The 115,343-nt window shown below is 47.0% G+C and carries 95 protein-coding genes, 4 tRNA genes, 1 pseudogene and 2 riboswitches (1 of these 102 running past the window's edge); of the genes and pseudogenes, 84 read left to right on the forward strand and 16 right to left on the reverse strand.

Annotated elements, in window-relative coordinates:
- The first annotated feature begins 42 nt into the window (after positions 1–42).
- The 12 genes from CS562_RS14680 (at position 43) to yajC (ending at position 8,534) form a co-directional block, all read left to right on the forward strand.
- Positions 43–117: transfer RNA gene (locus CS562_RS14680), tRNA-Gly, on the forward strand.
- 6 nt (positions 118–123) lie between these two features.
- Positions 124–200: transfer RNA gene (locus tag CS562_RS14685), tRNA-Arg, on the forward strand.
- Between the two features lie 14 nt (positions 201–214).
- Positions 215–293 (forward strand) — tRNA-Leu (locus CS562_RS14690).
- Positions 294–300: 7 nt separating this feature from the next.
- Positions 301–374: transfer RNA gene (locus CS562_RS14695), tRNA-Pro, on the forward strand.
- A gap of 239 nt (positions 375–613) precedes the next feature.
- Positions 614–1,306 carry a BofC C-terminal domain-containing protein gene (locus CS562_RS14700; protein WP_099856762.1) on the forward strand — a complete coding sequence of 231 codons (693 nt, stop codon included), beginning with the start codon at positions 614–616 and terminating at the stop codon, positions 1,304–1,306.
- A 292-nt stretch (positions 1,307–1,598) separates the two neighbouring features.
- A complete protein-coding gene (gene ruvC / locus CS562_RS14705) occupies positions 1,599–2,102 on the forward strand; it encodes a crossover junction endodeoxyribonuclease RuvC (protein WP_053779097.1) in 504 nt (167 codons plus the stop codon).
- A complete protein-coding gene (gene ruvA, locus CS562_RS14710; protein WP_099856764.1) occupies positions 2,099–2,713 on the forward strand; it encodes a Holliday junction branch migration protein RuvA in 615 nt (204 codons plus the stop codon). The genes ruvC and ruvA overlap by 4 nt, the downstream gene beginning before the upstream one ends.
- A gap of 56 nt (positions 2,714–2,769) precedes the next feature.
- On the forward strand, positions 2,770–3,780 hold the full coding sequence (ruvB, locus tag CS562_RS14715; protein ID WP_053779099.1) for a Holliday junction branch migration DNA helicase RuvB: 1,011 nt from the start codon (positions 2,770–2,772) through the stop codon (positions 3,778–3,780).
- A gap of 69 nt (positions 3,781–3,849) precedes the next feature.
- Positions 3,850–5,937 carry a SpoIID/LytB domain-containing protein gene (locus CS562_RS14720; RefSeq protein WP_180287141.1) on the forward strand — a complete coding sequence of 696 codons (2,088 nt, stop codon included), beginning with the start codon at positions 3,850–3,852 and terminating at the stop codon, positions 5,935–5,937.
- Between the two features lie 7 nt (positions 5,938–5,944).
- Complete coding sequence (gene queA / locus CS562_RS14725; protein WP_099856766.1) at positions 5,945–6,973, forward strand: tRNA preQ1(34) S-adenosylmethionine ribosyltransferase-isomerase QueA; 1,029 nt, start codon at positions 5,945–5,947, stop codon at positions 6,971–6,973.
- Positions 6,974–7,018: 45 nt separating this feature from the next.
- Positions 7,019–8,155, forward strand: a complete 1,137-nt coding sequence (gene tgt, locus CS562_RS14730; protein ID WP_062325081.1) for a tRNA guanosine(34) transglycosylase Tgt — start codon at positions 7,019–7,021, stop codon at positions 8,153–8,155.
- Positions 8,156–8,222: 67 nt separating this feature from the next.
- Entirely contained in the window at positions 8,223–8,534 is a 312-nt protein-coding gene (gene yajC, locus CS562_RS14735; RefSeq protein WP_072734772.1) for a preprotein translocase subunit YajC, read from the forward strand.
- Positions 8,535–8,666: 132 nt separating this feature from the next.
- Here yajC and CS562_RS14740 read toward each other — a convergent pair whose 3' ends face one another.
- Positions 8,667–9,059, reverse strand: coding sequence for a TIGR04086 family membrane protein (locus tag CS562_RS14740; protein WP_076287744.1), 393 nt, complete (start codon positions 9,057–9,059; stop codon positions 8,667–8,669).
- A gap of 228 nt (positions 9,060–9,287) precedes the next feature.
- On the opposite strand from CS562_RS14740, the gene CS562_RS14745 reads away from it, so the two are divergent.
- Positions 9,288–10,004, forward strand: coding sequence for a YetF domain-containing protein (locus tag CS562_RS14745; protein ID WP_076288259.1), 717 nt, complete (start codon positions 9,288–9,290; stop codon positions 10,002–10,004).
- Positions 10,005–10,007: 3 nt separating this feature from the next.
- On the opposite strand, the gene spoVB is transcribed toward CS562_RS14745, so the two are convergent.
- Positions 10,008–11,609: a stage V sporulation protein B gene (gene spoVB / locus CS562_RS14750; protein WP_099856768.1), complete on the reverse strand. Its 1,602-nt coding sequence runs from the start codon at positions 11,607–11,609 to the stop codon at positions 10,008–10,010.
- Between the two features lie 223 nt (positions 11,610–11,832).
- Here spoVB and CS562_RS14755 point away from each other — a divergent pair, with 223 nt between their 5' ends.
- From CS562_RS14755 to CS562_RS14780, 6 genes are all read left to right on the forward strand, one after another.
- Positions 11,833–12,072 carry a post-transcriptional regulator gene (locus CS562_RS14755; RefSeq protein WP_175383441.1) on the forward strand — a complete coding sequence of 80 codons (240 nt, stop codon included), beginning with the start codon at positions 11,833–11,835 and terminating at the stop codon, positions 12,070–12,072.
- A 90-nt stretch (positions 12,073–12,162) separates the two neighbouring features.
- The gene (secD, locus tag CS562_RS14760; protein WP_076287746.1) at positions 12,163–13,413 is read left to right on the forward strand and encodes a protein translocase subunit SecD; all 1,251 of its coding nucleotides are present in this window, start codon (positions 12,163–12,165) and stop codon (positions 13,411–13,413) included.
- Positions 13,403–14,311: a protein translocase subunit SecF gene (gene secF, locus CS562_RS14765; protein ID WP_099856770.1), complete on the forward strand. Its 909-nt coding sequence runs from the start codon at positions 13,403–13,405 to the stop codon at positions 14,309–14,311. The genes secD and secF overlap by 11 nt, the downstream gene beginning before the upstream one ends.
- A gap of 74 nt (positions 14,312–14,385) precedes the next feature.
- Positions 14,386–15,351 (forward strand): cation diffusion facilitator family transporter, encoded by a 966-nt coding sequence (locus CS562_RS14770; protein WP_076287748.1) that lies wholly within the window; start codon positions 14,386–14,388, stop codon positions 15,349–15,351.
- Positions 15,352–15,390: 39 nt separating this feature from the next.
- Complete coding sequence (gene recJ / locus CS562_RS14775; RefSeq protein WP_076287749.1) at positions 15,391–17,799, forward strand: single-stranded-DNA-specific exonuclease RecJ; 2,409 nt, start codon at positions 15,391–15,393, stop codon at positions 17,797–17,799.
- Positions 17,800–17,836: 37 nt separating this feature from the next.
- Positions 17,837–18,349 carry an adenine phosphoribosyltransferase gene (locus CS562_RS14780; protein ID WP_024633046.1) on the forward strand — a complete coding sequence of 171 codons (513 nt, stop codon included), beginning with the start codon at positions 17,837–17,839 and terminating at the stop codon, positions 18,347–18,349.
- Positions 18,350–18,544: 195 nt separating this feature from the next.
- Here CS562_RS14780 and uraA read toward each other — a convergent pair whose 3' ends face one another.
- Positions 18,545–19,861, reverse strand: coding sequence for a uracil permease (gene uraA, locus CS562_RS14785; protein ID WP_076287750.1), 1,317 nt, complete (start codon positions 19,859–19,861; stop codon positions 18,545–18,547).
- 376 nt (positions 19,862–20,237) lie between these two features.
- On the opposite strand from uraA, the gene CS562_RS14790 reads away from it, so the two are divergent.
- From CS562_RS14790 to CS562_RS14840, 12 genes are all read left to right on the forward strand, one after another.
- A complete protein-coding gene (locus tag CS562_RS14790) occupies positions 20,238–22,421 on the forward strand; it encodes a RelA/SpoT family protein (RefSeq protein WP_063567711.1) in 2,184 nt (727 codons plus the stop codon).
- A 12-nt stretch (positions 22,422–22,433) separates the two neighbouring features.
- On the forward strand, positions 22,434–22,895 hold the full coding sequence (gene dtd / locus CS562_RS14795) for a D-aminoacyl-tRNA deacylase (protein WP_076287751.1): 462 nt from the start codon (positions 22,434–22,436) through the stop codon (positions 22,893–22,895).
- Between the two features lie 77 nt (positions 22,896–22,972).
- A complete protein-coding gene (locus CS562_RS32960; protein ID WP_160319650.1) occupies positions 22,973–23,140 on the forward strand; it encodes a hypothetical protein in 168 nt (55 codons plus the stop codon).
- Positions 23,141–23,425: 285 nt separating this feature from the next.
- The gene (locus CS562_RS14800; RefSeq protein ID WP_099856772.1) at positions 23,426–23,932 is read left to right on the forward strand and encodes a type 1 glutamine amidotransferase domain-containing protein; all 507 of its coding nucleotides are present in this window, start codon (positions 23,426–23,428) and stop codon (positions 23,930–23,932) included.
- A 113-nt stretch (positions 23,933–24,045) separates the two neighbouring features.
- Positions 24,046–24,492 (forward strand): hypothetical protein, encoded by a 447-nt coding sequence (locus CS562_RS14805; protein WP_099856774.1) that lies wholly within the window; start codon positions 24,046–24,048, stop codon positions 24,490–24,492.
- A gap of 615 nt (positions 24,493–25,107) precedes the next feature.
- Positions 25,108–26,376, forward strand: a complete 1,269-nt coding sequence (locus CS562_RS14810) for an SEC-C metal-binding domain-containing protein (protein ID WP_099856775.1) — start codon at positions 25,108–25,110, stop codon at positions 26,374–26,376.
- 606 nt (positions 26,377–26,982) lie between these two features.
- On the forward strand, positions 26,983–28,236 hold the full coding sequence (hisS, locus tag CS562_RS14815) for a histidine--tRNA ligase (RefSeq protein WP_076287754.1): 1,254 nt from the start codon (positions 26,983–26,985) through the stop codon (positions 28,234–28,236).
- A gap of 201 nt (positions 28,237–28,437) precedes the next feature.
- Positions 28,438–30,216, forward strand: a complete 1,779-nt coding sequence (gene aspS / locus CS562_RS14820) for an aspartate--tRNA ligase (protein WP_063567716.1) — start codon at positions 28,438–28,440, stop codon at positions 30,214–30,216.
- Between the two features lie 18 nt (positions 30,217–30,234).
- On the forward strand, positions 30,235–30,993 hold the full coding sequence (locus tag CS562_RS14825) for a tRNA threonylcarbamoyladenosine dehydratase (RefSeq protein WP_076287755.1): 759 nt from the start codon (positions 30,235–30,237) through the stop codon (positions 30,991–30,993).
- 344 nt (positions 30,994–31,337) lie between these two features.
- Positions 31,338–32,636, forward strand: coding sequence for an NCS2 family permease (locus tag CS562_RS14830; RefSeq protein ID WP_099856777.1), 1,299 nt, complete (start codon positions 31,338–31,340; stop codon positions 32,634–32,636).
- A gap of 70 nt (positions 32,637–32,706) precedes the next feature.
- Positions 32,707–34,500, forward strand: a complete 1,794-nt coding sequence (locus CS562_RS14835; protein WP_099856779.1) for an ABC transporter ATP-binding protein — start codon at positions 32,707–32,709, stop codon at positions 34,498–34,500.
- Between the two features lie 175 nt (positions 34,501–34,675).
- Positions 34,676–36,862 carry a HelD family protein gene (locus CS562_RS14840; RefSeq protein WP_099856781.1) on the forward strand — a complete coding sequence of 729 codons (2,187 nt, stop codon included), beginning with the start codon at positions 34,676–34,678 and terminating at the stop codon, positions 36,860–36,862.
- Positions 36,863–36,997: 135 nt separating this feature from the next.
- Here CS562_RS14840 and CS562_RS14845 read toward each other — a convergent pair whose 3' ends face one another.
- Positions 36,998–37,900, reverse strand: coding sequence for a DMT family transporter (locus tag CS562_RS14845; RefSeq protein ID WP_099856783.1), 903 nt, complete (start codon positions 37,898–37,900; stop codon positions 36,998–37,000).
- A gap of 34 nt (positions 37,901–37,934) precedes the next feature.
- Positions 37,935–38,675 carry an SDR family NAD(P)-dependent oxidoreductase gene (locus tag CS562_RS14850; protein WP_099857193.1) on the reverse strand — a complete coding sequence of 247 codons (741 nt, stop codon included), beginning with the start codon at positions 38,673–38,675 and terminating at the stop codon, positions 37,935–37,937.
- A gap of 163 nt (positions 38,676–38,838) precedes the next feature.
- Between CS562_RS14850 and CS562_RS14855 the strand changes: the two genes are divergently transcribed.
- From CS562_RS14855 to crcB (CS562_RS14870), 4 genes are read left to right on the forward strand one after another with little or no spacing between them, the layout of a single operon-like run.
- Positions 38,839–39,717 carry a LysR family transcriptional regulator gene (locus tag CS562_RS14855; protein WP_099856785.1) on the forward strand — a complete coding sequence of 293 codons (879 nt, stop codon included), beginning with the start codon at positions 38,839–38,841 and terminating at the stop codon, positions 39,715–39,717.
- A gap of 53 nt (positions 39,718–39,770) precedes the next feature.
- Positions 39,771–41,078 carry a replication-associated recombination protein A gene (locus tag CS562_RS14860; RefSeq protein ID WP_099856787.1) on the forward strand — a complete coding sequence of 436 codons (1,308 nt, stop codon included), beginning with the start codon at positions 39,771–39,773 and terminating at the stop codon, positions 41,076–41,078.
- A 28-nt stretch (positions 41,079–41,106) separates the two neighbouring features.
- Positions 41,107–41,508 carry a fluoride efflux transporter CrcB gene (gene crcB / locus CS562_RS14865; protein WP_099856789.1) on the forward strand — a complete coding sequence of 134 codons (402 nt, stop codon included), beginning with the start codon at positions 41,107–41,109 and terminating at the stop codon, positions 41,506–41,508.
- The gene (gene crcB, locus CS562_RS14870) at positions 41,505–41,864 is read left to right on the forward strand and encodes a fluoride efflux transporter CrcB (RefSeq protein WP_099856791.1); all 360 of its coding nucleotides are present in this window, start codon (positions 41,505–41,507) and stop codon (positions 41,862–41,864) included. Before crcB (CS562_RS14865) ends, crcB (CS562_RS14870) begins: the two co-directional genes overlap by 4 nt.
- Positions 41,865–42,008: 144 nt before the next feature.
- Here the strand turns inward: crcB (CS562_RS14870) and mnmA are convergent, their stop codons facing one another.
- A complete protein-coding gene (mnmA, locus tag CS562_RS14875; protein ID WP_143813563.1) occupies positions 42,009–43,130 on the reverse strand; it encodes a tRNA 2-thiouridine(34) synthase MnmA in 1,122 nt (373 codons plus the stop codon).
- 323 nt (positions 43,131–43,453) lie between these two features.
- On the opposite strand from mnmA, the gene cymR reads away from it, so the two are divergent.
- From cymR to CS562_RS14950, 15 genes are all read left to right on the forward strand, one after another.
- Positions 43,454–43,873 carry a cysteine metabolism transcriptional regulator CymR gene (gene cymR / locus CS562_RS14880; protein ID WP_076287765.1) on the forward strand — a complete coding sequence of 140 codons (420 nt, stop codon included), beginning with the start codon at positions 43,454–43,456 and terminating at the stop codon, positions 43,871–43,873.
- Positions 43,874–44,000: 127 nt separating this feature from the next.
- Positions 44,001–45,152 (forward strand): cysteine desulfurase family protein, encoded by a 1,152-nt coding sequence (locus tag CS562_RS14885; protein WP_099857197.1) that lies wholly within the window; start codon positions 44,001–44,003, stop codon positions 45,150–45,152.
- 164 nt (positions 45,153–45,316) lie between these two features.
- A complete protein-coding gene (locus tag CS562_RS14890; protein WP_024633069.1) occupies positions 45,317–45,838 on the forward strand; it encodes a PRC-barrel domain-containing protein in 522 nt (173 codons plus the stop codon).
- A gap of 10 nt (positions 45,839–45,848) precedes the next feature.
- A complete protein-coding gene (locus tag CS562_RS14895; RefSeq protein ID WP_024633070.1) occupies positions 45,849–46,058 on the forward strand; it encodes a hypothetical protein in 210 nt (69 codons plus the stop codon).
- Between the two features lie 252 nt (positions 46,059–46,310).
- Entirely contained in the window at positions 46,311–47,378 is a 1,068-nt protein-coding gene (locus CS562_RS14900; RefSeq protein ID WP_076287766.1) for an AI-2E family transporter, read from the forward strand.
- A 422-nt stretch (positions 47,379–47,800) separates the two neighbouring features.
- A complete protein-coding gene (alaS, locus tag CS562_RS14905) occupies positions 47,801–50,431 on the forward strand; it encodes an alanine--tRNA ligase (RefSeq protein WP_099856793.1) in 2,631 nt (876 codons plus the stop codon).
- A gap of 242 nt (positions 50,432–50,673) precedes the next feature.
- A complete protein-coding gene (locus tag CS562_RS14910; RefSeq protein WP_024633073.1) occupies positions 50,674–50,934 on the forward strand; it encodes an IreB family regulatory phosphoprotein in 261 nt (86 codons plus the stop codon).
- 125 nt (positions 50,935–51,059) lie between these two features.
- The gene (gene ruvX, locus CS562_RS14915) at positions 51,060–51,476 is read left to right on the forward strand and encodes a Holliday junction resolvase RuvX (protein ID WP_076287768.1); all 417 of its coding nucleotides are present in this window, start codon (positions 51,060–51,062) and stop codon (positions 51,474–51,476) included.
- 12 nt (positions 51,477–51,488) lie between these two features.
- On the forward strand, positions 51,489–51,788 hold the full coding sequence (locus CS562_RS14920; protein ID WP_024633075.1) for a DUF1292 domain-containing protein: 300 nt from the start codon (positions 51,489–51,491) through the stop codon (positions 51,786–51,788).
- Complete coding sequence (locus CS562_RS14925) at positions 51,789–52,103, forward strand: DUF1292 domain-containing protein (protein WP_024633076.1); 315 nt, start codon at positions 51,789–51,791, stop codon at positions 52,101–52,103.
- A gap of 79 nt (positions 52,104–52,182) precedes the next feature.
- Positions 52,183–53,223, forward strand: coding sequence for an endolytic transglycosylase MltG (gene mltG, locus CS562_RS14930; protein WP_257219492.1), 1,041 nt, complete (start codon positions 52,183–52,185; stop codon positions 53,221–53,223).
- Positions 53,224–53,238: 15 nt separating this feature from the next.
- On the forward strand, positions 53,239–54,168 hold the full coding sequence (locus tag CS562_RS14935) for a peptidase U32 family protein (RefSeq protein ID WP_099856795.1): 930 nt from the start codon (positions 53,239–53,241) through the stop codon (positions 54,166–54,168).
- A 17-nt stretch (positions 54,169–54,185) separates the two neighbouring features.
- Positions 54,186–55,514: a peptidase U32 family protein gene (locus tag CS562_RS14940; protein WP_076287770.1), complete on the forward strand. Its 1,329-nt coding sequence runs from the start codon at positions 54,186–54,188 to the stop codon at positions 55,512–55,514.
- Positions 55,515–55,749: 235 nt separating this feature from the next.
- Positions 55,750–58,032: a methyl-accepting chemotaxis protein gene (locus CS562_RS14945; protein ID WP_180287142.1), complete on the forward strand. Its 2,283-nt coding sequence runs from the start codon at positions 55,750–55,752 to the stop codon at positions 58,030–58,032.
- A 123-nt stretch (positions 58,033–58,155) separates the two neighbouring features.
- Positions 58,156–59,964 (forward strand): peptidoglycan D,D-transpeptidase FtsI family protein, encoded by a 1,809-nt coding sequence (locus CS562_RS14950; protein WP_180287143.1) that lies wholly within the window; start codon positions 58,156–58,158, stop codon positions 59,962–59,964.
- Here CS562_RS14950 and CS562_RS14955 read toward each other — a convergent pair.
- On the reverse strand, positions 59,943–61,139 hold the full coding sequence (locus CS562_RS14955; RefSeq protein WP_076287773.1) for an AI-2E family transporter: 1,197 nt from the start codon (positions 61,137–61,139) through the stop codon (positions 59,943–59,945). The two genes, CS562_RS14950 and CS562_RS14955, sit on opposite strands and share 22 nt — an antisense overlap.
- A 186-nt stretch (positions 61,140–61,325) precedes the next feature.
- Here CS562_RS14955 and CS562_RS14960 point away from each other — a divergent pair, with 186 nt between their 5' ends.
- Entirely contained in the window at positions 61,326–62,726 is a 1,401-nt protein-coding gene (locus CS562_RS14960) for a polysaccharide deacetylase family protein (RefSeq protein WP_076287774.1), read from the forward strand.
- 107 nt (positions 62,727–62,833) lie between these two features.
- Here CS562_RS14960 and ilvD read toward each other — a convergent pair whose 3' ends face one another.
- The 3 genes and pseudogenes from ilvD to CS562_RS14975 form a co-directional block, all read right to left on the reverse strand.
- Entirely contained in the window at positions 62,834–64,519 is a 1,686-nt protein-coding gene (ilvD, locus tag CS562_RS14965) for a dihydroxy-acid dehydratase (RefSeq protein WP_099856797.1), read from the reverse strand.
- Between the two features lie 317 nt (positions 64,520–64,836).
- Positions 64,837–65,085: pseudogene (locus tag CS562_RS14970) on the reverse strand (KGG domain-containing protein); the annotation flags it as partial.
- A gap of 112 nt (positions 65,086–65,197) precedes the next feature.
- Complete coding sequence (locus CS562_RS14975) at positions 65,198–66,250, reverse strand: acyltransferase family protein (protein ID WP_099856799.1); 1,053 nt, start codon at positions 66,248–66,250, stop codon at positions 65,198–65,200.
- A 221-nt stretch (positions 66,251–66,471) separates the two neighbouring features.
- On the opposite strand from CS562_RS14975, the gene CS562_RS14980 reads away from it, so the two are divergent.
- The 6 genes from CS562_RS14980 (at position 66,472) to mgrA (ending at position 71,749) form a co-directional block, all read left to right on the forward strand.
- On the forward strand, positions 66,472–67,437 hold the full coding sequence (locus CS562_RS14980; protein ID WP_099856801.1) for a sugar kinase: 966 nt from the start codon (positions 66,472–66,474) through the stop codon (positions 67,435–67,437).
- Between the two features lie 86 nt (positions 67,438–67,523).
- Positions 67,524–68,189: a bifunctional 2-keto-4-hydroxyglutarate aldolase/2-keto-3-deoxy-6-phosphogluconate aldolase gene (locus tag CS562_RS14985; protein WP_099856803.1), complete on the forward strand. Its 666-nt coding sequence runs from the start codon at positions 67,524–67,526 to the stop codon at positions 68,187–68,189.
- Positions 68,190–68,276: 87 nt separating this feature from the next.
- On the forward strand, positions 68,277–69,044 hold the full coding sequence (locus CS562_RS14990) for an alpha/beta fold hydrolase (protein WP_099856805.1): 768 nt from the start codon (positions 68,277–68,279) through the stop codon (positions 69,042–69,044).
- 61 nt (positions 69,045–69,105) lie between these two features.
- Complete coding sequence (locus CS562_RS14995) at positions 69,106–69,891, forward strand: HAD family hydrolase (RefSeq protein WP_099856807.1); 786 nt, start codon at positions 69,106–69,108, stop codon at positions 69,889–69,891.
- Between the two features lie 21 nt (positions 69,892–69,912).
- Positions 69,913–70,653 (forward strand): NAD-dependent protein deacylase, encoded by a 741-nt coding sequence (locus tag CS562_RS15000; RefSeq protein ID WP_076287779.1) that lies wholly within the window; start codon positions 69,913–69,915, stop codon positions 70,651–70,653.
- Positions 70,654–70,741: 88 nt separating this feature from the next.
- On the forward strand, positions 70,742–71,749 hold the full coding sequence (gene mgrA, locus CS562_RS15005) for an L-glyceraldehyde 3-phosphate reductase (protein ID WP_063566864.1): 1,008 nt from the start codon (positions 70,742–70,744) through the stop codon (positions 71,747–71,749).
- 100 nt (positions 71,750–71,849) lie between these two features.
- Here the strand turns inward: mgrA and CS562_RS15010 are convergent, their stop codons facing one another.
- Complete coding sequence (locus tag CS562_RS15010; protein ID WP_246318224.1) at positions 71,850–72,824, reverse strand: AraC family transcriptional regulator; 975 nt, start codon at positions 72,822–72,824, stop codon at positions 71,850–71,852.
- A gap of 156 nt (positions 72,825–72,980) precedes the next feature.
- Between CS562_RS15010 and CS562_RS15015 the strand changes: the two genes are divergently transcribed.
- From CS562_RS15015 to CS562_RS15085, 15 genes are all read left to right on the forward strand, one after another.
- A complete protein-coding gene (locus CS562_RS15015) occupies positions 72,981–74,162 on the forward strand; it encodes a galactokinase (RefSeq protein WP_099856808.1) in 1,182 nt (393 codons plus the stop codon).
- 1 nt (position 74,163) lies between these two features.
- A complete protein-coding gene (gene galE, locus CS562_RS15020) occupies positions 74,164–75,153 on the forward strand; it encodes a UDP-glucose 4-epimerase GalE (protein WP_099856809.1) in 990 nt (329 codons plus the stop codon).
- Positions 75,154–75,168: 15 nt separating this feature from the next.
- On the forward strand, positions 75,169–76,767 hold the full coding sequence (locus CS562_RS15025) for a UDP-glucose--hexose-1-phosphate uridylyltransferase (protein ID WP_099856811.1): 1,599 nt from the start codon (positions 75,169–75,171) through the stop codon (positions 76,765–76,767).
- Between the two features lie 152 nt (positions 76,768–76,919).
- Entirely contained in the window at positions 76,920–77,507 is a 588-nt protein-coding gene (locus CS562_RS15030; RefSeq protein WP_099856813.1) for an MSMEG_1061 family FMN-dependent PPOX-type flavoprotein, read from the forward strand.
- Between the two features lie 91 nt (positions 77,508–77,598).
- Positions 77,599–78,762: an iron-containing alcohol dehydrogenase gene (locus CS562_RS15035; protein WP_076287784.1), complete on the forward strand. Its 1,164-nt coding sequence runs from the start codon at positions 77,599–77,601 to the stop codon at positions 78,760–78,762.
- 259 nt (positions 78,763–79,021) lie between these two features.
- Positions 79,022–79,558, forward strand: a complete 537-nt coding sequence (locus tag CS562_RS15040; RefSeq protein ID WP_063566870.1) for an NfeD family membrane protein — start codon at positions 79,022–79,024, stop codon at positions 79,556–79,558.
- 58 nt (positions 79,559–79,616) lie between these two features.
- On the forward strand, positions 79,617–81,173 hold the full coding sequence (locus CS562_RS15045; protein WP_076287785.1) for a flotillin lipid rafts scaffold protein FloT: 1,557 nt from the start codon (positions 79,617–79,619) through the stop codon (positions 81,171–81,173).
- Between the two features lie 165 nt (positions 81,174–81,338).
- On the forward strand, positions 81,339–82,193 hold the full coding sequence (glcT, locus tag CS562_RS15050; RefSeq protein WP_063566872.1) for a glucose PTS transporter transcription antiterminator GlcT: 855 nt from the start codon (positions 81,339–81,341) through the stop codon (positions 82,191–82,193).
- Positions 82,194–82,481: 288 nt separating this feature from the next.
- Positions 82,482–84,539, forward strand: coding sequence for a glucose-specific PTS transporter subunit IIBC (ptsG, locus tag CS562_RS15055; RefSeq protein WP_099856815.1), 2,058 nt, complete (start codon positions 82,482–82,484; stop codon positions 84,537–84,539).
- A gap of 77 nt (positions 84,540–84,616) precedes the next feature.
- Positions 84,617–84,892, forward strand: a complete 276-nt coding sequence (locus tag CS562_RS15060; RefSeq protein ID WP_036617010.1) for an HPr family phosphocarrier protein — start codon at positions 84,617–84,619, stop codon at positions 84,890–84,892.
- Positions 84,885–86,597: a phosphoenolpyruvate--protein phosphotransferase gene (gene ptsP / locus CS562_RS15065; RefSeq protein ID WP_076287787.1), complete on the forward strand. Its 1,713-nt coding sequence runs from the start codon at positions 84,885–84,887 to the stop codon at positions 86,595–86,597. Before CS562_RS15060 ends, ptsP begins: the two co-directional genes overlap by 8 nt.
- 293 nt (positions 86,598–86,890) lie before the next feature.
- On the forward strand, positions 86,891–88,462 hold the full coding sequence (locus CS562_RS15070) for an AraC family transcriptional regulator (RefSeq protein ID WP_099856817.1): 1,572 nt from the start codon (positions 86,891–86,893) through the stop codon (positions 88,460–88,462).
- Positions 88,463–88,606: 144 nt separating this feature from the next.
- Positions 88,607–89,776, forward strand: a complete 1,170-nt coding sequence (locus CS562_RS15075) for an alpha/beta hydrolase family protein (protein WP_180287144.1) — start codon at positions 88,607–88,609, stop codon at positions 89,774–89,776.
- 26 nt (positions 89,777–89,802) lie between these two features.
- Entirely contained in the window at positions 89,803–90,783 is a 981-nt protein-coding gene (locus CS562_RS15080; RefSeq protein ID WP_099856820.1) for an ABC transporter substrate-binding protein, read from the forward strand.
- Complete coding sequence (locus tag CS562_RS15085) at positions 90,783–91,562, forward strand: (2Fe-2S)-binding protein (protein WP_099856822.1); 780 nt, start codon at positions 90,783–90,785, stop codon at positions 91,560–91,562. The genes CS562_RS15080 and CS562_RS15085 overlap by 1 nt, the downstream gene beginning before the upstream one ends.
- 202 nt (positions 91,563–91,764) lie before the next feature.
- On the opposite strand, the gene gcvPB is transcribed toward CS562_RS15085, so the two are convergent.
- The 3 genes from gcvPB to gcvT form a co-directional block, all read right to left on the reverse strand.
- Entirely contained in the window at positions 91,765–93,204 is a 1,440-nt protein-coding gene (gene gcvPB / locus CS562_RS15090) for an aminomethyl-transferring glycine dehydrogenase subunit GcvPB (RefSeq protein WP_099857209.1), read from the reverse strand.
- 140 nt (positions 93,205–93,344) lie between these two features.
- Positions 93,345–94,700 carry an aminomethyl-transferring glycine dehydrogenase subunit GcvPA gene (gene gcvPA / locus CS562_RS15095; protein WP_099856824.1) on the reverse strand — a complete coding sequence of 452 codons (1,356 nt, stop codon included), beginning with the start codon at positions 94,698–94,700 and terminating at the stop codon, positions 93,345–93,347.
- Complete coding sequence (gcvT, locus tag CS562_RS15100) at positions 94,697–95,833, reverse strand: glycine cleavage system aminomethyltransferase GcvT (RefSeq protein WP_099856825.1); 1,137 nt, start codon at positions 95,831–95,833, stop codon at positions 94,697–94,699. Before gcvT ends, gcvPA begins: the two co-directional genes overlap by 4 nt.
- Positions 95,834–96,030: 197 nt before the next feature.
- Positions 96,031–96,131, reverse strand: a riboswitch (glycine riboswitch).
- A 3-nt stretch (positions 96,132–96,134) separates the two neighbouring features.
- Positions 96,135–96,257, reverse strand: a riboswitch (glycine riboswitch).
- Between the two features lie 347 nt (positions 96,258–96,604).
- Here gcvT and gcvH point away from each other — a divergent pair.
- From gcvH to CS562_RS15125, 5 genes are all read left to right on the forward strand, one after another.
- The gene (gcvH, locus tag CS562_RS15105; protein WP_063566882.1) at positions 96,605–96,994 is read left to right on the forward strand and encodes a glycine cleavage system protein GcvH; all 390 of its coding nucleotides are present in this window, start codon (positions 96,605–96,607) and stop codon (positions 96,992–96,994) included.
- A 572-nt stretch (positions 96,995–97,566) separates the two neighbouring features.
- Positions 97,567–99,036, forward strand: a complete 1,470-nt coding sequence (locus tag CS562_RS15110; protein WP_099856828.1) for a PTS mannitol transporter subunit IIBC — start codon at positions 97,567–97,569, stop codon at positions 99,034–99,036.
- Positions 99,036–101,141 carry a BglG family transcription antiterminator gene (locus tag CS562_RS15115; protein ID WP_099856830.1) on the forward strand — a complete coding sequence of 702 codons (2,106 nt, stop codon included), beginning with the start codon at positions 99,036–99,038 and terminating at the stop codon, positions 101,139–101,141. The genes CS562_RS15110 and CS562_RS15115 overlap by 1 nt, the downstream gene beginning before the upstream one ends.
- Positions 101,138–101,572, forward strand: a complete 435-nt coding sequence (locus CS562_RS15120; RefSeq protein ID WP_024633110.1) for a PTS mannitol transporter subunit IIA — start codon at positions 101,138–101,140, stop codon at positions 101,570–101,572. The genes CS562_RS15115 and CS562_RS15120 overlap by 4 nt, the downstream gene beginning before the upstream one ends.
- Positions 101,569–102,720 carry a mannitol-1-phosphate 5-dehydrogenase gene (locus tag CS562_RS15125; protein ID WP_099856832.1) on the forward strand — a complete coding sequence of 384 codons (1,152 nt, stop codon included), beginning with the start codon at positions 101,569–101,571 and terminating at the stop codon, positions 102,718–102,720. Before CS562_RS15120 ends, CS562_RS15125 begins: the two co-directional genes overlap by 4 nt.
- Positions 102,721–102,772: 52 nt before the next feature.
- On the opposite strand, the gene CS562_RS15130 is transcribed toward CS562_RS15125, so the two are convergent.
- Entirely contained in the window at positions 102,773–103,021 is a 249-nt protein-coding gene (locus tag CS562_RS15130) for a cysteine-rich CWC family protein (protein WP_099856835.1), read from the reverse strand.
- A 92-nt stretch (positions 103,022–103,113) separates the two neighbouring features.
- On the reverse strand, positions 103,114–105,123 hold the full coding sequence (locus CS562_RS15135; RefSeq protein WP_099856838.1) for an endonuclease MutS2: 2,010 nt from the start codon (positions 105,121–105,123) through the stop codon (positions 103,114–103,116).
- Between the two features lie 570 nt (positions 105,124–105,693).
- On the opposite strand from CS562_RS15135, the gene CS562_RS15140 reads away from it, so the two are divergent.
- The 7 genes from CS562_RS15140 to pulA form a co-directional block, all read left to right on the forward strand.
- The gene (locus CS562_RS15140; RefSeq protein ID WP_180287146.1) at positions 105,694–108,030 is read left to right on the forward strand and encodes a helix-turn-helix domain-containing protein; all 2,337 of its coding nucleotides are present in this window, start codon (positions 105,694–105,696) and stop codon (positions 108,028–108,030) included.
- A gap of 283 nt (positions 108,031–108,313) precedes the next feature.
- Positions 108,314–109,267: an ABC transporter permease gene (locus tag CS562_RS15145; RefSeq protein ID WP_063566889.1), complete on the forward strand. Its 954-nt coding sequence runs from the start codon at positions 108,314–108,316 to the stop codon at positions 109,265–109,267.
- Between the two features lie 45 nt (positions 109,268–109,312).
- Positions 109,313–110,185, forward strand: coding sequence for a carbohydrate ABC transporter permease (locus CS562_RS15150; RefSeq protein ID WP_099856844.1), 873 nt, complete (start codon positions 109,313–109,315; stop codon positions 110,183–110,185).
- Between the two features lie 65 nt (positions 110,186–110,250).
- Positions 110,251–111,750 carry an extracellular solute-binding protein gene (locus CS562_RS15155; RefSeq protein WP_099856847.1) on the forward strand — a complete coding sequence of 500 codons (1,500 nt, stop codon included), beginning with the start codon at positions 110,251–110,253 and terminating at the stop codon, positions 111,748–111,750.
- 23 nt (positions 111,751–111,773) lie between these two features.
- Positions 111,774–112,886 carry a glycoside hydrolase family 88/105 protein gene (locus CS562_RS15160; RefSeq protein WP_099856850.1) on the forward strand — a complete coding sequence of 371 codons (1,113 nt, stop codon included), beginning with the start codon at positions 111,774–111,776 and terminating at the stop codon, positions 112,884–112,886.
- Positions 112,887–113,105: 219 nt separating this feature from the next.
- Positions 113,106–114,617, forward strand: coding sequence for an extracellular solute-binding protein (locus CS562_RS15165; protein WP_099856853.1), 1,512 nt, complete (start codon positions 113,106–113,108; stop codon positions 114,615–114,617).
- Between the two features lie 165 nt (positions 114,618–114,782).
- Positions 114,783–115,343, forward strand: partial view of a type I pullulanase gene (gene pulA, locus CS562_RS15170; protein ID WP_099856856.1) — the start only. Its footprint extends 1,491 nt past the window's final position; only the first 561 of its 2,052 coding nucleotides appear in the window; the start codon lies at positions 114,783–114,785; its stop codon lies off the right edge, out of view.

Here is a 115,343-nt window from a genome sequence, read left to right on the forward strand (position 1 = left end):
AATCCCGTCGGTTCCGCCATTTTTATATTTATTATACCGTATGCGGAAGTGGCTCAGCGGTAGAGCATCGCCTTGCCAAGGCGAGGGTCGCGGGTTCGATTCCCGTCTTCCGCTCCAATATTTGCGCCCTTAGCTCAGCTGGATAGAGCGTTTGACTACGAATCAAAAGGCCGGGAGTTCGAATCTCTCAGGGCGCGCCATTATAACTTCATACGCCGGCGTGGCGGAATGGCAGACGCGCTCGACTCAAAATCGAGTGGGAAACCGTGGAGGTTCGAGTCCTCTCGCCGGTATATATAACGGGATGTAGCTCAGCTTGGTAGAGCACCTGGTTTGGGACCAGGGGGTCGCATGTTCAAATCGTGTCATCCCGATCTCAAAAAAGACGGATTATCTATTTATAGATAGTCCGTCTTTTTATTTATGTCTAAAAGTTGATTGTGTTTTAAGCAATCATAACCTCTTAATTCATGACAACCTTTAATAAGGAATAAATATGGCTTTCATCTTATTACGCTCAAGCGTAGCGTATTGCTGGTGCCTTAGGTTAATTTTGCATAAAGCCCAGTGCTTTCGGTCACAATAGGTTTAAAAAGTGATAGAAGGGGTTCATGTGAACACGTTTAACTTCAAAAAACAATTCAAGAGACGCTGGCGCCGATGGAAAAGAACAGTGTGGATGACTTCAGCATTAGTTGCTGTAGCTATACTGGCTTACAGTGGTTTGCCGATTTCTTCTGCGATCGAGCGTTTACTCACGACCAATTTCAGTGAGGCTGTATCTGTAATGGGACCTGTTGCCAGTGAACAAAGGTCTGAGCAAGAAATTCAGACTTTGATGGAACAACTTGGGCCTGATCCGGACCGTTTAACGAGTGTTGTATTGGAGACGCAATATATCTGTGGGGTAGAGACGGAACAATTAGGTAAGATGGCGATTCCTCAATTGAAGATGCTGCTCGTTCAACATCCGGATTGGGATGCTCAAGTTGAATCGGCAGAAGTTTTACACATTAAGCAACATGTGGATGATCTTTCTCCATTATGTAAAGAGCAGGCATATATTAGCATAGATGCTGTGGGTAATCTTAACCTGTATGAAGGAAGGCCCACAGAAGAGAAAGTCATCCGTACTTTTTTTCAAATGGACGTAGGCACGTTGGAGACATCATTGCCTGAAGGTGTGTTGGAGCAGTTGCAGCAAGGTATTCGTATCCAGGACAAGGATGAGTATGATAGTGTAATCTCTACGTTCAGCGATTATGCGGTAGATGAGGCCAATAAAGAAATCCGTAATGGCGGATAAAAAACAGGCTGATCTGCATTGAAATTTATTTGTTTACATCGCCTAGAGGAGAAGTTCCTGGTCGTAGGATTCGCAGATTATACAACATACGAAGTGAACCGAAGGACATCGAAAGATGTCCTTTTTGTCGTTCCATGACCGAAACACCTGAATATAGGAGATTGCGATTGTAGGTTATACACGAATTCAGGCGAGTATATGAAAGGACAAAGTTTTTCCTGCCGTAGGGTCTATCTTTTGTTATAATGAAATGAACGATACATATGTTCGCTTTTGTAAGGGAGAGATGGATTTGCGTTTTTTGGGAATTGACCCGGGGATTGCGATTGTCGGTTTTGGTTTTGTGGATAAAATCGGCAGTAAGGTAACACCTGTACAATATGGCTGTATTCAGACAGAAGCTCACACCCCTGAAGAGGAACGGCTGCTTCATGTATATGAGGGTATGGTACAGCTGATTGATAAATATAAACCGGACGCAGTAGCGCTGGAGAAACTTTTTTTCAATCGTAACGTCACAACAGCGATGTCTGTAAGTCAGGCTAGAGGTGTCATGGTACTGGCTGCTGCCCAGAAGGGACTGCCTATAGCCGAGTATACGCCGATGCAGATTAAGCAGGCGATTGTGGGATACGGAAAAGCGGAAAAGCGGCAAGTGCAGGAGATGGTCAAAATGTTTTTGCGTTTACAGGTGATCCCGAAGCCGGATGACGTAGCAGATGCTTTGGCTGTAGCAGTGTGTCATGCACACTCATATACATTAAATTCCAAGTTGAATGAGGTATTGCGAAAATGATTGATTTCCTAAGAGGACAGTTCGTACATCTGGAGAATGAATATATTGTACTTGATGTGCATGGCGTTGGTTATCGTGTATTCTGTCCGAATCCTTTTGCATTTGCGAAGCAAGAAGGCGAAATTATGGTGTATACCCATCACCATGTACGTGAAGATGCGATGTTGCTGTTTGGCTTTGTTACTCGTGAGGAACAGAAGTTATTTCGCAAGCTGATCGAGGTATCAGGTATTGGACCCAAAGTTGCTCTGGGTATACTCGCTGGCGGTACGCCGGACCATGTCGTGACGGCCATATATCAAGAGAATCTAACGTTCCTGACCAAACTGCCGGGGATTGGTAAGAAAACAGCGCAGCGCATGATACTGGACCTTAAGGACAAATTGGATGGTTTCGGTGCTGCCACGTATGCAACAGGTTTGTTTGCTCCTCCTTCGGAAGAAGCAGGAAGCGGCTCTGCCTGGGATGAGGCTCGTGAAGGACTTAAAGCGCTGGGGTATACCGACAGTGAACTGGATAAAGTTTGGCTCAAACTGAAGAAAGATGTTACTTCGGCCGATTCTGTTGATGTGTTGATGAAACGGGCACTGCAAATGCTGTTTACGGGATAAATTAATTTTGCCTCTATAATAGAGCAGTAAACCGCATAAAAAAGGTAGGGATGAACATGGATGACCGGATTATTTCCGCGAACCTGATGATGGAGGATCAAGCTGTGGAGCTTAGTCTTCGTCCTCGGTATTTAAATGAATATATCGGGCAAAACCAGGTCAAGGAGAATTTGAAAATATACATTGAAGCGGCTAAGATGCGTAATGAGGCGCTCGATCATGTGTTGTTATATGGACCGCCTGGACTTGGTAAAACAACACTTGCCAATATCATTGCCAATGAATTGGGTGTTAACTTACGCACAACATCGGGACCTGCGATTGAACGCCCAGGTGATCTAGCTGCATTGCTTACAAACCTGCAAGAAGGGGATGTCCTATTTATTGACGAGATTCATCGCCTTCATCGGACGGTAGAAGAAGTGATGTATCCCGCCATGGAAGACTTCGCGTTGGATATTATGATCGGAAAAGGCCCAAGTGCCCGCTCCGTACGTCTTGATCTGCCATCCTTTACGCTGATTGGTGCTACAACCCGTGCAGGTTTGCTGTCTGCGCCTCTGAGAGATCGGTTTGGTGTTATCAGTCGGTTGGAGTTCTACACGGTGGATGAGCTGGCCTACATCGTCTCACGGGCCTCAGAGATTCTAGGGGTGGAGATTGTTGGTAATGCAGCAGAAGAAATCGCATTGCGCTCCCGTGGGACACCGAGGATTGCCAATCGATTGCTAAAAAGAGTGCGTGACTTTGCCCAGGTACGGGGTGATGGTATTATCACACAGGCTCTAGCGGAAGAAGCGCTGCAACGTCTCCAGATTGATCCGCGTGGTCTGGACGAGATCGATCACAAGATGCTCAAATCAATGATTAACAGTTTCCGGGGAGGCCCTGTGGGTCTGGATACGATTGCCGCTACGATTGGTGAGGAGAGTCAGACCATAGAGGATGTCTATGAGCCTTATCTATTGCAGATTGGTATGCTTCAACGTACACCGAGGGGCAGAATTGTAACAGACCTGGCCTATCATCATCTGGGTTTGCCCGTTCCACCGAGAGACGCCAAATAATTGTAACGATATATCAATGAGATTTATCTTAATATACAACTTGGGAGAAACACGGAGAGGAGACTGATCGTGGGGAAAGCAATACAAACAAAGAAGTGGAGTCGGCGTTTGAAGGTATTGGCCGCAGCTCTGCTGACGGTAGGATGCCTGCAAGTGCCGGTTTATGCCGCTGAAAGTGATGGGCAGATAATCCGGGTTGCTATGTTTGCGAACCTGGGAAGTACGTATAAATCGACTACACCACTGATTACGCTTGAGTCGAGTGGGAAATGGAATATCGGTTCGGAGAGCGGGGCAAGTATAACTCTTCCGGCAGGACAAATCCGTTTCAGTGCGGACGGATTCCGCGTCAAAGTGTTGGAAACAGGGGATTTCAAAACGGCGGCAGCAGCCGCAAAATTGTTGCAGGCCACTAGTGATAAACCGTTGTTGTTTACAACTTCTTTAAATGGCAAAGCGACCTATCAGCTCTACACAGGAAACTATGCAACAGAAGCGTTGGCTGGTCAAGCGGTAGCCCGTGTACAAAAAGTGGCTGCAGCCCAACTGGGCGGACAAAAACCAGCGGTAACAGGCAGCAAGCGCCTGTCTGCAGGAGTATACAGTTCACTTCAAGAGGCCGAAGCGGCACAAGCATCTTTTGCATCGGCAGGAGTTAGTTCCTATACGGTGCTTCAACTGGATGGAGGCAGTCAAGGCTATGCTGTATGGGTGGGTGAGGCCTCATCAGAAGCTGATTTGTCTGCATTCAAGAAGAGTGTGGAGGCCAGTGTTCCAGGAGTAAGTCTATCACCGGTAAACAGTAATAGTGCTGCTCTTATCATCCGCCAGGATGCTGGGTTAAGCACGGATACACTTAAAGTAGCCCCGCATTACACTATTGTCGGCAGTGAAGCTAAAGCCTTTGTACAAGGAGACGGCAGTGGAATCAAAGTGGTGGAACGTTCCGGACGCACGTATCGCGGTGACATGGAAATTAGCATTGTAAGCGGCGACTTGGCTTTGGTTAATGTAGTTCCACTAGAGCAATATTTATACTCTGTTGTTGGTGCAGAAGTGTATTCATCCTGGCCAGCAGAAGCGCTGAAAGTACAAGCTGTCGCTGCTCGCTCTTATGCGCTTCAACAGGGAGATCGCTTTAAAATTGCCAATGTTGTGGATACCACGCTCAGTCAGGCATACAACGGAATGGGTTCAGAGAATGATAAAGTCTCCAGTGCGGTTGACGCCACCTCTGGAGAAGTCATCAAGAGCGGTGGTAAAATCGTAGAAGCCGTATTCTCTTCCAATGCAGGGGGGCAGACTGCACATCCATCCGAAGTATGGAACGGAGGCGGGGATGTGTTCAGTAATGTGGACAGCCAGGGAGATACATCGGCCCAAGCTGGATTACAGACATGGTATCATGTGCTGTTGAGTACAGGAGTCAGCGGATATATCCGCGAGGATAATATAAAAGAATTAACGACCAAAACAGATGCGGGTTTAGCCAAAGTGACGGTTACTGCCCAAAATACCAATGTTCGTCCCGTTCCGTTAATTCAATCCAATGTTGAACCGGTAGCGAAAATAAATCCAGGCAACGAAGCTGTTGTTCTGGCCAAAGTGCCGCAGTCCAATGATTATGCTTGGGTAAGAGGACCATTCACGTCAGCCCAGTTGGTTAAAACTCTACAGGGTAAAACGACTTCAACTGTTCCATCTTCGATCTCAACGCTCGAAGTGACCAAGCGCGGGCCATCAGGAAGAGCACTTGAAGTTACAGCCAACGGCCAGCCTATGACGGTAAAATATGCAGATACCTACCGCTCTGCTTTAGGTGGATTACCTAGTACTTTATTTGATATTGCAGGGACCGGAAGTTATACTGTATTAGGCGCTGACGGCAAAACAGCAAGCAAAACCGGCTCACAGGGTGCTGCTGTACTATCTGCCTCGGGCACAGGAACTTCATCCAGTAATGCACTTGTGGTTATGAGTGGTGATGGTCAAGCTCGAGCTGTAACTCAGGGCCAAAGCTTCATGATCATCGGTCAGGGTAATGGGCACGGATTAGGCTTGTCCCAATGGGGTGCCAAAGGTATGGCAGATGAAGGGTATGATTACCAGGCAATATTGAAACACTATTATCAAAATGTGACTATTGTTAAGGAATGAATCTAATATGAATGTGAACTTATATGATTTTGAATTGCCGGAGCAATTAATTGCACAGACGCCACTGCTTGACCGCACGGCGTCCCGGTTGCTTACCTTAAATAAGGAAAATGGTGAGGTTAACCATCACACGTTTCCTAATATTATCGACTTCCTTCAGCCTGGAGATACACTGGTGCTGAATGATACACGTGTTCTTCCAGCGCGTTTGTTCGGAACCAAAGAGGACACCGGGGCAAAGGCGGAAGTACTTCTGCTCAAAAACGTAGAGGGCGATCGTTGGGAAGCTCTGGTTAAACCAGGCAAGAAGCTGAAAGCTGGTTCGGTCATCGTTTTTAGTGACGAGCTCAAGGCAGTCATTGATGAGGAAGGCGAAATGGGTGCGCGTTTGCTTACGTTCTCCTATGATGGAATCTTTCAAGAGATTCTGGATCGTCTGGGTGAAATGCCGCTGCCTCCTTATATCAGAGAGACGCTGGATGACCGTGAAAGGTATCAAACGGTATATGCGAAACATGAAGGATCCGCCGCTGCGCCGACAGCAGGATTACATTTTACAGAAGAACTGCTGAATCGGATTCGGGATAAAGGCGTTAATGTAGCTTTCATCACGCTTCACGTTGGACTCGGAACATTTCGGCCTATGTCAGTTGACAAAGTTGAAGAGCATGTTATGCATGAGGAATATTACTCTTTGTCACAAGAGACAGCGGATCTAATTAATGAAACGAAAAAACGTGGCAACCGTATATTTGCTGTAGGAACGACAAGTTGTCGAACACTTGAAACGGTTGGAAGCAAGTTTGAAGACGGGCAGTTGCAAGAAAGCAGCGGCTGGACCAAAATCTTTATCTATCCGGGATATACGTTCAAAGTGATCGACGGGATGCTTACGAATTTTCATCTTCCCAAATCCACATTGGTCATGCTGGTCAGTGCGCTTGCGGGTAGAGAACAAATCATGCATGCATATGAGGAAGCAATTAAAGAACAGTACCGTTTCTTCAGCTTTGGCGATGCTATGTTGATTTATTGAGAAGTGAAGGTATTACGATTAATTTTTAGAGGATGATTAAAACCAATGGCAGCAATTACGTACGAACATATCAAAACCTGTAAACAATCCGGAGCCCGTTTGGGACGTGTACATACACCTCACGGTATTATTGAGACACCAACCTTCATGCCTGTAGGAACACAGGCGACGGTGAAGACGATGAGTCCCGAAGAGTTGAAAGAAATGGATGCTCAGATCATTTTGAGCAACACGTACCACCTGTTTCTGAGACCCGGACATGAAATTATTCGTCAGGCAGGCGGCCTGCACAAATTTATGAACTGGGATCGCCCGATTTTGACTGACAGTGGCGGGTTCCAAGTGTTTTCTCTGAGTGAGATGCGCAAAATTACGGAGGAAGGCGTTAACTTCCGCTCCCATCTAAACGGAGATAAAAAATTCCTCTCGCCTGAAGTGGCAATGGAAATCCAGAATGCACTGGGCTCCGATATTATGATGGCATTTGATGAGTGTCCGCCGTATCCGGCTGAGTATGAATATGTAAAAAAATCACTTGAAAGAACGAGCCGCTGGGCAGAACGTTGTCTGGAAAGTCATGCTCGTCCGAATGATCAAGGGCTGTTTGCCATCGTACAGGGAGGCATGCATGAAGATCTTCGTCGCCAAAGCGCGGCAGATTTGACTTCCATGGATTTCCCGGGTTATGCTATTGGTGGACTGAGTGTTGGAGAACCGAAACATTTGATGTATGGCGTATTGGATTACACCGTTCCTTTGTTGCCGTCCAATAAACCACGCTATTTAATGGGTGTAGGTTCACCCGATGCATTGATTGAGGGATCGATTCGTGGAGTGGACATGTTCGATTGTGTTTTGCCTACCCGAATTGCCCGTAACGGAACAACGATGACCAGCCAAGGACGTCTGGTAGTTCGTAATGCCAAGTTTGCAACCGATTTTGGGCCACTAGACCCTGAATGTGATTGCTATACTTGTCGTAACTATTCAAGAGCCTATTTGCGTCATTTAATCAAAGCGGATGAAACGTTTGGCTTACGTTTGACGACCATCCACAATCTTCATTTCTTGCAGAATTTGATGCGCAATGTGCGTAAAGCCATAATGGAAGATCGTTTGCTTGATTTCCGGGATGAATTTTTCGATCAATATGGTCTTCATGACAATGACAAAGGTTTCTGATCAGGTTTTTGCGGAACCGAAGTAACAAGTATTATCTGTACGTATAGTCGATAAGGGGGAATTTTACATGTTTCAGGCAATGACTGCATCAGCAACTCCAGCTGGCGGTGGAATTGTATCTTTGATTGTACCTTTGGTACTCATGGTTGCAATTTTTTACTTCTTGATGATTCGTCCACAGAACAAAAAACAGAAGCAACGTAATTCCATGTTAGGGCAATTGAAAAAAGGCGATAAAATTGTTACAATCGGCGGTCTTCACGGAACGATTGCTGAAATCACAGACGATGTGGTTGTATTGCGTGTAAACGATGTTACTAAATTGACATTCGATCGTAATGCAATTAGCAGTGCAGTTGCACGTGAAACGGCTGAATAGACCATAGATGTTTAAAAGCCTGTAAGGCTATGAGTACGTTTGCAGCGTATTTTTCACTATCAGAGAACTGGATCTCCTTGGAGACCCGGTTCTCTTTTTCTTTTTTACTTATAACCGTTACACCCCGATCTTCTATGATCTTCGTGTGTTGACTCCAAATATGCCGCCTAGTGCAGAAATCAGGAATGCACTTGCAAGCTGCAGACTGTCTTTCCAATTGAATGAGGCATCAAGTGCCAGAAACCCAATCAGCAATACGATTAGTCCGTAGACGATTCCGGTAATACCTCCGTGGTACCAGCCTCGCTCACCTGACCTCTTGCCAGATACAAATCCACCAACCAGCAATGACAAGCCATGGACAACATAAGTATACAGGGAAAGATCCTGTTCCCGCATTCCGGTCATCCAGAGAAAGAAGGATAGGATCAGTGCGCCTAACATCATCCACACAAAAGCATGACAGAGGCCCGAAAGAACTGGGTTAGACATTCGAAATGAAACCATGCGGCGAATCAACTGCATGAAGCAACCCCCTTGTACAAGTTTGAAATTAATACAGTGTATGGTCAAGCCTTCCTACTTATGAACTGAATTTTCCATTAAATGAACAGTTTATATTTGCATGAGCATGTAAGCTTCAGGTCAAAATAGGGATTACGCTTCAGGTACCTGTATAAAATTCAGATCCGAAGGAGGAACCCTGTTGTGAATTTCTCAGATGTCGGAGCACATATTTTTCGAACCATACTCATGTATTTTATTGTTTATGCTTCTATCCGGATCATGGGTAAACGTGAGATTGGAAAGCTGTCCATGTTTGATTTGGTCGTATCTATCATGCTTGCAGAAATTGCGGCATTTGTCATCGAAGATATCAATAAGCCGTTATTCCATGGTATTGTACCGATGCTGACGGTACTGGTAGTACAGATTGCCATAGCTTTTCTCAGTCTCAAGAGCCGGAAGCTGCGGCTGATGATTGATGGCAAGCCGACCGTGTTAATTTCCAAAGGTAAATTGCATCGAGATGAGATGCGCAAGCAGCGTTACAATCTGGACGATTTGCTGCAGCAACTTCGCGAACAGAATGTAGACAGCATTGGTGAAGTTGACTTCGCCATATTGGAGACGACAGGCAAGCTGACTGTTTTTTCAAAAGGGCAGAGTTCTTCAGACGGTAATAGCGGCTCATCAGGTACTGGTTCGACAGGATTTAATTCCAAACAAAAAGCAAGAAAAAATAAAATAGATGGGTTTGAAAATATCAAATATGAAGGGCTACCATTGCCTTTGATCATGGATGGCAAAGTTCAGGATCAGAACCTTGAACTGATTCAGAAAACGAGATTTTGGCTTAAAAATCAGATCCAGCAAAAAGGTATTACGGACTTCAAAGATGTGTTTATCTGTTCCATCGATCATAACGAGAAAGTTTATGTAAGTTCCAAAGATGACAAAGATAACTGACGTCTAAGAACGACGTTTAAACCAGGAACCAATAATGGGAGCACGGGAAAGATCGTGAAAATCAATCATTTTGGTCCAGCCCATAACAATGAAATAAACGATTAGACCAACAAGGGGCGCGAGAAGCATTCTGATCCAAAATGGAAGCATAGATGCAGTCTGTTCATATATGACCAGAGTAGCGGCGCCCATGATAACCATACCAGTGCCCGTTTTGACCCAATCCATTACCTTGAAACGGAACTGTAAAAGGTTGCGTACACTTCTTGCATGTAAAAGGGTAACGACCGTTGAATTCACACAAATGGCAATCACCGCACCAAATATACCGTATTCTGGTCGGGAGGCGAGTACCAAAATCAATGTGATTTTGATGACAGCACCAATAAATGTATTGAGCAGTGCCTTTCCCGGACGATCCAATGCTTGAAGGGCGGCTTGAAGAGGAGCTTGAATGTAGATAAACAAAGCAAAAGGAGCCATGAGCTTAAGCATGCTTCCAATCGATGCATCATTATACAGAACAAGACACATCGGTTCGGCAAGCACATACATAAAAACAGAAAATGGAGCACCTGTTACAAGTGCTAGCCGCAGCGCCTGATGCATCCGTTTATGTATGAGCGCACGGTCACCTTGAGCCGAGGCCTCAGACAATGAAGGGACAAGTGACGTGGCTAGCGAGGACGTTAATGCTCCCGGCAGTAGAAGTAGCGGTATAATCATGCCTTGTAATGCACCATACTGGGCCGTGGCGAGCCCTTTGGAGATACCTGCAATAGCTAGACTCTGTGCGGTTACAATCGTCTCAGCGAGATAGGAGAGGGAACCAACTAATCGCCCGGCAGTTACAGGTACAGAGATCGCGAGTAAACGACGAAGAAGTCCAGGTTCTGAGCCAATTGAGTTTTTTGAAATAGCAGGTTTGGGTTCGATTGGAGATTCGAGTATGGGCAGATGTTGATCCATATATTTCTTCTGCCTAGCATAGTTCCATAGTAATACAAGCATACCGACGAATTCTCCGACGAGTGCTCCAAGCATGGCTCCTGCAGCAGCTTGAGCAATTCCTCGGGGTAAGAGGAGCCAGGAAAACCAGATCACACAGATAATACGAATGACCGTTTCTACGATAGATGAAACAGCCGTAGGCATCATGTTTTGCTTTCCCTGGAAATATCCTCTGTAGACTGCAGATACGGCGATGATGGCAATCATAGGGCTCATGCTGACAAACGTGTGATAGACCCTCTCATCGGTCAGCACATAACGGGTGACCCATGGAGCGAAGATAATGCACAAAAACATAAACACAACGCCAAGGGTCAGTGTGAAGCTCAGGCTGATTTGAAGAATTCGCTGGGGTGAATAACGGTTGGCACCTGTATCCGCTTCGGCTACGAGCTTGGCTACAGCCAATGGAATACCGCCAGTGATTAATGTGACGAGTACGATGAAAAAGGGATAGCTCAGTTGGTAGATGCCAACTCCTTCTGCACCGATAACCCGTGGCAGCGCAATGCGCGGGATGAACCCTAGAATCCGATTAATGATGCCTGCGGCGAGCAGGATCATGGCTCCCTGGATAAATGTCTGTTTCTTCAAGACTACCCCTCTTTCCCGGTTGGAGTACAGATATTCATAAACGGGACAAAGCCGTCGTTCTTCATCCTATGCCAGTCCAATATCTTCTCATGACAACTTGGACACGATTAACAAAAAGATCCATCACCAGCAAGAAGGAATATGATCGGGTAAAGTCGAATGATGTAATATTGATGCCGCATAAAGGCTTGGATGTATGAAGGGAGGCTCCCCGTTGGAAGAAATGAATGATGTGGAGTTGGAACAGTCTATAGAGATGCTCTGCCGTAGCAAAGCAGAGGAACTAAGGCTTGTCGGTTACGAATATGTCACCAGCAAAGATGTCTGGAATTGCATCAGTCATAAATATGAAAAGCAGGGCATTCCACCGCTTCACCAACTGGTGAACGACATATTGTCACTGAAAGCAACAAGCTTTATGAACTTTATGACCGTGTCTGCATACCGGGGGTCCTCTTTCTAGCGAAAGGGATCTTTTTTGTTGGAAATTGACTGCTTTTTACGGCATCGCTATAATGGGAATATTGAGAACGAAAGGGGATCTAGGAACGGCATGAAAAGAATCGTCAGTTTCATTTTGGTCGTGCTTGTGACCGCAGGAGTAATGTTGGGCACAAGTCCAGGGCTGCTCAAAAATATACGCTTGGGCCTCGATTTAAAAGGAGGCTACGAGATCTTATATGAAGCAGAGCCGCTGGAACAAGGACAACAAGTCACCAAAGCTTCTTTGGTGCAAACAGCAAAAAGTCTGGAGAGCCGTGCCAATGCGCTCGGAACAAGCGAGCCGGAAGTAACAACTGAAGGAACGAACCGGATCCGTTTGAAGCTGGCCGGGGTTACCGACGAGGCTGAAGTCAGAGCCAAAATGAAAGAACCTGCTGTCATGACCTTCCGCAGTAAAGCTGAGAATGACAAAGAAGGCGAATACACGAAAATCGAGCTTCGGGGAAATGAGTTCGTGGAGAATGGTGCCAAAGTGGTATTCAGCCAGTTGAACGCACCGATGATCGATATCCAGGTTAAAGACAAAGCGAAGTTTGCTGAAATTACCAAACGTTTGATTGGACAACCCTTGGCCATCTATCTGGATGATCAGCTGTTATCCGCTCCAACCGTGCAGCAGCAGCTGAGTGATGGCTCTGCACAGATCACGGGTAACTACTCACGTGAGGAAGCCAATCAGCTTCGCGATACCATTAATTTGGGCGCGTTGCCGTTGAAACTGACAGAGAAGTACTCTCAAAGCGTTGGTGCAACGCTTGGTAAACTATCTCTGGACCAGACGATTAAAGCGGGATTAATTGGTTCCGTGATTATCCTGGTGTTCATGATTGGTCTGTACCGTATTCCGGGGATTATTGCGAGCTTTGCCCTGATTACACATACATGGCTGGTACTTGCAATCTTCTATATGGGAGAATTCGTACTTACCCTTCCGGGTATCGCGGCATTTATCCTGGGTATAGGGATGGCCGTGGATGCCAACATCATCACGTACGAGCGGATCAAGGAAGAAATGCGCAGTGGCAAGTCGATATTGTCTTCGGTTAAAGCAGGAGGTAAACATTCCTTCCGTACAATTATCGACTCCAACATCACAACGATCATTGCCGCTTCAGTTATGTTCTTCATGGGTACAGGTGCGGTTAAAGGTTTCGCACTCGTGCTGATTTTTGACATCGTGACCAGCATTATCACGAATATTTTCTTCTCCCGCTTCCTGTTGACCCTGCTTGTGCGGGCTAACGTGTTGAAGAAGCCTAAGTACTTCGGAGTGAAGGAGAGTGAAATTCGTGCGCTTTAATTGGAATTTTGATTATGTTAAAGGCAGTAAAATTGCCTATGCCTTTTCCATCATTCTGACGATTGCAGGGATCATCAGTATTTTGGCCCTGGGATTGAATTATGCGGTAGATTTCCGTTCGGGTTCTAATGTAGATATTACGGTGTCTAAAGCCATCACAACGGAACAAATTAAGCCCATTGTTAGTGATCTTGGTGTTGACACAAAAGATGTTCATATTACACCTGGTGCTGATCGGGTTAACGTTCGTTTCTCGAACGTACTGGATGAAACTCAGGAAAGTAAGTTTAAGCAAGAGTTCACCAAGCTGGATTCAACCGCTTCTTATGAAGTCAACACGGTTGACCCGGAGATGGCTAAAGAACTTGAACGCAATGCCATATACGCGGTTCTTATCGCAAGTATCGGGATTATGATCTATGTAGCCATCCGATTTGAATGGCGGTTTGGTTTGGCTGCTGTAATTGCGCTCTTCCATGATGCCTTTGTAGTGATTAGTGTGTTCTCGATCTTCCGACTGGAAGTGAATTTGACCTTCATTACGGCTGTACTGACCATTGTCGGATTCTCGATCAATGATACAATCGTTATCTTCGACCGGATTCGAGAGAATATGCGGTTTGCTAAAAAGACTTCGAAAGCCGATTTGCGTGAAGTAGTCAACCGCAGTTTGGCGCAAACGATGACACGTTCCCTGAATACAACATTCACCGTGTTTGTCGCTTCGCTCTGCTTGTTTATTTTTGGTGGAGAATCCATTCGCATGTTCTCACTTGCTATGGTCATCGGAACATTGTTCGGTGCATATTCTTCGATCTATATCGCCGCTCCATTGTGGCTGGCGCTCAAAGGTAAACAAACAGAGAAACCTAAAGCAGCTGTCAAAGCATCCAACTAAACATTGTATTGTGAAGCCGCGTCTGCCAGGCGCGGTTTTGCAACTTTAGGTAGAGTATTAAGGGGGGCATCGCCATGACCAGAGAACGTTTCCCTTCTGTTCACGCTGCCACGTGGAGCGGGATCGCCGGGAATTTGACACTTGCAGTAATTAAGGCTGGGTTCGGTTATATGGCAAACAGCAAATCGTTGCTTGCAGACGGCCTGCACTCTGCTTCAGAAGCTGCTTCTTCATTGTCCGGCCTCTTTCCCTCGAAGTCTGTACAAACAAAAAGAAAGGCTCGTAGGGAGCGGTCAAAGGAACATTCACGTATCGCGAGACCTGGAATTTCGGTATTATTATCTGTGCTTATCCTTATGGGAGGTTTGCAGATCGCCATCTCCGCTTTGGGTAGTCTGTCCGGAGATGTACCAGAATCACTTGAGAAATATACTCATGCACTTGTGGTAGCTTTTGCAGCATTGGCTGTGAAAGAAGCAATCTTTCAATATCAATACCGATATTTCCGTAAACGAAATCAATCGCAGGCTCTAGCTTATGCACAGCAGCATCGTCGTGCACTCTACTGTTCGCTTATCGTCTTGGTCGGTATTGTAGGTTCCATGACAGGAGAAACGATGGGGTGGAGTATTCTTCGATATATGGATCCCGCAGCTGCATTGATCGCTTCCTGTTTTGTGCTTCACAAAGGCTACAGAATGATTGTCGATACCGTATATGGTTCACTTGTTCAGGAATTGGAACAGGAAGAAGCACTTGACTTCAAAGAGACGGTGCAGCGTGTATATGGCATTATTACGATTGAACATCTGGTAGCACGTGAACAGGAACATGATGTTACAATTGAACTGGTCATTAGTGTGAACCCTAGAATTTCCGTGCTTGAGGCACAAGAGATTGCGAATCGGGCGAAGACACTTCTATTAACTCGTTTCAGTCATGTGAAAGAAGTACAGATCCAGGCTGTACCTTATGATCCTGGATATCCTTATAAATCCAATCATGAACTGCCAGATCCTGAAGCGACATTAATTCAGTAATGAAGCTTGGTCCAGTAGATCAGGAAAGGAGCGTTATCATTGCTTTATTCGCAATACCGGTGGAACACACCGAATATCGATTTGGAGGCGGCTGCGGGACTCTCGCAGGCGCTTTCCGTTTCATCACTTGTTGGACGTTTGCTGGTCAGTCGAGGGGTTCATAATGAATCAGAGGCAGAACAATTTCTGCATCCTGATCTGAATCAGATGCATGATCCTTATCTGCTTCTAGGCATGAAAGAAGCTGTGCCCCGAATCCAGCTGGCTATTGAGCGTGAAGAACATATTTTAATATATGGGGACTACGATGCGGACGGAGTATCCAGTACATCCCTGATGATCCATCTGATGCGTTATCTTGGTGCTTCTTATGATATTTATATCCCTCATCGTTCCAATGAAGGTTACGGGTTACACAATCATGCCTTAGATTGGGCTCATCAACAAGGAGTCACGCTGGTGATTACGGTTGATACCGGAATCAGTGCGGTAGAGCAGATTGCTTATGCTGCAACACTGGGAATGGAAGTCATTGTGACGGATCACCATGAACCACCTGAAGTTTTGCCTGAGGCTTATACGCTTATTAATCCCAAGCTTCCGGACTGTCCTTACCCTTTTAAAGGGTTAGCTGGTGCGGGTGTAGCGTTGAAGCTGGCTCAGGCATTGATTGGAGAAGTGCCTGGAGAATGGATGGAAATTGCCGCTATTGGTACGGTTGCCGATTTGATGCCTTTGGAAGGCGAGAACCGGGTTATCGTTAGTTATGGTGTTGAGTCCATGCGAGGTACACGTCTGCCTGGTATTAGTGCTCTGCTTGAAATTAGTGGTGTGGATCAAACTCAGGTCACCTCAATCAATATTGCCTTTGCAATGGCTCCGCGTATTAATGCAAGCGGACGTCTGGATCATGCTGGCAGAGCCGTATCGCTGCTTACAACCGAGGATCTGGATGAGGCACACACGTTGGCAGGCCAACTGGACTTGCTGAATCGTGAAAGGCAACAGGTTGTTGAGGGCATACTTCTGGAAGCGACAACCCAGTTGGAGCAGAAAATCCAGCTTAATTCCGGAGCAGTGCCGGATGTCATCGTTTTGGCGGGAGAAGGCTGGAATGTTGGAGTTGTAGGTATTGTTGCTTCCAAGTTACTTGAACGGTATTATCGGCCAACGCTTATCCTGGGCATTGACCCGGAAAGTGGCGCTTGTAAAGGCTCAGCACGCTCCATAGAGGGTCTGGACATCTATGAGGCATTAACTGCTTGCAAACACACGATGGACCATTATGGTGGTCATCCAGCTGCAGCAGGCATGAGCCTTCATCGTGATCAACTTAAAGAGCTGGAAGCCGGACTGAATGAGTTTGCGGCATCCGTACTGACAGAGGAGGACTTTGTGCCCCATCGTCTAGCAGATGACGAATGCAGAATCAGTGATGTACCATTGCAGGTCATTCAAGAGATCGACAGACTCCAGCCGTTTGGCATGAGTAATCCATCTCCACGTTTTGTATTGCGCAATGTGACTGTAAAAGAAACACGGACGATGGGACGGGAAAAACGTCATCTGAAACTGGTTTTGGAGCAGGATGGCCTGCAATTGGAGACGGTCGCTTTTGGCAAAGGAGCATTGGCTGAGTTTCTGCCTCCAGGCTCCATCATTGATGTTATGGGCGAGTTGTCTGTAAATGAGTGGAACGGGATGAGGAAACCACAATTAATGCTGCAGGACATTCAGGTTCCACATGCGCAAGTTTTTGATTTGCGAGGTAGTACGGAGCCTCTGAACGCGATGAAGCAGTTCTTGAGTTCACTTGAAATACATTTACGATACAAGTCAGGCTCAATTGGTGCCATCGTTCGGAAAGAAACGAATGTTTCCGAGGGAAATTCATTGTATGAACCGTGCCTTTGGGTATATGATAGAAAGGTCGGTTTGTTTCCGTGCAATGCTGCCGCGCAGCATTATGGGCAGGAACAGGTCCGGACGTTATTTGTGTTTGATACGCCGGAAACCCCGGAACAACTTGATGCAATGCTGGCTTTATTCAGCGGAGCCGAGAATATCATCCTTCTGCACGGATCAGGCAACCGCCGAGATCGCCTTCAGATGCCTTCCAGAGAACTCTTCAAGCGTATTTATATGCTGGTGTCCAAATGGAGAGCTGAACCCGTGGAGGAACAAGAGATCACTCCTGTGCTCAGTCGTCAGTGTGGCTGCTCGCCGCGCATGATTACTATGATGTTGGATGTTTTTGAGGAGTTATCGTTCATAACCCGAGAAGCTGGAAAGATTGTGTTTGTGGATAACCCACCCAAGCGTGAGCTAACCGCTTCGCGTCAATATCAGGCGCTGGAGAGCATGGCCGAGACAGAGCAGGTGATGCTGGATGCATCGACCCCTCAACTGACACAATGGATGATATCCCGGATGAAGGGCGTATCTTAGATAGAAGTTGTGCTATTTATTTTAGGAGGAGATTATTTTGGATTTTAAAGATTATATTCGTGTCATTCCTGACTTTCCACAACCGGGAATCAGCTTCAAAGACATTACGACATTGTTGAAGGATGGAGAAATGTACCGCAAGGCGATCAATGAGCTGAAAGTAATGGTTTCGGATCTCAAAATTGACGTTATTGCTGGACCTGAAGCACGTGGATTCGTTGTGGGCGCTCCTCTGGCGTACGCTCTGGGTGTCGGTTTTGCTCCGATCCGTAAAAGTGGAAAATTGCCTGGAGAGACGATCGAAGTCGGTTATGATCTTGAATATGGCAAAGATACGCTTGCTATGCATACAGATGCGATCGAAAAAGGACAAAATGTCCTGATTGCGGATGATCTGCTGGCGACAGGCGGAACTATTGCTACCTCCATTAACCTGATTGAACAATTGGGTGGCAAGATTGTAGGTGCAGCATTCCTGATTGAGCTGTCTGATTTAAATGGACGTGCAAAATTGCCGGGTATTGATGTATTTACATTGATGAACTACTAGAATTCTGGCATTTATTGCTGTTAAATCATGTGAACTGGATCTCCCGTTTCCCGGGAAATAATATACAGCATTAACTATTTACAAAAAAGCCTGTCCCTCAACCCGTTAAGGTTAGAGAGCAGGCTTTTTGCATTGTACGATGTATAAGATGAAGAATGAATAAACATTGTTCGTTCAAAATTAGTCGGCAAGAAATCAATCCGGAGTTTTCTCGGTTAAAGGCTGTTTCTCCGTTTGATCATTCGACCAACCCAGTACTTCAAATAATTTAAACAACAAGCTCAGCAGAATTCCGACGATGGTTGCCAGAGCCATTCCCTTGAGATGAATACCATAAAATGTGATCTCAGTACCACTGAGTCCGATGACGAGTACAAGGGTAGTTAGCAACAAGTTGGTAGGTTTGGCAAAATCCACTTTCTGTTCGACCAGAATACGCAAACCAGATGCCGCAATTACTCCGAACAGAAGCAAAGACACACCACCCATAACCGGAACGGGAATGTTAGCTATAAGTGCCGAGAACGTACCTGAGAACGAAAGCACGATCGCGATAACGGCAGCGCCGCCAATAACATACGTCGAGTAAACCCGTGTCAGAGCCATAACACCAATATTCTCACCATAAGTTGTATTCGGTGTGGATCCTACAAAACCGGAAAGAATAGTTGAAACGCCGTTCCCAAGCAGGGAGCGATGCAGACCTGGGTCCTTGGATAGATCTTTGCCCACAATGCTGCTCGTTACAAGCAGATGTCCGATGTGTTCAACAATGACAACAAGGGCGACAGGCAAAATGGTAAAGATGACAGACCAGTCAAATGTCGGTGTCGTTACAGTAGGCAGCGAGATAAAGTCAGCGTTCACTATATTCTCGGTTTTTACCTCACCCATAAAGTACCCAAGCCCGTAACCGGATACAATCCCGATTAGAATGTGAATGATCTTGGGGAACCCACGGAAGGTTACTGCACCAATAACAGTGATACCAAGAGTAACCATGGCTAAAATAATTGGTTTGGCTTGAGGTACCCAGTCTGGGTTCTCAGCAGGGTTTGAATTGATCAGACCAGCCATTCCTGCTGCCACAGGTACAAGTTCGAGACCGATTAGGGCAACAATAGCACCCATAACCGCTGGCGGGAATACCACGTTAATCCAACCTGTCCCCGCATACTTGATGATAAGAGCTACAATGCAGAAAACAACGCCTGTTACGATGAACGCTCCAAGTGCCATGGAGTATCCGTTATCAGGGTGTGCGATTAACACGGAAGAAACAGGTGCGATAAAAGCAAAGCTTGACCCAAGATAGGCCGGAATCTTTCCTTTACACATGAGTATGTACAGCAATGTTCCAATACCGTTCATAAGCAAGATCATACTTGGATCGACACCGAACAGGTTCGGCACGAGTACCGTACTACCAAACATGGCGAACAAATGCTGGAGACTCAGCAGCGATCCTGAGCCAAGCGGCATTTTTTGATTAACCTGAATTTCACGTTGCAATGAATGTTCATCTCCTTTTTTCCGAAACACAAATCTTCAATATAGTACAGAGTTTCTCTTCATTTAGCAATAACATTTTTCCACTAAGCACTGCTAAACCATTTTTATTTTGCGAATGGATCCTTCTATTTCGGCAAATAACGGTAATAATATATAATAAATGAGGAGGATTTCCGACCTCTGTTGAATAACGGGCAACATCTTTCGGGAATGGCACATAACGTATAAAAAAATTGGATATGTGCTCTTATTCGTCAGTAGTTGACGGGAAACGGGCGAAGCGTCATAATTATAGGAAATTACTTTTACGGGGAACCTGTGTTGATATTATGTCACGGGTTCCATTTTGTATAGAAAGGACACGGAACAGATCAGAATGGGCATAGAGCAATTACTCGAGAAGGCCGGGGCATATATCAAAGAACCCGATCTGGTGCGCATACGAGAAGCTTACGAATTTGCTGATCAGGCCCACCATGGACAGACGCGAAAATCGGGAGAACCGTATATTCTGCATCCGCTTGCGGTTGCCGATATTGTTGTAAACATGCAGATGGACACCATCTCCATAATTGCAGCGCTTCTTCATGATGTAGTAGAAGATACTACGGTTTCACTTGAAGAAATCCGCAATCATTTCGGCAATACGTGTGCCATGCTTGTTGACGGCTTGACGAAGCTGGAACGTATTCAGTTCCGCTCCAAGGAAGAACAGCAGAACGAGAACTACCGCAAAATGTTCATCGCCATGGCGCAGGACATCCGTGTCATCGTGATCAAATTGGCTGACCGTCTGCATAATATGCGGACACTCAAGTTTCAGTCGGAAGAAAGCCAGCGCCGTATTTCATATGAAACGTTGGAGATTTTCTGTCCGATTGCGAACCGTCTGGGTATCTCTGCGATCAAATGGGAAATGGAGGACATCGCCCTCCGTTATTTGAATCCGCAGCAATATTACCGGATTGCAAACCTGATGCACAAGAAGCGTGCGGAACGTGAGCAATATATTGATACGGTTATGGACGGTATTACAAGCAAGCTGGATGAGATGGGAATTCAGGCAGATCTGTCGGGACGTCCTAAGCACATCTACAGCGTGTTCAAAAAAATGACAACGAAAAACAAACAGTTTAACGAGATTTATGATCTGCTTGCGATTCGTATTATTGTGGATAACATCAAGGATTGTTATGCTACCCTCGGCATTATACACACGTTATGGAAACCAATGCCTGGACGTTTCAAGGACTATATCGCGATGCCGAAGGCGAACATGTATCAATCGCTGCATACCACAGTCGTAGGTCCGAATGGGGAACCGACTGAAGTCCAAATCCGGACATGGGATATGCACCGCACCGCTGAATTCGGTATTGCTGCTCACTGGGCCTACAAGGAAGGCGCTGCGAACGGAAACGGAAATAATTTTGAAGATAAAATTACGTTCTTCCGCGAGATTCTTGAACTTCAAAATGAAGCGCAGGATGCGTCTGAATTTGTAGAATCGCTTAAAATGGATTTCTTCTCGGATCTGGTCTTTGTATTCACACCAAAAGGTGAAGTTATCGAATTGCCTACTGGATCTGTTCCATTGGATTTTGCATATAGAATCCATACAGAGGTGGGTAATCGGACGATTGGTGCCAAAGTAAATGGTCGTATCGTTCCACTCGATTATCATCTCAAAACGGGTGATATCATTGAAATTTTGACGTCCAAACATTCTTACGGACCGAGTCAGGACTGGCTTAAAATTGCAAAATCCTCTCACGCACGAGCGAAGATCAAGCAATGGTTCAAGAAGGAACGGCGGGAAGAAAACGTTGAAAAAGGACGCGACAGTTGTGAACGTGAACTCAAGCGCATGGGACTTGATCCATCTGCTTGGATGACCGACGATAAGTTGCAGGAAGCAGCCAAAAAGTATGCCTTCAATGATATTGAAGATATGCTCGCAGCTGTTGGATTCGGTGGCATTACGGCTGCACAGATCGTGACCAAAGCAACGGAGAAACTTCGCAAGGAGCAGGAAGAATCCAGCTTGCTTGAGCTGAACTCCGAGATGCGTGAGCTGAAGCCTGCACCTGAACGCAAAAACCGTCCGACGAATGGCATTCGTGTCAAAGGTATAGACAATTTGCTTGTTCGTTTTGCGCGCTGCTGTAACCCTGTACCAGGGGATGCTATTATCGGGTATGTTACACGTGGACGTGGGGTTTCGGTGCATCGAACGGACTGTCCAAATATTCCTTCCAGTACGGATGGGGAAGAAGCAGCTCGCGTCATTGAAGTCGAGTGGGAAGAGAATATTGAAGCCAACTACAGTGTGGATATTGAGATTACGGGTCATGATCGCAACGGCTTGCTCAATGAAGTGCTTCAGGCTGTTTCCGAAAGTAAAACCAATATTTCTGCCGTCACCGGACGTACAGATAAAAATAAATTAGCATTGGTGCACGTTACAATTCTGATTCGTAATACGGAGCATCTGCATTCGGTTGTGGAACGGATCAAACGGGTGAAAGATGTCTATTCTGTGCATCGGATTATGCAGTAAGGAGCCTGTAAGATGAGGGTGCTTGTACAACGCTGTAAAGAGGCTCAGGTGACCGTTGGAGACGAGCTGACGGGGAGAATAGAATCCGGGTTGATGTTGCTTGTGGGAATTACACATGAGGACACGGAGAAGGATGCTATATATTTGGCAGACAAAATCGCTGGACTTCGAATCTTTGAGGATGAGCAGGAAAAGATGAATCTTAGTCTGATCGATGTGGGCGGGGCTGTATTATCTGTCTCACAATTTACATTGTACGGAGATTGTCGTAAAGGAAAACGCCCAAGCTTTGCAGCTGCAGCCAGACCTGAAGCGGCAGAATTGTTGTATGAAACGTTTAATCAGCTGTTACGTGATAAAGGAATTCAGGTGGAAACCGGACGTTTCGGAGCGATGATGGATGTGACTTTCACGAATTGGGGACCCGTGACTTTAATGCTCGAAAGCCCTATTCGTCAAGAAACGCATGCATAATTGATTGGGGAACAGGCCATAATGAGGGATAATTCGGTTCATTAACATAAGATGATCAAAGGAGTATCCCAACCATTATGCGCCAATCCGTCAAGGAAACACGCTCCCGAATAGAACCTCTGCTTCTGCCTGGAAACCTGTATGAGTCCCTGAAACTTGCCCGCGCTGCTGCCGAGTGTGCAACAACGATCTGGGCCCTTCAGGATTCGGACAAAGGGGAACAGAGCCGTCTTCCGCGTGACTGAGTGCTGACCATTTGTAATGAATGAAAAGTCTTGATTCGATGATCGAATCAAGGCTTTTTTTGTTATGGAGCTTAACTGTTGATGAATCGGATGGTCTGATCATAGTCAAAATAATACAGGATCGTCATGTTATAAACGGCTCTGGTTAGGGTAATAACAGAACGAGGCACGATGGCGTGCCAGGTTCAGTATTTATTACGGGCAATGAACAAGAAATGTACACCAACAATTTCTGCGAATACCCGATTTCAAGAAATTTCGAACACGGAAAGGAGAACATACGTTATGAGTAAAGTTGCTTTTTTATTGGCGAATGATTTTGAAGATTCGGAAATGCAGGTTCCATATGATGAGGTGAAAAAAGCCGGACACGACGTGGAAATTATCGGCTTGAAAGCAGGAGAGACGCTGAAAGGTAAAGGTGGTAAAGCCTCCTATACTTCGGACAAAGCGATCGCTGAGGTTTCGGCTTCAGATTACGACGCAGTTGTCATTCCAGGTGGATCTTCTCCTGAAAATTTACGTACAGACGCACATATTCTGAAATTCGTAACGGAGATCAATAGTGCGAATAAACCAATCGCTGCGATCTGTCACGGCCCGCAAATTCTGGCAAGTGCGAATTTGTTGAAAGGCCGTACGATTACATCCTATCCACCGCTCAAGGATGATATGGTGAACGCAGGGGCAGAATTCAAGGATCATGAAGCTGTAGTAGATGGCAATTATATTACATCCCGTACGCCTGCTGATGAACCGGCATTTGTCCGCGAGTTGTTAAAAGTCATTTAATGACTTGGGACGGGCCGTACGTTAATGTGATTATTGATTAAATGTAGATTGAAGCTCAAAGCTTCTAGGTTTTAGTTTCACCAAGCATTTATTCCGATAAAGGAGGGTTTGACATGACAAAACATATTCAGGCGTATTTTCGGACCGAGGACGAGGCAGAGGGGGCAAGAACCTCACTTCAGACGTTCCGTACAGAGCATTTGGAAGTAGGGCAACTGGATAGCGCGGTTGGCAGAGACAAACGGATTATGGTACCTCTGGTGCCTTATAACACAGCGGGTGGCGTAGGAACCAATGGAGCCATGGGTGTGGGTGCAGCACCTGGGGTTCCCGCCAGCGAAAATGTAATCCCGGTCGTCAGCAATGTGGATCGTGATAACGAGCGAGGTACCCGAGATAATGTTAATGAGGAAGGCGATCTGTTGGATGCTGCGGATGTGTCCTCGGCTGACTATGACGATCTGCATTATGTTTTGTCTGCCAAAGTAAGGGATGAGGATTATGAGGAAATCATTCATAAACTTCGTTCCAACCAAGCTTATGTGGAAGAATTGAATTAATACGTAGTATGAAGCCCTTGCAGGGTCTGACTTCCATGTCAGGACACTCTGCAGGGGCTTTTATAATGGAAAAAACAACAAATTATAAAGCGCTATCATTTTTGTAATATTTCTGTAATATTAGTTACATAAGCCTTTAACATAGCCCGTTTATAATAACACACATGACCCCCTTTTTTTATATATCCTTTGAGCCTGCACACCGTGTGCAGGTTTTTTTTTTGAGATGAAAATTTATATGTTTTGGGCGAAGCTTACCCCTTATTTAAATTTTTGATAGAATAGAGAAATGGGTTTAAGTATTTTAAAGCGATTTGTTTTCATAGTTGGGCTACAATGGACGGTAAATCAAGCTTCCAACGATTGGGTTCAGGCGAATCCAATCCTATGATAAAGAGTGTGAGGAATTCATAGCCAGAGTGATCGTCATATTCCAGATGAACATATACTCGCTGAACGACCCCGCCCTTATATAAGAGCGGGGCAACCGTTTCTGCTTGATGCTGGAAATTGTAAATTATATAGAATGCCTTGTAGGAGAAATGACACCTATAGTGCTAAAGCAACAGTATTCTCATGCAAATGGCTAGTGACAGATTTAAGGGGGAATTAGTTTTGAGTAAGGTTGGAAGAAATGATTTATGCCCGTGCGGAAGCGGGAAAAAATATAAGAAATGCTGTCTGGGCAAGGAGCCTTCTGCGGTAGAATCCATACTGGGGCTGATATCAACGGAGCAACCGGTCCAGGAAGCCTCGATTCAGCCTGAGAGTAAACTGACCCTGACCAAGCTGAAAAAGATGGTGGCGAGCGAACTGAAATGGGAGCATCCGGCTCACGAACAGCTGGCCCTGGAGCTTATTGAGAACATGAGGAACCATTACGAGCGGGAGCTGATAATGGAAGCTCTGATGCTTTGGAATGGCTATTCCCGTCAGACCCGCCCTACTGTCAAGAAGACTGGCTCGTTCTGCGCCGCAATCGAGTATTTGCTGTCCGAGGAGTACGGCTTCAATGTTTCGAAGGCTGAGCTGTCAGGTAAATATGAGGTAACGACATCAACGATCTCCCGAAAGGTTAAGGAGATGTTCGAGTACATCGAAGAATACGGCATGGGTGGCGAAACGGACGAGCTGATGATTCTGAACAGCCCAGGCACATCGAAGGACAAAGCGCAGGCTCTGCTACATAAGGCGATGGAATCCAGTTCTTCCAAACGCAGAATACAGCTGGCGAAAACGGCCCTGGAGATGTATTCTGACAGCTCTGATGCATATCGTATTCTGGCTGAGGAATCGGACAATGAGTCTGATGCACGAGCTTACCTCAAGGCCGGAATCGCTGCTGGCGAACACGAACTGGGCGAACTGTTTTTTGAGAAGAATAAGGGTAACTTTTGGGCGCTTCATGAGACTCGTCCATATATCAGGATATGCAAAAGCTACGCCGAATCCTGCTGGTTTGGTGGAGATGCCAAAGAAGCGGCACAAATCCTGGAGCATATTTTGGAGCTTAATACGGAAGACAATACCGGAGCGCGTTACCTGCTCGCTGCTGTGTATTTGTACAGCAACCAATTGGAGCAGGCAGAGCAACTGATGGAGAAGTATGGGAAAGGTGACGCCACAGCCGCCTTTGCCTATGACAAGATCATTCTGGAGTATAAGAGGAGCGGAATCACCTCCCAGCTCAAAAGGCTGTACCGTGTGGCCCAGGGTGTGAACAAACATGTGCCTGATTATCTGCTGGGTTTGAAGCGGCTGCCGCATAACCTCCCTGATTTTGTCGGAATGGGCAATTCTGACGAAGCGATTGAATATGTCATTATACACTCCCGTCTATGGGCGAATGTGCCGGATTTGCTGAAGTGGATGCTGAAACAATAGAGATATAAGAAAACAATAGAAGTTGGAATTCATTTGATGAATCCAGCTTCTATTAGCTTTGATTTCTGTGGACTCCGCATCTCGTACGGCATGTGAGAATTTTTTTCTAATGCTATCTTTTTGTGTTAACCCTTGACTTTAGCACTGCGGTTCATTACAATCAGAAAATAAATTAACTTTAAACGTTATATAATAACATGTAATCATATAACTTGATGATTTGATGACGGGACCAAGTACTCCGTGCCCACATGAACAGAGAGGAATCCCTTGGCTGTAAGGATTCTCTTGATGAGCGGACGAATGACTTCCCCGAGAACAGACAGCGAACACATTGGATTTATATCTGATTGTCATTAGCTGGCCTGCGCAGGGCGTGCGTTATACGTAGAGCGGAATGATTTGTTTGATCGGATTGCCTGGAGCAATCTTAGATCATCACATGATCACCTGAACGGCGAAAGTGTCAGGGATTCCGGAATGTGGGTGGTACCACGGGTGAATGTGTAAACACAATCCCTCGTCCCTTTGTTTGCTGTGTATACAGCGACAGGGCGAGGGATTTTTTTGTTATACAGAGAAAAATAGATGCTGGAGGGATGAAAGATGGCTTTTCAAAAACCGACTGGAACGCAGGACTTGCTGCCTGGTGTTGTGGAAAAGTGGCAGTTCGTAGAGGAAAAAGCACGTGATCTGTGTCGCCGTTTTAATTACCGCGAGATCCGCACACCGATCTTCGAACAGACTTCTTTATTTGTACGAGGCGTTGGGGAAACAACCGATATTGTTGAAAAAGAAATGTACACCTTCAATGATAAAGGCGACCGCAGCATGACCCTTCGTCCGGAGGGTACAGCGGGTGTTGTCCGCGCTTATGTGGAAAATAAAATTTATGGCGAACCGGATGTGAGCAAGCTCTATTACATCGGTCCGATGTTCCGTTATGAACGTCCACAAGCAGGTCGCCAGCGTCAGTTCCACCAGTTCGGTGTAGAAGCTATCGGAGCCCTTGATCCAGCGATTGATGCTGAAGTCATTGCGCTTGGGTATCAACTGTGTGTAGAACTGGGATTGAAAGATGTCAAAGTCGAGATCAACTCGGTGGGTAACCCAACTAGCCGTGCAGAATATCGCGAAAAATTGCTTGGATTCCTCAGACCGATGAAGGACAGCCTGTGCAAGGACTGCCAATCCCGGATGGAACGTAATCCGCTGCGTGTGCTCGACTGCAAAGTTGATCAGGACAAATTCGTAGGGGCACCGTCCATACTGGATAGTCTGGATGAAGAATCATTGAACCACTTTGCCAAGCTGAAAGAGTATCTGGATGATTTTGGCGTAGATTACGCGGTGAACAATCGTCTGGTACGCGGATTGGATTACTACACATTGACTGCTTTTGAACTGAAAGCCCAAGGTATTGGGGCGATTGATACAGTCGGCGGTGGCGGCAGATACAATGGCCTCGTTGGAGATATCGGTGGACCGGATCAGCCTGGTATTGGTTTCGGTATCGGTCTGGAGCGTATTCAACTGATTCTGGAACACCAGAATATTGATGTTAGTTCCCTTGCTCCATTGGATGTGTATTTTGTTGCTCTTGGTGAAGCTGCCGATCGTGAAGTCAACCGTCAGCTGTTTAAGCTTCGTCAATCCGGTCTGTCCGGTGAACGCGACTATCTCGGTCGTAAGATGAAAGCTCAGATGAAATCTGCTGACCGATTCAAAGCCCGTTACACTGCCATTCTGGGTGATGATGAGCTGGAGCGCGGGGAAATTGCCCTGAAGTCCATGGATACAGGTGAACAACAAACCGTGAAGCTGGATGATCTGGTATCTGCTATACGCGAAAGTAAATAAGCACGAGTTTGAAACTGTAAAATAGCAACAATGGATCCGGTAAAATTACTGAGGTTCACCAATGTTTCCGATTAATCGGAAGTTGGCGAGTCGGAGGTAACATGCCTTTTCGAATAAAATCGTCTTCACGCAACCGCACTGTTGAAAAGCGGGCTCTGCCCGCCCATACAGAACGGAAATTCACATAAGAGGAGTTTGGTTATGAAAAGAAGTCATCATTGCGGCGCCTTAACACCCGCACACATCGGTGAGACCGTAACATTGAACGGCTGGGTACAGACCCGCCGTGACCTGGGGGGCGTACTGTTTATCGATCTGCGTGACCGCAGCGGAATTGTACAAGTTGTTTTCAACCCGGCTTACTCTGGCGAAGCATTGCAAATCGCTGACAGAGTGCGGAGCGAGTACGTTATCGCAGTAACTGGTAAAGTGGTTAAACGTGACGAAGAGACCGTAAACAAAAACTTGCCTACAGGCGAAATCGAAGTGCAAATTACCGAGATTGAAGTACTGAACGCGGCAAAAACTCCTCCATTCTTCATCGAAGATGGTGTGGAAGTCGACGAGTCCCTTCGTTTGAAATATCGTTACCTGGACTTGCGTCGTCCGGAAATGTTTGAAACATTGAAATTGCGTTCCAAAGCATCCAAAGTGTTCCGTGATTATCTGGATGGAGAAGAATTCGTTGAAGTAGAAACACCAATCCTGACCAAGAGCTCCCCGGAAGGTGCACGTGATTATCTCGTACCAAGCCGTGTGCATGAAGGTGAATTCTTCGCCCTGCCGCAATCACCGCAAATTTACAAACAATTGCTGATGGTCGGCGGACTTGAGCGTTACTATCAGATCGCTCGTTGTTTCCGTGATGAAGATTTGCGTGCGGACCGTCAACCGGAATTCACCCAAGTCGACATCGAGACTTCCTTCCTGCAACAGGATGACCTGCTGCCAATGATGGAAGAACTGATGGCCAAATTGCTGCGTGAAACGAAAGGTATTGAGCTGGAACTGCCTTTCCAACGGATTACGTATGCAGATGCTATGGGCAAATACGGTTCAGACAAACCGGATCTGCGCTTTGGTATGGAACTGGTTGAAATGAACGATATCGTAGCGAACAGTGGTGTGAAAGTATTTGCTTCTGTCATTGAAAAAGGTGGAGAAGTGAAAGTATTGAACGCCAAAGGCTGTGGTACATGGAGCCGTAAAGAAATCGATGATCTCGGACCATTCGCAGCGCGTTACGGTGCAAAAGGATTGGCATGGATTCAAGTAAAAGATGGCGAGTTCAAAGGACCAATCGTGAAGTTCTTTACGCCAGAAGAGATCGAAGCAGTCAAAGAACGTACTGGCGCTGAAGAAGGCGACTTGTTGCTCTTCTCTGCTGACACCAAAAAAGTGGTTGCAGATGTACTGGGCGCACTTCGTCTGAAAATCGGTCGTCAACTGGGCTTGATCGATGACAGCAAATTCAAATTTGCATGGGTTGTGGACTTCCCATTGCTCGGGTACGATGAAGATGCCAAACGTTATGTAGCAGAACACCATCCATTCACACGTCCTAAAGACGAAGATGTACATCTTTTTGATACAGATCCGGGTGCTATTCGCGCTCAAGCCTATGACCTCGTTCTGAATGGTTATGAAGTGGGCGGCGGTTCGATGCGTATCTACAAACGTGATGTTCAAGAAAAAATGTTCGCTGCTCTGGGACTTTCTCCGGAAGTAGCCAACGAGAAATTCGGATATCTGCTCGAAGCATTTGAATATGGAACGCCACCACACGGCGGAATCGCTTTTGGTCTCGACCGTCTGGTGATGCTGCTGGCAGGTCGCACGAATCTGCGTGAAACGATTGCCTTCCCGAAAACGGCAAGTGCAACGGATCTGCTCATGAATGCACCTTCTGAAGTGGATAACTCCCAATTGGAACAACTTCACATCCGCGTAGCCCGTAAACCGGTGGCGGAAAAGAAATAAAGGAGGCATCGATTCTCAATGCTCCATCAATTTTCAAGAACAGAACTGGCAATCGGACCTGAAGGTCTAAACGCTTTGAAAAATAGTACAGTAGCTGTGCTCGGCATCGGCGGCGTGGGCGGTATTGCAGTAGAAGCTCTTGCCCGTAGCGGTGTTGGACGTATCATTCTGATTGATAAAGACGTGGTGGACATCACCAACATCAATCGTCAGATTCATGCTTTGACCACGACCGTTGGGCAGAAAAAAGCAGATCTGATGGTAGAGCGGGTGAAGCTCATCAATCCAGAGTGCGATGCAATTGCGCTGAATATGTTTTACACGGAAGAAACGTATGAGGAATTGTTCAAGTATGAGCTGGATTATGTGTTGGATGCTTCGGACACGATCATTTACAAAATCCACCTCATCAAGGAATGCCTGAAACGGAAGATTCCGGTGATCTCCAGCATGGGTGCGGCAAACAAAATGGACCCGACGAAATTCCAGGTTGCGGATATTTCGAAAACGACCATGGACCCGATTGCCCGTGTTGTCCGCACAAAACTGCGGAAAGAAGGCATCAAAAAAGGTGTGAAAGTGGTCTTCTCCACCGAAGAACCATTGAAACCGCGTGCAGATGTAACGCAAAAAATCGTTCCTGAGAATGCGCCGGAGATTCGCAAGGCCAAACAGCCGCCAGCGAGTAACGCCTTTGTTCCTCCGGTAGCCGGACTGATCATGGTCAGTGTGGCCGTCAAGGAACTGATAGAAATTGCAGAGAATAAGCAGCAGTAATCTGTTGTGAATAAAAAGCGTAGGTGCCGACAAGGTACCTGCGCTTTTTTTTGCATGTGCAAACCTTAACAAATGTCAGGGTTACGTAATGTACTTCAATCCCAAAAGCGTGTATGATATGTGGTGCTGTGCGAAATGATGGTAGATACATAGAGAAATCGCAGCTATATAAGATGAATATAAGATTTACACAAGAACGAAGAGGACAGAAAAAAACTGGAGAAGCGAAGCGTGCGCCTAAAAGCTTTCTGAAAGAAAGCTGCATCGGAAGGTTGTTCTGTCCGTGTAGTGGTAGAGTGTAAATACTTTTGTTCGGCTTACATAGAGAGAGGGGAACGGAACGTATGAAACAAGGATGGATGACCAGACGTCTTGGCATGGAGCAGGGGGACCAGTGGAGAAAGGAAATTGTGGCGGGAGCCATTTCCTATTTTGCCGTGGTATATATCGTAATGGTCAATGCAACAATTCTGGCTGATGCTGGAATGCCACTACAGGCGGCTATGGTGGGTACTCTGCTGACGTCCATTGCAGGTTGTTTGCTGATGGCATTTGGCGGTAAGTCGCCGATTATCGTTGTACCTGGCATGGGCATCAATGCATTTTTCACTTATACACTTGTACATTCGATGAAATTGAGCTGGCAGGAAGCCTTGGCGGTTGTATCTGTCACAGGTGTGCTGTTTGCAGTCGTAGCTTTTACATCGTTATATAAAATGATTAGTGAGGCCATTCCGAAAAACCTGCAGCATGGCATTACGGTGGGGATTGGTTTGTTCCTGACGTTCATCGGTCTGCAAAAAAGCGGAATCGTCATCGCACACCAGACCACGTTTGTGGCGATCGGACATTTTAATGATCCGGGAGTTATCACTGCTTGTGTTACTCTTGTGATCGCCTTGATTTTATTTATACGCAATGTACAGGGCGGACTCCTGATCAGCATTCTTGCAGGGACAGGTCTTGCATATGTACTCGGTGCAGTAAATCCTGGTGAGCCGGTGTCAGCTTTAGAAGCATTACGTCAATATGGCGGCTTGTTTGGAGAGCTTTCTTTGGTGAAGCTGGCGGATTTGGCGTTCTGGATTGCAGTATTCCTGTTGCTGCTAATTGTTGTATTTGAAAATATTGGACTGATTACAGCTCAGACTCATCTTATTGGTCGTCCCCAGCGGTTCAAGGGGAGCTTACGTGCATTATCCATCAGTACCGTATTGGCAGGTGTATTCGGAAGTAGTCCTCCTGTAGCTGCGGCGGAGACAACTGCGGGCATAGCGGCGGGTGGTCGTACAGGTTTGACTCCACTGGTTACCGCAGTGTTGTTTGGTGCAACGTTCTTCTTTATTCCACTGTTGGGTTATATTCCGGACAGTGCTATTGCACCGATTTTGATCATTATTGGCGGCTTGATGGTACAAAGTGTGAAGGATATGGATTTCAGTGATTTCACGGAAGCTTTTCCGGCTTTTCTGATTATGGTCATGATTCCATTTACGTATAGCATCGTGGACGGTATGGCATTTGGATTCATTGCGTATCCGGTGGCGAAGCTCGCTGCGGGTCAGGGCAAACAGGTACCTAAAGTCATGTACGGCATTGCCATCCTGTTTTTGGCCAATTTTGTGCTGCATGGGATATTGTAAAAGACAGGAAACGTAATGTAAGTTCATACGTATGATCTCTGGTGAACAAGGGGAGAACGGGGGAACGGTAATGGAAGAGCAACAACAGACAGGTCAATCTGAATCGAAAATAGGAAAAAAAGGATTCAAGGATTTTGTGAAGCTGATAGCTGCCACAAATCCACCGAAGCTTATTCTAATCATAGCGTTGATCCTGACACTCATTCAGACGACAGCCGGACTGATTGTCCCGCTGATGACCAAAGGCCTGATTGATGGGCTTACGATGTCTGCGCTGAACAAATCCGTTATTTTCCTGCTGCTGGGGGCATTTGTTATTCAGGCCATCGCTTCAGGCATCAGCATCTATATGTTGAACTATGCGGGTCAACGAGTGGTTGCGACATTGCGAACGAAGCTGTGGAACAAGGTATTATCCTTGCCGATGCCATATTTCGACCGGAATCGTACGGGTGATACGATGAGTCGAATCACGAATGATACAAGTCAGATTATGACGCTAATTGCGGATTATCTCGTTTCTTTTGTATCCAATATCGTTGCGGTTGTGGGCGGAGTAGCGTTGCTTTTCTATCTGGACTGGGTCATGTCACTCATTATTCTGAGTCTGGTGCCGCTAACGTTGCTGATCCTGTTGCCTGTTGGTCGTAAAATGTACAAAATCTCCAAAAAGCAGCAGGACGAAATGGCAGGGCTTACTTCGGTGCTCAGCCAAGTCATTGGCGAGATTCGTTTGGTGAAAGCTTATGGTACAGAGAAACAGGAGGCAGAAGCAGGCGATTCCCGTATTGGGAAGATGTTTGCTTTTGGACTACAGGAAGCTCGGATTTTGGCGTTGATCGGTCCACTCTTTACGTTTGTCATGACGGCTGTACTGGTTGTAATTCTGGGTGTTGGCGGTATGCGGGTGGCTTCTGGCTTACTGTCTCCGGGTGAACTGGTCGCCTTCATTCTGTTGTTGTTCCAGGTGATTATGCCGATGGGCCAATTTACGACACTGTATTCACGTCTGCAAAAGGTTGTCGGTGCGACAGAACGGATTCAGGCTATTCTGGCACATGAAGAAGAACCTCGTCATAGCACAGCAATTGCTCCCAAGGGCAATGAGACGATTACATTTAATAACTTGCACTTCTCTTATGTAACAGGGGAAGAGGTACTGCATGGGATTAATCTGACTGTTCCAGCCCGTAAAGTAACGGCCATTGTTGGGCCAAGTGGCAGTGGGAAATCAACGCTGTTCTCCCTGTTGGAGCAGTTCTATCTTCCAGAGTCGGGCAGTATATCGTATGGCGGACAAGCCATAACCGATTATTCATTAGCCTCTTGGCGAAGCAAGATTGGATATGTATCACAGGAGAGCCCTCTGATGGCGGGCACGATTAAGGAAAACATGACATACGGGCTGGGCCGTGAGGCGAGTATGGATGAAATTAGACAGGCGGCAGAAATGGCGTATTCCTCAGCTTTTATTGATAAACTGCCTCAGGGCTACGATACGGAAGTGGGAGAACGCGGGATCAAGCTCTCTGGTGGTCAACGCCAACGGATCGCTATTGCTCGGGCCCTGCTGCGCAGCCCGGATATTCTGATGCTGGATGAAGCGACGTCCAGTCTGGACAGCACCTCCGAACATGAAGTGCAGCAAGCCCTGTCCAATCTGATGGAAGGACGAACGACGGTAGTCATTGCACACCGATTGTCCACCGTCGTCGACTCTGATCAGATTGTTGTTCTGGAGCAGGGACATGTGACGGGAACCGGAACCCATGCGGAGCTAATTAGCAACCATCGGGTATACCGTGAACTGGCACAGAAACAGTTTGTAGCACAGGATGGGAAGCCGGATTCTGAACCGGAATGATGTAAAAGGATGACCGTTGTTCTTCTGTTCTTTGCGAACAGGAACAGCGGTTTCTTTCATTTGGCTATCCGGGTTACTGTAGCTTTTTGTACATCAATATGATATAGTGGGTATCCTTTTGTGTCGTCAGTGATTGACTATGCAGAAAAACATATTCTTAGGAGGTAACTGAAACATGTCAGACAGCTTTCAAAGTGCCTATCAAGAAGAAGAGTACAGGTTAGAGCGAACGATGAAGGAAGTGGACAGTCAGCTGGAACGGCTGCAGAACATTCCGGTATACACCGGCCACGACTTCACAGAGCAAGTGCTGGAAGCCGGACGTGAAGAACGCCGCACCGCCTTGTCCAAGAGCGCGCAGCAACCCTATTTCGGACGCTTGGATTTCGAAGAACAGGGCAGTGGTGCACGGAAACCGCTGTATATTGGCAAAATCGGCGTAGACCGCGAAGAGGTGGGAGAGCATCCGCTCGTCATCGATTGGCGTGCTCCTGTCGCAAGCCTGTTTTACTCATTTACCGGAGGGGAAGCCTCCGCAACGTATGAAGCCCCGGAAGGACTCATTGAGGGCCTGGTTTATCTGAAACGAAACGTTGTCATTCGGCAGCGTATATTGGAACGTGTGGCAGATACGTACAATCGGGACAGTGACCAGCCAGCCGTATCGGATGAATTCCTCGTGTATCGATTGGGTGAGAACAAAGACAACAAACTCCGTGATATCGTATCCACCATTCAGGCGGAGCAGGATCAGATCATTCGTGCGGCAAGAAACACCGCATTGATTATTCAGGGTGTGGCCGGTTCGGGTAAAACAACCGTCGCACTGCATCGCCTTGCCTTCTTGCTGTATCAGTACAAGGAGCAGGTATCTGCAGAGAAAATGGTTATTTTCGCACCCAACCATATGTTCCTGGATTACATATCGGATGTACTCCCGGAGCTCGGTGTAGGGGACATTCAGCAGCGTACATTCCCGGATTGGGCGATGAACCTGCTGGGGCTGGACCTACCTTTGGCAGACACGTCGGAGACATTGAACACCTGGTTTGAAACGCCGGATGCACGTCCTGAGCTCAATGATGATGTGCCAGGGCGTTACAAAGGCTCGATCCGCTTCATGGAACTGATCCGGGAGTGGCTATCCGGGATGGAAGAGGAATCCGTACCTGATATGGACTTCAGTCCATGGGATGGTGCAGTGCTCAGCAAAGCCGAGATTGAGAACTGGTTTGGGGAAGAGTACAAACATTATCCGCTGGCGAAACGCAAAGAGCGGGTTATGGCGCGTATTCACCGCTGGATTGAGATGGAACTCAAGAAACCTTGCCCGGAAGCTGTTCGCAAAGAGCGTAAAAAGAAAGCGGCAACCCGTGAGAAGGCTTATGCCAAAAAATGGCCTCAATATGAACCACTTACGCTTTACAAACAGCTGTTCAAGGTTGTTAAAGGCGGTTCGGTACCTGCCTCGCTCAGCGGTCTTATTCCCAAATTGGTGATGAAGCAAACGGCTGCAGATCTGAAGCAGGATATCATCCGTGAAGAGGATTTGCCTGCATTGGTGTACATTCATACCTTGGTTCATGATATTGACGGCTCCGAGCGCTTCGATCACGTCGTCATTGATGAAGCGCAGGACTTTTCTCCTTTTCATGTGGCGTTATTGGATCAGTTTGTCAAAGGGCATTCCTTCACCATACTGGGCGATCTGTCCCAAGGTATTCATGAGTATCGTGGTGTTCATGCGTGGGAAGAGATGAGTTCCCTGTTTCCTGAGGAGCAGAATGCATACTTTGCACTGACCCGGAGTTATCGCTCGACGATGGAAATTATAGATTACGCCAATACGATTCTGGAGCGGGGCGTCAAGAGCGGCATTACGGCGATTCCTGTATTCCGGAGTGGTGATCCCGTACGGACATTGTCCTATGGGATAGAAGGGCGCACAGCGAGCCTTGAACAGGCTCTTAAGCTCTTAACGGTCAAAGACTATCGTACAGTTTCCATTCTGACCCGCACCCTGCATGAGGCAAAGGAGCTTCATCAGGAGCTCCAGGCAGCAGGCTGGGATCTGAACTTGATTGACGGCGGCAAAAAACAGTACACAGGCGGTCACTCCGTTTTACCTGTTTATTTGTCGAAAGGGTTGGAGTTTGATGCAGTTATCGTAGCGGACAGTGATGAGAAACATTATTTGCCCAATGCGGGTGATGCGAAACTGTTATACGTTGGCTGTACACGGGCGTTACACGAACTGTGGTTATTCCACGACGGCTCATTGCCAGACTATGCTGCTGCAACCCACAATCCGGAAGGCGAGTCTGTTGCCATTCAGGGTTGGCCTGACAGCGAAGCAGATTGAATCCTTGTTGTTGAACATAGCATTAATATAGGAAGAGCATGGCGCTGTTAAAGCACCATGCTCTTTTTTGTACTTTTCAGATGAGTATTATTATCGAGTGGCTCACCTAAAGTTTCGCTGTTATTCTTCTACTGGTCAACTTGTAGGTGTGCGTTGGGTCAAACCCGGTTTATCTAGAACTGACTTATGACTGGCGGGATGACGGTTAACCAGGAAAATGCCCAGGCAGATCATTAGACCGCCTGCACCCACAATCCAGCCGACATGCTCTTCCAACAAAACGAAGCTCGATAGCAGTCCAAACAGCGGCGCCAGAAAAAGAAAGGAACTGGTTTTGGCCGGATCTGTGTTTTGCAGCAAATAAAACCAGAGGGTGAACTGAATGATGGAACAGAAAATGGTCAGCCATACCAGGACAACGATGGATGTTGTATTTACGATAAAATGAGGCTGCTCTGTAAACACACTCAGTAGAAGCAGTACTGCGCCTCCAGCGAGCATTTGATAAGCGGTAAGTACGAATGTATCATGAGCAGCTCCCCAGCGTTTAATGAGCAACGTAGATACAGCAAAAGAGACAGCGCCGCCAAAGCCAATCCACGTTCCAGGACTCATACTCAGATGGAATCCAAAGGTTAACGCCACTCCGACAAATCCGAGAACCACACCGGTCCACTGGCTAAAACGATAGGACACACCATATAGAGCAGCACTCAGGATGATGACAAGCAAAGGATTCGTAAACGTGATAATGGCGGATTCTCCCGAACTAATCCAGTTCATGCTGTAGTAGGCACATCCCATTACTCCCGCCGACTGGAACAGACCGATTACGGCGATTTGCATCCACTGTTTCCACCCCACAGGCATGGGACGTTTTCTGATGATCCACGCTAGTAATGCTCCTGCCAATATATAGCGAAGTCCCATTAACAAAAAGGGAGGAGCATACATCATACCGATTTTTCCTACGGGAAACGAGGTTCCCATGATGAGAGTTGTAACAAGGATCAGGAGCGTATATTTTAAAGGCTTCATCAGGATTCCTCCACTTCGCTTTCCATGCTCATAATCATAACGGCTGACCGCTATCTACTGTAATCAGTTGCCCGGTCATGGAGGGTTGCTCTAGCGCGGCGCATATCATATGTGCAATGTCTTCGCTTGCCGCTATTCGCTGCAACAATAACTCACCGCCCAGACGATGCATCTGTTCTTCCTTTCCAGCCCACCAACGGGTCGCGACTGCACCCGGAATGATGGCGTTAACCCGAATAGCGGGGGATAGCGCATGTGCCAAAGACTTCGTCAAACCGTGTACTGCTGCTTTGGAAACTGCGTAAGGAAGGGATGACCCTGATCCTGTGCTGCCAGCTATACTGCCAAGGTTAACAATTGTGCCTTGGCCTGCTTGCTGCATTCCTTTCGCTACTGCTCGTGCGCAGTAAAACATGCCTTTAACATTGACGTCATATAGTTCATTCCATATGTCATCCGTTACGGATTCCAGATCCTTCATTGGGATATGATGCGTAATGCTGGCGTTATTGACGAGTGCGGTCACCGGTCCAACTTTTTCAGTGATCAAGGACACCATTTGACGAACCTCGGCATCGGAAGCGACATTGGCCCGAACGGCAAAAGCATGACCTCCCGCATTCAGAATATGTTGTACTGTCTCTTCGGCCTCTTCTTGAGAGCGAGAGTAATTAACGGCGACGGTGGCTCCAACATTAGCGAGCAGTATACTGGTAGCTCGGCCTATACCTGTACCACCTCCGGTTACCAAAGCTACGGTGTTCGTCCAGTTCATCATTATTAACACTCCTTAAGTGAACTCAGCGAGTAGTAAGTTGCTGTGTTCTGATTACCACGATTTTAGCTCGAAGCAGCTATACTGTATAATGATTGTTAATGGATTGGATATCATTTTAAATGATGTCTGGATGGATATAGTCATAGCTGGGAGGTTTACAATGGAGAGTGGGGATTTAAGGATATTTCAATGTGTCGCACAAGAAGGGAATCTGACCAGAGCTGCGGAGCGCCTCGGTTACGTGCAGTCCAATGTCACAGCAAGGATACGACATCTGGAATCCGAAGTAGGGACACTGCTATTTATCCGTCATAATCGGGGGATGACGTTATCTCCAGCCGGTGAGATGTTACTGACGTATGCGGATAAAATTGTAGGCCTGCTCGATGAGGCAGGTAAAGCGTTGAGCTCTACAATTGAACCTTCCGGACCACTACGCATAGGCTCCACGCAAACTGCCGCAGCGGTCCGTTTACCTGAGCTTTTTTCCAAATATTATAAACAGCATCCGGCTGTCTCCTTATCTTTGACTACAGGTAACTCCCAAGTGCTTATGGATCAGGTTATTGGGTATGAATTGGAAGGGGCGTTTATCGGTTGTTCATGTGATCACCCTGATATTTCTTCTACTCCCGTATTCGATGAAGAACTATTCGTTGTCTCCTCTGGGATGGGACCGGAAGACGAAGAACTCACCAGTAAACCGATTCTGGTCTACAGCATGGGATGTTCGTATCGTCAGATTTTGGAGGAATGGTTATCGGTTAGCGGTGTAACCCGTCCGGTCATTATGGAATTTGGGACCCTTGAAGCGATTATTAGCGGGGTGACATCCGGCATGGGAATTTCACTGTTACCCGAAATCGTCATTCGGAGTCAGATTGAAAATGGATTACTGCGCAAGCACACCCTCCCGGTAGGCATGAATCGTATGATGACTCATTTTATTACGCGCAAGGATGCCTTTGTCAGCAGTGCGCTTGGCGCATTTATGGGTATGCTGCCGCGGGAGTATGATATGATAGAGAATAGCGATTAAACAGAATTTAATAAGGAACAAGTAAAGGCAATCCGTTAAGGAAGTGATGAGCAATGGATTTATTTTCGTTTCAGCAAGATTCAGAACCTCAAGCAAGACTGCTTGCTGACCGTATGCGGCCAGAGCGGCTTGATGAATATATTGGGCAAGAGCAGATTATTGGACCGGGAAAATTACTTCGGCGCGCCATTGAAGCGGATCAGATCTCGTCCATCTTGCTTTATGGTCCTCCGGGATGTGGCAAGACAACACTGGCACATATTATTTCCCAGCATACCCAAGGACAGTTCGTCCGTCTGAATGCGGTGGATGCTTCTGTCAAAGATGTACGTGAAGTCATTGAGCAGGCGCAAACGAACAAGCAGTTGTATGGAACAAAAACCATTTTGTTCCTTGATGAAGTACACCGGTTTAATAGTTCACGTCAGGATGCACTGCTGCCTGCAGTAGAGAAGGGCACGATTATTTTTATCGGTGCTACGACAGAGAATCCCTTTCATTATGTGAATGGGGCCTTGATGAGCCGTTCCACGCTATTTCAGTTGGAGTCTTTGAACAAAGAGCATTCCATGATTGCGATGCGCCGGGCACTGGTGGATGTGGATAAAGGTTTGGGATTCATGGACCTGCAGGCAGATGACGAGGCATTGGAGCATATTGCGACGATGGCAAATGGCGATATTCGGCGTGCGCTGAATGCCTTGGAACTTGCTGCACTGACTACCCCGCCAGAGAAGGATGGCTCGATTCACATTACACTTGATGTAGCTGAAGAATCCATACGCCGTCCGATTGTGAAGGCAGATGAATCGACACAATATGATGTACTGTCGGCATTTCATAAAAGCATCCGAGGTTCCAGTGATGCAGCACTGTTCTGGTTTTTGTATGCGGTAGAGAAGCTGGGCATGGATCCGATGACGTTTATACGTCGTCTGATTGCAGCGAGCAGTGAAGATATTGGACTTGCGAATCCGCAAGCGATGACCCAGGCCATTGGGGCGCTGGATGCTTATCGCAATAATGGCTGGCCTGAAGCCAAGCTGAACATTGCCCAAGCGATCCTGTTTGCTGTTGAAAGTCCGAAGTCCAATGCGGTGTATACTGCGATCTCGAAAGCAATGAATGCCATCGATGAGGTGAAATCGGCTGAGGTCCCTCTTCATCTGAGGGATACCCATTATTCCGGTGCAGTGAAGCTGGGGCATGAAGGCTACCAATACCCTCACAATTATCCGGGCCATTATGTGAAGCAGGAATATTTACCGAAACAGCTCTCACGGCGCATTTTCTATGAAGCAACAGAACAAGGCAATGAATCGAAGATTCGTCTAAACCAGCAGCGGCGCAGAGAGCTGTAAGACCGATGACCCGGGAGATGCTTGAACAATGAAAGAAATATTCTATATTGGAATCGGCGGAATTTTGGGTACATTATGCCGATATGGGATACAGTTATGGATGCCAGCAGCCAATGAAGGCTTACCTTGGGCAGTGCTGCTGATCAATGCCATTGGGAGCCTGTTTTTGGGTTGGTTCTTCACCATAGCTGTTCCAGGTAAAATAACGCCTCAACTTCGTCTTGCGATTGGAACGGGGTTTACAGGGGCTTTCACCACATTCTCCACTTTTACTCTCGATATGGTCCGTTTATCTGAAGGAGGAATGTGGGGTAAGGCTGTTATATATCTCGTTGTGAGTTTACTCGCAGGGTTATTACTGTGTGCATTGGGGATTAAGGTTGGTCAGCGAATGCTGGGTAAACCGACGCAGGATGGTGTTGCACGATGATCATCTGGATTGGTTTTGCAGGAATGCTAGGTGCGGTGCTTCGCTACAGTTTGGGTCGATGGATATCCGGTTCGCTCGGAACGGCCTTCCCATGGGGGACATGGGTTATTAATATCAGTGGTTCTCTGTTACTTGGATTGCTCTATGGCTGGCATCAGTCAGCTTCAATCCCAGACGCAGTCTGGGTGATAGGGGGTACTGGATTTTGCGGAGCGTATACCACATTCTCTACGTTTGGATATGAAACCCTTGGTCTGATGGGGCAGGAACGTTACTTCAGAGCAGTTATATACGTCACAAGTTCGGTACTGATAGGGGTTGCGGCCTCTTTTACAGGAGTGTGGCTGGCTGCATAATTGAAAATAATTATTTTTTTTGCAGGAAAAAGAAGGAAAAAAGCCATCCGTCATGGTATACATGAAAGATGGCTTTTGTTATAGGAATACAGGGTATTGTGCATAATCCATACGGGAATGGATTCATTTCTGTTATTGAATCTATTACAGCGCCGGTACAGGCACTTTTTGAACCTGATCAATTGTTCCGCCGCCGAGACATACATCTCCATCATAAAACACAACGGCTTGACCAGGCGTGATCGCTTTTTGCTGTTGGTCGAACTGTACATCCACGCTGCCATCTTCCTGCCATGTCAGGGTTACACCCTGATCCGGCTGACGATAGCGGAATTTGGCGGTACAACGGAATGGTACATTAGGCATGTATGCTGCACCTGCGATCCAGTTTACACCTGTTGCAGTCAGACCGGTTGAATACAGGCTTGCATGTGCATCGCCTTGAACGACAAGCAGTTGATTTTTCTCCAGATCCTTGTCTGCCACGAACCAGGGTTCACCATTACCAGAACCGCCAATGCCGAGACCTTGACGTTGTCCAAGCGTATAGTACATCAGACCATCATGACGGCCCTTCACTTCTCCGGTTGCAATATCAACCATGTCTCCACCTTTGGCTGGAAGATAGTTGCTCAGGAACTCTTTAAAGTTGCGCTCGCCGATGAAGCAGACACCTGTGCTATCTTTTTTCTTCGCGGTGTACAGGCCAGCTGCTTCTGCAATCTTGCGCACTTCCGGTTTAGGAAGATGACCAATTGGGAACATGGCTTTGGACAGCTGGTTCTGATTCAGTGCATTGAGGAAGTACGTTTGGTCTTTGTTACTGTCCACACCGCGCAGCAGTTTGAACGTTCCATCTTCTTCAATGAGGCGAGCATAGTGGCCTGTAGCCACATAGTCAGCACCGAGATCCAGTGCTTTGTTCAGGAATTCGCCGAATTTGATCTCACGATTACACATGACATCAGGATTCGGAGTCCGACCCGACTTATATTCATCAAGGAAATAGGAAAATACTTTATCAAAGTACTCTTTCTCGAAGTTGACAGTGTAGTAAGGAATGCCGATCTGTTCGCAAACCCGGCGTACGTCCTCTGAATCTTCTTCAGCGGTACAGTGGCCGAACTCGTCCGTGTCATCCCAGTTTTTCATGAAAATGCCGATGACATCGTAACCCTGCTCCTTCAGCAGCAGTGCGGTGACGGAAGAATCGACACCTCCGGACATGCCAACGACGACCCGTGTATTTTCAATTGTTTTGGACATCGTTATCACCATTTCTCTATATAAATGTGTTTCGTTTCTTATTCTAGCATAACCGGACTCAAGTTACGATACACCCGGCCAACTTTGGATAGTGTCCACCACAGGCGCACATTTTGGAATTTCGTCAATCTTTCTTTTCCATAAAGCATGTAGATATGTTAACATTAGTTGAGGGTTATGATCGGAATACGGAGGATTAGAGGGACTAGGTCTGTATTTTTCATATCCCGCTGTGGCGGATCCTGGAAAGACGGTCTTGGACCACATCCTGTTATTTTATGTTTCACAACTTGTTTTTTCGAAAATTGAAAGAGGTGACTCCTTTGAAAATATCGACAAAGGGCCGTTATGGGCTCACAATCATGATGGAGCTGGCAGCCAGAACAGGCGAAGGCCCGACATCTTTGAAAAGTATTGCCGAGCGCAACCAGCTCTCGGAGCATTATCTGGAGCAATTGATCGCTCCCCTGCGTAATGCAGGACTGGTCAAAAGTATCCGTGGCGCCTACGGCGGTTACATTCTGGCAGGCGATCCTGCTACCGTAACGGCAGGGGATGTTATTCGTGTACTGGAAGGTCCAATCTCTCCAGTGGATTTCACAGAGGAAGATGACCCAGCGAAGCGCGATTTGTGGTTGCGCATCCGTGACAGCATTGCAGAAGTATTGGATTCAACAACGCTGAAGGATCTGATTACATTCCAAGATCAGGAACAAAAAGACTCCTACATGTTCTATATCTAAAATAGTTGATGATGAGCATCACAGATGACACACTAAAGCCCCCATATTTGGGGGCTTTAGCCATGCAACCAGCTACTTTATGGATCTTCTAGCATTTTTTATTCCAACATATAACGGGGTGAAATCAATGAAAAGAATATATTTGGATCACGCCGCATCGACACCTATGCACCCACAAGTCGCGGAAGCGATGATGAAAGTTATGACAGGGCAATATGGCAATGCATCAAGTATCCATGCCTTTGGGCGTGAAGCCAAACGGACCGTCAGTGGAGCAAGGGATGTCATTGCGGCGTCTTTGGGTTGTTTCCCAGATGAACTCGTATTTACCGGAGGCGGCACGGAAAGTGACAATCTGGCGATATTTGGCGCAGTTTCAGCGAGAAACGAACGGGGACGGCACATTATTACAACAGCCATTGAACATCATGCAGTACTGCATACTTGTCAGGAACTGGAGCGACAAGGCTATGACGTGACCTATTTGCCTGTAGATGAATACGGAAGAATACGTCTGGAAGAGCTGAAAGATGCCATCCGGCCAGATACAGTGCTGATCACCATGATGTACGCCAATAATGAAGTGGGCACGATTCAGCCTATCCGCGAAATTGGTGAACTGGCTCGTCAACATGATATTTTGTTCCATACCGATGCAGTTCAGGCTCTTGGCACCCAAGAAATTTCCTGCAAGGAACTGCCTGTGGATATGATCAGCTTCTCTGCTCATAAAATTAATGGCCCTCAAGGCGTGGGTGCATTATACGTACGGCGCGGAATTGTCCTAGAAGCGAGATCTCATGGTGGCCTTCAGGAACGGCAGCGACGTGCAGGTACCGAGAATATAGCGGGTATCACTGGCTTTGCGGAGGCGTTGAAAATATCAGGAGAACAAGCGGAGGCACGCCATGAACATGATCTGGCATTGCGATCATCACTGCTGGAACAATTGGAGCAGCATGTAGGGTTGGAACATTTCCACGTCAACGGACATCCGGAATTTACGCTGCCTAATATCCTGAACATTAGCTTTCCGGAAGTATCAACAGAGACGATGCTCATGAATCTGGATATGGAAGGCATCGCAGTTGCGAGCGGTTCGGCATGTACTTCCGGTTCCCTCGAAGTATCCCATGTACTCAAAGCGATGAAGTTGCCGGAGACATTTTTGCAATCCGCGATTCGTTTTAGCTGGGGGTTGGGTAATACTACGGAAGAAATCATGATAACCGCCGAAAAAATTGGAACCATTCTTGGGCGACTGCGTAATAGAGCCTAAGGGGCTCTTTGCACATGGAACAGAAGGAGGGAAGAAGTTCCATTTCATCGGTTGGATAGAAGCGGTTTTGATGATCGGCGTCTGATTGCCACTCATCAACTTTGGGCATACCTAGCAATAGCGCCGCGACTATTTAATGATAAGAAGATGAGGGGGACCCTGCGATGAAGCTTCAGGAAATGATCGGACTTGCCGTTTTTGACGTTGAGGATGGGAAGCAGGTCGGTAAAATCCAGGATTTCATTGTGAATGACGATTGGAAAATTGAAGGCATTGAACTTGAAAACAAAGGCCTGTTTACCAGTCATGTCAAAATCGTGCAGTGGCAAGATATCGTTGCCTACGGCGAAGATGCCGTCATGATCCGTAATCAACAGGCTGTCCGCAAAACGGGAGCCGACGACATAAAACACACGTACCTCCTCGGCCAGTCTAAATTGAAGGAGATGTCCGTGCTCACCGAAGAAGGTTTGCTGCTTGGACGTGTCTCTGATGTTTATTTTGACCAGGAGTTGGGAAATACAATAATAGGGATTGAAATTACGGACGGTTTTGTGTCCGATTTGATTGAGGGCCGCAAATGGCTGCCATGTACAAGCGATATGTCTATTGGGGAAAGTGCCATTATGGTGCCGCCGCTGAGTGAACAGCGCTTGGAAAATGCCATTCATTCTGTTAATGGATAGGTGAATGAATATGAAATGTCCAAACTGTAGTTCCAAAGATATTGGGAAAATCGGTTCCCACCAGTTTTATTGCTGGGGATGCTTTATCGAATTAACAGTGAACGGTGAGAAAATGTCTGTATACCAAGTGGAAGAAGACGGCACGCTCAGTTCCCTCGATGATCTTTTCTTCGGGGAAGAGCTGCCGCAAGACTTCCCTCATCTTCATGCTTCTTCTTAATAAGAAGTTTAACTTCTTCTATATGCGGTTTCATGACAAAGACTGTCATTGAATGCTGTCATGAAATGATGACAGATGTATATAGCTGCGGTTACATAGTGGTTCAAGGGAACTTGTATGAATATATGCTAACCCGGATCACAAGATGCGTCTCCTTCATCATGAAGGGGGCGCTTTTTTTTGTGCGTTAATAAATATTCCCTTCCTTACATATACTGACTTTCAGAGCCAGTCCAAAAGGGAGAGATGCAAGTGGAGCAATTAACCAAAAACAAGCTGTTCCGTTATGCCATCTGGCTGCTGCTCGGATTGATTATTCTGTATTTTATCTGGCTGCTGCGGCCATTACTGCTTCATATATATGGATTTCTGAAAACAGTGCTGGCACCATTTATCGTGGCTCTCATCATATCCTATGTTCTCAATCCGATTGTAAGCATGCTGGGAGGACGCAAAGTCCCTCGAACCATTGCCGTGTTGTTAATCTATGCTTTTTTCCTCACCTGTATCGGGGTCATCCTGATGAATGTCATTCCGGTGTTGATTGAACAGTTGGAGGAACTGAACGAGCATATGCCGGAGCTGTCGATGCGTGCCCAGAGTCTGATGAACAATATGGATCACAAATTAATGCCGCCAAGTGTGCGCACAGGTATGAACAGCTGGTTTTTCCAGATGGAGGATCGGCTCACCCAGGGGATCACAAAGCTGATGGATAATATCGGGACAACCATTAATGTGTTGTTCAATGTGTTTATCGTGCCATTTCTCATTTTCTATATGTTAAAAGATTTTGAGGTGTTCGAGCGTACGATTGTGGCGTACCTGCCCCGCTCACGGCGCAAGGCCATTGTTTCGGTTATGAAAGAGATTGATACGGCCTTGGGAAACTATATTCGCGGACAGTTTATCGTCTGTGTGATTGTGGGCATCTTTGCCTATATCGGTTACATCGTCATTGATATGCCTTATGCGCTTCTGCTCGCCAGCATTGTCGCTGTATTTAACATCGTGCCTTATTTGGGGCCGTTTCTTGGAGCTGCTCCAGCAGTAGTGATGGCGTCTACGGTATCGTTCAAAATGGTGCTCTTCGTTGTCATTGTGAACACACTGTGTCAGGTGCTGGAGAGCAACGTCATCTCCCCTCAAGTGGTAGGGAGGACTCTGCATTTGCATCCGTTGTCGATTATCTTCGCGCTCCTTGTGGGAGGCGAACTGGCGGGCATAGTGGGTCTCATTCTGGCGGTGCCAGTCTTTGCTGTTCTGAAAGTCATTGTGCAGCACTTTTTTGCCTATTACATCAAACGAAGAACGGACTGATCGTAGCAACAGTTTAGTCCTAAAGGGTGCGTTGACACCATATAGGCATATCGATATAATGGAGGGGTATGTTTAGAACAAGAAATCGATGATGAAATGAAGTACGCCGAGGGTTCCTTTCCTCAGAGAATAGACTTCTTCGGATCAGATGTAATCTGAGTCCGATGGCTGGAAGAGTCTTGAAAGTTGAAACGGCGGAAAGCTGATTTCGGAGTGCAGGACAACCCTGCCGGGAGCGACCGTTATTTCGCATCAACGAGGAGATTGTTTGTTTCATCTGCGGATGAACAGCAATAACCAGGGTGGTACCGCGATTATAATCGTCCCTGACTATCAGGGGCGTTTTTTGTGTTTGTTTTTACTTGTTAACAACCCGGAGCGAATATGCACCGGACTATTATAATTAATTGGGGGCACACCGTATGAAAGCCAGTGAAATCCGGTCCAAATGGATAGAGTTTTTTGCAAGTAAAGGTCACAAAATCGAGCCAAGCGCATCGCTTGTACCTCATAATGATCCATCCCTTCTGTGGATCAATGCGGGTATGGCACCATTGAAACCGTATTTTGACGGTCGGGAGAAACCGGAGAATCCGCGTCTCGCCAACTCCCAAAAATGTATTCGTACCAACGATATTGAAAATGTCGGTAAAACTCGCCGTCACCATACGTTCTTCGAAATGCTCGGTAACTTCTCCATTGGAGACTACTTCAAGGAAGAGACGATTACTTGGGCATGGGAATTTCTCACAAGCAAAGAGTGGATCGGTTTTGATCCGGAACGTCTCTCCGTAACGGTATACCCTGAAGACGAAGAGGCCTTCAAACTGTGGAACGAAAAAGTAGGCTTGCCTGCTGAGCGTATCATCAAACTGGATGAAAACTTCTGGGATATCGGCGAAGGCCCGTGTGGACCTTGTACTGAAATCTTCTATGATCGCGGCGAAGCTTATGGCAACGACATGAATGATCCTGAAATGTATCCAGGTGGGGAAAACGAACGTTATCTGGAAGTGTGGAACCTGGTATTCTCCCAGTTCAACCATAACAAAGATGGTAGCTACACACCGCTTCCTAACAAAAATATTGATACAGGTGCGGGTTTGGAGCGTTTTGCTTCGATTCTGCAAAATGTGGATTCCAACTTCGACACAGACCTGTTCCAACCGATGATTCAGAGAACAGCGGCACTTGCCGGTGTGAAATATAATGACAGCGTAGAAATTGACGTTGCACTGAAAGTTATTGCCGACCACATTCGGACCGTTGCCTTTGCTGTAGGTGATGGCGTTCTGCCAAGCAATGAAGGACGCGGATATGTCATTCGCCGTTTGCTCCGTCGTGCCGTACGTTACGGAAAAGTATTGGGACTCGACCGTCCATTTCTGTATGAACTGACAACGACTGTTGGTGAAGTGATGGGGATGTACTATCCGGAAGTCGTAGACAAACAGGAGTTTATCGCTAAAGTGATCAAAACCGAGGAAGAGCGTTTCCACGAAACACTCACAGATGGTCTGGCTATCCTGGCTGATATCAGCAGCACAGCCAAGTCCGAAGGGCGTACGGTTATTAGCGGGCCTGAAGCGTTCAAACTGTATGATACGTACGGTTTCCCATTTGACCTGACAGAAGATTATGCAGCAGAGCATGGTTTGACGGTAGATCGTGAAGGTTTTGATGCTTCCATGCAGAAGCAGCGTGAACTTGGTCGTGCAGGACGCCAGGAAAACGAGAGCATGAAGGTTCAAGGCGGACCGCTTGCTGATCTGGCGGTTAAAAGCGAGTTTGTTGGTTATAATGACCTGTTGACGGAAGCTAAAGTGGTAGCCATCGTTGCTGGTGACGCACTGGTAGACTCCGTAAGCGAAGGACAGACATGCCAGGTCATCCTTGACAAGACACCGTTCTATGCGGAAAGTGGCGGACAAGTGAGTGATCAGGGCTTGCTGCGCGGAGCAAGTGTAACGGCGAAAGTGCAAGGCCTGTTCAAAGCTCCGCTGGGACAACACGTACATTTGGTGACTGTAGAGTCCGGTGAACTGCGTGTAGGTGATGTGGTTAAAGCTGAAGTGGATGCGTCCAAACGCGGCGATATTATCAAAAACCATACCGCAACCCATTTGCTGCACAAAGCGCTCAAAGATGTGCTCGGAACACATGTCAATCAGGCGGGATCACTCGTAGAGCCTCAACGTCTGCGTTTTGACTTCTCGCACTTCGGCAGCATTACGCCGGAAGAATTAACAGAGATCGAGCGTCAGGTAAACGAACAGATCTGGAATCGTCTGAACGTAAACATTGAACTTAAAGCTATTGATGAAGCCAAAGAAATGGGCGCAATGGCATTGTTCGGTGAAAAATATGGCGATATCGTACGTGTGGTACAAGTCGGAGATTATAGTTTGGAACTTTGTGGCGGCTGTCACGTAAATAATACATCAGAGATCGGTATCTTCAAGCTGGTGAGCGAGAGCGGAATCGGCTCCGGCGTACGTCGGATCGAAGCTGTTACTGGCCGTGGCGCGTATCTGTATGTAGAAAGTCAGCTTGAATTGCTCAAACAATCCGCATCCCTGCTCAAAGCAAATGTGGCGGATGTACCTAAACGCATTGAAGGTCTGAATCAGCAATTGAAAGAAGCAGCGAGAGAGACTGAATCACTGCAAAGCAAGCTGAGTGCCATGGAAGCAGGCGCATTGACAGATCAAGTCGTACAAGCAGGAAACACACAATTGCTTGCAGCTCGTGTGGATGCTCCGAACATGGATGCACTGCGTACAGTGGCTGATGAATTAAAAGTAAAACTGCCGAATGCAGTACTCGTACTGGGTGCTCCAGCTGACGGCAAAGTGAATTTCGTTGTAGCTGTCCCTGCTGAACAGGTAAAACAAGGGCTGCATGCAGGTAAAATCGTCAAGGAAGTTGCGGCAGTTTGCGGCGGCGGAGGTGGCGGACGTCCTGATATGGCGCAAGCCGGAGGCAAGGATGCAAGTAAGCTGGATGAAGCGTTGAAACTGGCGGTTTCATTGGTTAGCGGGCATATTGCATAAATCCATTGAGCGGCTTTCAATCTTCAAAATATAAATCGAAATGGTTCTGTTCGTTTATATTTTGTACCCGAGAGCGAGTGGAATCGAATGATGCAATATGCTGAAGCCAGTAAAGGACAAGCAAAAAACACAATTGGCTTATCCTTTGTTTACTTGTGGCAGTCAGAATATGTTATTATATAAGCAGAAATCAATTCGGCAGGACATGGTCCCCATGTTCATGCAGGAGCGAGGTGTCATCAATGGACTCCATGGATAAGACGGTTAAATTTAATGTGAAAGCCGACGAGCAGGAAGCATCCTCCAAAGAGATTCTTCTCACGGTATATGATGCACTGGTGGATAAGGAGTATAATCCTATTAACCAGATTGTCGGGTATCTGATTTCTGGAGACCCCGCATACATCCCTCGTCACAACAATGCACGCAGTCTGGTCCGTAAAAAAGAGCGTGATGAGCTGATTGAAGAGCTTGTTCGTTCTTATCTGGCCAATCACCGGTAATGTACACCGCTTCCGCTGTGATGCAGCTATGCAGGCAGCGGGAAATGAACCGACAGAAGACAGCCTGAAGCTTGAGAAGGCGAATATTGTTCGACCTGAGCAGGCTTGAGGATGGGAGAGCATGGATGAAAATATTAGGTTTGGACTATGGGGACCGGAGAATCGGAGTTGCCGCTAGTGACGCCTTCGGTTGGACTGCCCAGGGATTGGAAGTACTTGAACGCCGCCGGGATGAAGGTGAGTTCGCTCGGATTGCGGAGCTTGTGCGTGAGCATGAGATCGGCGAGATTGTTGTCGGACTTCCCAAAAACATGAACGGCACCGTAGGGCCGCGTGGTGAAATATGCATTGCTTTTGCCGAACGCCTGCGGGGCGAACTGAATTTACCTGTTCACCTTTGGGATGAACGACTGACAACCATGGCAGCAGAACGAACGTTGCTTGAAGCGGATGTCAGTCGCAAAAAACGCAAGCAGGTTGTGGACAAAATGGCCGCAAGCTTGATTTTGCAAAATTATTTGGATGCCAATAGTAAAAGGTGAGGGGGATCAACAATGGCTGAAGATCAACTGGGTATGGAAGAAGAATCGGAGATTATTTACATTGCGGATGACGAGGGTAATGAAGAGGAATTCGAAGTCATCATGAAATTCGAAGTGGACGGTTCGGAGGCCAAGTACATGATGGTTGCTCCGGTTGAACCCGAAGATGGAGAGACGGATGTTTATGCATTCCGTTATGAAGAAGAGGGCGACGATATCAAACTTTTCGTCATCCAAGATGATGCCGAATGGGATATCGTCGAGGAGACGTTTAATACATTTCTTGCAGAAGATGAAGAGGAAGCGAACTAAATGACAGAATACAGCCGCGAAGACTTGAAATGGACAGATTCGCTGCGTCTGGCTTTTGGTGCTCACGTTGAGCTGGAAGAAGAGAACGGTAAATCGCATCCGTATGACCTGCTGGCTGAGTTTGAAGTGAAGGGCCAACAGTATGCGGTGCTCCGCAGTTCATTACGTCCTTATGACGAAGTTGAACTTTTGCGGGTTTTACCGGGAAGTGAAGGCCAGATCATGCCGGAATTAGTTACGATTGACGATGATGATGAGTGGGAGAACATCTCTGAACTGTATGATGAGTGTACACTCCCCATTGACGAAGATTGATTGATCAGCTTCAAATTGAAGAAACCGGAAGGGCGGAGAAGTCCGCTCTTTTTGGTTGTGTAAAGGAGTTGTGTCTTTTTTGAAAGGAAAAGCGATTTTAGTCTTTCTGCTTATCGTCGTGGTTGTTGCTGGAGGCGCTGGCGTATATGTCTGGAGCATGATGCGTCCCGTACAAGCATCCACAGAACCGATCGTTTTCGAGATCAAGAGCGGGTCAGGAACTTCCAAAATTGCCGACCAGTTGGAGCAGGAAGGTCTGATTCGAAGTGGTTTAGCATTTAAGGGATACCTGAAATGGAAGAAACAAGGATCGAATTTTATGGCAGGTACATATTCCTTAAATCCAGGTGTGTCATACGATGAGATTATTAATAAGTTAAGTAACGGTGAAGTTGTGCCTGAGGAAATGGTGAAATTTACGATTCCGGAGGGTTATACCGTTTTGCAAATGGCGGGTAAGCTTTCTTATGAGCATGTCGTAGATCGAGATGAATTCATCAAGCTGGCTAATGATCCTTCGGCTTTTGATGTAGATTTCGTCAAAAATATTCCAGTGGATGAAGAACTTCGCTACGTATTGGAAGGGTATCTGTTCCCGGAAACGTATGAGCTGAAAAAGGGAAGTTCCACGCATGATGTGATGCAACGGATGTTGGAAGAATTTCAGACCAAGATTAATTCCATTCCTGATTTGGAAGCCAAGCTCCAAGAGAAGAACCTTTCCCTGCATGAACTGCTGACCATTGCGTCACTAGTGGAAAAAGAAGTTGTAGTGGATGAGGAACGTGCTCTGGTTGCCGGGGTAATCTACAATCGGATTAATCAGGATATGAAGCTGGAGATTGATGCTACCGTGCAATATCTGCTCGACAAGCCGAAGGAGCGGTTGTTTTTCAAGGATCTGAAGGTACAGAGTCCCTATAATACGTATCTGAACAAAGGGTTGCCACCAGGTCCAATTGCCAGTCCAAGTCTTCCGTCCATTGAGGCAGCGCTAAATCCGGAAGCTTCGGAGTATCTGTTCTATGTGACGAAAAAGGATGGCTCGTCTGGACATCTGTTTGCCAAAACGTATAAGGAACATCAGCAAAATATAGCCAAAAGTAAGGCTGCGCAATAAGCGGAGGGGATGTATATGAGTACGAAACATGAACTGCTCGTTACGGCGGCAAATGTGAACGAGGCAGAGGTGCTGCTTCAAGCAGGAGCAGATGCTTTGTTAATTGGGGATGATCGCTTCGGCATGCGTCTTCCCGGCAGCTTCAGTGTGGAAGAAACAGCAGAGGTCGTTGCCGTTGCAGCGAAACATCAGGCTCGTGTATACGTGTCTATGAACAATCTGATGTCCAATGAGTTGTTAAAGGAATTACCTGAATATGTTCAAGCACTGGGTAAAATCGGTGTTCATGGGGTGGAGTTCAACGACCCTTCTGTGCTCGCCGCTATTAAGGAGCATGCTCCTCATATCCAGCTGCACTGGAACGCTGAGATGACATCGACCAACTATGCAACAGCCAACTACTGGGGAACCAAAGGCGCGAGTCGTGTTGTGCTTGCTCGGGAGTTGAATATGGACGAGCTGACGGAAATGGTTCCATTCCTGAAGGTAGAAGCCCAGGTTCAAGTGCATGGCATGACGAACATTTATCATTCCAAACGGAGTCTGGTGCAAAGTTATATGTCCCATCAAGGGCGTCCTGTAGATGGGCATTTGGGTAAAGAGCGTGGTTTATTTCTGATCGAGGCTGAACGTCGGGATGAGAAGTTCCCGATCTATGAAGATGTGAACGGAACTCACATTATGAGCTCCGAGGATATCTGTATTCTCGAAGATCTTCATCTGTTGATGGAGGCCGGGGTACACAGCTTTAAAATCGAAGGCATGTTAAAACCACTTGCGTATAACGAAGCTGTTGTACGTGCATACCGTATAGCTCTGGATAGTTATGCGGCTGATGCCGATGCTTATGCATTTTGTGAAGGATGGCTGGACGAGGTTCGTCAATTGCAGGACCCTGAACGGGAATTGTCGTTTGGATTTTTCTATAAAGAACAGGTGTATTAATAGACGAGGTGAACAACATGGAAACAGTGGCGGTACAGCGGAAGTTCTCGGGTAAACGTAACCGTCTGGACAAACCGGAGTTGCTTGCTCCGGCGGGCAATCTGGAAAAACTTAAATTTGCAATCCATTATGGTGCGGATGCTGTGTATATCGGTGGACAGGCATACGGATTGCGTTCCAACGCGGATAACTTTAGCTTTGAAGAAATGCGCGAGGGTGTGGAATTCGCCAAAAAATATGGAGCCAAAGTTTTCGTGGCAACCAATATTTATGCTCATAATGAAGATATCGAAGGTATTCAAGCGTATTTGCAAAACTTGTATGATGCAGGAATTGCAGCTATTATCGTAGCAGATCCAGCAATTATTGAAGTGGCTCAGCGTGCAGTACCGGGTCTGGAAGTGCATTTGAGTACACAACAATCCACTCTGAACTGGCAAGCTGTGAAGTTCTGGAAGGATGAAGGTCTTCCACGCGTCGTTCTTGGTCGTGAGACAAGCTTTGAGGAGATTGAAGAAATCAAAGCCAATGTGGATATCGAGATCGAAGCCTTTATTCATGGAGCGATGTGTTCGTCATATTCCGGACGTTGTGTGTTGTCCAACCATTTTACGGATCGTGACTCCAACCGGGGTGGCTGCTGCCAATCCTGCCGCTGGAAGTATGATCTCTTTGAAGATGCCCGGGAAGATACCGTGTGGGTCAGCGAAGAAGAAATGCAAATGCAGGCACCTGCACCATTCAAATTGGGCGAGAACCAGCTGCCCCTATTCCAGGAACAGGACAATTCTTTTTCCATGGGTTCGAAGGATCTGTGTATGATTGGGCATATTCCTGAGCTGATTGATGTTGGTGTGGATAGCTTCAAAATCGAAGGCCGCATGAAGTCGATTCACTACGTGGCTACCGTGGTTAACGTATATCGTCAGGCTATCGATTCTTATATGGCTGACCCGGAGAACTATGTATTGAAGCCTGAGTGGGTAGAGGAAATGAACAAGGCAGCGAATCGTCCACTGAATACCGGATTTTTCTATGATACACCGGATCATGAGGATCACATCTATGAACCGGAAGAAAAAGCGGTACCTTTTGACTTTGCTGGATTGGTTATGGACTATGATGCGGCTACAGGAATGGCGACCATTCAACAGCGCAATCATTTCAAACCTGGACAGGAGATCGAATTTTTCGGTCCGGGAGGCCACTTTTTCAAACAGGTGGTTGGGGAATTGCAGGATGAAGAAGGCAACGTAATCGATGCAGCCCGTCACCCGTTACAGCGTGTAAAAATGAAGGTGGATCAGCCTGTGTCCTACTTTGATATGATGAGAAAAAAGAAGTAGGTTCAAATGCCTAGTTTTTAACAAAATAATATTATGTTTTAACAATATAGTGTTATAAAATTTACAAATTCGACCTCCGTATATCGGTATATGGGGGTCTTTTTTTTATAGAAAAATAGGAAAAAAGTTGTAATAAATTTCGAAAAAACGAAAGGGGAAAGGAGAAAGCTGTCGAATACTACATATTTATAGGGGAGAGAAAGAAAAATCTAACAAGTAAATTACTGGCAGGTGAATGGGATTGGTTCAAAAGAAGCAGAAGGACAGTGGGGAAGAGTTGACAACACCCGAGAAGGTTAAGCCCGAGAAGGTTCAGAAAGTGAAGAAAGAAAAAGGTGTTAAAAGTAAGACAGGGGATGCCTTAGGCAAAAAGTCTTTTACATTGAACTCAGGTAAGCTGAAGTCGGGGTGGAACAAGACCAAAAACCAGTTGAAAAAGCAGAACTGGAAAAATGTTGGGGGAACCACGTTTACACAGATTAAGAAGGCTAATCCGGTTAAATCGGTAGGCGTTAAGCTGTTTTTGGTCTTTTTTGTAGGAATCATGTTTTTTGTTATTGGTTTAGGTCTATTATCCTATGCTAAAGCCAAAGATACGATTGAGAAGAATGCATCCCGATCAAATCAGGAAACGATTGAACAAACCAAACAAAAAATGGACATTATCCTGGAACGGTTTGTAGACACATCTACACAAATTTTCTTCGATCCGGAAATGCAGTCTTTGCTTCAAAAAATGTCTGATAAGAATTTGTCAGCATATGATACGTTTGTGAATTCAAGCTCCATCAACAAACAATTATCGAATATTGCTTTTACGAATAAATCTATGGAAGCGATTTATCTTGTGCCTACAGACGAAACAAGGTCTACCATGGGCACAGGTAGCAGCAGTTCTTCCATGGGCGACATTCGGAATGAGAGCTGGTACGACGAGCTGGTACAAGCAGGTGGATATCGCTGGCTTCCAACGGAAGTCAAAGAGGATGGCAGCACACCAACGTTCCGAATTGCCCGTTCAATGAAGAACCTGCAAGGGACAACCCAGTCCTATGTGTTAATCATTGAATTGAAATTGGAGGTTCTGGAGCAGCAATTGAAATCACTTGACTTGGGTGAAGGCGCAGTCCTCCAGCTCATTGCTCCAGACAACAAGGTAGTAGCTTCAACGATTGCTGATCGTACAGGGAAAGATACAGATTTGGCATTTATAAAAGAGTTGAAAGAAAAATCCGGCAGCACAAATACGGAGTATACGGTGGATGGAAATTCAACCAATATGCTGGCTTCATACAGCACCATGGATACATCCGATTGGAAACTGATTGGGATGGTTCCAACTTCGATCCTGGTGAAAGATGCCAAGGGTATTCTTACACTGACTTTGTGGATGGCATTGATTGATGCCGTTATTGCGATACTGATCGGTATTTGGATGGTTCGTATGATTGCCCGCCCAATGGGCAAATTGAAAGATCTGATGCAAGAAGGTGCAAAAGGGAACCTCAAGGTGCGTACACCTTATAGCTCCCAGGATGAAATTGGCCAATTATCGGCTGCATTCAATCTGATGATGGAGCAAATTACGAAACTCGTGGAGCAAACCAACCGATCTGCACAGGAAGTATTGGATACTGCTTCTGAGCTAAGCAGTGCATCCAAGAAAACTGCAGTCTCTGCTTCAGAGATTGCCGTTGCCACTGAAGAAATTGCAGGTGGAGCAAGCAGTTTGGCAACAGAAGCGGAGCGTGGAAACGAATTGACCGACAATATCTCCCGTCAGATGGAGAGTGTGGTCGCCGCAAATGAACAAATGGGTGATTCAGCCCGCCATGTAGAGAAATCCAGTCAGACAGGTACACAGCATCTGAACCAGTTGATGACCAAAACACAGAAGACAGAAGAAATGATTGGTGCGTTGGTAAACAAAGTGGATTCCTTGAAAGAGAGCACATCCTCTGTTCTGAAGGTGCTTGACGTCATGCAGAATATTACCAAACAAACGAACATTCTCTCCTTGAATGCAACAATTGAAGCCGCTCGTGCTGGTACAGCTGGACGCGGGTTCATGGTGGTAGCAAATGAGGTTCGTCAGTTGGCTGAACAATCCAGACAGTCCATTGATATGGTCGGCGACATTACAGACAAGATTATGACCGAAATGAATGAGACGGTAGATCAACTGTCTGCAGCTTATCCATTATTTAAGGAACAGATGGATGCCGTAAAAGATACCAATGTAATATTTGCTTCAGTACAGCAACAAATGGGTGCTTTTGTTGAGAGTCTGAGCATGGTCACCGGCTCAATCGGAGATTTGAATCAATCTCAAGGTACGTTGTCCGAAGCGATGAGTAATGTCAGCGCAGTAGCTGAACAATCTTCTGCAACGTCCCAGGAAGTTGCCTCCTTGAGCAGTGAACAACAAAATATCAGCAACCAACTGGTGAATTTGTCAGCAAAACTAGAGAATGTATCGACAGAATTGAAAGATACATTGTCTCGCTTTACAGTCTAATTTGAACCTGTTTGCTTCATTTGAGAAGCCTGTCCTTAATAAGGGACAGGTTTTCTTGTTGTTGCCGAATAATTCCATTCCGAATAAAGAATACTATGCCAAAACGCTGAACGGGGTGTCCTGATGCATGTACAACTGAAGCGGCGCATTTATATTACATGTATTCTTCTTACGGGTTTGTTTATTTTGCTTATGATTCGTTTGGCTTGGGTTCAGGGCATTCAAATCAACCGCACGATGCCAGGATTTCAACGTACCGTTCGTGAAATGTCTGTATTGCAGCGAGAGCGTGGAGTGGTTCTGGATACGGGACGAGGACAGTTTACCGATTATAAGGGGCAGCCCCTAACAGGCAAGCTGGAATGGGGGTTGGTCCTTTTTCCGCATTCAGATCAAACAAGTCATGCATATCTATCCACAATGGTAAATTCGGAAGTTAAGGAATTGGCGGCTCTCTTACATACTGATGTGAAGTCGTTACAAAAGGAATGGAGTCAAGGGAACGCACCCCATTTCTGGACAGCAGGTGCCAACCAGCCGAGTACGTTGACCGATTCTCAGGTTGCCCGACTACGTGAATTGAAGGCAGACGGAGCGAGTGTGTATCCTCTCATGACACGTTATGGACAAGCAGCTACGGGCATGCAATGGTTGGGTTATCTTGCTGAACAGCCTGGGTTCTCGAATGTGCAGTCGGGTCACAAAAATGAGGTGAAGCAGCCTTTTGCCATGAAATCTGGAGCAGCTGGGTTGGAAAGAACAATGGAGCCTTTATTGATGGGCATTGGGCCTACCCTGTTAACACGCATGGTTACAGGTTCAGGAGAAGTTATTCCGGATATCCAGCCACGCGTGATTGCCCCCTCCAATACACACTATCCATTGCATGCAGAGACGACGATCAATATCGATGTGCAGCAAGGGATAGAGCAGATTGTGAAGAAGTCCGGAATGAAGGAAGGAGCTATCGTTGTGCTGGATGCAGCCAATGCAGACGTACGTGCAATGGTTTCGGCGCCGTTCTATGAACCGCAGCATGTGGACCCCAAACAAACGGCTTGGTCAAATCGTGCCGTGCAGGGGGCTGTACCGGGTTCCATATTCAAAATCGTTACAGCAGCGGCAGCGTTGGAATATCACGCTGTATCCAAAGGGGAGACTTTCCATTGTGGTGGTGAGTGGGGGAAATATGGTCTGTCATGCTGGAAGGAGCATGGACATGGTACATTGAATCTAGAGCAGGGATTTGCCGAATCCTGCAATATTGTTTTTGCTGAAACTGCTCGTCGGTTAAGTATGGAGCAGTTGGAACGTACGGCGGATGCTTTGGGATTGGCGCGTCCAGTTGGCTGGGAGGGGAAGCAGGTCGCAGGTATGTCGGTACTGCATCATTTTGATCACGAGGAAGCAGGAAGAGTGAGACTGCCATCCGTGTCTCCTCAGGATGAAGGAGCCAAGGTACAGACGGCTATCGGTCAGCGGGACGTTCTGGTGACTCCATTACAAGCGGCCAATCTGATCGTTACACTCTTGCATGATGGCAAGGTGAGTGCTCCACGCCTTGTTCAGCGTATCCGATATGCTGATGGCGATACGATGCTGGATATGCCGATACATGATTCACCATCTTCAGCAGGACGGATCTCTCCAGCTACAGCGCATCAGCTGTTATCTTGGATGAAGAAGGTCGTTAGTGACGGAACGGGAAAATCCCTGCAACATGCACGGTGGCAGGTGGCAGGGAAGTCAGGCACAGCACAGGTACAGCAGCGCGGAGAGAAACGTAACCATCAATGGTTTATCGGGTATGGGCCTACGGAACATCCTAAATATGCTGTAGCTGTCCTTGTCCAAAACGTTGCTCCAAGCAGCCGTCATCAAGCAACGGCGATGTTCAGAAAAGTGATGGACTATTTAGCTGAATCCTCATAATTACCGGGAGGAGCAGGTTCTTGCACCGAAGGCTCAGCATTCATACCAGAGGTGGTGCTACCCGGTGTGTCCATCACTAATGGGGAAGATTCGAATTCATCCTTCGGCAAGTGAATCCATTGCTGGAGATATCCTTGTTGCAGTAGTTCTTTGAGCAGAATCAGCAGCACCGGAGACAATACCACACCGGCTAGGCCAAAGACGGAGAGCGAGATCAGCATAAAAGAAAGCATCAAGTAAGCGGAAGAGACTCCGATTGAATTACCCGATATTTTGGGCTCCAGCAATTGGCGTGTCAGCATGGTTACAGCAAGAACTACAATTAGGCCAATCGCAAGGCTGCTATTCCCCACAATGAACAAATACACAATCCACGGAATGAATATAACTGGAACACCCAGTAAAGGTACAAGGTCAAAAACGGCGCAGATGGCTGCGATGGTGAAGGCATTGGCAGTTCCCAGAATTAACAAGCCTGCATAAATCAATACAAAAGTAATCAGCATCATAATCATCTGGGCCTTCAAATACGAACGGATCGTCTTGAATACATGATTACGCATAAAATCAATAGCCAGCTTCAACGTTTTTGGCGTTTTGGCCCGGGCAAATTTCCGCCAGGATTCAATTTCAATGCTGAGAAAGAACGCGAGAATAATGGCAATCCCGAAATTAGTAATAAAGGAAGAAAATGAACTGAGAAAACCGATGACGAATTGCGCACCGCTGGTTACCCATTTGGAGAGGAATCCGGTCAGTGTAGCAAAATAGTCATTAACCTTATCGGTTATTCCGTCAGGTAAGGCATCAGACTTGTCCTGGATGAAATAAACCAGATTGGTGAATTCACGCTGAATCATCTCGATATAATAAGGGAAATTATCTTGCAAATTAGAAATTTGGGATACGATAATTAATCCCAATCCAAAAAAGGCAGCAACAATAACTGCAAGAAACAATAACACTGAAATGGCGGCACCCAAGGTTTTGGGCAATCCTTTGCGATGCAGAAATCTTGCCAGAGGTTCGATCATCCAATACACTATAAATGAAAGAAAAACTGGCGCAGCCAATTGATATAATCGACTGAAACCGTACATGATAAAGTACACGGTTAATACGAGCAGCGCAATGTCAAAGACGGTGCGCCCGTATTTTTTGTAAAGCGGCAGCATGGGCAGGGCTCCTTTATACGTCATTAAGGTAAAAATTAGGATGCATTTATTGTACACGATAGCTATCTTTTTGGGAAAAGAGGATTCAAGAAAAGGCTGAATTATGATAAAATTAAAGGCGGTTTATTTTGGTTAGTGCTATATTATGGCACGGTAATTCAGCAAGAGAAGCGGGGAGTTTGTAGCATGACAAATTTACTTCAGAGCATATTACTGTGGTTATTGTACATTTCATCGTTTTACGCCTTTATTCCGAGTTTAGTTAGCAGACTTTTCGGTTTTCGTGTGTTCAGGCGCGGGAGAAGTGAGACGGAGTTTTCCTTAACATTTGATGATGGGCCGGACCCGGAATACACACCCAGATTGCTTGATTTACTTCGTCAGTATGAAGCAAAGGCAACGTTTTTTGTAGTCGGCGAGCATGCAGCCCGTCATCCCGAGCTTATTCAGCGTATACATGAGGAAGGTCATCTTCTCGGAATTCATAATTATATTCATAAAACGAATTGGTTGATGCGGCCGCGTACGGTTCGAGATCAAATTCAACGAACAGGTCAGATTATTCAAGGGGTAACGGGGGTAAAAACTTGTTATTATCGTCCACCATGGGGCATTATGAATCTGTTTGATTTCTTCAGTAAAAAAGATCGCCGTATTATTCTGTGGTCGTCCATGTTTGAGGACTGGAGAAGCAGTGTGGGCGTTGAGAAATTGACGGAACGGATGTTGAAGGAGCTAAGGGGCGGAGAGGTCATGTTACTGCATGATCGAGGGACTACTCTAGGCGCTGATGCACACGCGCCGGAGCAGATGCTTCAGGCGCTCGAAGTCGTATTGCAGGAAGCAAACAGGCAGCATTTGCACAGTGTACGCATCGATACGTTGATGGGAGGCGTTACGGTGAGCGAATCTAAAAGTACAGGTCAACCACAAACACATTTATCACCTTGGAAACGTATGGTTGTGGCGTTATGGCTAGGCTGGGAGAAGTTGTTTCATTGGGTATATCATTTGCATACAGCATCGCCAGAGGACCCATTGTTACACTACCGCTCCCGCGTATATCATGGAGCATTGGTTGAAATGAATGACGGTCATGTGATTCGTAACGGAGATCCGGTTATAGAACTTCATTTTGATAATAAAAAGCTTTTCGATCTAGGTATGACTTCACGCTCAAGTATGCATCTGGCCATTCGCATGATTCGGGCCATGGAACAGCAGCTTCCTGATTTGGCCCGGCAGGTCGCACTTGAACCTGAACTTCGTTCAGCCAAGGCTCTATACGGTGTGAGTATGATTAACCGGGGACCGGAGAAATTTGGGTTTACGGTTCGGGAGTTAGCTCCTGGTCCGTTCAGTTCTGCATCCAAAGTATATCTGAAACTTCTGCTAAGCGTCATTCATCCGGCTGGAACGAAACGTCTGAAGCAGCGATCCGAACAATTGGTTCCCAAAATGATTGCCATGCCGCTTGATGTACTGCTGGATCGATATGGTCAGCACGCAATGGTAGCAGCGACAGTGGAACAGTCCTCAGAGGAATTGTTGGTTCCTGAACAGGATTTTGTACCTGAACGAAACTGAATGCGAAATAAATAAAGAAAAGGGTTGCCCTTCGCCGAAGTCGGCTGAAGAGCAACCCTTTATTTATGTTTCCGATATAGAAATTCACCGGATATCTCATACTTGAATTAGATACTCAGTACGCCGCCGTTGCTTGCATTCGTTACCAGTTTGGAATAACGAGCGAGGTAACCGGTTTTTACTTTCGGCTCAAAGCCTTTCCAACCTGCGCGACGACGTTCGAATTCTTCGTCACTGATATGCAATTCAATGATGCGGTTGTTCAGATCAAGTTCAATGATGTCTCCTTCTTCAACAAAAGCGATTGGACCGCCTTCAGCAGCTTCCGGAGAGATATGTCCGATACTGATTCCGCGGGATGCCCCAGAGAAGCGTCCGTCGGTGATCAGACCTACTTTGGCACCAAGGCCCATACCTACGATCTGAGAAGTAGGAGCGAGCATCTCAGGCATACCTGGTCCGCCTTTTGGTCCTTCATAACGGATAACAACAACATGTCCTTCTTTTACTTTGCCGTTCGCAATACCTTCCAGCGCTTGTTCCTGGGAGTCGAAGCAAATAGCAGGACCTTTGTGATATCCGCCAACCGAAGCGTCAACAGCACCAACCTTGATGATGGCACCTTGAGGTGCAAGGTTACCAAACAATACAGCCAAGCCGCCTTTTTCGGAATGCGGGTTATCCAGGTGATGGATGACATTTGTATCTTGGATTTCCTGACCTCCAACGTTCTCACGGATCGTTTTACCTGTTACTGTGATACAGTCGCCATGAATTGCACCTGGTTTCTTGAGCAATTCGTTCAGAACTGCACTTACGCCACCCGCATTGTGAACATCTTCGATGTGAAGATCGGAAGCAGGTGCCAATTTGGCCAAGTGAGGAACGCGGTTAGCAACTTCATTGATTCGCTCGATTGGATAATCGATGCCTGCTTCATGAGCCAGTGCCAATGTATGAAGTACCGTATTCGTGGAACCACCCATAGCCATATCCAGTGCAAAAGCATTGTCGATGGCTTCTACAGTAACGATATCGCGTGGTTTCAGATCCATTTTGATGAGTTCCATCAGTTGTTTAGCAGATTGTTTAACAAACTCACGACGCTCAGGAGCAACAGCCAGGATGGTTCCGTTACCTGGCATAGCCAGTCCCATCGCTTCAGCCAGACAGTTCATGGAGTTCGCGGTAAACATACCGGAGCATGATCCACATGTTGGACAGCCGAACTGTTCAAGTTCAAGCAAGCTCTTGTCATCGATTTTACCAGCTTGATAAGCACCTACGCCTTCAAATACGGAAGTCAGGGACAGAGCTTTACCGTTGCTGTCACGACCTGCCTTCATTGGACCGCCGCTGACAAACACAGTAGGGATATTACAGCGGAGTGCGCCCATCATCATGCCTGGTGTGATTTTGTCACAGTTCGGGATACATACCATGCCGTCGAACCAGTGTGCAGATACAACGGTTTCCACGGAATCCGCGATAATGTCACGGCTTGGCAGCGAGTAACGCATACCAATGTGTCCCATGGCGATTCCGTCGTCAACTCCGATGGTGTTGAATTCGAATGGAACGCCACCGGCTTCACGAATAGCTTCCTTTACAATTTTACCGAATTCCTGCAGGTGGACATGGCCGGGCACGATATCGATGTAAGAGTTACAAACGGCAATAAATGGTTTGCCAAAGTCCTCTTCTTTAACGCCCGCTGCGCGGAGCAAACTGCGGTGCGGTGCACGGTCAAAACCTTTTTTGATCATATCGGAACGCATCTTCTTGGCTGACATGGTGTATTTCCCCCCAAATTTATAATATTGAGCAACATGAATGGAAATATAAATGGCAGTGCATCTGTCGTTTAATTTCATCCGTACTCTAAAAAAATAGACCAGTGATACTGGTTTCGAGCTTCCCGTAGTTTGTGAAGTTCTTTGCTGCTTTAAACCCGTGAACAACCCGGTTTTTCTATAGAGTCTATCACAACCGTCGTCATATTTCTACAATTCAATAGAAAGAAGCTTCAATCCATTAGTGGAATGAAGCTTTCTTGATTTTGATGCACTGCCTCAAGTGATCTTTCACCGCTACCCATGGGGATTGGCTAACTACTCCCGCCTTTGCGGCCAATCTCCCGATAGAATTCTTTATTGTGAGTGTCGGAAGTTGCTTCTCCACCCTTACGTCCAATTTCCTTATAGAACTGAGAATCGTGCGCATCTGAAGTCGCTTCTCCACCTTTTTTACCTATCATTTGGTAGAAGCTCCGATCATGTTTTTTGGATGTGGCCTTGCCACCTAATCTACCCGCTTCCTCGCGACTCATTTTGTGTTCAGACGTCTGTGGACGTGCCATTACAAATCACTCCTTATATCATAAGTAGATTGTTGTAGCGCGTATTCCTACTTACCACATAATTTCCAGCCTGAAACAAGTCGATGTTGATGAAAAGGAGCAGGATTACAGTTCATCTAAACCAGGATGCTGAACGTTTTAATACCCCCTGACGATTGAAGTGAAAGCGGGCAATATCGGGCTCAACGAGTGGTCGAAAGGCATGACGGACGGCTGGGTGGGCCAGCGTTATAGCGAACAATAACGCAATGGAGACAATTACCGGAATGTACAAGCTGGTCTCCATATAGTTGTAAACCCCGGACCAGACCGCCAAGCGAACGAGAAATCCATGTAAAAGGAATACATACAGAGTGCGTCGTCCCAAATCAGTCAATCTGGATGTGAATGAAGGGACCCATGCGAGAAATAATGCTCCTGATCCAATTTCAAGTGCATAGATTCCAAGTCGGTAAATTCCTGCAAACCACTCATGATGTCCAAGCTCTGCGTATGTCATGCTTCCCAGTAACCAGCCTGGTGAAATGTTGAGCCCTCCAAGTCCAATCCAACCAAGAAGAGCAGCAGATAACGTAGCTGCAATTCTTCGGCCCCAGCCGGATCGCAAATGGGAGCGGATGGACGCTCCGTAGTCATACCCGATAACAAAGAAAGGAAGAAATACAAACGTTCGGCTGAAGCTCAGCCAGAAACCGTCAATGGGCAAATATCCGGCACATACTCCCAGCATCACGGCACCGAGTAATCTATAGATTGGTTTCCAGGAGAGTGTAATACGAAGCAACAGCCGCCAGCAGAAATGACTTGCCAGAAACCAGAGCAATAGATAAGGTGCAAAGAAAGACAACCGCATATGAGGTGTGTGGAATACGGTGTAATCCATTACTGCATATAGAGACTGAAACAGCAGGTACTGTAATGCAATTTGCTTAAGCACATTGCGGCCAGAAGTACCTTTGAGTGAATGTCTGGCAAAGTAGCCAGTTACCCATACAAATAGCGGCATGTGAAACGTATATATCCACAGAAACATAGCCTCTGCTCCTGCAAAACGTGTAATGATTGGTTCAAGAGCATTGCCCGCTAGTACACAGACAATGAGCATAAAGCGTAAGTTGTAAAAAAAGGAATCCTGATCGTCGTGAATGATGGTCGGTTTGTTCATGTTGTAGCCCCCTTGATAACCCTTGGCGATTGCAATCTGGTACTGTAATAAGGGTAATATGGATGTGTAACATTAATTGTGATATATTTCACATGAGAAAGCGCTATCCTTTCTCAAAGCTGTGACAACAAAATGAACGCTCCGGGATTGACAACGGTTGCATAGAGGCTGACAATGGGGAAAGAAGATGAGAAATTGTAAATATAAGGAGGGGAGAATTCATGTCGACGAATACCCGCCCTAGCCCGGAAATTGTTACGTTTGGCGAAAGCATGGGTTTGCTGACAGCAAAGGATACAAGAGGTCTCGAATATGCAGCGACATTAGACAAATCATTTGGGGGCGCGGAGAGTAATCTGGCGATTGGTGTATCCCGACTAGGGCATACCAGCGGCTGGTTTGGCCGCTTGGGTAATGATCCGATCGGTAACATGATCTTGAAGGCTATTCGTGGTGAAGGTGTAGATGTATCCAGAGCAAGGATGAGCGACAAAGAGCCTACGGGTTTGATGATTCGTGAGAACGCTTCCGGGAAAGCCTCGGTGCACTATTATAGGAAGCTATCCGCTGCAAGTGCGATTACCCCTGAAGATCTGGACACGGATTATATCGCGGGTGCGCAAATCCTTCACGTTACAGGCATCACCGCAGCAATAAGCGCGTCGGGACTTGCTACTGTTGAAGCTGCTATACATATAGCCAAACAGGCTGGTGTGAAAGTGAGTTTTGATCCTAATCTGCGTCTTAAACTGTGGTCAGCTGAAGGGGCTCGTCCCGTACTGCTTCGTCTGGCTGAGCAAGCGGATTATTTCTTGCCGGGTCTGGATGAGATGAAACTTCTGTATAACGAAGAAGATGATCAAAAAGTACTTGAGCGGTTGTCAGCCATGAATGCAGTCTGTATCGTGAAGGGCGGCCCTGATTTGACCTACGTATTGGTGAATGGTACCCTAACGGAAGTTCCGTACTTCAAGGCAGATCATGTCTTGGATACGGTTGGGGCAGGAGATGGATTCTGTGCGGGCTTTTTGTCCGGCCTTATCAAAGGATATTCTCCGCAGGAGGCGACCCGTCTCGGGAATTTGACCGGTTCCATGGTAATACAGGCTGTTGGCGATTGGGAGGCGCTCCCGACGTGGGAGCAGGTCGAGGCCAAGCTGAACAATGTAGCTCATGTTGAGCGCTAGTCGCTGCTGATATCATATAGGTCTCATCTTCGTTCTTTAATGTAAGGCTTGTAATAGACAACCACATTGACAAGGGAGAGAATGAAATGAAGAAGCTTCAGCTGCTACAAAAAATAACGGACAGTGGGGTTGTTGCGGTTCTGCGTGCAGATTCTGCTGATCAGGTTATCGCCATGGCCGAACAAGCCATCGCGGGTGGCATCAAGATTATCGAGATTACGATGACTGTGCCTAGTGCCCTCAAAGCCATCGAGAAATTAAGCCGTGTATACCATTGGAACACACAAGATCCAGAGAAATTTGCCATTATTGGAGCTGGAACGGTGCTTGAACCCCAGACAGCGCGTGCCGCGATTATGTCAGGGGCCGAGTTTGTTGTGGGTCCTTCCCTGAACCCGGACACTGTGAAAATCTGCAACCTGTACCGGATTCCGATTCTTCCAGGGGTGATGACCATTGCGGATGTACAACGTGCATTGGAACTTGGCGTGGATATTGTGAAGTTGTTCCCGGGTAATCTCTACGATCCGTCGATTATCAAAACGATGAAGGGACCTATGCCACAAGCGAATTTTATGCCGACCGGTGGGGTGTCCTTGTCCAATCTAGGTGACTGGATTAAGGGAGGCGCTGTTGCTGTAGGTATTGGCTCGGACCTTACATCGGAAGCAGTGAAGACGGGGGACTTGAGTCATGTTCGCCGCAAAGCGGAACAATATATGGATGCATACCGCAAGGCCAAGGCTGAATAGCGATGAATGATGTAGAAGGGGAGCCTCAGGAATGAAGGCTCCCGTTCTGCAAGCCGCGGCACCTGCGGAAGTGCAGAAAGGTGATGAATGTTGAGAAACCGATATAATACAGGGCGCAAGAAGAGGGGCATCGGGAAATTCCTGCTCGTTCTTCTGGCGCTCATTGTCATTGGGTGTGGGTTTGTGGCCTGGAAGCTGTTTACGCCTTATGGACCACAAGAGATGGCTCAGACAGCCATGGAAACTGCAAATCAGGTGACTGTAACTGAAAAAGACAACTGGATTGATTTTGTGCCGGACAAATCTGTTGGGGTGAGTGTTATTTTTTATCCAGGTGGACTGGTTAAACCGGAAAGTTATGCACCTCTTGCCCATGAGCTTGCGGCAGCAGGACATCATACTATTATTGCGAAAATGCCGGTTAATCTGGCGGTACTCAAGCAGAATCTCGCAGATGATATTATTACAGCCTATCCGGATGAACAATTTGTTATGGGAGGGCATTCTCTTGGTGGATCGATGGCGGCACGTTATGCGGCTTCCCATCCAGATGCACTTCAGGGCATCTTTTTCCTCGCATCTTATCCGGATGAAAAAGGCAGTGTGAAGTCACTGGGGATACCCGCGTTATCCATACTGGGTACTAATGATGAAGTGGTGAATGCCACAAAGTATCAGAATGGTCGGGCATATTTGCCAGAAGATACGGTGTATTACACTATCGAAGGTGGTAACCATTCGCAGTTTGGTGACTATGGCCACCAGAGCGGTGACGGTGAAGCTGGGGTAAGTGAAGAGGAGCAGCTGTCCCAAACGGTTAAAACGACTGTAGGTTGGCTGGATACAGTCAAGTAGGCTGCAAGTTCAACGGTGAAAGGGACTAATCCATAGCAGACGGAAACTGGAGGTGATACGTATGTCCATGCTGCAAATCCATGGTAAGCAAGTTACCTGCCGAGGCATTCTTTTTGATAAGGATGGAACGCTGCTGGATTTCTTACAGCTATGGGGACCGTGGGCGGAGTCTTTGCTGAATCAGTTGGAATTACAACTGTCAGAGCTTGGTGCCTCGTTCACGGTAGAGCGTGAGCAAGTTCTCGGTACGGTCCGCAATCGCGAAGGTCAGCTGATCGGATATGATCTTCAAGGGCCTTTAGCTATTGCCACGGTGGACGAGAGCAACGGTTTGCTTGCTGGGCAGTTGTATGCCGCAGGCATGCCGTGGAACGAAGCAATCACTACGATTCGCCATTTTTCCAGTGTCGCCATGGATGAGGTACGGCAGAGAAAAATGGCTGAATCGCTGCCAGGATTAAATGCATTTTTGCAGAGCTGCCAGGAAGCATCGATTCCGATGGCAGTGGTCACTTCGGACAGCACAGCTGCTGCCGAGGAACATCTAGAGTGGATGGGCATCCGGTCATATTTTACATCGATTGTTGGCAGTGACCGGGTGACTCGGGGCAAACCGGATGGAGAGGCAGCGGTTCTCGCTTGCCGGGAATTACATATTCTTCCTGAAGAGGCTGTTGTGATCGGTGACAGCAATGGAGATATGCAGATGGGACGTAACGCAGGAATGTCCTGTAGGATTGGCTTCTGTCCAGAAGTCGAGGGAAGCCACTATTTATATGACGCCGATGTCATTATCCAAAATTATGATGAGTTAAAAATCATCTCTGAACGTTCCTCACAGGGGTGATCTCGTAAAGGAGGAGAGAGGATGAACGCAACAGAACAACTGGCTGCCTGGATTAAGGAAAGTTCAAATATTGTTTTTTTCGGAGGGGCCGGAACTTCAACGGAAAGCGGGATTCCCGACTTCCGCTCTGCCGCTGGTTTATACCAGACAGAGCAGCATTCACCCTATCCACCGGAAGAGCTGCTGAGCCGACATTTTTTTGACCAGCATGCTGATATTTTTTATGATTTTTATCGGGGTAAAATGCTACATCCCGATGCGATGCCCAATGGCTGTCATCGACTGCTCGCCAGATTGGAGCAGGAAGGAAAACTTCAGGCGGTTATCACACAAAATATCGACGGGTTGCACCAGAAGGCTGGCAGCAGCAATGTCCTGGAGCTTCATGGTTCGATCCATCGAAACGCCTGTATGGATTGCAAGAGGTTTTACGGGTTGGATGACATTATTACGGCAAAAGATACGGTTCCTCGTTGCACTGCGTGTGGTGGCGTGATCAAGCCGGATGTTGTGCTGTATGAAGAAGAACTGGACCAGACGATATTATATCGTTCGGTTGATGTACTGTCCTCGGCGGATTTGCTGCTGGTAGGTGGAACTTCATTAACGGTCTATCCTGCCGCTCAATTGATTACGTATTTTCAAGGGAAACACACGGTCTTGCTTAATGCTACACCTACGGCTTACGACAGGCAGGCTGATTTGCTGATTACAGACCCTATTGGTGAGGTAATGAATAAGGTGGACCAGCTTCTTGGTTAAACGTAAGTCAACAATGTCCGAATAACCGCATTCTCCGGCATACGGACCGGGTACTAGAGGCGGAACCTGGGGAAAGAAGGGATTCATGATGGTCTACGTAGCCAGCGATGCACGCTACGAAACAATGAAATACAACCGCGTTGGACGTTCAGGTTTGAAACTGCCAGCGATTTCACTTGGGTTATGGCATAATTTTGGTGGCATTAATAATGCGGAGAACGGCCGTAATATGATCACCCGTTCGTTTGATCTGGGCATTACGCATTTTGATCTTGCCAACAATTATGGTCCGCCGGCAGGTTCAGCAGAGCAGTTATTCGGTCAGGTATTGGCACAGGATCTGAAGCCATATCGAGATGAACTCGTCATCTCGACCAAAGCCGGGTACTATATGTGGCCTGGACCTTACGGTGAGTGGGGTTCTCGTAAAAACCTGGTTTCCAGTCTCAATCAGAGCTTGAAGCGCATGGGTCTCGATTACGTAGACATCTTTTATTCTCATCGTTATGACCCCGAAACACCTCTGGAAGAAACGATGATGGCGCTGGACCATATTGTTCGTTCCGGCAAAGCATTGTATGTCGGCATCTCCAACTATCCTGCAGAACAGACGAAGCAGGCGGCCGAGATTCTCAAAGGCCTGGGTACTCCTCTGTTGATTCATCAACCCAAATATTCCATGCTGGATCGCTGGATTGAGGATGGCCTACAGGATGTACTTGATGAGTATGGAACAGGCAGCATCGCTTTTTGTCCATTGGCACAAGGCGTGCTTACCAATAAATATCTGAATGGCATTCCAGAAGATTCGCGTGCCAAGGGCCCGTCTGTATTCTTGAATGAAAACAACATCTCGCCAGAGACATTGCGCAAAGTGCGTGCTCTGAACCAGATTGCAGCATCGCGTGGTCAGAGTCTGGCCCAATTTGCTCTGGCCTGGGTATTGCGTGATGGCAAGGTAACTTCTGCACTGATTGGTGCAAGTCGTCCTTCGCAGATTGAAGAGAATGTGGCTGCTCTCAGCCAGTTGGAATTCTCCTCAGAGGAATTGGAGCGCATTGAATCGATTCTCCGTCCGGAACCGGATCATAAATAAAGTTCAAAAGGTGCATCTTAGCCATAATGGCGGGATGCACCTTTTTTGTTCCTTATTATGCAGACCTATGGGATAGGAGATCCTACTTTTGATTACAGGGTTACCGCTGGTTCGGTGGTACTTGGCGTGTCGCTTGATGCAAGGACCTGTTAAGGATGTTTTCCCGGTACAGACTAGGGGCTTCCCCGTGGAATCGTTTGAACTGTTTGGAGAAATACAGCGCATCTGGCAAGCCCACGGAGGCGGATACCTGTTCGATGGACAGATCCGGGCGTTCCCGCAGCAGCTGACGCGATTTATCGATTCTCAGTTTAAGCAGGTAGGTAACTGGTGATAGTCCGGTTTCCTGTTTGAAAATGCGGGACAGGTATGCACGATTATAGCCAAGACTGGCTGACATTTGCTCAATCGAGACAGGGTAGGCATATTGGGTAGACATGTATTGAATCATCTGTTTTACAGTTCGTCGTATCGAGGATTCTCCTGGTATTAAGGTTTGACCCTGAGAAAGGTGATTTTGTGCCTCGGCTAGAATCATATATAACGTACCCAATGATGTAAAATGAGAGCTTTCTTTCCGCTCGGCAAAAGCCGTCTGCATCACGGATAACCAGTCGGAAATACCACAGGAAGGACCGGCATGAAAGACGGATTTCTCAGGACGGAAACCTGCTTCCTCTATATGCTTGGCAGCCTGGCTGCCGGTAAAGGCCATCCAGCGGTATTGCCAGGGATGTCGTGCATGGGATTGATAGCTTACAAGCTGTCCCGGTTGAATGAGAAAACAGTCTCCTGCGGATAGATCGTAGGTATGTAGTTCAGTACGGAACGTACCGGCTCCTTTTTCTACATAGTGCAATAGATAATAATCGTATAGCTTCGGGCCAAGGGCGTGACCGGGAAGGGTCTGGCTTGCGCCTGCAAAAAGGACATGCAATGCCCCCTTTTCATAATAAACAGGATTGGAGGCAACCGAGTAGCTGAGTGCTCCACTTTTGCCAGAGGTTTCCGGAATTTGTTTTATCGGATCCCCCGTTGCACCCGTTTTTGAAGCTTCCTTACGTTGTTCAGTCATGATGACATTCCTTTCCTTCCTGGATGTTCCATTCATTATACGTCGAAAGGTCACATTTATCCATATGGAACACACATGGTTGCATTTCAAGAGGAACCGCCTTCTTGTATAATAACATTAAGAAAACCAACAACATTGAGATGGGGTGCAGCAGCAATGAACATAAATGAATTGAAACAAAAGTTTATTGACAAGTACGGAGAGAGTGGAGCGGACATCCGTGTATTCCATGCCCCTGGGCGGGTGAATCTGATCGGTGAGCACATTGACTATAACGGGGGGTACGTGCTTCCGGCAGCGCTTGAATTCGGTACCACTTTGATTATCCGTGAGCGTGAGGACAACAAGTTGCAGTTGGCTTCCACGAATATGTCCTATGAAGGAACGCTGGATACGTCCTCCATTGGCAAAGAGAAAACAGGTGAATGGACGGATTACCCGGTAGGCGTCATGGTTGAACTGCAAGGCAAAGGCGTAAAAGTAACCAAAGGGTATGACTTCCTCTATCATGGAGAAATTCCGAACGGCGCAGGACTTTCCTCTTCCGCATCGCTGGAGGTACTTACTGGGTATGCCATCCAGTCACTTGAAGGTGTTAAGGATATTGATACGGTTCAACTGGCGCTGCTGTCCCAAAAGGCAGAGAACGAATTCGTTGGCGTCAACTGTGGCATCATGGATCAGTTCGCTGTAGCTAATGGAGCAGAGGATCATGCGATCCTGCTGATGTGTGACACCCTTGAATATGAAAAAGTGCCATTCCGTACCGGCGCCTACAAGCTGGTCATTGGTAACACGAACAAACGTCGGGGGTTGGTAGACTCGGCTTATAACGAACGTCGCTCCCAATGTGAGCAGGCACTTGCCATTTTAAAAGAACAATTGCCTGCACTGAACTATCTGGCGCAACTTACACCTGAACAATTCGTTACACTGCAGGATCATATCAAGGATGAGAAGGTAAGACAGCGTGCCCAGCACGTCGTGGAAGAGAATGCACGTGTACTTGCATCGGTGGATGCACTGCGTGATAACGATCTGGAAACCTTCGGCAAGCTGATGAATGCTTCTCATGAATCGCTTCGTTATCTATATGAAGTGAGTTGCGAAGAGCTGGACGTGATGGTTGAAGAAGCTCAACGAATTCCAGGCACTCTGGGTGCACGCATGACCGGAGCAGGATTCGGAGGCTGCACAGTTTCCCTTGTGCATGAGGACGATGTAGAGCGTTTTGTAAGCGAAGTTGGAGCGGCATATGAAGCACGTACCAGTCTCAAAGGCGATTTCTATGTATGCGGAGTAGGCGACGGCGTTAAAGAATTGAAGGAGGCGAAGTAAGATGGCAATTTTGGTGACAGGTGGAGCAGGATATATTGGTTCTCATACGGTAGCGGCTTTGTTGGAGCGTGGCGAAGAGGTAGTTGTACTGGATAACTTGCAGACAGGGCATCGTGAAGCTCTGTTGGGCGGAAAATTGTATAAAGGTGATCTGCGTGACAAGGAACTTCTGGCGAAGCTGTTCGCTGAGAACTCCATTGATGCAGTCATCCACTTTGCAGCGAACTCACTGGTTGGCGAGAGTATGAAAGATCCTGTGAAATACTATGACAACAACGTGTTTGGCACATTGTGCCTGCTGGAAGCGATGAATGCAGCGAATGTACGTCGCATCGTCTTCTCCTCCACGGCTGCTACTTATGGCGAGCCGGAGAAAGTGCCAATTGAAGAGAGCGACCGCACAGAGCCTACGAATGTTTATGGTGAAACCAAGTTGATGATGGAGCGCATGATGTCCTGGTTCGATAAAGTACAGGAAATCAAATACGTCTCCCTTCGTTACTTCAATGCTGCCGGAGCCCATGATAGCGGCAAAATCGGTGAAGATCACCAGCCGGAGAGCCACCTTATTCCACTCGTACTGCAAACGGCATTGAAACAACGTCCACACATCGCCGTGTTCGGTGATGACTATGCGACCGAAGACGGAACCTGTGTACGTGATTACATCCACGTAAGTGATCTGGCGGATGCGCATCTGCGGGCCGTAGACTATCTCCGTAAAGGAGAGAACAGCAACGTGTTCAACCTGGGCAACGGTCAAGGTTTCTCTGTTAAACAGGTTATTGAGACGGCCAAGAAAGTAACCGGACTGGATATTCCGGTTGTACAGGAACCACGTCGTGCGGGTGATCCAGCTGTACTGGTGGCTTCGTCTGCCAAAGCAAGATCCGTACTGGGCTGGAATCCGAAATGGACGAATCTTGAAGATGTCATTCAAAGTGCATGGAGCTGGCATCAGTCCCACCCTGACGGCTACGGAAAAAACTAGGAGGCGAACATCGATATGTCACAGACTCATATTGCAGCAGGCGCCACAGAGCGGACACCGGAGCAGCAGGAAGCACTGCATGCTATTGAACGTCTGGTAGCATTTGCCTTGCAGAACAAATTGATTGAAGAAGCGGATCGGGATTACAGCCGTAATCTACTACTGGAACAGTTTGGGTTCTCCGAGCCGTATGCTGGAGTATTAAACGAGATGGTGCTAGATGGACCCCAAACATTGCTGGATACGCTGATTGATTATGGATTTGAGATTGGACTTATACCTGAAAATACGGATACGTACCGCGATTTGCTCGATGCGAAAATTATGGGTCAATTGATGGCCCGTCCATCCGAGGTGGTACGCGCATTCCGTCATACAGAGCAGACTGAAGGCATCGAGGCGGCTACCTCCCAATTTTATGAGCTTTCGATTCATTCCAATTACATTCGGATGGACCGCATCTCCAAGAATGTGTATTGGACACAGGATACAGCTTATGGAGACATGGAGATTACGATCAACCTCTCCAAGCCGGAGAAAAGTCCGAAGGAAATTGCGATGGCCAAGCTGCTTCCGCCTCCGGTATATCCGAAATGCCAACTCTGTCGTGAAAATGTGGGCTATGCCGGTCGGGTCAACCACCCGGCCCGTCAAAACCTGCGTGTCATTCCATTGGAATTGAACAGCGAACCTTGGTTCTTCCAATACTCGCCATACGTGTACTACAACGAGCACTGCATTATTTTCCATCACGATCATGTGCCGATGAAATTAACCAAAGATACGCTGCGCAGGCTGCTGGCTTTCGTGGGGGAGTATCCGCATTACTTTATTGGTTCCAATGCCGATCTGCCCATCGTTGGCGGCTCCATCCTGACTCATGACCACTTCCAGGGTGGGCGTCATACCTTTGCCATTCAAAATGCGAAGCCAGAGGCGGTATTCCGCCACGCTGGTTCACCGGGACTTACGCTTAGTCTTGTGAAATGGCCAATGTCCGTATTGCGACTGGCATCACAGGATCCGGCTGAGTTGCTCGAAGCGGGGAACGCTGTTTATGAAGCGTGGAAGGTGTACAGTGATTCTACGGTCGAGATCCAGGCATTTAGTGAGGTGGACGGAGAGCAGGTTCCACATAATACGGTTACCCCAATCGTACGTCGCAGTGCGGACGGAGGATACGAGATGGACCTTGTTCTGCGAAACAATCGTACGAATGATGAACATCCCGAAGGGATTTTCCACCCGCACCGTGAAATGCATCATCTGAAAAAGGAGAACATTGGACTCATCGAAGTGATGGGGCTTGCAATCCTGCCAGGTCGTTTGAAAGAAGAGCTGGACAGCATCGCGGATATTCTCGCTGGAGATCGCAAGCTTGCCGAGGAAGCCAAAGATTCCGAACATGTGTTAAACAAACATCTGGGTTGGGCAGAAGAACTGATCGAACGTTTCGGTCCCAACCTGAACAAGGAGCAAGCCGTAGCGCTTGTGCAACAGGAAGTGGGCTTGAAATTCGCGGAGATTCTGGAGCATGCAGGTGTGTACAAATATAATGAGGCAGGGCGCCAAGCCTTCCGTCGTTTTGTAAGCAGTATGGGGTTTACCGAATAGTAGTCAACAACTAACCAGAACACCCGCCCAATCATGAGCGGGTGTTCTTGTCGTTCTTGACATTTGTGTGCATTGGAATGAACTTCCGGGCCAGTTATAATAGAGGGAAGTCCTAGAGTACCACAATGAATTGAGGAAATGGGGTTAATAATATGGAAAAGCAGGCATTGGATATTCCGTTGATCACAGATGCTGAGGAACTGCAAGGCATGGTGGGTGAACCGCATGAACATGTGCGTAACAAGGCAATCTCATTTGTGGATTCACATGTTCAGAACTTTCTATCCATATCACCATTATTTTTCCTCTCCACGTCCGATCGTGATGGGAAAAGTGATGTGTCACCCCGGGGCGATGGAGCGGGATTCGTAAAAGTTTATGATACATACCGGCTCATCTATCCCGAACGCCCAGGCAATCGGCGGATAGACTCCTTGTTGAACATTTTGTCTAACCCTAGTATTGGTATGCTCTTTTTGATTCCGGGTCTGAATGAAGTGCTGCGCATTAATGGTACAGCGTCCATTACCAAGGATGAAGAATTTATTGCGAGTATGGGCTGGACCGGTAAAACGATTGGTGCGGCTGTCATTGTGGATGTGGAAGAGTGCTTTATCCATTGTCCGCGGGCATTCAAACAGGCTGGATTATGGGCCTCAGAAACATGGGTGGATGCTGAAGATTTGCCTTCAACGAGCGAGATGTTTCGAGCCCACTTGCAGATTAACGGGTTGTTATAAAGTGAGTGACTATGGATTTGTTTTTCTATAATCGGGGTACTATAATGGGAGTTGCACTAAAATATGAATCTCCATTGGAGGCGACATAGATATGAGATCTTTTCAATTTTATAATCCAACCCGATTGATTTTCGGTAAAGGTCAGCTGGAAGCACTGAAAACTGAAGTACCGAAATACGGCAAACGGGTTCTGCTTGTATATGGTGGCGGCAGTATCAAACGCAGCGGTTTGTACGATCAGGTGATCGGTTTGTTGAAGGAAGTAGGAGCTGAAGTTACGGAGCTGGCTGGTGTAGAACCGAACCCACGTCTTTCGACGGTGCACAAAGGTGTAGACCTCTGCAAAACGAACAACATCGACCTGATCCTCGCTGTAGGCGGCGGCAGTGTACTGGATTGTGCAAAAGCAATTGCCGTAGGTGCCAAGTATGACGGCGACATGTGGGACTTTGCTCAGCGCAAAGCCGTTGCACAAGATGCTCTTCCGCTCGGTACCGTGCTGACAATGGCTGCAACTGGTTCGGAAATGAACTCCGGTTCGGTTATTACGAATCAGGATACACAGGAGAAGTTGGGCTGGGGCAGTGCGTATTCGTTCCCTGCGTTCTCGATCCTTGATCCGGTAAATACATATACCGTTCCTCTGGACCAAACGGTTTATGGCATGGTTGATATGATGTCCCACGTACTGGAGCATTACTTCCATCTGGATGCCAACACACCGGTTCAGCTCGGGTTCTGTGAGACGATTCTGCGCACAGTTATGGATGCAGCGCCTCGTCTGGTTGAAGACCTGGAGAACTATGAACTGCGTGAAACGATTCTGTACTGCGGAACGATGGCATTGAACGGCGTACTGAACATGGGTCTCGCTGGTGACTGGGCTACTCACAATATTGAACACGCGGTATCCGCAGTGTATGATATTCCTCATGGCGGAGGGCTCGCGATTCTGTTCCCGCATTGGATGAAGCATAATGTGGACGTAAATGTGGATCGTTTCAAACGTCTGGCGATCAATGTGTTCGAAGTTAATCCTGAAGGTAAATCGGACAAACAGATTGCTGAAGAAGGCATTGATGCGTTGAGCAAATTCTGGACATCCATTGGTGCGCCTAACCGTCTGGCTGATTATGATATCGATGACAGCCAAATCGAAGTGATGGCTGACAAAGCCATGCTCTTCGGCCCATTTGGTAACTTCAAAAAATTGCAACGTGAAGATGTTGTATCCATCTACAAGGCTTCTCTGTAAATATAAAACATAAAAACACAATAATATGATCTGAAACCGCACGTCTCCTTAACGGGGATTTGCGGTTTTTTGTTGTGAATAAGAGCGAATTGGAGAATGTTCCAGGAACTGGACCATATTACTGTGAGAATAACCATTATCGGGTCTAGGATACAAATGAGGAAAGATTTTGAAACATAACGGCACCTTGCTACGTATTTATTTACATGAGGAATGCCCAGTTGGATGGAATTGCGGCAGAAGAGAGGAGGAACAGGGAGTGGAGTCAATCTATTGGGGGTGTCTAATCGGAGGAGCCATATTTGCAGTCGTCAGCCTTGTGCTAGGTGACTTGATTGATGGCTTGCTGGACGGGGCCTTTGAATTGCCAGGCCTTGATTTTTTCAAACCTGTTGTGCTGGCTGGTTCTATAACCACCTTTGGCGGAGCCGGTATTATGCTGACACGTTATAGCTCGATAAGTGCAATTTCGGCACTGATACTATCCCTGCTTATAGGTATTGCTGCAGCCATGCTGGTATTCTTTGCATATATCAAGCCGATGCGTAACAGTGACGTTTCCATTGCGTTTTCCATGAAAGAGCTATCCGGGAAAATTGGAGAAATCACCATTCCGGTACCGGAAAAAGGTTTTGGTGAAGTCATGATTAAGATTGCTGCCGGTAATACGGTGCACACGGCATCCAGCTTTGAACATCGTCCCATTGCGGCGGGAGCGCGTGTTGTAGTTGTGGATGTGACCGAAGGTGTGCTGCGTGTATCGGAATGGGATGAAGATGTACTTAAAGATGTTTAAGGAAGTTTAACCGTTAGCAGTGTAAGCAGTCATATATGAATAAGGGGAGAGATGTGGAATGGGTGATTTGAATTTGGATATGGATGTTTTGTTGATTCCTGCAATTGTTGTCGGTGTTATTCTGATTCTTGGTTTGGCGTTCTGGGCGAGATACAAAACGGTTGGGCCGGATGAAGCCATGATCGTTACGGGTTCATTCCTTGGAAGCAAAAATATTTCTGACGATGACTCCGGACGAAAAATTAAAATTGTTCGTGGAGGCGGCGCATTTATCTTGCCAGTGTTCCAGCAGTCAGAGTTTATCTCGCTGTTGTCCCACAAGCTGGACGTTTCCACACCTGAAGTATACACAGAACAAGGCGTACCGGTCATTGCCGATGGTGTCGCCATTATCAAGGTTGGAAGCTCTGTAGAAGATGTGGCTACTGCAGCCGAGCAATTCATCGGTAAGCCGGTAGAATCGTTAAGAGGCGAAGCACAGGAAGTTCTGGAAGGGCATTTGCGGGCCATCCTCGGAACGATGACGGTGGAAGAAGTATACCGTAACCGCGATCGCTTCGCACAAGAGGTTCAAGGTGTAGCTGCCAGAGATTTGAAAAAAATGGGACTGCAAATTGTCTCTTTTACTATCAAAGATGTTCGTGACAAACAAGGTTATCTGGATGCCCTCGGTAAACCGAGAATAGCAGCCGTCAAGCGGGATGCTGAAATTGCGGAAGCGGAAGCGATGCGGGATGCGCGTATTCAGAAGGCCAATGCGGAAGAGCAAGGGCAAAAAGCAGAGTTGCTGCGTGATACGAATATCGCTGAAGCTGCAAAAGAGAAGGAACTGAAAGTAGCGACGTTTAAGCGGGATCAGGATACTGCTAAAGCGGAAGCGGATCAAGCGTACCATATTCACGAAGCACGTGCGAGACAAACCGTGGTGGAGGAAGAAATGAAAGTTGAACTCGTTCGTAAAGAACGTGAGATTGATCTGCAAGAGAAAGAAATTATCGTACGTGAGAAACAATATGATGCTGAAGTGAAGAAAAAGGCGGAAGCGGATCGTTATGCGGTGGAGCAGGCTGCCGAAGCGGATAAAGCCAAAAGAATGCGTGAAGCCGATGCAGTACAGTACTCCATTGAAACGCATGCAAAAGCTACTGCTGAGCAGAAGCGTCTTGAAGGTCAAGCGATGGCGGATGCTGAACGCGCCAAAGGTACAGCGGATGCAGAGGTCATTCGTCTCCGGGGTCTGGCTGAAGCAGAAGCGAAAGAAAAACTGGCCGAGGCGTTCCAAAAGTTCGGCGAAGCTGCCGTGCTCGATATCATTGTCAAAATGCTGCCTGAACTTGCTGGTAAAATTGCAGAGCCGATCTCCGCGATTGATAAGCTGACCGTTGTGGACACAGGGAAGGGTGAAGGCGCCACTCGTGTAAGTAATTATGTAACTGAGCTCATGGCGACAGCTCCCGAGATGCTCAAAAGTGTCTCCGGCATTGATGTGGAGCAGTTAATTAAAGGTCTCACCAAGCCTAGAACAACAGCACCGGTTGCTATCCAACAGAGTGAACCTGTAACGACTCCCTCTATAATCGATAAGATTGTGGAAAAAGCTGGAGTTGACGAGTAAGACAACGAATTATAAAGCAGTCATGCTCTATTGACCTTAAGGCGAATTTTTGTTACTTTTTAAGCGAGACGTCCGGCGCGGTTTGCCCGCTTCCGGATGTCTTTTCTTTCTTACTAGGGTGTGACTGAATCACACCTAAGATGGTGTGAAAAAGAGGTGCAAATATTGAGTAGCCTGCAAGTAGCCAAAGCGCTAAATAATAATGTAATTATTGCACAGCATCCTGAACATGGAGAAGTTGTCGTGATTGGTAAAGGCATCGGCTTCAATCGGAAAACAAATGATATTATTCCACTGATGGCTGTGGAGAAGATGTTCATTTTGAGAAACCAACAGGAGCAGGAGCAGTATAAGCAGCTTTTACCACAAGTGGATGAAGCATTGATCGAAATTATTAACGAAGTCATTACGTATATTGCAGAACGTACGGACGTTCCTTTAAACGAACATATTCATATCGCGTTGACCGACCATATTTCTTTTGCATTAAAACGGAAAGAACAAGGGATTGTTATCCAGAATCCGTTTCTATATGAGACCCGTGAAATTTATCCTGACGAATATCGCATGGGTGAATATGCGGTTCGTTTGATTAAAGAAAAACTGGGTGTAGATCTGGGAATGGATGAAATCGGTTTTATTGCTCTTCACATCTACAGTGCCATGACCAACCAAAATATTTCCCAAGTTCGCGAGCATTCGCAATTGATAACCGATTTGGTGAGCCTGGTGTCCACCCAACTGGATTATTCTTTTGAGACCGAGTCACTGGATTATTCCCGGTTACTGACTCATCTTCGATTTGCCTTGGAGCGTGTTCGTCGGGGAGACAAAGTGGAAGAAATCCATAAATTGGATTCCTTGTTGAAGTTGGAATATCCTGAAATGTACTCGCTTGCATGGAAGCTAACTAAGGTGATGGAAAAAAGGTTGAATCTTCCTGTATACCCTGCTGAAGTAGGGTATCTAACCATTCATTTGCAGCGCTTGAATCAAAGGAAAGAAGAAGAGAGTAAGTGAAATATTTCCACTAGTGGAACTCTAATTTGAGAAATTTCGTGTAAAGGCTTGCATCGTTTTTGAAGTGGTGCTACAATGGTCTCCGTAATCAAGCAACTGAATAAACACAAACGACGTGTTACTGATTCGATCAGGCATGAGTTATCCAGAGCGTGATTGTTCTTACCTTATACCGGGTATGCTATACCCGAAGGTTGGACCAATTTGCTTTGTTAACTCGTGCCTTTTTTGTTTTCCCTTGCTTGCATCACAACATAAAAATTTAAAAGAAAGGGTGGATACGACGCAATGTTTAAAAAGCTTTTTGGTGTATTGCAAAGAGTAGGTAAAGCTCTTATGTTACCTGTAGCAATCTTGCCAGCGGCAGGTTTATTGCTAGGGATCGGTAACATGCTTGTGAATCCGGATTTTCTGCAGTATGCAACAGCGCTAGATACCCCATGGGTAAGCTCAATCGCGACGATTATGATGAATGCGGGTCAGATCGTATTTGATAATCTGGCATTGCTGTTCGCTGTCGGTGTAGCCGTCGGGCTGGCCGGAGGCGAAGGTGTCGCAGGTCTTGCGGCCATCATCGGTTACTTGGTCATGAACGTGACTCTGGGTACGGCTGTTGGTGTTACGCCAGCCATGATCGGCGAAGTACCGGGCTATGCCAGCATCTTGGGTATCCCTACATTAAGTACAGGTGTGTTCGGAGGTATTATCATTGGTATTACCGCCGCGCTATGTTACAATCGATTTTTCAAAATCGAACTGCCGTCTTACCTCGGTTTCTTTGCAGGTAAACGATTTGTCCCAATTATCACTTCAGTCGTTTCCCTCTTAATCGGGCTGCTTCTGGTGATCATCTGGCCTCCGATTCAAAATGGTCTCAATGCTGTATCTCACTTCATGGTAGATACAAGTCCGACATTATCGGCGTTCATTTTCGGAGTAGTAGAACGGTCACTTATTCCGTTCGGTCTGCATCACATTTTCTATTCACCATTCTGGTTTGAGTTCGGTGAATATGTGAACAAAGCTGGAGATGTCATTCGTGGAGACCAGCAAATCTTCTTCAATCAACTGCGAGATGGTGTGAATCTCACAGCGGGAACGTTCCAAGTTGGTAAATTCCCGTTCATGATGTTCGGTTTGCCAGCTGCGGCGCTTGCGATGTACCATGAAGCAAGACCGGAGCACAAAAAGTATGTTGCAGGGATCATGGGTTCAGCTGCGCTGACTTCGTTCCTCACAGGGATTACAGAACCGCTTGAGTTTTCATTCCTGTTTGTAGCGCCAATCCTGTTTGCAGTACACTGTATCTTTGCTGGTTTGTCTTTCATGACGATGCAAATTCTTGGAGTCAAAATCGGGATGACATTCTCCGGTGGATTCATTGACTTCCTGATCTTCGGGATTATCCCGAACCGTACGCCTTGGTGGGATGTTATCATCGTAGGTTTGATTCTTGCAGTGATCTACTATTTCGGGTTCCGATTGATCATTCGCAAATTCAACCTCAAAACACCAGGTCGTGAAGAGGCAACCCCTGAAACAGCTTCGGGTGGTGCAGGCTCAGGTTCAACGGATGATCTGCCTCACAATATTCTTGCTGCCTTCGGCGGACAAGAAAATATCAAACATCTGGATGCCTGCATTACTCGTTTGCGAATTGAAGTAAATGAGAAATCCAGTGTAAATAAAGATCGTTTGAAACAATTGGGTGCATCTGGCGTACTTGAAGTGGGTAATAATGTACAAGCCATCTTCGGTACACGTTCAGATACGATTAAATCTCAAATGCAGGATATCATTGCAGGACGGACACCGGCACCAGCTCCAGCAGCTGTGGCTAAGCCAGCTCCTGAACAGGAAAAGGCGCAAGGTGAAGAAGGCGAACGTATTATTGCGGAAGACATCGTTATGCCAGTTAACGGCGAATTGATGGATATCACAAACGTTCCTGATCCGGTCTTTGCTGAGAAAATGACAGGCGATGGTTTTGCTGTTCTACCTCATGATGGCAAGATTACTTCTCCTGTATATGGTAAGGTGTTTAACGTATTTCCAAGCAAACATGCCGTGGGCATTATGTCTGACGGAGGCAAGGAAGTACTTGTTCATATAGGTGTCAACACGGTGAAGCTGAAAGGTCAGGGCTTTAACGTGCTCGTGCAGGAAGGCGACCTGGTATCGGCAGGACAGCCGATTATGGAAGTGGATTTGGAGTATGTGAAAGCTAACGCTCCGTCAATCATCTCTCCGGTCATTTTCACCAACCTGCCAGAAGGCTCGACAGTGACGCTTACGAAAAGTGGGTTACTGAAAATTGGCGATCAGCCGATTATTGAGATAAAATAAGAAGTGTTACGACGATGGCAAGCAAGTGTAAATATATGCAATGCCTAAACTAAATTATTGAAAGTGAGATGATTGTAATGCAACAAACATTCAGAATTACAGACGAAGATGGTATCCACGCACGTCCGGCGACAGCCCTGGTTAATACAGCAAACAAATTCAAAGGTGCAGAATCCTTTGCAGAAGCTAACGGTAAAAAAGTAACGTTGAAATCCATCCTGGGTGTGCTTTCCCTGGGTCTGGAACAAGGCGACACCATTAGCATTATCGTGGAAGGCGAAGGAGAAGCTGAAGCTCTTCAAGCTCTGACAGACGTTATGGTTAACGAAGGGCTGGGCGAAATTAATGCTTAATGTTTCTGGGATCGCGGCTTCGGCGGGTATTGCTATCGCCAAGGCGTTTATCTTGGAGCATCCCAACTACTCTGTAGAAAAACGCGAAATCAACGACGTTGACGCAGAGATCGCGAAACTCGACTCAGCTCTGGGCAAGTCCCAGGCTGAGCTTGAGGCGATCAAAGAGCGTACTTTACAAGAGCTTGGCGAGAAAAAAGCTGAGATTTTTGCTTCGCATTTGCTCATTCTAAATGACCCGGAACTGATTGATCCGGTTAAAGCGAAAATTGCAGATGATAAGATTAATGCGGAATTCGCATTGAACGAAACAGCAACGCAATTTATCGAAATGTTCGAAAACATGAAGAGTGCTTACCTGCAGGAACGTGCTGCGGATATGCGTGATGTAACCAAACGTGTGCTAAATCACTTGCTTGGTATCGAATTCATGAGTCCGGCTGAGATCAGTGAAGAAGTGATCGTGCTTGCGGAGGATCTTACGCCATCCGACACGGCTCAACTGAACCGTCAATATGTTAAAGGTTTCGCAACCAATATTGGTGGACGTACTTCTCACTCTGCGATCATGGCTCGTTCGCTTGAAATTCCGGCTGTCGTTGGAACCAAGGACATTCTGGCTCAAGCGAAACAAGGCGACATGATTATCGTTGACGGCTTGGACGGTCATGTGCTGGTTAATCCAACGGATGATGTTATTGCTGAGTATCGTTCCAAACAGGAGCAATACGATGCACAACGTGCCGAGTGGAGAAAACTGCGTGATGAGCCAACGGTAACGGTGGACAACGTTCATGTGGAACTGGCAGCCAACATTGGTACACCGAATGATGTAACGGGTGTTCTGGAAAACGGCGGTGAGGCTGTAGGCCTGTACCGTACCGAGTTCCTTTACATGGGCAGAGACAAGCTTCCTTCCGAAGACATTCAGTATAATGCTTACAAAGCGGTACTGGAAAAAATGGAAGGTAAACCTGTCGTTGTTCGTACACTCGACATCGGTGGAGACAAAGAGCTTCCATACCTGGATCTGCCAAAAGAAATGAATCCATTCCTCGGTTTCCGCGCAGTTCGTCTGTGTCTGGACCGTCTGGACATTTTCCGTACTCAATTGCGTGCATTGTTGCGTGCAAGCGTACATGGTAACCTGCGTGTCATGTTCCCAATGATCGCAACACTTGGTGAATTCCGTGAAGCGAAAGCTGTCTTGCTCGAAGAGAAAGAGAAGCTGGTTGCTGAAGGTATTGCTGTTTCTGACAGCATTCAACTCGGAATCATGGTCGAAATTCCTTCGACTGCAGTTCTAGCGGATCAATTTGCCAAAGAAGTGGATTTCTTCAGTATCGGAACGAACGATCTGATTCAATACACGATGGCTGCTGACCGTATGAACGAACGAGTGGCATATCTTTACCAACCTTACAACCCAGCCATTTTGCGTTTGGTTAAAATGGTTATCGATGCAGCGCATCGTGAAGGCAAATGGGTTGGCATGTGTGGTGAGATGGCCGGAGACGAAACAGCAATTCCATTGCTGCTCGGTCTCGGACTGGATGAGTTCAGCATGAGCGCAACATCTATTCTGCCAGCTCGCAGTCAGATCACCAAGCTGTCCCGTGCAGATATGCAAGAACTTGCTGCCAAAGCACTCGATATGCAAACGGCTGAACAAGTCGTTGAATTGGTTCAAAGCATTCAAGCGTAATGTAATTTTACGGGGTTTCCACCCGATTTTAAGGGTTTCTTTTTCCGATAAAAAAAGCTGCAGTCGTGCAGCGATTTTGCCGGTATCTGTTGTTACAGCAGATACCGGCTTTTTTTGTTTTGAGCATTTGCATAATCCAAAGAGCGTCTTTCAATCAGCAAGATAGAGAGCGAAAGGTTATTATTCGTCTTTTACATTTTTCCGTTTGTATCTTGGTTGAAAATCATTATCATTAAGGTATTCGAACAAATTCAATCAATGGACATCATGCTGAGGGAGAAAGTAGGGTTACCATGAAGGTCAATGAAAAAAAGGCAGGCAAGATGCTTAAATATAGCAGTATCGATTCGTTTGAAGTGTCCTGGAATGGAGAAATGGTTCATGCTGCGACAGCGGAACACTTCGCTATTCTTTGTACAAGTGGCTCAGGAACTTTGGTATCGAACGAACACATATCCCGATTGAACGAAGGGGAAGTCTATTTGCTGGCTCCTGGACAGAGGTTCAAGCTGGCGGCAGATGAGCAGGCGTTAAAAGGCTATTTGGTCCGTTTCGAAGTATACGAATATGGCGGAGAACAGGAGATGATCGCTACCCATGCTTTCATGGAGGGTTTGTTTTGGTGCAAAGACCCGCAACAACTCGCGCTCTCTTGTGATCGATTGCTTCAACTGGACGTCGCTGGTGACGAGGAACACTTCAATAGACAGGCAGCATTATACGGTCTGATGACTTTACTTGTTGAAGCGGAGGCCAAGCCGGAAATCGTTGAGTCTACCGCTTCTGCGATTGCCCGTGTTGCCGAGTATATGAATGAACATCTGGATCATGATTTAAAACGAGATGAATTGGCCAAGCTTGCAGGCCTGAGTCCAGGGTATTTTTCATGGGCATTTCAACAATATACAGGAAAGACTCCAACGGCCTATCTGGTGGAGGTCAGAATGAAACGGGCCAAGGAGCTCCTTTTGTCAGGCGACGGTGTAAAAGAGACAGCGGTTCGAGTGGGCTATGAAGATGAATTTTATTTTAGCCGCAGATTCAAACAGAAGATGGGGCTTTCGCCTAACGCGTTTGTCAAAAGCCGCAGATATAGTATCGCAAGTGTCTCTGATCCAATCTCGGGCAGTTTACTGGCACTTGGGCTGCTTCCGAAAGCTGCTGCCTTTTATCCAAATCATGAATTATACAACCGAATGACCCGCCTACACTCTTATGAGCTGGGGGAAGGGCAGATCTGGCAAGAAAATGTGGATCAATTGCGTGCGTCGGAGCCGGAGCTTATTTTCTGCACTGACATTCTGGCTGAGCGGGCGCGAAAAGAGCTGGAACAGATTGCGCCGACAGTTGCCATCCCTTGGTTATCCGCAGACTGGCGCGAGCAGCTTCGAATGATTGCAGAAGTCATGGAGCATCGGGCGGAGGCGGAGACGTGGCTGTCTGAATACGATGGCAAGGCAGAAGCTGTCTACCGCAAAGTAAGACGTAACATCGGTGGAGCTACCGTCAACATATGGCGTATCACGGATTCGGAATATCGGATATATGGCAAACGCAATGCTGGCGCGGTCCTTTATGATGATTTTAGATTGGCAGCTACGCATCGTCTCGATGACATCAATGTTTTTGAAGCGGTGACTAAAGAAGCTCTGGAAAAATACGACGCAGATATGCTGATTATCATGGTAGATTCCACACAGCAGGCGGCCCGGGAATGGAAGGCGCTTCAGGCCAGCGAACAGTGGCATCGTTTGACAGCAGTTCGGCATGGACATGTGTACGAGGTGGGGACAGAAAAATTGTTTGAGTATTCAGCATGGTCGCATGATCGGGCGCTGTCCTATTTTATGCGGTTATTTGGCTGACTAAAGTCCAGTTCACTCCGTTTAAATATCCATGTTTAGCGGAAGCAATGAATGATATGATACGTAATGAGAAAGAAAATCATTATCAGTGTAAAGAAGAGGTGATATTCCATTTCTGGAAAGCCGCCTTGGAATCTGGAGCAATTGTTTGAAGTACCTCGATTATACCCGGTTTCAGAAGATCAACATACCGGCGTACATGCCTGCTTCTATGAGGGTGTGTCATATAAAGGTCGGGCTACTCGCATATTTGCCTACTACGGCATTCCGTGTCCGGTCTCTCCTAACGAGGTAGTTCCCGCGGTGATTCTGGTTCACGGTGGTGCGGGAACAGCTTTTAGCAGTTGGGTGAAAGAATGGATGGCACGGGGGTATGCTGCGATAGCCGTGGATCTGGAAGGGCATGTTCCATTCGGGGATGAGGAGCACACCGAACGGATGGAATGGCCTTCACATTCATGGAGTGGTCCCGAGAAACAGGGTGTATTTGCAGATTACGAACAGCCTGTTGAAGATCAATGGATGTATCATGCCGTAGCCGCTGTAATATTGGCTCATTCATTGTTCCGCTCTTTTCAGGGTGTAGACAAGCAGTGCATAGGTATAACAGGAATTTCATGGGGAGGCATCATCACAAGTTTGGTTGCGGGGTTAGACACCAGGCTTTCTTTTGCCATGCCCGTTTATGGCTGTGGGTATCTGCATGAACCGGGTTCCTATTATGGGCTTAGCTTTGCATCGATGCCGGAGGCAGAGGCAGAACGTATTCGTCTATTGTGGGATCCATCCACTTATCTGTCTGAAAGCCGCTTGCCGATGTTATGGCTTAACGGTAGTAATGATACCCATTTTCCGTTGAGCATATTTAATAAGTCTTATGAACAGCATCTGGAGTGCCATCCTAACAACAATAACAGCAGACTAAGCCTTCACCCGGGACTCGGGCATTCTTATAAGGAGGCATGGGCATGCGAGGAGGTCTTCGCTTTTGCGGACAGCATGGTTAAAGTGAAAGCTGCGCTTATTGAAATATGTGAGGAGAAGCACGAGGACGGTTGGTTTGTCGTTCGGTATGATTCATGCCTTCCTGTCCTGGAGGCCAATCTTTATTGGTGCGTGGATGATCATAATTGGAGAACCGCAAGATGGGAGTCCATTCCCGCTTCGTTGGATAGGGCGAACTGCAAGGCGTTCATACGTCTTCCACAGCATGGGAGTTTGTTTTTTATGAATCTAAGAAATGAAATGGGCTGGATTACAAGCACACGTGTAATGAAAAATGAGAGAATCGCAGAAAACAAAATAAAAGAATAACGAATGACTAAGGGGATTTGTAGAACATGAAACAACGAAATCAACGCTATTTCACTTTAACGGCAGTTTTGCTTGCGGTGTTATTATTAATTGTGGCCTGTGGCAACAAAGAGAAGTCAGGTTCGTCTGAGGCAGAACCGACGAAACAGGAACAAGCGGCATCGGATGAGTCCCAAGATGCCACATTTACATTTAAGGATACAAATGGTGAGCAGACATTACCGCAAAAGCCAGAAAACATTGCTTCTACAGTGACATATTTGACGGATCATCTGATTGCACTTGGCATGACACCAAAAGCTACGGTGAAATCACAGAACGAAGATTTTCCGTTATATTTGAAGCCATTCTTGAATGATGTGGCTATCATCGGTGATCAAGGTAAGGTCAGTGCAGAGAAAATGCTCTCTCTTGGACCAGATCTGATTGTGACAGATACGAACAGCAAAGAGCAATTCGAGAATTATGCCAAAATTGCTCCAACGGCCATGCTTGAGAATGGATATGTGGCACCAGATTGGCAGACGGCATTTCGAGCTACCGCGGCGGCCTTTGGTCTGAACGAAAAGGCAGAAGAAGTGATAAATACCTATGAAACGCATAAAGCTGAGGCGATCCAGAAGGTTCACGCCAAAGCAGAGGGTAAGACACTGATGGTATTGCGGATAAGAAATGATATTCGGTATTACGGAGACATGGACTACAAGTGGCTTTATGATGATTTCGGTTTCTCCAGACCGGCTGTTTTCCCAGTGACAAGCGCTGAAAGTCGCTATGAAGTGTTGTCTAATGAAAAGCTGCCAGAAATCGATCCGGATTATATTATCCTTATTAATGATAATGAAGAAATCTATAACAATCTGCAGACCTTGGGGATTTGGAAAAACATGAAGGCTGTTAAAAATAATCAGGTATTCCAGGTGGCTTCAGATTCGTGGTTTGGCGGGTATGGACCCAGTGCGGCTACTTCCATGCTGGATGACCTGAATCGTTTGTTCGGCGAATGATGAATGACCGGATTTGTGAGGAACTGGGCAAGCACTTTAATCTTGTACAGGAACTGAATGATGTACCCGTGACATCGCTATGTGGAGAATCTATTGTTGATCCGGAGGCAATGAGAAGCTTTTTGTCCGCCTATCAACAGTTAATCGAGGGACAGGATCTAGCGGTTGCCGCAGCCTACTTCACCAGTTGGTTCGGTGATGTGGCAGCTGCGCTGCAATATACCTTATCCGTCCATGATGCAGCTCCGAATTTCTCGCTAGCCAATCTGAGTATACATTTGATGAAGGAAACCGGATATACACGAATTGCTTTTCAACTTGAGAAAATGAATGTCATTCTCGCTCCGAAGGATTCGGAGGAAAGAACGGTCTGGCTTGAAGCAGAATTAAGACGTTTTTACAGTCAGACTGCACGTCCCCTTATGGAGTGTTTGTCCCAAGCTTCCGGGTTGCATGTAAGCATGTTGTGGGGGCAGTTGCCAACGGCTCTGCAAAACTACAGGGAGAATATCCATAATACGTATCAAGACGAGGAGGCTCTCTTGCGTCAGTTTGCCGCTGATGAACAGGTGGTGCAAAATGGTCTGGAAGCTGATGTATTTGGTCTGGTCAAGAATCCGCTTCGCGTAAGGGTGCGGATGATTGATCATCCGCTGGAGCCTTCGAAGAGACTTGCGATCAAAAATGTCTGTTGCCTGCAATATTTACGACAAGGCCGCTCCTATTGTTACACCTGTCCGCGATTGGGTAAGAAGGAACGGGCCAATTGGAAGCCCTAAACCGGGAAGATAAAATAAAGCTGACAGGTTAATAAGCAATAAGAAAAACAGCCGCGCAGAAAGCAAAATGCGGCTGTTTTTGGCATTTATTACTGATTATCAACGACAGAATATTGTAATGATCGTATCGTGCCAGTCCTGGGATCATAACATAGTTCGGATGTCGTTGCAGGTATCAAATACAAGTTTATTAGGTTAGCTTTTAACTGCAAGCACAGTTCAATACAGGTTTACGGGCAGCTGTTGTTTCATCCAGACGGGTAACCGGTGTGCCATAAGGGGCATTGAGTACTAATTCAGGTGTCTCTTCTGCTTCCTTGGCAATGCGAATCATCGTATCGATGAACCCATCAAGTGTTTCTTTGCTCTCGGTTTCCGTTGGTTCGATCATGATGCACTCCTCAACGTTCAGTGGGAAGTACACAGTTGGCGGGTGATACCCAAAATCAAGCAATCGTTTGGCAACATCCAGTGTACGTACACCATACTGCTTCAACCCCCGACCAGACATAACGAATTCATGTTTGCAAACGCCTGGATACGGAATCTCGTAGTAAGGTGCGAGACGAGCCATCATGTAGTTGGCGTTGAGCACCGCACATTCGGATACCCGTCGTAAGCCTTCAGGTCCATAAGTACGAATGTAGGCATAGGCGCGGACCAGAATTCCGAAGTTACCATAGTACGCTTTGACCCGGCCAATAGATTGATCTCCTTCGCGATCCAAAGCATATATGCCCTTATCATTTTTGATGACCATCGGTTTCGGCAGAAACGGGATCAAGCGGCTCTTCACACCAACCGGGCCGGCACCAGGTCCACCTCCGCCGTGCGGAGTACTCATCGTTTTATGCAAGTTCAGATGCACCACGTCGAAGCCCATATCGCCAGGTCGGGTGATGCCCATAATGGCATTGGAGTTGGCTCCATCGTAGTACAGTAGGCCACCTGCCTGGTGCACAATGGAGGCAATTTCCTGAATGTCTTTTTCAAAGAGTCCGAGTGTGTTCGGGTTGGTCAGCATGAGCGCTGCGGTGTCCGAGCCAACAGCTGCGCGAAGTGCGTCCAGATCCACCAGCCCGTCTGCGCGGGAAGGGATCGTTACCGTTTCGAAACCTGCTACGGTTGCACTTGCCGGGTTGGTCCCGTGAGAAGAGTCCGGTACGATAACTTTTGTGCGCTGTTCACCACGACCTTCGTGGTAGGCACGAATCATCATGAGCCCGGTCCATTCGCCATGTGCACCAGCGGCCGGTTGCAGCGTAACGGCATCCATACCGGTTAGTCCGGCAAGATCATTTTGCAACGTGTAGAGCAGCTCAAGTGCACCTTGAATGCTGGATTCATGCTGATAGGGATGAATTTTGGCGAATCCGTTGTAACGGGCCACATCCTCATTAATCTTCGGATTATATTTCATCGTACAAGAGCCCAGCGGATAGAATCCGTTATCTACCCCGAAATTACGACGAGACAGGGCAGTGTAATGGCGAATGACGTCAACTTCAAAAACCTCAGGCAATGCTGCTGCTTCCGACCGAAGCATTTCCCGGGGAATCAGGGAATCCACAGCTTGACGGGGAACGTCGCATTCAGGCAAGGAATAAGCGACCCGACCCGGACTGCTGAGTTCAAAAATCAACGATTGCTCCGGTGCTGGAGAGGCAGCTTGAGCAGTAACTGTTGTGTTAGTTTCAGGTTGGCCCGAAGTGGAGATAGAGGTTACCGTTTCCGATTGTCCTTGTGCTGATGTCGTCGTTGTCTTTGTTGTCGTTTCCTGAGTCACAGCGATCCCTCCAATACACGTGCGAATTCGTCGATCTCTTCCTTGCTGCGTCGTTCAGTAACCGCAATCAGCATATGTCCAGCGAGCTCAGGATAATCACGGCCAAGTTCATAGCCGCCAATGAAACCTGCATCGAGCAATTTCAGTTGCAGTGGTTCCACATTTGTTCCTTCAGGCAGTTGAATAACAAACTCATTGAACGTAGGAGCGGTAAACGTAAGAGAGACGCCTGGAATTGCGGTAAACGTGTTAAGGGCATAATGGCTCTTTTGCAAATTCAAATCAGCGACGTCGATCATGCCTTGTTTACCCATAATGGACATATATACAGAGGCGCTCAGCGCGAGTAACGCCTGGTTGGAACAGATGTTGGACGTCGCCTTTTCCCGGCGAATATGCTGTTCCCGTGCTTGCAGCGTGAGTACAAAACCACGCTTGCCGTTGCGGTCCGTTGTCTGGCCTACAATGCGGCCAGGAATCCGGCGCATATGAGCCTGGGATACCGCGAAATATCCGCATGTTGGGCCGCCGAGTGATGCGGCGATGCCAAGGGGCTGCGCGTCGCCAACGACGATGTCAGCACCCAGCTTGCCTGGGGCTTCCAGCAGACCCAGCGATAGCGGGTTGGCGCTGACCACGAGCAGGCTCTTGTGCGCATGGGCAAGATCTGCGGCCTGTTTTACATTTTCCACGGCGCCGAAGAAGTTCGGGCTCTGGATCATGACGGCTGCGGTGTCATCGGACACGGCGGCTTGCAGGGCATCCAAGTCTGTTACACCATTTTGATATCCAATCTCAACAATCTCCAGATTGAGGCCGTGAGCATAAGCTTGCAATACCTGACGGGATTCAGGGTGCACGGTGCGTGACACAATCAGTTGTTTGCGGCGGGTTGCCGCTGCGGCCAGATTGCCTGCTTCCGCAAATGCAGTCGCACCATCGTACATACTGGCATTGGCTACAGCCATACCTGTCAACTCACAGATATAGGATTGAAACTCGAAAATCGCCTGCAATTCTCCTTGGCTGATCTCGGGTTGATAAGGTGTATAGGCGGTATAGAACTCGGAACGGGAGATGACATGATTAATGACGGAAGGTACGTGGTGATCATAAATACCTGCACCCAGGAAACTGGCGTGTGTCTCGAAGTTGGCATTCGCTGCCGCTTGCTTCGACATATGACGTGTCAGTGCATATTCATCGAGTTTGGAGGAAACAGGCAGTTCACCCTGATAGCGAATCTCCTGTGGAATGTCATGGAACAGATCTTCAATCGTTTCCACGCCGATGGTTGCCAACATGGCACTCTGATCCTGCTCGGTCATGGGAATGTAGCGATGCTTGCTCATGCTTGATCAGCTCCTTGAGTAGGTGTCTTTGGCGCACGTGTCCGTTTATGAAAAGGGGTCTTCACGACCTCGGCTTTTAGTTTCTTGCCACGAATCTCAATCTCCAGCGGGGTACCCAGTGCAGCATATTTGCTGTCGATCAAGGCCAGCCCCAGATTACGTTTCAACGTAGGCGACTGAGTCCCTGTGGTCACTTCACCAATCTGCACACCTTCGGCGTAAATGGGATAATGAGGGCGAGGAATGCCGCGCTCCAGTACTTCGATCCCGACCAGCTTGCGGGCAGGTCCATCATTTTTTTGCTGCAACAAGGCTTCATGTCCGATAAACGGTCCTGCATTTAACTTCACAAACATGCCAACGCCAGCCTCCAGCGGTGAGATAGTTGCAGACAATTCCTGTCCATACAGGGGCAGCTTGGCTTCAAAGCGCAGCGTATCCCGGGCACCCAGTCCTGTGGGAACAAGTCCGTGAGCTTCTCCGGCTTGCATCAATCCGTTCCAGACCGCAGCGGCTTGTTCCGCAGGAACGTAGAGCTCAAAGCCATCTTCACCCGTATATCCGGTACGGGATAACAGCAATGTAACGCCGCATACCTTCGCATTTGCCACAAAGCGGAAAGGCTCAATCGAAGACACATCCGTGTCTGTCACCGTTCTGAGAATATCTACTGCCAGCGGACCTTGCAGAGCAAGTAGCGCTGTTTGATCCGAATCATTGGTCATCGTTACGCCAGGCATCATGTGCTGTTGCAGCCATGCCCAGTCCTTATCGATGTTGGAGGCGTTAACCACCAGCATATATTGCTGGTCTTTCAGTTTATAAATCAGCAGATCATCGACCACGCCACCATCCGGATAACACATTAACGTATATTGGGCCTGATCGGTAACGAGTGTTGTTACATCATTAGTGGTCATGTGCTGTAAAAAAGCTTCTGCGTGTTCACCTTGTACGGTGAATTCGCCCATGTGGGATACATCAAATAATCCAGCACGTTCTCGCACCGCTTCATGCTCTTTCTGAATTCCGCTGAATTGTACCGGGAGCTCCCAGCCACCAAAATCAATGCATCGTACGCCTTCATATTGCTGATAGAGTGGAAAGAGTGGGGTTCTAAGCAAATCGGACATCCAATCACCTCGTCATGGGCCGTCAACCGGCCGAGTGTATAACCATGGATCAATGAATCTGGCATCATATTTTATTATAAAAGTAAGGTAAGGACGCGATAGGCAGCGCCGCTCTATAACCTGTTTTCGTTTTTTTGGGAAAAAGGAAAAGGACAGGCCAAAGAATCGGCATGCCAGAAGCACGCTGTATTCTTAGGCTCTGTCCTTGGTACCTGAGAGTTACCCCGCCGCATGATGCAGCAGGTTTCCCCTTGGGTGATCATAACGCCCACACAGGGCGATTAGATGCTCTCCAGAGTTGCGTCCCGTAAAAGTCCTTTTGCCTGAGAGATTCACCTCCGCTTGTCGGTGGTTTACTCCTTCGGCGTTACCGCATGTACACCCTGATTCGGGTGTCAAGGGTAATCTCTCCCTTTACATTCATCCGCGGGTATTGCATAGACCAATTAAACACATTTACTACTCTCATTAAAGCCTGAATCGACTATTGATGTCAAGAACGATATCATAGAAATGAATAAAAAAGCCGAATGATATTTTTAATTCGTTTCATAACGTTCGTCTATTTATAAAGAGTGCGCTTACTTTTCTAATATTCACCATTATATGTAGGGAGAGTGCATTTGAGTTACAGGTATATAAGGAAGAAAAACAAATAAATTGTGAGGTATCTTGACATTTGAATCGAAAATATCATACGCTATGTTCTGGGAAAAAGGTTAAGGTCAAAGAAACGCATGCACTCATTAATGAAAAGCGAGGCGGATATCGATGAGCGAATTGAAAAGTGATTTCCTGTACAGTGAAGAGCACGAATGGGTGCAGACCGTAGGGGAGGATACCGTACGTATTGGTATTACCGAGTTCGCGCAGCATCAGCTGGGTGACATTGTGTTTGTGGAATTGCCTGACCTGGAATCGGATGTAAAAGCGGAAGACGGCATTGGAACGATTGAATCCGTCAAAACCGTTTCGGATTTGTTTTCTCCTGTCAGTGGAACGATTATTGCTGTGAATGATGCATTGCAGGATTCCCCGGAGCTGGTTAACAACTCTCCATATGAGGAAGGCTGGATGATCGAGATTCGTGTTGAGGGCGACCTGACAGCAGCACTTTCCACGTTGATGAACGCGGATGCGTATCGTAAACATACGGAATAATATTAAGGTACAATTCACCGATTGGATAGAGAGTTTTAGCTTGATGCAAAAGTTTTTTTAAGGTAATAAAATGAATCGATGATTATAGATCCGAATGGTGATATTACTTATTCGGAGAATACTTAGGCGCAATTGCCTCATCTGAATCAGGATGAGGTCATTGCGCTTTTTCGTTGTTACTCGATGAATTAGACTAATTAGATGAAATAAATATCAATCTAACATGTTTCATCATCATTTCTAAATGAGGTAGGAACAGCTCATTTAAATAGAATAAATTTACAATTTCATTTGTCATTAAAATGGGGCAATTCGTGGGTATGATACATGAAAGGGAATAACAGGTTTCGATCAATATACGGGTTTAAATATGGAACAATCCTTTAAATTTAAATCTTGTCATCAACGTTCATGACGGAAGTAGGTTTTCATTTCGTTGTAGAAGATACCGTTTTCATTTACGATATGGTTGTAAATTAAGATTTATTGCAGATTTGTACCTTCGTTCGTCTGGATCATCGTTGTCAAAATTCAGTGGAATCAAGGTTTAATATGTTGAGGAGGTTTTCAGTATGAGTTCAGTGGACGCAAAGTCCGAAAAAAGCGGAGGAATACGGGTTGGCGTTCAGAAGTTTGGACGTTTCCTAAGTGGTATGGTTATGCCGAACATGGGTGCTTTTATCGCCTGGGGTCTGATTACGGCATTGTTCATTCCAAAAGGATGGTTCCCTAACGCAGATTTTGCATTATTGGTTGATCCAATGATCAAATATTTGCTGCCTTTGCTTATCGGTTACACAGGCGGTACCATGGTACACGGCCAACGTGGTGGTGTAGTCGGTGCGATCATGACCATCGGGGTTATTGTCGGCAGTGATATTCCAATGTTTCTTGGCGCCATGATAGCCGGACCGTTGGGAGCCTGGGTCATTAAGAAGTTTGACAAGGCTGTCGATGGCAAAATCAAATCAGGGTTTGAGATGCTGGTTAACAACTTCTCCGCTGGTATTATTGGTGGGATTTTGGCCCTTCTAGCCCTTAAAGGCATCGGGCCTTTCGTTGAAGCGATTAGCAAGGTGTTATCAGCTGGGGTAGAAGCTTTGATGAATGCTGGTCTTCTCCCGCTGGTCAATCTGATCATTGAGCCAGGAAAAGTATTATTCCTGAACAATGCGATCAACCATGGTATTCTGACACCAATTGCTACGGATCAAGCAAGAGAATTGGGTCAATCCGTATTATTCATGCTCGAATCCAATCCAGGACCTGGACTTGGTATTTTGCTGGCATACTGTTTCTTCGGTCGCGGATCAGCCAAATCTTCCGCTCCAGGTGCTGTAATCATCCATTTCTTTGGCGGGATTCATGAGATTTATTTCCCTTACATTTTGATGAGACCGATACTGATTCTGGCTGCGATGGCTGGTGGTGTGGCGGGTACATTGACCTTCATGCTGACTGGAGCTGGTTTGGTATCAGCACCGTCACCGGGTAGTATCATTGCCTACTCGTTGTTAACACCTAAGGGTGGATACCTTGGCATGTTTGCAGGGGTAGCTGTAGCTGCGATCATCTCGTTCCTCGTAGCATCCATACTGCTCAAAACGGGTAAACAAAAAAACGATGAAGAAGATCTGGACAGTGCGTCCAACCGTATGAAAGATATGAAAAATCAGGGCAAAACGGGCAACCTCACCGTTGATAAAGACAATCGTGAAGCTGACCGTGCAGCCGATATTGCTTCTTCGACAGTAAAAACGGATATCAATAAAATTGTATTCTCCTGTGATGCAGGTATGGGTTCGAGTGCCATGGGTGCCTCGATTCTCCGGAAGAAAATGAAGGCAGCCGGTGTGGATGTCGCTGTAACCAACACGGCGATCAGTGAGATTCCACAAGATGCCGACATCGTCATCACACAGAAAACATTGACAGACCGGGCCAAATCCGTGGCTCCAAATGCAGAGCATATTTCCATCGACAACTTCCTGAAGAGTCCTGAATATGAGGCACTGGTGGAGCGCCTCAAATCCGACTCCTGATGAGTAATATTACAAGGAGACAGCGTGAGATCGTGGAGTTCCTGCTGGAGCATCCTCATGAAGTAACTGCTGGCGATATAGCTGTTGCGGTCAAAGTAAGCACTCGTACTGTACATCGAGAGTTGCAGATGATTGAACAATGGCTTGAGCCCCTTGGCATGAGATTGGAAAAAAAATCGGGAACCGGGGTTCGAATTGATCCCGGTTCCGATGATTTGGCCGTATTGCGTCAACAACTTGAGCTTAACGAATATGTGGAGTTTACGCCCGAAGAGCGTAAACTCTTCATGCTTTGTATTTTGCTGGATGAATCAGAGCCTGTGAAGCTGCTTGCATTGGCCTCAGATCTGAAAGTAACCGTATCTACGGCAAGCAATGATCTGGACGATCTGGAGCCACGCATTCAGCTGGCAGGATTGAAGCTGGTTCGCAGACGTGGATATGGGGTCAAGATCAATGGAAGTGAGTTGGCTCATCGCATGGCTATTTCCGCGCTCGCTCTTGAATATCTGGATGAATCCGATTTGTTCGGTAGACAGGCGGAGCAGGGAGTTTCCAAAGTAAGCAGCAAGCTTCTGGAAATGATAGGGCATGAGGATGTACTTACGGTCGAAAACGCGTTATGGCAGCCGGATATTGAGTGGTTGGAAAATATACCGGAACGTCAATACATGAAGCTGCTGATCCAATTGTCTGTAGCCGTTGTGCGGATTCGCAAAGGTTTTGGCATAGGTCGGAGCACTCAACAAGACAAAAAAGACGTTGGAATGCCTCTACATGTTGAGCAGAAGGTGCCGGAATATTTAGCTTCCCGTTTGTGCGGTGTTCTATCTGCCCAGCTTGGGCTGGAGTTTGTGGGCGAGGAGCAGGCTTATTTTCACAGGCTGCTGATTGAAATCGAGCAATCGATTCATTCCTCACGTCTGCTGCCCGTAGACGATCTGGTCTTACTTGACATGGTTCGTTCCCTCACAGATCGGATGCAGCAGAAAACTCATTATTCGTTCCATGAGGATCGTCTGCTCCGTGAAGGTCTGATTGCCCATATGGAGCCAGTACTGGAACGAATGGATGATCGGCAGCTCATCCGTAATCCGCTGCTTCAACAGATCCGCAAGGATTATGAATCACTCTTTGAGGATGTAAAGCAAGCAGTGCGAGAGGCTTGGCCCAATACGGATGTTCCGGATGAAGAGATTGGATTTTTGGTGATGCACTTCGGTGCTTCCATTGAACGACTGCGGGTGCTGAAACGTGAAATCAGGGCTGTCGTCGTTTGTACGAGCGGGATCGGATCTTCACGGATGTTATCGAGCCGACTGTCCAAGGAAATTCCCGAGATTCGGATTGTGGACAGTGTGTCCTGGTATGAAGCCGCGCGTATACCAAAGACGGAATATGATCTGGTTCTCTCTACTGTGGATCTGCCAATGGATAAACATCAATACTACAAGGTGAGCCCACTGCTGACGGCAGAAGAAAGTGAACGTTTAAGGCACTTCATCAGGACAACGACGCTTCAGCGGGAACATAGTCCCCCACCTGAAGCAGTTTCAAGGACAACAGGACGATTTTCCGATCCGGTTGGACTGGAAGCGACCCTGATTGAAATCGTACAGATTATCGGCAAGTTTCAAGTGTTCCCGCTGGATAATCAGAAGATTGGATTTTTTGACACGGCCTATGCCATGTGCAGCGTTTTACATCAATCTGGTGTGTTAAATAATCCTGAAGAGATTGCCAGGCTGCTGGAGGAGCGTGAAGCGGTTGGAAGCCAGAAAATTCCGGGGACTTCCCTCGCTTTGTTTCATACACGCAGTGATGGCATTCACAGTCCTTCAATCACGCTGTTCCAGTTGACAGAGCCGCTTTTGCGCACGCCGGAAGACCCGACAGGTGTCAGCCATGTGCTTTTGATGTTAGGACCCAGACAGTTATCGAAGGAAAGTTTGGAAGTACTGAGTGAGATCAGTGCACTATTGTTGCAGGAAGAAATGATCACATTACTTGAAAAAGGCAACCGGGATGATCTTATTCATTACTTGTCCCAAGAACTTGCGGGATTTTACCGCAGCAAAACAGAAATTGGAGGTATTCAAACATGAGTGTGTTAACTAAAGATAAAGTCATCATGAATGCAACGGCTCAGGATAAATACGAAGCGATTCGTATGGCAGGTCAAATTTTGAAAGACGCGGGACATATCACCGCTGAATACATTGACAAAATGCTGGAGCGTGAAGAGATTGTCTCCACGTATGTCGGCAACGGACTTGCGATTCCACACGGCACAAAGGAATCCAAATCATTCATCCTGTCCACAGGTATATCGGTCATTCAGTTCCCGCAAGGTGTTGATTTTGGGGAAGAGAAAGCGTATATGGTCATTGGTATCGCTGCTCAGGGCGGAGAACATATGGAGATCCTGACCAGCATCGCAGTCATCTGCGCCGAGGAAGAGAACATGGAAGCTTTGCGTCATGCTCAAACTGCTGAAGAAGTCATCACTATTTTGGAAAGTGAAATGGAACTATGAAGGCCCTTCACTTTGGAGCAGGTAATATTGGACGTGGCTTTATCGGTTTGATTCTGTCCCGTGCAGGCTACAATGTCGTTTTCTCGGACGTTAACCAGGAGCTGGTTAAGGCTCTAGAGCAGCGTGGAGAATACACGGTTGAACTGGCTAACGAAGCCAAGGACCTGGAGACAGTTACCGGTGTGAGTGCGATCGATGGAACCAATCTGGATACCGTTGCTCAGAACGTTGCAGAAGCTGAACTGATCACAACCGCAGTGGGTGTGAACATCCTGAAACATATTGCTCCCGGTATTGCCAAAGGACTTACGTCCAGACTGGGAACAGGTGATGTCTTCCAGCCGCTTCACATCATTGCTTGTGAAAACGCAATTGGAGCCAGCACTCAGCTGAAAGAACATGTATATGGTCTGCTTGATGAGCGGACTCGCCTGCTTGCGGATCAGTACGTGTATTTCCCAGACTCTGCCGTGGACCGGATTGTGCCGATTCAGCATCATGAAGATCCATTGCATGTACAGGTAGAGCCTTTCTATGAATGGGTTGTTGACCGTTCACAAATGGCTTCTGCGTTCAAACCGGTTGAGGGTGTAATGTATGTGGATGATCTGGAGCCTTATATCGAACGGAAGCTGTTTACCGTAAATACCGGACACTGTATTGCCGCTTATATTGGATATGTGAACGGGTTTGATACAATTCAGAAGGCTATCGCCGATGAAAAAGTCAAATCCATCGTATATGGTGCCTTGCAGGAAACCGGAGCAGTTTTGGTGAAGCGTTTTGGATTCAATGCCGACGATCATCAGTTGTACATTGCCAAAATATTGGAACGGTTCGTTAACCCACATCTGACGGATGAGGTAACTCGTGTAGGACGTTCTCCACTGCGGAAACTGTCCCCGAATGACCGTCTGGTTCGCCCGGCTCTCCAGGCTTACGAGTATGGAACGGAGACAACACATCTGGCAATGGGCATGGCCGCTGCCTGCAAGTTTGACATTTCCGAAGACCCGGAAGCGGTAGAACTCCAGACCACGATCCAGCAAAAAGGGATTGAAGCAGCACTTAGCCAGTATACGTCCATGGATGAGAGTCACCCTGTACTGAAGCAGGCTGTAGCGCATTATCAACAACTGCAGAAGTAACGGTCTGTATTTCAATACAAAATCATATCAATAGAAGAAGAGCCTCACAGGGTTAACTGTGGGGCTCTTTATTTTGCTCTGTCTTCTTTTTATACGTATCCAGACATGCCTCGCAGATGCAGGACTTCCTGCGCTGTTCTGCCGGAATGGGGTCAAACACCCCTTCTGGGAACACTGCCCGGTTACACCAGCATTCTGAATGAGGACGACCAGCGGCATAGGAGCAGCCGTTGGCCTCCCCACACAAAGGACATACAAGAACTTCTGGAGTGACTTTGTTTGTATCTTGCTCAACAGACATACGAGTCTTCCTTCCCCGATGAATTTCTAACCACGAACGATCGATAGGTTTATTAAAGTATAGCAACTAAACCCATTATATAAAATTTCCGGTTATTCTTCAGGGGGCAATTCAATCTTCAGTCCTTCCACATGCTTGCGACTCATCAGTTTGCGTTTCTTGCGGTTCTCTTTGGTCTCCAGCACAATGTCGAGGTCATAGTCACCCGGATATAGTTCATCTGCGGAGATGTGCAGAGTTAGACGTTTCTTATGAATTTTGACTTTACGTCCGCGCAGCATGACTCCGATATTTCCGCGACTGTCCTCCACATCACATACGATGCCTGACTGGTTCAGATAAGCTGCATAGACGCGATCCCCTTTTCGGAATGCTTTGGCTGGGGAAGCGGGTTCTAATGTTTCAGGCCGATCAGCTGATTGCTTTTTTGTTTCAGTTTGTACGGACGGGCTGACAGGTTTCGTCTTGTTCCTTGCTTCATTCCATTGTTTTTGTTCAACCGTGCTGTTTATGTGCGATGACGTTGAACTTACTTTAGGCACGGATGGAGAGGAGGTGGAAGAGACACTTTGCGAGACACCCTGATCTGAAATGAGCTTGGAGCGCTCAATAATACGCTGTGGCATACCCAATTTCAGTGCAATGGAATAGGCATAGCTGTCACCGGCTTCTCCGATCCGCAATCGATAAAGAGGTTGAAGAGAGACCGTATCAAATTCCATTCGTGCATTCTCAAATCCAGGCGTGGCTGCTGCAAAATGTTTGATTTCCCCAAAATGGGTTGTCGCGATAACGGTAGCTCCACGGCTGTGTAGCTCCTCCAGCATGGCGATCGAGAGTCCCACTCCCTCACCGGGATCGGTACCGGAGGCCATCTCGTCAATAAGCACAAGTGTCGATGAATCGGCTTGCTCCAGGATGCCAATCATGTTGCGAATATGTGCAGAAAAGGTACTGAGTGCTTGCTCCAGGCTCTGTCCATCGCCGATATCCACAGCAATTTCATGATATACGGCCATCTCGCCATCTTCATCGACAGGCACAAGCAGACCGGATTGCATCATCAAGGTAAGCAGACCCAGTGTTTTGAGTGCAACCGTTTTGCCACCCGTATTCGGCCCTGTAATGATTAGTGAGGAATACGTCTGACCAATTGCAAAATCAAGCGGAACCATGGATGCACCCATAAACGGATGGCGGGCATGATGAAGCCGAACCCGTCCATTGGCATTGACGCGCACAGTCCGTCCGTCCATGGTCGCCGCATATTTCGCTTTGGCGAACAGGAAATCCAGAATTCCTACCGTTTCCGTGTTTAGTGCGATTTCACGATTATAAGACTCAGCAAGGGAGGTTAAGTCACCGAGGATTTTCATCTCCTCCCGTGATTCCTCGGCTTGCAGTGAAGCCAGCTCCATTTGCAGACCTACTAATTCAGCAGGCTCAATATATACGGTTTGGCCACTTCCCGATTCATCCAGCACACTGCCTTTAATGTGTTTGCGGAATTCTTTCTTAATGGGCAGCACTGTTCTTCCACCACGTTGACTGATCACATTTTCCTGCATGATGGAGCGGTGTTTGCTTATTAGAGAATCAAGCTTTCGCTTCATACGTTCCTCATTGACTGTCATTTTTTTACGAATACGTATCAGTTCCTTGCTCGCCTGATCCTGAATGCGTCCACTATGGATACAGCGTTCAATCTCACTCAGCAGGGATTCCATCCATATCATGGATGAAGCGTAGCGACTAACTGTAGGGGCCACTTCGGATTTGCCCTCCATGTATTTCATAAGCTGTGCGCAGCTGCGAAGAAATTGGGCGAGATGGCTGAAATCACGTTCCGTAAATAAATAACCGGTACCTAGCAGATCCATAATGGTCTCCATGCCATCCAGTGATGGAATGGGCACACTGGCGCCGTTACGAATCAAAGCTGCCGCTTCAGCGGTCTCTTCCAGACGCATTTGAATCAGAGAAGCGTCCACCATTGGCTTCATGTCTCTTGCATAACGTTTGCCCAAATAAGATAGGGCACAGGCTGCAACGTTTTTTTGAATTTGGGGATAACCCAGACTGGTTAACGTTTTTTCATTCATGCTTGATCTCTCCTTGGATATAAAATGGAATTTCGGTTAAAGCGAATATATTCCCGAAAAACGCAAAAAGGGCGGAGAATGAACAAACGTCATTCTCCGCCCTTAACGTACGGGAAAGTAGGGCCCGTTATAGGTCTATACAAAAAAATCCACGCTGAACACAGCGCGGAAATAGACCCGGACACGTACAATCCCGGAGGCGATTTATGATATCCGCTGTTCTTAACTAAGTACAGGGTAATGGCGCATCATGAAATACACGTATGCCACAAGGCACAAGTGAATCGAAGGCCAAACTCCTGAATATGAAACTTGTTAGTTAAGAACGCTCACCGACATCAAAATCTCTCCTTTGATTGAGGAATATGCAACTAATATAAACTGGAAATTGCTTTGAAGTCAACCTTCAATAATAAATAGTGGACTTGAATAACAATGGGTTTTAAAATAACAATAGTAAATTAATCCAATGAAAGCGATATTATACATACGTTTTGCATAAGTACGGGAAGTGATTCCGAAATCGTTCTCGTTCAAATCACGCAAAATGCACAAAGGAGGATGCTCTTTTTGCCTAAATACCTGCTGCGTTTGCTCTGTTTTACCATGATACTCGGAGCCCTTCCGGTCATTGTTATTGGTTCGGTCTCCTATTCTATTGCCTCAAGTGACATTGAGCAGAAGGTGCGGGAGAGTAATTTGCAGATTCTGCATCAGACCCAAATGCGGGTAGAGCAAGTATTGCGCAGCCTGCAATTATCGTCCATCCAGTATGTGAATTCTCCACTGGTATTACAAGCGATGAAAAAACCGCTGGACAGCAGCGAATTTCAGGAAATTCGAGATCTGACTTCCGGATTTAATAATTTGCAATCGGTTACAAATATCGATCAGGCTTATCTCGTGAATCTGGATGAAGACTGGGTTGTATCGATGCGATCTTTCGGAAAATTGGATGATTTCAGTATTCGGGACCGGATTGGTTCCTATTTGAAATATACAAACAGCCTGTTTTGGGTGACGCAAAATGTGAGTTCAACCAAAGAAAGTATACCGGTATCGGCCGGAGTCGGTGAAGCGGCACAAGAACAAGCGCCTACCCTTATTTCATCCGACAATGTGGTCAGCATGGTATTCAAGATTCCGATGATACCAACGAATGTGAAACCAAAGGGGTTTCTGGTTATAGACATAGCCGATACAGAGCTAAGTACATTTCTAAGTCGAAATCCGAATTCAGGGGATATGTACGTCCTTGATCGGGAGCAGAAATATTTTCTCAACGATACAGAACAAGACGGGAAATACGACACGCTGAATCAGGAAATCCACGAAAAGGTACAAACGACGGGACAGTCGGAGGGTTTTTTCAGCGCAGAGGTGGAAGGAAGCCAGGTGGCGGTTAGCTACAGGCAGTCCCCACTTAATGGCTGGTTGTATGTATCTGTTGTATCGCTGAGTCAGATAACCGCCCAGTCGCAGAAAATTGCATTGGTTACAGGTGTGGCTACGCTGGTCATGTTATGTTTAACGGGACTAGTAGCCTTTTATGGCAGTCGCAAGATGTACTCTCCCATTTCCAGACTTCTGCAGTTTACGAAAGGACTGGATTCTCCAATGGCTCCGTCGGGACGCCGTCAGGATGAATTTATATACATTGAAGAGCAATTATCGACTTTGTTCAGTTCGGAGAAAACGATGCGTGAGCAGATGAAGGGCCAGCATATTCATTTGCAGGAATTTTTTATGACCAAACTGCTTACAGGCAAAATATCAGAAGATGACTTCAGATATCAGGGTCAGTTATACGATTTTCCAACCTCATGGGCTAGACTTGGGGTACTTACACTTCAAATTGACACCCTTGAAGGGACAAGGTATGAAGAGCAGGACCGGGATCTGCTGCTGTTCGCGTTAAACAATATGGTCGCTGAACTGCTGCCCTCTGAGATTCGGTTTGCACCTGTCATGATTGATGACGCCCAAGTTACGGTATTGGCATCCGTGTTGGATGATGAAGTAAAACTAAAAGAGTGGATGCACACTCAAGCGGAAATGATCCGTGAGCGGGTCGTGACCTATCTGAATCTGCCTGTAAGTATCGGTATTAGTCGTTCCTATTCTGCAATAGGTGATTCGCCACGGGCTTACCAGGAGAGTCGTGAGGCTCTGCAAGGCAGGGTAAGTCTGGGCAGCCGTATTATTTTGCATTACGAGGATATTCAGCCGCGCGGACAGACGGAGGCAGCGTTATATACACAGCTCAGGATGATTGAGGACCAGTTGGCTTCTGCGCTCAAGCAAGGGGACGAGGAGAAAACCGATGCGTACTTTAAGCAATACCTCAGTCTGCTCGCAGACAAGAAGCTACACTTCAGCGAATACCCGGTTATCATGGTTCAACTGTTGTCCCGTGTGTATCAGCTTGTACAGGAGCAGGGTGGGAATGTTGCGGAAGTATTGGGTGAAAAGGCCTCCATGGCTCGATTGCTGAAGTTGTCCACATTGGATGAAATGACGAACTGGTTCCGCAAATGTTTATTTCAACCCGTCATTCGATTCTGGCGCGAACAGGAAGAGTCTCAATATTTGAATATTGCCCGGCGCATGATTCGGCTGATCGAGGAGCGATATGATCGCGAATTGTCGTTGGAAGCTTGCGCAGAAGAACTGAATTTTCATCCAGTCTATCTGAGCCGTGTGTTCAAGAAGGAGGCTGGCGTGAACTTTACGGAATACCTTGCCGAATACCGGATGGAAAAAGCCAAGACCTGGCTGCAGACGACGAACCTGAAAATATCGGAGATTGCCGAGAAACTCAATTACACGAACCCTACCGCTTTTATCCGTACATTTCGTAAAATTACGGGAACTACCCCCGGAAAATACCGGGAGCAGCAGCGATAAAAGCAACCTGCTCTGCCTGCCATGGCAGGCAGGTTTTTCTTTGTTTTTGGGTCATTCTTTGTTCTGTGTTCGGAGCAGAGTTAAGACGGGAATATCGAAGGTTAAATGTGGTTCATTCAGGGGAGAAACCCAGAGTTACAAATGCCTTAAATCCTTGCTGCATAAGGGAAAACAAGAAGCTAAAACGAGACGATAGCCAGTTACCCGTTTATCCTCCACAATGAAGACATGAATTCAGGAAGTGATATTTTGTAATCGTTTCCAACGTGGGGAGGAAGACACTATGAAAGCCGAAACGGCGGCTCGAACACGACCCGCTACCCGCAGTGACAAAAACCTGCTGTGGAGGGACATCATCAAAAACCGGTGGCTCTATATTATGTTGATACCGGGCGTGCTCTACTTTGTTATTTTCAAATACATACCCATGTACGGCATTACGATGGCTTTTCAGGATTACACGCCATACAAGGGCATTCTGGGCAGTGACTGGGTAGGGTTCAAGCACTTCCAGCGTTTCTTCGGGGAACCGCAGTTCTGGACCTTGTTCCGGAATACGTTTTTGCTAGCGATTTATAATATGGTGTTCTTCTTCCCGCTGCCAATTGTATTGGCACTCATGATGAATGAAGTTCGCCGTGAACGGTTCAAACGATTTGTACAGACGCTGGTATATGTTCCGCACTTTGTTTCCTGGGTTGTTGTGGTTGGTGTGTTCTACATGCTGTTCACAACCGAGGGTGGAGCTATTAACGAATTACTTTATAACCTGACGGGGCAAAAAGTGGCTTTCCTGCTTGAGCCTGGCTGGTTTCGAACGATGATTGTTGGACAATCCATCTGGAAAGAGGTAGGCTGGGGCACGATTATTTTCCTGGCGGCACTTTCCGGTGTAGATACACAGCTCTATGAAGCTGCACGGATGGATGGTGCCAACCGTTGGCGCCAGACTTGGCATATTACGCTGCCTGCCATTCGTAGTACGATCATTATTTTGCTCATTCTGCGTCTGGGTAACTTCCTGGATACAGGCTTTGAACAGATCTTCCTGATGCTGACGCCGACGAACCGGGATGTGGGTGAGGTATTTGATACCTACGTCTACACCAAAGGTCTCACACAGGCACAGTACAGCTATAGTGCTGCTGTTGGTTTGTTCAAGTCGGTGGTCGGACTGGCGCTTGTACTGGGTGCTAATACGATGGCCAAAAAATTCGGGGAGGAAGGCGTCTACTAACGCTTGGCAGCAGACGTTCTTCACCAGACAGGAGTGAACATTAAGATGCAACAGGATAAAACGTGGGGCAACCGGATTTTTGATATCCTCAATCATGGCTTTCTGCTTTTGATCGGAATCGTGACCGTTATACCGTTCATTTATATTTTGGCCGTCTCGTTTACGAGTCCACATGAAGTGGCCAAGGGAGGATTCATTCTTTTTCCGAAAGAATTTTCCCTTGCTGCTTACCGTTACATCTTCTCTACAGACACATTGATTCGCAGTCTGGGTGTATCAATCTACATCACCGTCATCGGAACACTGCTTAACCTGCTGCTCACGTCGCTGATGGCGTATCCGCTCTCCAGAAGATACTTGCGTGGACGTCAGCCGATCTTGCTGGGGGTACTGTTCACCATGCTGTTCAGCGGCGGAATGATCCCAACCTACTTTGTCGTAAAATCATTGCACCTGACGGATACATTATGGTCATTGATGCTGCCTACCGCCATTAGTGCGTTCAACCTGATCGTACTTAAGAACTTCTTCCAAGCCATACCGGACGAACTGGAGGATGCCGCCAAAATCGATGGATGTAACGATGTGGGCGTATTGTTCCGAATTGTGCTTCCTTTGTCGATGCCAGCAATGGCTACCTTCTCTCTCTTTTACGCGGTGGCTCACTGGAACAGCTTCTTCAACGCCGTAATCTATATCAACGATAGTGAAAAGTGGCCTGTGCAGGTATGGCTGCGTGAAATTGTCATCCTGGCTCAGAGTCGGATCGGGGATACCAGTATCGAAGAGACCGAGATTCAGCCGCTTACCATTCGTATGGCCGTTATCGTGTTCTCCACGATTCCAATCATGCTGGTATACCCGTTCCTGCAAAAGCACTTTGCCAAAGGAGTGATGCTGGGATCGGTAAAAGGTTGAAATTACGCATGATTGTACATCAGAACGGGTTCATGACTGTATAAAAAAGGGGAGGTTTTCGTTTAATGAAAGCAACAAAAAAGAAAGCCGTAGCTGTCTTAAGCACATTGGCATTGGTAACAGGCCTGCTGGCAGGATGCGGATCGGATGAAGGTCAGGCTGCTGAGGGCGGCGTGCAGAACGTGTCCATTGCAATAGCACAGGTGGGCGACGTACCGAGCAAAGGTAATGAGGTTCAGCAAAAGATCGAGGCGTATACGAACACCAAACTGGACATTCAATGGATTCCGGCTTCGGCTTACAATGACAAAATTAATGTCATGATCGCATCCAGCGATATGCCCAAAATTGTGAAAGTGCAGTATAACCCAACCGTAACCAGTGCGATGCGTAACGATGTATTCTGGGAAGTTGGGCCTTTGTTGAAGGATTATAAAAATCTGTCTGCACAGAACGAGCGTTTCTTCGACAATATCAAGGTGGAAGGCAAGATCTACGGGGTACCCGTATTCTCTGATATTGCCCGAGCAACGGTGATTTACCGTAAAGACTGGTTTGATAAGTTGAATCTCAAGGTACCAACGACACCGGATGAATGGTATGAAACGATCAAAACGCTGGCGACCTCCGATCCGGATGGAGACGGTCAGGATAATACGTTTGGACTAATGCTTTTCAAAAAGTATAACGAGGATCAATATTCCTTCACTACACGTCTTGGCGTAAGTTTTGGTGCACCAAACAAGTGGAAGGTGGAAGATGACGGCAGTTTTACGCCGGAATTCATGACACCGGAATATATGCAGGTGCTGGATTTGCTGAAACGATTGTATAGCGAGAAATTGCTGAATCAGGACTTTGCTGTATTTGATTCCACAGAAGCGGAGAAGAAATATGATACAGGCGTTGTCGGCATGCGTATCGGTGTCGCCCAGAACGGGAAGAGCCAGCAAGAGCGTCTGTCCAAGAACGACCCGGATGGCGTAGTAGACATTGCAGGTTTGCTTGGTGTGAGTGGCGACCGTGTAGCGGGGCAGACGGGTAACTCCGGTATTCTGGCTTTTCCGAAAGCGACGGTGAAATCGGAAGACGAGTTGAAAAACCTGTTGTCTTTCCTGGATAAATTAATGGACCCGGAGATGGCGACGCTGCTGATGCGTGGCATTGAAGACAAACATTACAAGAAGGCTGGCGAAGACCAAGTGGAGATGAGCGACTTCGATGCATTCCAGCGTGAAGTGAAGCCATATCGTGATAACTTGCCTTACGTGGAAGGATACAATGTGCCGAAATTGAAAGATACCGAACTCGGTGAGAAGGGTACGGAACTTGCCAAAGAGCTGGCGGAACATGCTGTGCCAAACCCTGCATTAACCTTGTATTCGTCTACTTATGGCGACCGTGGGGCAGATCTGGATCAGATGATTGCAGATGCGCAGACCAAATATATTATGGGCAAAATCGATGAAAATGGCTGGAAACAGGAAATCGAGAATTGGGGCAATGCGGGTGGTACCAAAATTCGTGAGGAATATGCCGAAGACTACAAAAAACAGGCTAAATAAAAAGCCGGAAGCGGAGGAACATCATGAAAGAAACCCTGCAATTCACACCGGTACGGATGGCTGAACAGTTCATGGAAAGTTATCGCAATCATGAGTTATATCCGACCTGGCATTATGAAAATGGTTGTCTGCTGAAAGCGCTGGAAGAGCTGTACACCCATACCGGAGAACAGAAATATTTCGACTACATCCGTGAACTGATGGATAACTTCATTCAGGAGGATGGCTCGATTCGCTCCTATGTAGTCGAGGAATATAACCTGGACCAGATTAACCAGGGGAAATCGCTGTTCCTGTTGCTGGACAAAACGGGTGAAGAGAAATACCGTAAAGCCGCGGATTTGCTCATGGTACAGCTTAAGGGACAGCCTCTTACCAGTGAAGGCGGATTCTGGCACAAGAAAATCTATCCGTTCCAGATGTGGCTGGATGGGCTGTACATGGCAACGCCGTTTCTCACGCAATATGGTGCGGTTACTGGCGAGGAGAAGTGGTTTGACAAAGCGGCATTACAGCTGCTGCTGGTGGAGAAACGTACACGTGATCCACGCAGCGGTCTGCTGTACCATGCCTGGGATGAGAGCAGGGAACAGCGCTGGAGCTCAGGAGAAACCGGATGCTCTCCACATGTATGGAGCCGGGCGATGGGCTGGTATGTGATGGCGGTAGTGGATACATTGGATCATCTGCCTGTAGATCATGAGCATCGCGGTCAGATTGTGGGGATTTTCGAACGTGTAGCGAATGCACTTGTACATGTACAGGACCAACAGTCCGGGTTATGGCCTCATTTGCTCGATCAACCAGGGCGTGAGCGTAATTATTTGGAGGCATCGGGGACCTCAATGTTTGTGTATGCACTAGCGAAGGGTGTACGTAAGGGTTATCTGAGTGGCAAGTTTAAAGCGATCGCAGAAAAGGGTTATCAAGGTCTGCTGCTGCATCTGCTGCAAACGGATCGTGAAGGTGTATTGTCCCTGACGCAGTGTAACGGTGGGGCAGGTCTGGGCGGTACCCCGTATCGTGACGGGTCATACGAGTATTATGTGACTGAATCCATTCGGATCAATGATCCGAAATCGGTAGCTCCATTTATTTTGGCAGGAGTGGAAATGGAACTTTACAAGCCCAACTAACATGTACATGAGAACGGAGAGGACAGAAATAACCTGAGGAAGCGAAGCGTTCGCCTAAAAGCTTTCTGAAAGAAAGCTGCATCGGAAGCATACGCTTATCACCGGATTTTCCCTTCTGAAGAAGGGAATCAAAAAAATCTGGGGATAACAGCGATCAGAAGGTTGTTCTGTCATCGGAGTGCTTATGTACATAACCTTTATCCAAAGGAGAGATGGTTCATGAGTCCAAAAGGTCGGATGTCTCGTTTAGGCGGATTGGTCGTGGTTGGTGCAATGTCCGCTGGACTGCTTGCAGGGTGTGGGGGAGAGAAAGCGCCTGCGGCAGGGGAAGGCAAGCTTCCCGTTTCGATTTCTTTGATGCAGGTTGGTGATGTGCCAGCCAAGGAGAACGGGATTGAACAAAAGATTGAGGAATATACGAATACGGATGTCAGTGTACAGTGGATTCCGCAGTCTGCTTTTGATGATAAAGTGAACGTCATGGTAGCTTCGGGCGAGATGCCGACCATTATGCGGGTGAATTATGTACCCACAACATTTAACGCAGCCAAAACGGGGCTGTTCTGGGAAATTGGACCGTACCTGAAGGATTACAAAAACCTGTCTGCCCAATCCGAGGCTTATTTTGACAATATCAAAATCGAAGGAAAGGTCTACGGGGTACCCAACTTCCGCGATATCGGGCGTACAGCCATCGTGTATCGCAAGGACTGGTTCGACAAGTTGAAGCTGGATGTACCGAAAACGCTCGATGACTGGTACGAAGTGATGCGCTCCATTCGCAAGGATGATCCTGATGGTAATGGCAAGGAAGACACGTATGGAACGGTACTGTTCAAAAAGTACAATGAAGGCGTATCCTCGCCGCTGACACGAATCGCCGTAAGTATTGGTGGGGTGAACAAGTGGGGTGTGGACGATGCGGGTAAACTTACCCCTGAATTCCTGACCACAGAATATGTGGATACGATGAAGCTGTTCAAGCGTCTATTCAGTGAGGGATTGATCAACAGTGACTTCCCAGCGCTGGACCCTTCCGATGCGGACAAAAAAATCGACTCCGGTCTCGTAGCCATGAAGCTGAACGGTGTTGCTCAAAACGGAAAGTCGTTCCAGCAACGGCTGACACCAAATGTGCCTGATGGCGAGATTGATGTGGCCCCGTTCCAAGGACCGGATGGCATTCGAATTGCCGGGGAACCGGGGAACTATGGGATGCTTGTCATTCCCAAAGCTTCCGTACCGGACGAAGAACAGTTAAAACAGGTGCTGACGTTCCTGGATCAACTGATGGATGAACCACTGAGTACACTTCAGCTGCGAGGTCTGGAAGATGTGCACTATACGAAGACTTCGGATGGCAAAACCGAGTTCAAGGACTTCGACGGATACCAGCGTGAAGTGAAGCCTTATCGTGACAATCTGCTAAGCGTTGAAGGTTATAATGTACCTGAGCTTGTCGATGTACCAATCGGTATGAAGGGAACGAAGATGGCACGTGAAAATGAGCAGTATGCTATTCCAAATCCGGCGCTGACCTTGTCTTCTGCCATCTATACTGAGCGTGGCCAGGAGCTGGACCAGATGATCTGGGATGCACAGACCAAATACATTATGGGCAAAATCGATGATGCTGGCTGGGAGCAGGAAGTGGCGAACTGGAGAAAATCCGGTGGCGACCAGCTCATTTCCGAATTTGAAGCGTCTTATGCCCAGCTGAACGGGAAGTAATTAGAAGAACAAGCTGTGTTTTGCGTGAAATGACGTGAAGCATGGCTTGTTTTTTTAAGTTCTTTTTCATCCCCGAGATTATGGTTAGGTAACAGAAGGGGTATAAAAGGTAAGGAGCATTTGTTCACATCCATTTTATTGCTCATCGAGAGGGGAATATACAGCATGATTGATGACCATCACAAGTTAGACGTATTAAACGTAGTAGATACATACCAAGGAAGAGATCTGGGTGTCACGATGGAACCACAAGCCTGTAGTTTCAAAGTGTGGGCACCTACCGCAAAGCAGGTAGATGTGCTGTTATCCCCGCCTTCAACAGGGGGAAGTCCCAATGAACAGAAGAATAAGGACGAACAGAAAGAAATACCTATGAACAAGCAGGATCAGGGCATCTGGACCCTGAAACTCGAAGGTGAGTGGAACGGTTATCGTTATATGTACAGAGCCACCTTTGAGGACGGACGGCAGGAGATAGCGGTTGATCCCTATGCACGAGCTGTGACCATGAATGGAGAAATGGGAGTCATCGTCAGACTGGAACAGACCCACCCGAATGGCTGGAATGAGGACATTCGTCCAGAACTGGCGAGCCCGGTAGATGCGGTCTTATATGAGCTGCATGTGCGCGATTTCTCGATCCATGAGTCATCCAGCATGAGGCACAAAGGAAAGTATCTGGCTTTTACCGAGACAGGTCTGCGCGATTCCAACGGGAATACACTG

Origin of the sequence: Paenibacillus sp. LK1, assembly GCF_002750415.1 — a bacterium.
GTDB classification, from domain to species: Bacteria; Bacillota; Bacilli; order Paenibacillales; family Paenibacillaceae; genus Paenibacillus; species Paenibacillus taichungensis.

What these genes read in the sequence shown, in the direction of transcription:
- ruvA (WP_099856764.1), top strand. Translation starts at nt 2,099, where the DNA reads ATGATTGATTTCCTAAGAGGACAGTTCGTACATCTGGAGAATGAATAT.
- ruvB (WP_053779099.1), top strand. Translation starts at nt 2,770, where the DNA reads ATGGATGACCGGATTATTTCCGCGAACCTGATGATGGAGGATCAAGCT.
- queA (WP_099856766.1), top strand. Translation starts at nt 5,945, where the DNA reads ATGAATGTGAACTTATATGATTTTGAATTGCCGGAGCAATTAATTGCA.
- tgt (WP_062325081.1), top strand. Translation starts at nt 7,019, where the DNA reads ATGGCAGCAATTACGTACGAACATATCAAAACCTGTAAACAATCCGGA.
- yajC (WP_072734772.1), top strand. Translation starts at nt 8,223, where the DNA reads ATGTTTCAGGCAATGACTGCATCAGCAACTCCAGCTGGCGGTGGAATT.
- CS562_RS14740 (WP_076287744.1), bottom strand. Translation starts at nt 9,059, where the DNA reads ATGCAGTTGATTCGCCGCATGGTTTCATTTCGAATGTCTAACCCAGTT.
- CS562_RS14745 (WP_076288259.1), top strand. Translation starts at nt 9,288, where the DNA reads ATGTATTTTATTGTTTATGCTTCTATCCGGATCATGGGTAAACGTGAG.
- CS562_RS14755 (WP_175383441.1), top strand. Translation starts at nt 11,833, where the DNA reads ATGAATGATGTGGAGTTGGAACAGTCTATAGAGATGCTCTGCCGTAGC.
- secD (WP_076287746.1), top strand. Translation starts at nt 12,163, where the DNA reads ATGAAAAGAATCGTCAGTTTCATTTTGGTCGTGCTTGTGACCGCAGGA.
- CS562_RS14770 (WP_076287748.1), top strand. Translation starts at nt 14,386, where the DNA reads ATGACCAGAGAACGTTTCCCTTCTGTTCACGCTGCCACGTGGAGCGGG.
- CS562_RS14790 (WP_063567711.1), top strand. Translation starts at nt 20,238, where the DNA reads ATGGGCATAGAGCAATTACTCGAGAAGGCCGGGGCATATATCAAAGAA.
- dtd (WP_076287751.1), top strand. Translation starts at nt 22,434, where the DNA reads ATGAGGGTGCTTGTACAACGCTGTAAAGAGGCTCAGGTGACCGTTGGA.
- CS562_RS32960 (WP_160319650.1), top strand. Translation starts at nt 22,973, where the DNA reads ATGCGCCAATCCGTCAAGGAAACACGCTCCCGAATAGAACCTCTGCTT.
- CS562_RS14800 (WP_099856772.1), top strand. Translation starts at nt 23,426, where the DNA reads ATGAGTAAAGTTGCTTTTTTATTGGCGAATGATTTTGAAGATTCGGAA.
- CS562_RS14805 (WP_099856774.1), top strand. Translation starts at nt 24,046, where the DNA reads ATGACAAAACATATTCAGGCGTATTTTCGGACCGAGGACGAGGCAGAG.
- hisS (WP_076287754.1), top strand. Translation starts at nt 26,983, where the DNA reads ATGGCTTTTCAAAAACCGACTGGAACGCAGGACTTGCTGCCTGGTGTT.
- aspS (WP_063567716.1), top strand. Translation starts at nt 28,438, where the DNA reads ATGAAAAGAAGTCATCATTGCGGCGCCTTAACACCCGCACACATCGGT.
- CS562_RS14825 (WP_076287755.1), top strand. Translation starts at nt 30,235, where the DNA reads ATGCTCCATCAATTTTCAAGAACAGAACTGGCAATCGGACCTGAAGGT.
- CS562_RS14830 (WP_099856777.1), top strand. Translation starts at nt 31,338, where the DNA reads ATGAAACAAGGATGGATGACCAGACGTCTTGGCATGGAGCAGGGGGAC.
- CS562_RS14835 (WP_099856779.1), top strand. Translation starts at nt 32,707, where the DNA reads ATGGAAGAGCAACAACAGACAGGTCAATCTGAATCGAAAATAGGAAAA.
- CS562_RS14840 (WP_099856781.1), top strand. Translation starts at nt 34,676, where the DNA reads ATGTCAGACAGCTTTCAAAGTGCCTATCAAGAAGAAGAGTACAGGTTA.
- CS562_RS14845 (WP_099856783.1), bottom strand. Translation starts at nt 37,900, where the DNA reads ATGAAGCCTTTAAAATATACGCTCCTGATCCTTGTTACAACTCTCATC.
- CS562_RS14850 (WP_099857193.1), bottom strand. Translation starts at nt 38,675, where the DNA reads ATGAACTGGACGAACACCGTAGCTTTGGTAACCGGAGGTGGTACAGGT.
- CS562_RS14855 (WP_099856785.1), top strand. Translation starts at nt 38,839, where the DNA reads ATGGAGAGTGGGGATTTAAGGATATTTCAATGTGTCGCACAAGAAGGG.
- CS562_RS14860 (WP_099856787.1), top strand. Translation starts at nt 39,771, where the DNA reads ATGGATTTATTTTCGTTTCAGCAAGATTCAGAACCTCAAGCAAGACTG.
- crcB (WP_099856789.1), top strand. Translation starts at nt 41,107, where the DNA reads ATGAAAGAAATATTCTATATTGGAATCGGCGGAATTTTGGGTACATTA.
- crcB (WP_099856791.1), top strand. Translation starts at nt 41,505, where the DNA reads ATGATCATCTGGATTGGTTTTGCAGGAATGCTAGGTGCGGTGCTTCGC.
- mnmA (WP_143813563.1), bottom strand. Translation starts at nt 43,130, where the DNA reads ATGTCCAAAACAATTGAAAATACACGGGTCGTCGTTGGCATGTCCGGA.
- CS562_RS14885 (WP_099857197.1), top strand. Translation starts at nt 44,001, where the DNA reads ATGAAAAGAATATATTTGGATCACGCCGCATCGACACCTATGCACCCA.
- CS562_RS14890 (WP_024633069.1), top strand. Translation starts at nt 45,317, where the DNA reads ATGAAGCTTCAGGAAATGATCGGACTTGCCGTTTTTGACGTTGAGGAT.
- CS562_RS14895 (WP_024633070.1), top strand. Translation starts at nt 45,849, where the DNA reads ATGAAATGTCCAAACTGTAGTTCCAAAGATATTGGGAAAATCGGTTCC.
- alaS (WP_099856793.1), top strand. Translation starts at nt 47,801, where the DNA reads ATGAAAGCCAGTGAAATCCGGTCCAAATGGATAGAGTTTTTTGCAAGT.
- CS562_RS14910 (WP_024633073.1), top strand. Translation starts at nt 50,674, where the DNA reads ATGGACTCCATGGATAAGACGGTTAAATTTAATGTGAAAGCCGACGAG.
- ruvX (WP_076287768.1), top strand. Translation starts at nt 51,060, where the DNA reads ATGAAAATATTAGGTTTGGACTATGGGGACCGGAGAATCGGAGTTGCC.
- CS562_RS14920 (WP_024633075.1), top strand. Translation starts at nt 51,489, where the DNA reads ATGGCTGAAGATCAACTGGGTATGGAAGAAGAATCGGAGATTATTTAC.
- CS562_RS14925 (WP_024633076.1), top strand. Translation starts at nt 51,789, where the DNA reads ATGACAGAATACAGCCGCGAAGACTTGAAATGGACAGATTCGCTGCGT.
- CS562_RS14935 (WP_099856795.1), top strand. Translation starts at nt 53,239, where the DNA reads ATGAGTACGAAACATGAACTGCTCGTTACGGCGGCAAATGTGAACGAG.
- CS562_RS14940 (WP_076287770.1), top strand. Translation starts at nt 54,186, where the DNA reads ATGGAAACAGTGGCGGTACAGCGGAAGTTCTCGGGTAAACGTAACCGT.
- CS562_RS14945 (WP_180287142.1), top strand. Translation starts at nt 55,750, where the DNA reads ATGGGATTGGTTCAAAAGAAGCAGAAGGACAGTGGGGAAGAGTTGACA.
- CS562_RS14950 (WP_180287143.1), top strand. Translation starts at nt 58,156, where the DNA reads ATGCATGTACAACTGAAGCGGCGCATTTATATTACATGTATTCTTCTT.
- CS562_RS14955 (WP_076287773.1), bottom strand. Translation starts at nt 61,139, where the DNA reads ATGCTGCCGCTTTACAAAAAATACGGGCGCACCGTCTTTGACATTGCG.
- CS562_RS14960 (WP_076287774.1), top strand. Translation starts at nt 61,326, where the DNA reads ATGACAAATTTACTTCAGAGCATATTACTGTGGTTATTGTACATTTCA.
- ilvD (WP_099856797.1), bottom strand. Translation starts at nt 64,519, where the DNA reads ATGTCAGCCAAGAAGATGCGTTCCGATATGATCAAAAAAGGTTTTGAC.
- CS562_RS14975 (WP_099856799.1), bottom strand. Translation starts at nt 66,250, where the DNA reads ATGAACAAACCGACCATCATTCACGACGATCAGGATTCCTTTTTTTAC.
- CS562_RS14980 (WP_099856801.1), top strand. Translation starts at nt 66,472, where the DNA reads ATGTCGACGAATACCCGCCCTAGCCCGGAAATTGTTACGTTTGGCGAA.
- CS562_RS14985 (WP_099856803.1), top strand. Translation starts at nt 67,524, where the DNA reads ATGAAGAAGCTTCAGCTGCTACAAAAAATAACGGACAGTGGGGTTGTT.
- CS562_RS14990 (WP_099856805.1), top strand. Translation starts at nt 68,277, where the DNA reads ATGTTGAGAAACCGATATAATACAGGGCGCAAGAAGAGGGGCATCGGG.
- CS562_RS14995 (WP_099856807.1), top strand. Translation starts at nt 69,106, where the DNA reads ATGTCCATGCTGCAAATCCATGGTAAGCAAGTTACCTGCCGAGGCATT.
- CS562_RS15000 (WP_076287779.1), top strand. Translation starts at nt 69,913, where the DNA reads ATGAACGCAACAGAACAACTGGCTGCCTGGATTAAGGAAAGTTCAAAT.
- mgrA (WP_063566864.1), top strand. Translation starts at nt 70,742, where the DNA reads ATGGTCTACGTAGCCAGCGATGCACGCTACGAAACAATGAAATACAAC.
- CS562_RS15010 (WP_246318224.1), bottom strand. Translation starts at nt 72,824, where the DNA reads ATGACTGAACAACGTAAGGAAGCTTCAAAAACGGGTGCAACGGGGGAT.
- CS562_RS15015 (WP_099856808.1), top strand. Translation starts at nt 72,981, where the DNA reads ATGAACATAAATGAATTGAAACAAAAGTTTATTGACAAGTACGGAGAG.
- galE (WP_099856809.1), top strand. Translation starts at nt 74,164, where the DNA reads ATGGCAATTTTGGTGACAGGTGGAGCAGGATATATTGGTTCTCATACG.
- CS562_RS15025 (WP_099856811.1), top strand. Translation starts at nt 75,169, where the DNA reads ATGTCACAGACTCATATTGCAGCAGGCGCCACAGAGCGGACACCGGAG.
- CS562_RS15030 (WP_099856813.1), top strand. Translation starts at nt 76,920, where the DNA reads ATGGAAAAGCAGGCATTGGATATTCCGTTGATCACAGATGCTGAGGAA.
- CS562_RS15035 (WP_076287784.1), top strand. Translation starts at nt 77,599, where the DNA reads ATGAGATCTTTTCAATTTTATAATCCAACCCGATTGATTTTCGGTAAA.
- CS562_RS15045 (WP_076287785.1), top strand. Translation starts at nt 79,617, where the DNA reads ATGGGTGATTTGAATTTGGATATGGATGTTTTGTTGATTCCTGCAATT.
- ptsG (WP_099856815.1), top strand. Translation starts at nt 82,482, where the DNA reads ATGTTTAAAAAGCTTTTTGGTGTATTGCAAAGAGTAGGTAAAGCTCTT.
- CS562_RS15060 (WP_036617010.1), top strand. Translation starts at nt 84,617, where the DNA reads ATGCAACAAACATTCAGAATTACAGACGAAGATGGTATCCACGCACGT.
- ptsP (WP_076287787.1), top strand. Translation starts at nt 84,885, where the DNA reads ATGCTTAATGTTTCTGGGATCGCGGCTTCGGCGGGTATTGCTATCGCC.
- CS562_RS15070 (WP_099856817.1), top strand. Translation starts at nt 86,891, where the DNA reads ATGAAGGTCAATGAAAAAAAGGCAGGCAAGATGCTTAAATATAGCAGT.
- CS562_RS15080 (WP_099856820.1), top strand. Translation starts at nt 89,803, where the DNA reads ATGAAACAACGAAATCAACGCTATTTCACTTTAACGGCAGTTTTGCTT.
- CS562_RS15085 (WP_099856822.1), top strand. Translation starts at nt 90,783, where the DNA reads ATGAATGACCGGATTTGTGAGGAACTGGGCAAGCACTTTAATCTTGTA.
- gcvPA (WP_099856824.1), bottom strand. Translation starts at nt 94,700, where the DNA reads ATGAGCAAGCATCGCTACATTCCCATGACCGAGCAGGATCAGAGTGCC.
- gcvT (WP_099856825.1), bottom strand. Translation starts at nt 95,833, where the DNA reads ATGTCCGATTTGCTTAGAACCCCACTCTTTCCACTCTATCAGCAATAT.
- gcvH (WP_063566882.1), top strand. Translation starts at nt 96,605, where the DNA reads ATGAGCGAATTGAAAAGTGATTTCCTGTACAGTGAAGAGCACGAATGG.
- CS562_RS15110 (WP_099856828.1), top strand. Translation starts at nt 97,567, where the DNA reads ATGAGTTCAGTGGACGCAAAGTCCGAAAAAAGCGGAGGAATACGGGTT.
- CS562_RS15115 (WP_099856830.1), top strand. Translation starts at nt 99,036, where the DNA reads ATGAGTAATATTACAAGGAGACAGCGTGAGATCGTGGAGTTCCTGCTG.
- CS562_RS15120 (WP_024633110.1), top strand. Translation starts at nt 101,138, where the DNA reads ATGAGTGTGTTAACTAAAGATAAAGTCATCATGAATGCAACGGCTCAG.
- CS562_RS15125 (WP_099856832.1), top strand. Translation starts at nt 101,569, where the DNA reads ATGAAGGCCCTTCACTTTGGAGCAGGTAATATTGGACGTGGCTTTATC.
- CS562_RS15130 (WP_099856835.1), bottom strand. Translation starts at nt 103,021, where the DNA reads ATGTCTGTTGAGCAAGATACAAACAAAGTCACTCCAGAAGTTCTTGTA.
- CS562_RS15135 (WP_099856838.1), bottom strand. Translation starts at nt 105,123, where the DNA reads ATGAATGAAAAAACGTTAACCAGTCTGGGTTATCCCCAAATTCAAAAA.
- CS562_RS15145 (WP_063566889.1), top strand. Translation starts at nt 108,314, where the DNA reads ATGAAAGCCGAAACGGCGGCTCGAACACGACCCGCTACCCGCAGTGAC.
- CS562_RS15150 (WP_099856844.1), top strand. Translation starts at nt 109,313, where the DNA reads ATGCAACAGGATAAAACGTGGGGCAACCGGATTTTTGATATCCTCAAT.
- CS562_RS15155 (WP_099856847.1), top strand. Translation starts at nt 110,251, where the DNA reads ATGAAAGCAACAAAAAAGAAAGCCGTAGCTGTCTTAAGCACATTGGCA.
- CS562_RS15160 (WP_099856850.1), top strand. Translation starts at nt 111,774, where the DNA reads ATGAAAGAAACCCTGCAATTCACACCGGTACGGATGGCTGAACAGTTC.
- CS562_RS15165 (WP_099856853.1), top strand. Translation starts at nt 113,106, where the DNA reads ATGAGTCCAAAAGGTCGGATGTCTCGTTTAGGCGGATTGGTCGTGGTT.